The organism is Pseudomonas sp. 910_23, from assembly GCF_052850795.1.
In genome coordinates this window covers 1-113,401 of sequence record NZ_VXCZ01000008.1, presented here as the reverse complement: position 1 = coordinate 113,401, position 113,401 = coordinate 1, and the positions used below count along the sequence as shown (strand labels likewise).

General features: G+C 60.4%; 103 protein-coding genes and 1 other RNA gene (1 of these 104 cut by a window edge). 63 read left to right on the top strand and 41 right to left on the bottom strand.

Translation table 11 applies throughout. The features are described from left to right. A protein-coding gene (locus tag FW800_RS12075) for a hypothetical protein (protein ID WP_446437713.1) crosses the window boundary here: on the bottom strand, positions 1–459 show its 5' portion. The gene continues 783 nt to the left of window position 1, outside the view; only the first 459 of its 1,242 coding nucleotides appear in the window; it begins with the start codon at positions 457–459; its stop codon lies beyond the left edge, outside the window. 568 nt (positions 460–1,027) lie between these two features. Then, complete coding sequence (gene ppx, locus FW800_RS12070; RefSeq protein WP_005792416.1) at positions 1,028–2,530, bottom strand: exopolyphosphatase; 1,503 nt, start codon at positions 2,528–2,530, stop codon at positions 1,028–1,030. Positions 2,531–3,009: 479 nt separating this feature from the next. On the opposite strand from ppx, the gene FW800_RS12065 reads away from it, so the two are divergent. The 4 genes from FW800_RS12065 to FW800_RS12050 all read left to right on the top strand — a co-directional run bounded on the left by FW800_RS12065 (position 3,010) and on the right by FW800_RS12050 (position 7,518). Then, complete coding sequence (locus tag FW800_RS12065) at positions 3,010–3,657, top strand: DUF1120 domain-containing protein (RefSeq protein ID WP_078822608.1); 648 nt, start codon at positions 3,010–3,012, stop codon at positions 3,655–3,657. 178 nt (positions 3,658–3,835) lie between these two features. Then, entirely contained in the window at positions 3,836–4,465 is a 630-nt protein-coding gene (locus FW800_RS12060) for a fimbria/pilus chaperone family protein (protein ID WP_446437712.1), read from the top strand. A gap of 7 nt (positions 4,466–4,472) precedes the next feature. Further along, on the top strand, positions 4,473–6,974 hold the full coding sequence (locus tag FW800_RS12055) for a fimbria/pilus outer membrane usher protein (RefSeq protein WP_446437711.1): 2,502 nt from the start codon (positions 4,473–4,475) through the stop codon (positions 6,972–6,974). Then, on the top strand, positions 6,940–7,518 hold the full coding sequence (locus FW800_RS12050; RefSeq protein WP_446437710.1) for a hypothetical protein: 579 nt from the start codon (positions 6,940–6,942) through the stop codon (positions 7,516–7,518). The genes FW800_RS12055 and FW800_RS12050 overlap by 35 nt, the downstream gene beginning before the upstream one ends. Here the strand turns inward: FW800_RS12050 and FW800_RS12045 are convergent. From FW800_RS12045 to FW800_RS12030, 4 genes are read right to left on the bottom strand one after another with little or no spacing between them, the layout of a single operon-like run. Beyond that, a complete protein-coding gene (locus tag FW800_RS12045) occupies positions 7,490–8,227 on the bottom strand; it encodes an amino acid ABC transporter ATP-binding protein (RefSeq protein WP_032878805.1) in 738 nt (245 codons plus the stop codon). The genes FW800_RS12050 and FW800_RS12045 overlap by 29 nt on opposite strands. Next, entirely contained in the window at positions 8,214–8,864 is a 651-nt protein-coding gene (locus FW800_RS12040) for an amino acid ABC transporter permease (RefSeq protein WP_032878807.1), read from the bottom strand. Before FW800_RS12040 ends, FW800_RS12045 begins: the two co-directional genes overlap by 14 nt. Further along, the gene (locus FW800_RS12035) at positions 8,861–9,529 is read right to left on the bottom strand and encodes an amino acid ABC transporter permease (RefSeq protein WP_446437709.1); all 669 of its coding nucleotides are present in this window, start codon (positions 9,527–9,529) and stop codon (positions 8,861–8,863) included. Before FW800_RS12035 ends, FW800_RS12040 begins: the two co-directional genes overlap by 4 nt. 14 nt (positions 9,530–9,543) lie before the next feature. Beyond that, positions 9,544–10,329, bottom strand: a complete 786-nt coding sequence (locus tag FW800_RS12030; RefSeq protein ID WP_446437708.1) for a transporter substrate-binding domain-containing protein — start codon at positions 10,327–10,329, stop codon at positions 9,544–9,546. 255 nt (positions 10,330–10,584) lie between these two features. Here FW800_RS12030 and FW800_RS12025 point away from each other — a divergent pair, with 255 nt between their 5' ends. The 6 genes from FW800_RS12025 (at position 10,585) to FW800_RS12000 (ending at position 17,857) form a co-directional block, all read left to right on the top strand. After that, positions 10,585–11,280, top strand: coding sequence for a FadR/GntR family transcriptional regulator (locus tag FW800_RS12025; RefSeq protein ID WP_446437707.1), 696 nt, complete (start codon positions 10,585–10,587; stop codon positions 11,278–11,280). Positions 11,281–11,400: 120 nt separating this feature from the next. Further along, positions 11,401–11,730 carry a thioredoxin TrxA gene (gene trxA, locus FW800_RS12020; RefSeq protein ID WP_032881181.1) on the top strand — a complete coding sequence of 110 codons (330 nt, stop codon included), beginning with the start codon at positions 11,401–11,403 and terminating at the stop codon, positions 11,728–11,730. A 234-nt stretch (positions 11,731–11,964) separates the two neighbouring features. Continuing rightward, entirely contained in the window at positions 11,965–13,224 is a 1,260-nt protein-coding gene (gene rho / locus FW800_RS12015) for a transcription termination factor Rho (protein WP_003176825.1), read from the top strand. Positions 13,225–13,380: 156 nt separating this feature from the next. After that, the gene (locus FW800_RS12010; protein WP_446437706.1) at positions 13,381–15,363 is read left to right on the top strand and encodes an acyltransferase family protein; all 1,983 of its coding nucleotides are present in this window, start codon (positions 13,381–13,383) and stop codon (positions 15,361–15,363) included. A gap of 59 nt (positions 15,364–15,422) precedes the next feature. Then, a complete protein-coding gene (gene ubiD / locus FW800_RS12005) occupies positions 15,423–16,889 on the top strand; it encodes a 4-hydroxy-3-polyprenylbenzoate decarboxylase (RefSeq protein WP_446437705.1) in 1,467 nt (488 codons plus the stop codon). After that, on the top strand, positions 16,889–17,857 hold the full coding sequence (locus tag FW800_RS12000) for a CDP-6-deoxy-delta-3,4-glucoseen reductase (RefSeq protein WP_032878813.1): 969 nt from the start codon (positions 16,889–16,891) through the stop codon (positions 17,855–17,857). The genes ubiD and FW800_RS12000 overlap by 1 nt, the downstream gene beginning before the upstream one ends. A gap of 121 nt (positions 17,858–17,978) precedes the next feature. Here the strand turns inward: FW800_RS12000 and FW800_RS11995 are convergent, their stop codons facing one another. Beyond that, complete coding sequence (locus tag FW800_RS11995; RefSeq protein WP_446437704.1) at positions 17,979–18,461, bottom strand: sn-glycerol-3-phosphate transporter; 483 nt, start codon at positions 18,459–18,461, stop codon at positions 17,979–17,981. Between the two features lie 326 nt (positions 18,462–18,787). On the opposite strand from FW800_RS11995, the gene FW800_RS11990 reads away from it, so the two are divergent. Together FW800_RS11990 and FW800_RS11985 are read left to right on the top strand one after the other, a co-directional pair. Then, the gene (locus tag FW800_RS11990; RefSeq protein ID WP_446437703.1) at positions 18,788–21,175 is read left to right on the top strand and encodes a TonB-dependent receptor plug domain-containing protein; all 2,388 of its coding nucleotides are present in this window, start codon (positions 18,788–18,790) and stop codon (positions 21,173–21,175) included. Positions 21,176–21,202: 27 nt separating this feature from the next. Next, entirely contained in the window at positions 21,203–21,856 is a 654-nt protein-coding gene (locus tag FW800_RS11985) for a gamma-glutamylcyclotransferase (RefSeq protein ID WP_032878816.1), read from the top strand. Here FW800_RS11985 and glpT read toward each other — a convergent pair. Both glpT and FW800_RS11975 read right to left on the bottom strand, forming a co-directional pair. Then, complete coding sequence (glpT, locus tag FW800_RS11980) at positions 21,853–23,190, bottom strand: glycerol-3-phosphate transporter (protein ID WP_032878817.1); 1,338 nt, start codon at positions 23,188–23,190, stop codon at positions 21,853–21,855. The genes FW800_RS11985 and glpT overlap by 4 nt on opposite strands. Before the next feature lie 293 nt (positions 23,191–23,483). Then, the gene (locus tag FW800_RS11975) at positions 23,484–24,461 is read right to left on the bottom strand and encodes an NADPH:quinone oxidoreductase family protein (protein ID WP_446437702.1); all 978 of its coding nucleotides are present in this window, start codon (positions 24,459–24,461) and stop codon (positions 23,484–23,486) included. Between the two features lie 150 nt (positions 24,462–24,611). Here FW800_RS11975 and FW800_RS11970 point away from each other — a divergent pair, with 150 nt between their 5' ends. Continuing rightward, entirely contained in the window at positions 24,612–25,019 is a 408-nt protein-coding gene (locus tag FW800_RS11970) for a flagellar basal body-associated protein FliL (protein WP_005792398.1), read from the top strand. Between the two features lie 41 nt (positions 25,020–25,060). Here the strand turns inward: FW800_RS11970 and FW800_RS11965 are convergent, their stop codons facing one another. From FW800_RS11965 to FW800_RS11950, 4 genes are all read right to left on the bottom strand, one after another. Next, positions 25,061–26,179 carry an ABC transporter permease gene (locus FW800_RS11965; RefSeq protein WP_446437701.1) on the bottom strand — a complete coding sequence of 373 codons (1,119 nt, stop codon included), beginning with the start codon at positions 26,177–26,179 and terminating at the stop codon, positions 25,061–25,063. Next, complete coding sequence (gene rbbA / locus FW800_RS11960) at positions 26,179–28,896, bottom strand: ribosome-associated ATPase/putative transporter RbbA (protein WP_446437700.1); 2,718 nt, start codon at positions 28,894–28,896, stop codon at positions 26,179–26,181. Before rbbA ends, FW800_RS11965 begins: the two co-directional genes overlap by 1 nt. Next, a complete protein-coding gene (locus FW800_RS11955; RefSeq protein WP_446437699.1) occupies positions 28,893–29,858 on the bottom strand; it encodes an HlyD family secretion protein in 966 nt (321 codons plus the stop codon). Before FW800_RS11955 ends, rbbA begins: the two co-directional genes overlap by 4 nt. A 68-nt stretch (positions 29,859–29,926) precedes the next feature. Next, entirely contained in the window at positions 29,927–30,376 is a 450-nt protein-coding gene (locus tag FW800_RS11950; RefSeq protein ID WP_446437698.1) for an EVE domain-containing protein, read from the bottom strand. Between the two features lie 194 nt (positions 30,377–30,570). On the opposite strand from FW800_RS11950, the gene FW800_RS11945 reads away from it, so the two are divergent. Next, entirely contained in the window at positions 30,571–30,717 is a 147-nt protein-coding gene (locus FW800_RS11945; protein ID WP_005792392.1) for a hypothetical protein, read from the top strand. Positions 30,718–30,724: 7 nt separating this feature from the next. Here FW800_RS11945 and FW800_RS11940 read toward each other — a convergent pair whose 3' ends face one another. The 4 genes from FW800_RS11940 to FW800_RS11925 all read right to left on the bottom strand — a co-directional run bounded on the left by FW800_RS11940 (position 30,725) and on the right by FW800_RS11925 (position 32,145). Continuing rightward, on the bottom strand, positions 30,725–31,354 hold the full coding sequence (locus tag FW800_RS11940) for a 5-formyltetrahydrofolate cyclo-ligase (protein WP_446437697.1): 630 nt from the start codon (positions 31,352–31,354) through the stop codon (positions 30,725–30,727). Between the two features lie 58 nt (positions 31,355–31,412). Further along, positions 31,413–31,591, bottom strand: a non-coding RNA gene (gene ssrS / locus FW800_RS11935) — 6S RNA. A 30-nt stretch (positions 31,592–31,621) separates the two neighbouring features. Next, positions 31,622–31,939: a cell division protein ZapA gene (locus FW800_RS11930; RefSeq protein WP_005792389.1), complete on the bottom strand. Its 318-nt coding sequence runs from the start codon at positions 31,937–31,939 to the stop codon at positions 31,622–31,624. Further along, entirely contained in the window at positions 31,936–32,145 is a 210-nt protein-coding gene (locus FW800_RS11925) for a TIGR02449 family protein (protein ID WP_003177365.1), read from the bottom strand. The genes FW800_RS11930 and FW800_RS11925 overlap by 4 nt, the downstream gene beginning before the upstream one ends. Before the next feature lie 138 nt (positions 32,146–32,283). On the opposite strand from FW800_RS11925, the gene FW800_RS11920 reads away from it, so the two are divergent. The 8 genes from FW800_RS11920 (at position 32,284) to gcvH (ending at position 41,267) form a co-directional block, all read left to right on the top strand. Next, positions 32,284–32,841 (top strand): YecA/YgfB family protein, encoded by a 558-nt coding sequence (locus FW800_RS11920; RefSeq protein ID WP_216090456.1) that lies wholly within the window; start codon positions 32,284–32,286, stop codon positions 32,839–32,841. Positions 32,842–32,861: 20 nt separating this feature from the next. Next, entirely contained in the window at positions 32,862–34,184 is a 1,323-nt protein-coding gene (pepP, locus tag FW800_RS11915; protein WP_032878828.1) for a Xaa-Pro aminopeptidase, read from the top strand. Then, a complete protein-coding gene (gene ubiH / locus FW800_RS11910) occupies positions 34,181–35,368 on the top strand; it encodes a 2-octaprenyl-6-methoxyphenyl hydroxylase (protein WP_446437696.1) in 1,188 nt (395 codons plus the stop codon). Before pepP ends, ubiH begins: the two co-directional genes overlap by 4 nt. A gap of 61 nt (positions 35,369–35,429) precedes the next feature. After that, the gene (locus FW800_RS11905) at positions 35,430–36,647 is read left to right on the top strand and encodes a 2-octaprenyl-3-methyl-6-methoxy-1,4-benzoquinol hydroxylase (protein ID WP_446437753.1); all 1,218 of its coding nucleotides are present in this window, start codon (positions 35,430–35,432) and stop codon (positions 36,645–36,647) included. A 160-nt stretch (positions 36,648–36,807) separates the two neighbouring features. Further along, complete coding sequence (locus FW800_RS11900) at positions 36,808–37,812, top strand: extracellular solute-binding protein (RefSeq protein ID WP_078822595.1); 1,005 nt, start codon at positions 36,808–36,810, stop codon at positions 37,810–37,812. Positions 37,813–37,974: 162 nt separating this feature from the next. Beyond that, positions 37,975–39,591 (top strand): ABC transporter permease, encoded by a 1,617-nt coding sequence (locus tag FW800_RS11895; RefSeq protein WP_446437695.1) that lies wholly within the window; start codon positions 37,975–37,977, stop codon positions 39,589–39,591. 156 nt (positions 39,592–39,747) lie between these two features. Beyond that, complete coding sequence (gcvT, locus tag FW800_RS11890; RefSeq protein ID WP_005792381.1) at positions 39,748–40,830, top strand: glycine cleavage system aminomethyltransferase GcvT; 1,083 nt, start codon at positions 39,748–39,750, stop codon at positions 40,828–40,830. Positions 40,831–40,883: 53 nt separating this feature from the next. Then, the gene (gcvH, locus tag FW800_RS11885; protein WP_446437694.1) at positions 40,884–41,267 is read left to right on the top strand and encodes a glycine cleavage system protein GcvH; all 384 of its coding nucleotides are present in this window, start codon (positions 40,884–40,886) and stop codon (positions 41,265–41,267) included. 144 nt (positions 41,268–41,411) lie between these two features. Here gcvH and FW800_RS11880 read toward each other — a convergent pair whose 3' ends face one another. From FW800_RS11880 to FW800_RS11855, 6 genes are all read right to left on the bottom strand, one after another. Further along, positions 41,412–42,554 (bottom strand): DegT/DnrJ/EryC1/StrS family aminotransferase, encoded by a 1,143-nt coding sequence (locus FW800_RS11880; RefSeq protein WP_446437693.1) that lies wholly within the window; start codon positions 42,552–42,554, stop codon positions 41,412–41,414. A 164-nt stretch (positions 42,555–42,718) separates the two neighbouring features. Continuing rightward, positions 42,719–43,033, bottom strand: a complete 315-nt coding sequence (locus FW800_RS11875; protein ID WP_135290698.1) for a DUF2388 domain-containing protein — start codon at positions 43,031–43,033, stop codon at positions 42,719–42,721. Positions 43,034–43,101: 68 nt separating this feature from the next. Next, entirely contained in the window at positions 43,102–43,548 is a 447-nt protein-coding gene (locus FW800_RS11870) for an NfeD family protein (protein WP_446437692.1), read from the bottom strand. 10 nt (positions 43,549–43,558) lie between these two features. Beyond that, positions 43,559–44,479 (bottom strand): SPFH domain-containing protein, encoded by a 921-nt coding sequence (locus FW800_RS11865; RefSeq protein WP_003195285.1) that lies wholly within the window; start codon positions 44,477–44,479, stop codon positions 43,559–43,561. Between the two features lie 76 nt (positions 44,480–44,555). After that, positions 44,556–46,250 (bottom strand): GspE/PulE family protein, encoded by a 1,695-nt coding sequence (locus FW800_RS11860; RefSeq protein WP_446437691.1) that lies wholly within the window; start codon positions 46,248–46,250, stop codon positions 44,556–44,558. Between the two features lie 82 nt (positions 46,251–46,332). Then, positions 46,333–46,671 (bottom strand): hypothetical protein, encoded by a 339-nt coding sequence (locus FW800_RS11855; protein WP_446437690.1) that lies wholly within the window; start codon positions 46,669–46,671, stop codon positions 46,333–46,335. Positions 46,672–46,798: 127 nt separating this feature from the next. Here FW800_RS11855 and FW800_RS11850 point away from each other — a divergent pair, with 127 nt between their 5' ends. Further along, complete coding sequence (locus tag FW800_RS11850; RefSeq protein ID WP_005792372.1) at positions 46,799–47,269, top strand: Lrp/AsnC family transcriptional regulator; 471 nt, start codon at positions 46,799–46,801, stop codon at positions 47,267–47,269. A 70-nt stretch (positions 47,270–47,339) separates the two neighbouring features. Here FW800_RS11850 and FW800_RS11845 read toward each other — a convergent pair whose 3' ends face one another. Beyond that, positions 47,340–48,707 carry a CYTH domain-containing protein gene (locus tag FW800_RS11845; RefSeq protein WP_005792371.1) on the bottom strand — a complete coding sequence of 456 codons (1,368 nt, stop codon included), beginning with the start codon at positions 48,705–48,707 and terminating at the stop codon, positions 47,340–47,342. A 158-nt stretch (positions 48,708–48,865) separates the two neighbouring features. On the opposite strand from FW800_RS11845, the gene argE reads away from it, so the two are divergent. Then, positions 48,866–50,014, top strand: coding sequence for an acetylornithine deacetylase (gene argE / locus FW800_RS11840; protein WP_446437689.1), 1,149 nt, complete (start codon positions 48,866–48,868; stop codon positions 50,012–50,014). Positions 50,015–50,147: 133 nt separating this feature from the next. Beyond that, a complete protein-coding gene (argA, locus tag FW800_RS11835) occupies positions 50,148–51,446 on the top strand; it encodes an amino-acid N-acetyltransferase (RefSeq protein ID WP_005792368.1) in 1,299 nt (432 codons plus the stop codon). A 117-nt stretch (positions 51,447–51,563) separates the two neighbouring features. Here the strand turns inward: argA and tauA are convergent, their stop codons facing one another. Continuing rightward, on the bottom strand, positions 51,564–52,550 hold the full coding sequence (gene tauA / locus FW800_RS11830) for a taurine ABC transporter substrate-binding protein (protein ID WP_446437688.1): 987 nt from the start codon (positions 52,548–52,550) through the stop codon (positions 51,564–51,566). Between the two features lie 370 nt (positions 52,551–52,920). Between tauA and FW800_RS11825 the strand changes: the two genes are divergently transcribed. The 8 genes from FW800_RS11825 to FW800_RS11790 all read left to right on the top strand — a co-directional run bounded on the left by FW800_RS11825 (position 52,921) and on the right by FW800_RS11790 (position 60,151). Beyond that, complete coding sequence (locus tag FW800_RS11825; RefSeq protein ID WP_446437687.1) at positions 52,921–54,246, top strand: OprD family outer membrane porin; 1,326 nt, start codon at positions 52,921–52,923, stop codon at positions 54,244–54,246. A 282-nt stretch (positions 54,247–54,528) separates the two neighbouring features. Beyond that, positions 54,529–55,167, top strand: a complete 639-nt coding sequence (locus FW800_RS11820) for a peroxiredoxin (protein WP_003195267.1) — start codon at positions 54,529–54,531, stop codon at positions 55,165–55,167. 318 nt (positions 55,168–55,485) lie between these two features. Then, positions 55,486–56,079 carry an NADPH-dependent FMN reductase gene (ssuE, locus tag FW800_RS11815; RefSeq protein ID WP_005792364.1) on the top strand — a complete coding sequence of 198 codons (594 nt, stop codon included), beginning with the start codon at positions 55,486–55,488 and terminating at the stop codon, positions 56,077–56,079. A 96-nt stretch (positions 56,080–56,175) separates the two neighbouring features. Continuing rightward, positions 56,176–57,144, top strand: coding sequence for a sulfonate ABC transporter substrate-binding protein (locus tag FW800_RS11810; RefSeq protein WP_032878852.1), 969 nt, complete (start codon positions 56,176–56,178; stop codon positions 57,142–57,144). A gap of 25 nt (positions 57,145–57,169) precedes the next feature. Continuing rightward, positions 57,170–58,318 carry an FMNH2-dependent alkanesulfonate monooxygenase gene (gene ssuD, locus FW800_RS11805; RefSeq protein ID WP_446437686.1) on the top strand — a complete coding sequence of 383 codons (1,149 nt, stop codon included), beginning with the start codon at positions 57,170–57,172 and terminating at the stop codon, positions 58,316–58,318. A gap of 9 nt (positions 58,319–58,327) precedes the next feature. Then, positions 58,328–59,113: an aliphatic sulfonate ABC transporter permease SsuC gene (gene ssuC, locus FW800_RS11800; RefSeq protein WP_032878854.1), complete on the top strand. Its 786-nt coding sequence runs from the start codon at positions 58,328–58,330 to the stop codon at positions 59,111–59,113. After that, positions 59,110–59,916, top strand: a complete 807-nt coding sequence (gene ssuB / locus FW800_RS11795; RefSeq protein ID WP_446437685.1) for an aliphatic sulfonates ABC transporter ATP-binding protein — start codon at positions 59,110–59,112, stop codon at positions 59,914–59,916. Before ssuC ends, ssuB begins: the two co-directional genes overlap by 4 nt. Positions 59,917–59,935: 19 nt before the next feature. Further along, the gene (locus tag FW800_RS11790) at positions 59,936–60,151 is read left to right on the top strand and encodes a TOBE domain-containing protein (RefSeq protein ID WP_003176783.1); all 216 of its coding nucleotides are present in this window, start codon (positions 59,936–59,938) and stop codon (positions 60,149–60,151) included. Between the two features lie 65 nt (positions 60,152–60,216). Here FW800_RS11790 and FW800_RS11785 read toward each other — a convergent pair whose 3' ends face one another. Next, on the bottom strand, positions 60,217–60,879 hold the full coding sequence (locus FW800_RS11785; protein WP_446437684.1) for a TetR/AcrR family transcriptional regulator: 663 nt from the start codon (positions 60,877–60,879) through the stop codon (positions 60,217–60,219). A 230-nt stretch (positions 60,880–61,109) separates the two neighbouring features. Further along, positions 61,110–62,486 carry a glutamine synthetase family protein gene (locus FW800_RS11780; protein ID WP_003213894.1) on the bottom strand — a complete coding sequence of 459 codons (1,377 nt, stop codon included), beginning with the start codon at positions 62,484–62,486 and terminating at the stop codon, positions 61,110–61,112. Between the two features lie 597 nt (positions 62,487–63,083). On the opposite strand from FW800_RS11780, the gene FW800_RS11775 reads away from it, so the two are divergent. The 7 genes from FW800_RS11775 (at position 63,084) to FW800_RS11745 (ending at position 71,359) form a co-directional block, all read left to right on the top strand. Beyond that, positions 63,084–64,442 carry a glutamine synthetase family protein gene (locus FW800_RS11775; protein WP_003195249.1) on the top strand — a complete coding sequence of 453 codons (1,359 nt, stop codon included), beginning with the start codon at positions 63,084–63,086 and terminating at the stop codon, positions 64,440–64,442. 58 nt (positions 64,443–64,500) lie between these two features. Beyond that, positions 64,501–65,865 carry an aspartate aminotransferase family protein gene (locus FW800_RS11770; RefSeq protein ID WP_103734202.1) on the top strand — a complete coding sequence of 455 codons (1,365 nt, stop codon included), beginning with the start codon at positions 64,501–64,503 and terminating at the stop codon, positions 65,863–65,865. Positions 65,866–66,014: 149 nt separating this feature from the next. Then, the gene (locus FW800_RS11765) at positions 66,015–67,109 is read left to right on the top strand and encodes a polyamine ABC transporter substrate-binding protein (RefSeq protein WP_032803992.1); all 1,095 of its coding nucleotides are present in this window, start codon (positions 66,015–66,017) and stop codon (positions 67,107–67,109) included. 149 nt (positions 67,110–67,258) lie between these two features. Then, on the top strand, positions 67,259–68,353 hold the full coding sequence (locus tag FW800_RS11760) for a polyamine ABC transporter substrate-binding protein (RefSeq protein ID WP_446437683.1): 1,095 nt from the start codon (positions 67,259–67,261) through the stop codon (positions 68,351–68,353). Between the two features lie 65 nt (positions 68,354–68,418). Then, positions 68,419–69,561 (top strand): ABC transporter ATP-binding protein, encoded by a 1,143-nt coding sequence (locus tag FW800_RS11755; protein WP_003195240.1) that lies wholly within the window; start codon positions 68,419–68,421, stop codon positions 69,559–69,561. Then, entirely contained in the window at positions 69,558–70,478 is a 921-nt protein-coding gene (locus FW800_RS11750) for an ABC transporter permease subunit (RefSeq protein ID WP_005792353.1), read from the top strand. The genes FW800_RS11755 and FW800_RS11750 overlap by 4 nt, the downstream gene beginning before the upstream one ends. Beyond that, entirely contained in the window at positions 70,475–71,359 is an 885-nt protein-coding gene (locus FW800_RS11745; protein WP_003195236.1) for an ABC transporter permease subunit, read from the top strand. Before FW800_RS11750 ends, FW800_RS11745 begins: the two co-directional genes overlap by 4 nt. A 131-nt stretch (positions 71,360–71,490) precedes the next feature. Here the strand turns inward: FW800_RS11745 and FW800_RS11740 are convergent, their stop codons facing one another. Then, entirely contained in the window at positions 71,491–72,132 is a 642-nt protein-coding gene (locus FW800_RS11740; RefSeq protein ID WP_446437682.1) for an HD domain-containing protein, read from the bottom strand. A 240-nt stretch (positions 72,133–72,372) separates the two neighbouring features. Between FW800_RS11740 and FW800_RS11735 the strand changes: the two genes are divergently transcribed. Further along, a complete protein-coding gene (locus FW800_RS11735) occupies positions 72,373–73,338 on the top strand; it encodes a GlxA family transcriptional regulator (protein WP_078822583.1) in 966 nt (321 codons plus the stop codon). A 10-nt stretch (positions 73,339–73,348) separates the two neighbouring features. On the opposite strand, the gene FW800_RS11730 is transcribed toward FW800_RS11735, so the two are convergent. Together FW800_RS11730 and FW800_RS11725 are read right to left on the bottom strand one after the other, a co-directional pair. Continuing rightward, the gene (locus tag FW800_RS11730; RefSeq protein WP_446437681.1) at positions 73,349–75,703 is read right to left on the bottom strand and encodes a penicillin acylase family protein; all 2,355 of its coding nucleotides are present in this window, start codon (positions 75,701–75,703) and stop codon (positions 73,349–73,351) included. 26 nt (positions 75,704–75,729) lie between these two features. Beyond that, positions 75,730–76,305 (bottom strand): DUF6436 domain-containing protein, encoded by a 576-nt coding sequence (locus FW800_RS11725; protein ID WP_103734205.1) that lies wholly within the window; start codon positions 76,303–76,305, stop codon positions 75,730–75,732. A 99-nt stretch (positions 76,306–76,404) separates the two neighbouring features. Here FW800_RS11725 and FW800_RS11720 point away from each other — a divergent pair, with 99 nt between their 5' ends. After that, a complete protein-coding gene (locus FW800_RS11720) occupies positions 76,405–77,346 on the top strand; it encodes an alpha/beta hydrolase (RefSeq protein WP_446437752.1) in 942 nt (313 codons plus the stop codon). Positions 77,347–77,447: 101 nt separating this feature from the next. On the opposite strand, the gene FW800_RS11715 is transcribed toward FW800_RS11720, so the two are convergent. After that, positions 77,448–78,200, bottom strand: a complete 753-nt coding sequence (locus tag FW800_RS11715) for a DUF2059 domain-containing protein (protein WP_032878866.1) — start codon at positions 78,198–78,200, stop codon at positions 77,448–77,450. Between the two features lie 132 nt (positions 78,201–78,332). On the opposite strand from FW800_RS11715, the gene FW800_RS11710 reads away from it, so the two are divergent. Next, positions 78,333–78,965 carry a 2OG-Fe(II) oxygenase gene (locus FW800_RS11710; RefSeq protein WP_005792345.1) on the top strand — a complete coding sequence of 211 codons (633 nt, stop codon included), beginning with the start codon at positions 78,333–78,335 and terminating at the stop codon, positions 78,963–78,965. A 133-nt stretch (positions 78,966–79,098) separates the two neighbouring features. Here FW800_RS11710 and FW800_RS11705 read toward each other — a convergent pair whose 3' ends face one another. Then, the gene (locus FW800_RS11705; protein WP_148853830.1) at positions 79,099–79,593 is read right to left on the bottom strand and encodes a transporter substrate-binding domain-containing protein; all 495 of its coding nucleotides are present in this window, start codon (positions 79,591–79,593) and stop codon (positions 79,099–79,101) included. 134 nt (positions 79,594–79,727) lie between these two features. On the opposite strand from FW800_RS11705, the gene FW800_RS11700 reads away from it, so the two are divergent. Continuing rightward, positions 79,728–80,168 carry a DUF4399 domain-containing protein gene (locus FW800_RS11700; protein ID WP_103734207.1) on the top strand — a complete coding sequence of 147 codons (441 nt, stop codon included), beginning with the start codon at positions 79,728–79,730 and terminating at the stop codon, positions 80,166–80,168. 64 nt (positions 80,169–80,232) lie between these two features. Here the strand turns inward: FW800_RS11700 and serA are convergent, their stop codons facing one another. Then, the gene (gene serA, locus FW800_RS11695; protein ID WP_005792342.1) at positions 80,233–81,462 is read right to left on the bottom strand and encodes a phosphoglycerate dehydrogenase; all 1,230 of its coding nucleotides are present in this window, start codon (positions 81,460–81,462) and stop codon (positions 80,233–80,235) included. Between the two features lie 205 nt (positions 81,463–81,667). Here serA and FW800_RS11690 point away from each other — a divergent pair, with 205 nt between their 5' ends. The 4 genes from FW800_RS11690 to FW800_RS11675 all read left to right on the top strand — a co-directional run bounded on the left by FW800_RS11690 (position 81,668) and on the right by FW800_RS11675 (position 85,954). Further along, positions 81,668–83,062 carry an FAD-binding oxidoreductase gene (locus FW800_RS11690; protein WP_005792341.1) on the top strand — a complete coding sequence of 465 codons (1,395 nt, stop codon included), beginning with the start codon at positions 81,668–81,670 and terminating at the stop codon, positions 83,060–83,062. A 22-nt stretch (positions 83,063–83,084) separates the two neighbouring features. Beyond that, entirely contained in the window at positions 83,085–83,750 is a 666-nt protein-coding gene (locus tag FW800_RS11685; protein WP_032878871.1) for a fumarylacetoacetate hydrolase family protein, read from the top strand. Positions 83,751–84,000: 250 nt separating this feature from the next. Next, positions 84,001–84,924, top strand: a complete 924-nt coding sequence (locus FW800_RS11680; protein WP_078822579.1) for an SdiA-regulated domain-containing protein — start codon at positions 84,001–84,003, stop codon at positions 84,922–84,924. A gap of 121 nt (positions 84,925–85,045) precedes the next feature. Then, positions 85,046–85,954 carry an SdiA-regulated domain-containing protein gene (locus tag FW800_RS11675; protein ID WP_032878873.1) on the top strand — a complete coding sequence of 303 codons (909 nt, stop codon included), beginning with the start codon at positions 85,046–85,048 and terminating at the stop codon, positions 85,952–85,954. On the opposite strand, the gene FW800_RS11670 is transcribed toward FW800_RS11675, so the two are convergent. Both FW800_RS11670 and rpiA read right to left on the bottom strand, forming a co-directional pair. Further along, positions 85,955–87,901, bottom strand: coding sequence for an autotransporter domain-containing protein (locus FW800_RS11670; protein ID WP_446437680.1), 1,947 nt, complete (start codon positions 87,899–87,901; stop codon positions 85,955–85,957). 317 nt (positions 87,902–88,218) lie between these two features. Further along, positions 88,219–88,890, bottom strand: coding sequence for a ribose-5-phosphate isomerase RpiA (rpiA, locus tag FW800_RS11665; RefSeq protein ID WP_032878877.1), 672 nt, complete (start codon positions 88,888–88,890; stop codon positions 88,219–88,221). Between the two features lie 138 nt (positions 88,891–89,028). Between rpiA and ilvA the strand changes: the two genes are divergently transcribed. Further along, the gene (gene ilvA / locus FW800_RS11660) at positions 89,029–90,543 is read left to right on the top strand and encodes a threonine ammonia-lyase, biosynthetic (protein WP_032878878.1); all 1,515 of its coding nucleotides are present in this window, start codon (positions 89,029–89,031) and stop codon (positions 90,541–90,543) included. Positions 90,544–90,583: 40 nt separating this feature from the next. Next, positions 90,584–90,997 carry a DUF2269 family protein gene (locus FW800_RS11655; RefSeq protein WP_078822576.1) on the top strand — a complete coding sequence of 138 codons (414 nt, stop codon included), beginning with the start codon at positions 90,584–90,586 and terminating at the stop codon, positions 90,995–90,997. A gap of 94 nt (positions 90,998–91,091) precedes the next feature. Here the strand turns inward: FW800_RS11655 and FW800_RS11650 are convergent, their stop codons facing one another. Next, on the bottom strand, positions 91,092–91,748 hold the full coding sequence (locus FW800_RS11650) for a histidinol-phosphatase (protein ID WP_446437679.1): 657 nt from the start codon (positions 91,746–91,748) through the stop codon (positions 91,092–91,094). Between the two features lie 143 nt (positions 91,749–91,891). On the opposite strand from FW800_RS11650, the gene FW800_RS11645 reads away from it, so the two are divergent. Both FW800_RS11645 and ptsP read left to right on the top strand, forming a co-directional pair. Next, entirely contained in the window at positions 91,892–92,371 is a 480-nt protein-coding gene (locus FW800_RS11645) for an RNA pyrophosphohydrolase (protein WP_003176750.1), read from the top strand. A gap of 22 nt (positions 92,372–92,393) precedes the next feature. Then, entirely contained in the window at positions 92,394–94,673 is a 2,280-nt protein-coding gene (ptsP, locus tag FW800_RS11640; protein ID WP_005792331.1) for a phosphoenolpyruvate--protein phosphotransferase, read from the top strand. A gap of 98 nt (positions 94,674–94,771) precedes the next feature. On the opposite strand, the gene FW800_RS11635 is transcribed toward ptsP, so the two are convergent. Then, complete coding sequence (locus FW800_RS11635) at positions 94,772–95,518, bottom strand: NRDE family protein (RefSeq protein ID WP_446437678.1); 747 nt, start codon at positions 95,516–95,518, stop codon at positions 94,772–94,774. 216 nt (positions 95,519–95,734) lie between these two features. Between FW800_RS11635 and lgt the strand changes: the two genes are divergently transcribed. Further along, positions 95,735–96,547: a prolipoprotein diacylglyceryl transferase gene (gene lgt / locus FW800_RS11630; protein ID WP_005792329.1), complete on the top strand. Its 813-nt coding sequence runs from the start codon at positions 95,735–95,737 to the stop codon at positions 96,545–96,547. A 51-nt stretch (positions 96,548–96,598) separates the two neighbouring features. Beyond that, positions 96,599–97,432: a thymidylate synthase gene (locus FW800_RS11625; protein ID WP_005792328.1), complete on the top strand. Its 834-nt coding sequence runs from the start codon at positions 96,599–96,601 to the stop codon at positions 97,430–97,432. Between the two features lie 130 nt (positions 97,433–97,562). Here the strand turns inward: FW800_RS11625 and cadR are convergent, their stop codons facing one another. Next, the gene (gene cadR, locus FW800_RS11620; protein WP_103734214.1) at positions 97,563–98,003 is read right to left on the bottom strand and encodes a Cd(II)/Pb(II)-responsive transcriptional regulator; all 441 of its coding nucleotides are present in this window, start codon (positions 98,001–98,003) and stop codon (positions 97,563–97,565) included. A gap of 85 nt (positions 98,004–98,088) precedes the next feature. On the opposite strand from cadR, the gene FW800_RS11615 reads away from it, so the two are divergent. The 7 genes from FW800_RS11615 (at position 98,089) to FW800_RS11585 (ending at position 107,276) form a co-directional block, all read left to right on the top strand. Further along, positions 98,089–100,395 (top strand): heavy metal translocating P-type ATPase, encoded by a 2,307-nt coding sequence (locus FW800_RS11615; RefSeq protein WP_032878887.1) that lies wholly within the window; start codon positions 98,089–98,091, stop codon positions 100,393–100,395. A gap of 16 nt (positions 100,396–100,411) precedes the next feature. Continuing rightward, positions 100,412–101,275 (top strand): LysR family transcriptional regulator, encoded by an 864-nt coding sequence (locus FW800_RS11610; RefSeq protein WP_005792324.1) that lies wholly within the window; start codon positions 100,412–100,414, stop codon positions 101,273–101,275. 247 nt (positions 101,276–101,522) lie between these two features. Next, on the top strand, positions 101,523–102,587 hold the full coding sequence (locus FW800_RS11605) for a putative 2-aminoethylphosphonate ABC transporter ATP-binding protein (protein WP_446437677.1): 1,065 nt from the start codon (positions 101,523–101,525) through the stop codon (positions 102,585–102,587). Between the two features lies 1 nt (position 102,588). Then, entirely contained in the window at positions 102,589–104,301 is a 1,713-nt protein-coding gene (locus tag FW800_RS11600) for a putative 2-aminoethylphosphonate ABC transporter permease subunit (RefSeq protein WP_446437676.1), read from the top strand. A gap of 23 nt (positions 104,302–104,324) precedes the next feature. Next, positions 104,325–105,347 (top strand): putative 2-aminoethylphosphonate ABC transporter substrate-binding protein, encoded by a 1,023-nt coding sequence (locus FW800_RS11595; protein WP_032878890.1) that lies wholly within the window; start codon positions 104,325–104,327, stop codon positions 105,345–105,347. Between the two features lie 125 nt (positions 105,348–105,472). Beyond that, the gene (locus tag FW800_RS11590; RefSeq protein WP_446437675.1) at positions 105,473–106,606 is read left to right on the top strand and encodes a TIGR03364 family FAD-dependent oxidoreductase; all 1,134 of its coding nucleotides are present in this window, start codon (positions 105,473–105,475) and stop codon (positions 106,604–106,606) included. Positions 106,607–106,760: 154 nt separating this feature from the next. Beyond that, entirely contained in the window at positions 106,761–107,276 is a 516-nt protein-coding gene (locus FW800_RS11585; protein WP_032878892.1) for a hypothetical protein, read from the top strand. Positions 107,277–107,290: 14 nt separating this feature from the next. On the opposite strand, the gene FW800_RS11580 is transcribed toward FW800_RS11585, so the two are convergent. Next, entirely contained in the window at positions 107,291–108,658 is a 1,368-nt protein-coding gene (locus FW800_RS11580) for a DUF3482 domain-containing protein (RefSeq protein WP_032878894.1), read from the bottom strand. Next, on the bottom strand, positions 108,651–110,030 hold the full coding sequence (locus FW800_RS11575; RefSeq protein ID WP_078822569.1) for a DUF2868 domain-containing protein: 1,380 nt from the start codon (positions 110,028–110,030) through the stop codon (positions 108,651–108,653). The genes FW800_RS11580 and FW800_RS11575 overlap by 8 nt, the downstream gene beginning before the upstream one ends. A 69-nt stretch (positions 110,031–110,099) precedes the next feature. Here FW800_RS11575 and FW800_RS11570 point away from each other — a divergent pair, with 69 nt between their 5' ends. After that, positions 110,100–110,612 (top strand): dihydrofolate reductase, encoded by a 513-nt coding sequence (locus tag FW800_RS11570; RefSeq protein WP_446437674.1) that lies wholly within the window; start codon positions 110,100–110,102, stop codon positions 110,610–110,612. 77 nt (positions 110,613–110,689) lie between these two features. On the opposite strand, the gene FW800_RS11565 is transcribed toward FW800_RS11570, so the two are convergent. After that, positions 110,690–112,081 carry an L-cystine transporter gene (locus FW800_RS11565; RefSeq protein WP_446437673.1) on the bottom strand — a complete coding sequence of 464 codons (1,392 nt, stop codon included), beginning with the start codon at positions 112,079–112,081 and terminating at the stop codon, positions 110,690–110,692. Between the two features lie 242 nt (positions 112,082–112,323). Here FW800_RS11565 and FW800_RS11560 point away from each other — a divergent pair, with 242 nt between their 5' ends. Continuing rightward, positions 112,324–113,385, top strand: coding sequence for a haloacid dehalogenase-like hydrolase (locus tag FW800_RS11560; protein ID WP_446437672.1), 1,062 nt, complete (start codon positions 112,324–112,326; stop codon positions 113,383–113,385). Positions 113,386–113,401 lie beyond the last annotated feature (16 nt).

Here is a 113,401-nt window from a genome sequence, read left to right as displayed (position 1 = left end):
ACCTCGATCGTTGATCGCTACGGCATTGGTGGCGACATCTTTGGGGCGCAGCAGGGGTATTAACAGCGTTGCGGGTAGCGAATCCAGCTTTATGGGCGCGACGGCTGGGGATGTCGCAGTCCAGACCACTCCAAAATTAGAGTTGCTGGCGTCGTTACAGTTACCCATCACTTTTCCGTTATTGGACAATGCAGAAGCACTACAAGGTTGCCCGCTCGCCAATGAGGTCAGTGCGCTCTGAGCACCGTGTGCGGCACCGTCGGCTACCCATGCGACATTGTTGGCGGTAGTGCTGGCCGGTCGGCAATTACCCGCTGTAATGCCGGTATTATTGATGTCGACCGGTGCGCATTGCGCACCTGCGGTTGCGGAAAACGGCACCCATGCAGCTGCATGAGCAACGCTCAAGCCAGTAGCGTAGAGGCCAAATCCTAGAATGATCATAACGGATGATTTCATCGTGAACCCTTCCCTGGAGCGGTACGGTATGTAGGTTCTCTGCGCTACTACCTGTTACGCATGAGGTCTAAGACGCAGTGGAACTTAATCCGCAGACGTGTACAACTGTCATAATTGACAGGTATGTACCACTGATTGGCACGTAGAGGACGGCAACATGAAGTGTTGGGCCTGGGTACGCAGTTCTACCAGCCGCTTAGGAATAGTACCTAGTGTTTCAGCGGGCAGATCCGTAGCGCGTTGGTCATCGCTTGAGCCACCAGAGGACGATTAGGCCTTGCGGCGCAACCCGTATGCCGTGCCACCTGATGGACAGGGTAACGTTTGGCGTCAATCAATGAGGTCTGACAGGTGTGGGGCTTGTCGTCTATCGAATACTCGATCAGGCACGCATACCAATGGGCGGGAAGATCCGGGCGCTTCTTGAGCGTAGTCCGGGAAACGGTCAGCCGTATAAGCCAGCCACCCGCACCCAACCATACGATACGCTTGGCCGGCAGGCGCCTGCGGCGAATAGAAACGGTGCCGGTCGATACTAGCGCCTGTTGCGGTGTGCTTTAGATTCTATTCAGCGCAGGTTCAGGCTGAACCCCACCCGCGTCAGCCATTCCGCTTCCTGGGCGAAGTCCGCCTGGGTCAGCTGGTTTTCATCCAGCCAGCCCTTGGGGAAGATCACTTCCAGGCTGTCATCAGCAGCGCGCAGTTTTACCTGGGGCATTTCCTGGGTGCCACGAATGTGGTGGAACAGGATTGCAAAGCGCAACAGCGCGCACAGGCGAATCAGCTTGATGCCGTCTTTGCCGAATTCGGCAAATTTGTCCTTGGGAATATTGCGGCGATGGCCGCGCACCAGCAGCGCGAGCATCTGTTGGTCTTCGCGGGAGAACCCAGCCAGGTCCGAGTGCTCGATCAGGTAGGCGCCGTGCTTGTGGTAATGGTAGTGGGCGATGTCCAGGCCCACTTCATGCACCTTGGCGGCCCAGCCCAGCAGCTCGCGCCAGACGCCGTCTTCCAGGTCCCAATCGGCGGCCACCTGGTCGAAAGCGTGCAAGGCTTTGCGCTCCACACGGGCGGCTTGTTCCAGATCGACGTGGTAGCGCTCCATCAGCGAGCTGAGGGTGCGCTCGCGCACGTCTTCATGGTGATGACGGCCCAGCAGGTCATAGAGCACGCCTTCGCGCAGGGCGCCGTCACAGTGGTCCATGCGTTGCAGTTCGAGGGCGTCGAAGATGGCTTCGAGAATCGCCAGGCCCGCAGGGAAAATGGCGCGTCGATCAGGTTTGATGCCGTCGAAGTCGATTTTCTCCGCATCCCCCAGCTTGAACAGCTTGCGCTTGAGCCACGCCAGACCTTCGGCATTCACCTCGCCAGTGCCATGGCCGCCAGCCTTCAAGGCCAGGCCGATGGCGCGGATGGTGCCGGACGAGCCGATGGCTTCATCCCAGGTCAGGCGGTGCAGGGCATGTTCAATGCTCATGATCTCCAGCCGCGCCGCCGTGTAAGCCTGGGCATAGCGCGCCGGCGTGATCTTGCCGTCCTTGAAGTAACGTTGAGTGAAACTCACGCATCCCATCTGCAGACTTTCACGCAGCAGTGGCTCGAAACGCTGGCCGATGATGAACTCGGTACTGCCGCCACCAATGTCCGCCACCAGGCGTTTGCCGGGCGTGTCGGCCAGTGTGTGGGACACACCGAGGTAGATCAGGCGCGCCTCTTCACGGCCAGAGATAACTTCCACCGGGTGCCCGAGGATTTCCTCGGCACGATGGATAAACTCATTGCGGTTTCGGGCTTCGCGCAACGCGTTGGTGCCGACGATGCGTACGGCGCCAGGCGGCATGCCATTGATCAATTGCGCAAATCGCTTGAGGCAGTCGAGCCCGCGCTGCATGGATTCTTCATTGAGCTTGCGCTCGTCGTCGATCCCGGCGGCCAGTTGCACTTTTTCGCCGAGCCGCTCAAGGATGCGGATCTCGCCGTTCTGGGCCTTGGCCACGACCATGTGAAAGCTGTTGGAGCCCAGGTCGATGGCGGCGATCAAGGACAGATTCTTGGCTTGGGATTGCGGCATGGTTTGGGGATCTCGGTCGATAACCTTGCCATCGTGCCACGATCGACCGCTGGAGCCAACGCGTTGTGCTTCGGTAATTTTCCCGATGTGGTCTGTAGGAAAATTTTGGAAAGTTCAGGGCTGCTTCGCAAGTTTCCAGCAAACAAACTTTCCGACGATGTAAGACGTTTTAACCGGATGCAGTTGTAAGTGTTTAGATAATTTCTCCTACAGTGAGTGGGACTATATGCTGTTCTATATCTTGCTCAAGACTACAAGGTCGATAGGTTAAAGTAATTTTTATGCTGGCGGGAGCCTACAATAAATACCGTGCTGTCTGATTTTTTATCCGGGCATCTACGCGCCAGACTGTCACTCGGCAATTCTGCCGGGGTGTTATTTATTTATAGTTTTTGTATCAGGGACAATAAGCTGTTGGGCGAAGGAGTCGCCAAAACCAAAATAAAGAGCGCCTGCTAACTTCAAGCGACAGGACGAACATGAAAAAAATTATTGGATTGACTTTCGGCATCGCATGTCTGGCTGCGACCCTGCAGGTTCAGGCAAACACGAGCGCCCAGTTAGTCGTCAGGGGGACGATCACGCCTGCAGCGTGCAACCTCAGCCTGGCGGGCAGTGGCATCATCGACTACGGCACTATTCGCTCCGGCGAATTGTCTCGCACGGCATTCAACCCCCGTGAAGAGAGGACCACGTCTCTGGTTATCAACTGCGGCACTACGCCTGCCAGGTTCGGGCTCACCTTTACCGATCTGCAAGCGGGGAGCAAGGTGGCAGGCATCCTGGGGGCGGGCTTTTCCGAAGCGCAGAATTTCGGTCTGGGGATGGCAGCGTCCCGGCGCACTGGTGGCTATTCGGTCACCCTCAGGGACCTCCGCTCTACCGGAACAACGTTGTTTCCGATCATGCGCACCGGGCTCGGTGCCTGGCAGAACAGCGACGGCAGGGTTGCCCAATCGCCCAGCCAGTACTCCTGGCGTAATAGCGTGACCGTCACCCCTGCCGCTATTAGCCAGCTGACCGCCACGGTGGCGGTGAAAGCAGTGATCAACAAGGCCCAGGACTTGGACCTGAGCCGCGACATCTCCATAGATGGGCGCGCCACGCTTGTATTGAGTTACATCTAAACAACCGAAAGCAGCCGATCAAGAAAGCCAACCCTTTCTTGTTGGCTGTTTTTCTTTGGGCGTTGGATGGCCAAACGTCAACTTCATAAGTTGTGGGTAATATTGAGTGCGTGTTTTTTTAATAAGTCTTACGTGGCTATGGAGTGTGTTTTTCAGTGTGGTTGCTACGGCGGACGGGATGTTGCCGGAAACAACTGTGGTCGTGCTTTACGAAGAAGTTGGCGAAGCCTCGATCAATATCAAGAACACCGATGCAGGGCCGGCGTTGCTTCATTCTGTTATTGAAAACGTGCCTGAAGATCTGGAGCCGCTACTGATTGTCACGCCTCCCATTACCCGTGTGGAAGCGGGGGATACGCAACTGGTGCGTTTCATCAGCACGTTGAAGCAGCCGCTCAAGACCCAACGGCTCAAGCGCGTATCTTTTGAGGGCATTCCCCAGGCGCGTGCCGCGGACGGTGCGACCATCGGTATCACTCTTCGGCAGAATCTGCCGTTGATCCTGCATCCCAAAGACTTGCCACGCCACCAAGCGCCGTGGGAGCTGCTGAGGTGGGAACGGGTCGCAGAGCGACTCACCGTCCACAACGACAGCGCTTACGTCGTGCGCCTGGCGCCGGATGTGCAGCTGCTTCCACAAGGCGTTCAAGCCACACTGCCGCGCACCTATGTTTTGCCAGGTGAGGCATTGGCGTTGAAGGTTGACGGTGCTTTGAGCGATGTGGCGCAGGTTGAGATTCAACCCGCCACGGTCTATGGATTTTCGGTAGATAGCTACCGTGCACCGGTCAACACAGATGCGCGTTGATCGGTTCATGATCGTTTCTTCGGCGCGCGGTATTGCTGGCCCGTTCCGGCCCTGCAAATCCAGATTGTTCATTGGGCTCACGGCGCTATGGGGTTTGCCTGGCATGACGGCTGCGCTGGAGCTTGGTGAGGGATTTGACCTGGCTGCGCTGACGACCCACGGCATAGACCCCCAGGTCTCCGATTACTTTCGCAGTGCGGCGCGCTTTCGTGAAGGTATTCAAGTGGTGGGATTGCGCGTCAATGGCAACCCCCTTGGGCTGGTTGATGCTCGGTTCGATTCGCAGGGAGGGCTGTGTTTCACTCCCGGATTGCTGGAGAAGGCGGGGTTGGTAAAGCCTCGGGAGATCATTCGAGAAGGCGCCACACCCGACCAGGCGTGTCATGACTTCCTCGGTGCGTTCCCGGCGACCATGGTGCGCTTGCGCCCCGGTACTGACGAAGTGGCGCTGGTGGTGCCGACCCAGGCTTTGCGTGAACCCGAATGGGAGAGCGGGCGTTCTTCCCGGGGCGGCGCGGCCGCGTTGTTCAACTATGACGTACTGGGTTATGACAGCCACTCGCGTAGCGGCCCGACCCGGTTCGTGTCGGCCTATACCGAAGCGGGCTTCAACCTGGATGACTGGATTGTTCGCAGTCGCCAGTTCTATGTGTCCGACAACGGCCATACCCGTACCGAGCACTTGCATGCCTATGCCCAACGGGATATCGCCGCGTTGCAGTCGACCTTCCAGGTGGGCCAGCTCTCCAGTAATAACCCGCTGTTTGGCGGGATCCAGCTGTCCGGCTTGCAGTTCTCCCCTGATGGGCAGTCCAGGGCCCCGGCGGGCGGCAATAATGCGGTGGTCGAAGGCCTGGCCCAAAGCCAGTCGCGAGTTGAAGTGCGCCAGTCCGGGGTGTTGATCCACAGTACATTGGTGCCCGAAGGGCCGTTTCGGTTGACTGGGGTACCGCTGCTCAATGGCACCAGTGACCTTGATGTCAGTGTGATTGACGTGCGTGGCGCCAGGCGCAGTTTTGTCGTGCCGGCGGCTTCGTTCGCGGGTGCTGCCCCATCGGCGCCGGGCTATTACTTTTCGATTGGCCAGCTGCGCAAAACTGCAGGTGAAGAGGGGCCATCACCGGTGGTCGCCATGGGCAGTGGCACCTGGGGGCTGGGGCGCGATGCGTCTGCGGGTTTTGGCTTGTTGAGTACCGATGACTATTGGGCCGCAGGTGGCACTCTGAGCAGTGTATTTTTCCAGCGGATCTCTGTGAGCGCACGACATAACCTGTCCCGAGACAGCCACAACGCGGTGTCCGGGTCACGCAGCAGCGTCTCCGTGAGTAGCCCACTGGTTGCCGATCTAGATGTCAACTTAAGTGCAACCACCCAGACGCGCGGTTATCGCGAGGTCACTGAGGCAGGTCGGTCGCTCAGGGGCGATGAGCTGAACTCGCACTTCAAGAACCAATACACCGCGGGCATGAGCTGGGCCGACCCCACACTGGGCATATTTTCGCTGAACTACACTCGCAGTGCTCAATTTGGCGGGCAGACGAGCGAGCACGTATTCGCCTCCTGGAATAAGTCGTTCGGTCGCGTCGATGTCGCATTTATCGCGGACTCGCAAGTGGGCGGTACGCGGGCCCGCCGAGACGCCCCACTGGATGGCAGCCGGCGTGACAGTGCCTTGGATCACGACTTGTCCTTGCGGTTGCAGGTCAGCGTGCCGCTGGGCGGGGATCGGCGTGTGAGCAGCTTCACGAGCCGCCGTGGGGACCACTTCACTGCGGGTACCGCGCTCAGCGAAAGGGTCAACGAGTATGTGAATTACGAAGTCGGCATCGAGCGTGACATGCGGGCCCGGGAGCAGTCAGTGCGCGGGCGGGTGGACCTGTTGCCGCGCTATACCCAAGTGGGCCTGGGCGTCAGCCGCGATTCCCTGGGCACCAGCTATACCGGGCAGTTGCGGGGCGGTGCAGTGGCGCATGAAGGCGGGGTGACCTTATCGCCTTATAGCGTGCAAGACACGTTCGGCATCGTCTCGGTCGGCGATATCGGCTCCGCAAAAATCCAGACGCCGCAAGGCCCTGTCTGGACCGACTTCAACGGCCAAGCGGTGATCGCGGGCTTGCCGGCCTACACCAACAGCCGAGTCGAAGTGCAGACTCAATCCTTGCCCAAACGAGTGGACCTGAAAAACGGCACCCAAGTGCTTACGGCGGGCCGAGGTTCGTTCAATACCGTGGATTTTGACGTAGTGAAAGTACGCCGAATGCTGGTGACTGCGAGCGATCAGCACGGCCGACCGTTACCTCAGGGCGCCTCGGTATTGGGCAAGGGCAACCGCTTTCTCACCAGCGTAGTAGGTGAGGGCATGATTTTCCTCAACGACGTTACGGAGTCGCAAAGCTTGCGGGTTTCATTGCCGGACTCTTCCACTTGCCTACTGCACATTGACTCTGAGGCCAAGCCTGACAATGACAAATTTTATGAAGCCGCGTCGGCGGTATGCCGAGGTGATTAAAAAGGCCCTGAGCCCGCCCTTGGCGCTGTTTTGCACACTGCTGGCGCCGCTTGATGCGATGGCTGAAAACTGCCACCTGTCGCTGGGCCAGCCGCGTATCGACTATGGCCAGATACGCAGGGATGGCCTGGTTGAAACCACTACCGTGGTACTGGCAACCCGCTCGTTGAGTGTCAATGTACTCTGCGCCGAGCCTGCGGCCATGGCGTTGCGTTTTGTTGGCGCGGCAGCCGATGGGCAGGGATTTCGGTTCGGTCGCGAGGGGCATTTGCGGCTGAGTATCAAGCATGCCCAGGTAGATGGGCGTACCGTCGGGTGGTCGGCCGGCCACGTGCCAGGTGAGGCGGACGGAGGCCAGTTGTTGCCCGGCCAGGTTTTGGTGGCTCGAGCAGTAGGGATGCCGGTGGTAGGGCGGCGACTCACCGCCCAGGTCGATATCGATACCCAATTGCCCTTCGATGCCTTGTCGGTGCGCAGGGAGACGCACCTGGAGGCACGGGGCATTTTTGAACTGGTCAGCCCGGCTGTTCAACCGAGCCAATGAAGTTGGCGAGCTCTACGGTACCAGGGTTGGCAAACAACACCTTCGGGTCGCCGGTTTCATGCACTTTGCCTTGGTGCATGAACACCACTTTGTCGCCAACTTCCCGGGCAAAGCGCATTTCGTGGGTGACCATGATCAGCGTCATGCCGTCCTGGGCCAGTTGACGCACCACGCTGAGCACCTCATTGACCAACTCCGGGTCCAGGGCCGAGGTAATCTCATCGCACAACAGCACCTTGGGTGACATGGCCAGCGCGCGGGCAATGGCGACCCGCTGCTGCTGACCACCGGACAGCCGATCGGGGAAGGCGTCGAACTTCTCGCCCAGCCCAACGCGTTCGAGCATTTGCCTGGCCAACTGTACCGCTTTGGCCTTGGGCACTTTTTGCACCACTTGCGGTGCCAGCATCACGTTTTCGCCGACGCTCAGGTGCGGGAACAGGTTGAACTGCTGGAACACCATGCCGACTTTCTGCCTCAGGCTGCGCAGGTCGGCGCGGGCGGCATCAAGGTATTCGCCATCGACTTCGATCACACCGTCATTGATCGACTCCAGGCCATTGAGGGTACGCAGCAAGGTGGACTTGCCCGAGCCGCTGCGGCCGATGATCGCCACAACCTGGCCTTCTTCCACCGTCAGGTCGATGCCCTTGAGGACGTGATGATCGCCGTAATACTTATGCAGGGCGGAAATTCTAAGCAGAGGCATGCAGTCTCCTTTCCAGGTAGCGCGCACTGAGGGACAAGGGGTAGCAGAGCAGGAAATAACCGAGGGCCACCAAGCCGTAGACCATAAACGGCTCGAAGGTGGCGTTGGCGAGCATGCCGCCGGTCTTGGTCAGTTCGGTGAAGCCGATGATCGAGGTCACGGCGGTGCCTTTGACCACCTGCACCGAGAAACCCACCGTTGGCGCAACGGCAATGCGCAGCGCTTGGGGCAGGATCACAAAACGCAGTTGCTCAAAAGGGTTCAGGGCCAGACTGGCCGAGGCTTCCCATTGGCCATGGGCGATGGAGTCCACGCAACCGCGCCAGATTTCGGCCAGGTAAGCGCTGGTGAACAGGGTCAATGCGATTGCAGCTGCCAGCCAGGGCGATATGTCCACGCCAAGCAGGGCAACGCCGAAAAACACCAGGAACAACTGCATCAGCAAGGGCGTGCCCTGGAACAGTTCGATATAGGTGCGGGCAATATTGCGTGGGAAAGCTTTGCGGCTGATGCGCATCGTCATCACCAGCAGGCCGATCAGGCCACCGCCCACAAATGCTACCAGTGACAGCAGCAGGGTCCACTGCAGGCCAGTGAGCAGGTTGCGCACGATGTCCCAGAGGGTGAACTCACTCATCGACTGTTCCTCATCACAAACCGCCGGCCGAACCAGTTGAGCAGTTGGCGAATCATCAGCGCCATGCACAGGTACACCAGGGTGGTCAGGGCATAGGTTTCAAAGGCACGGAAATTACGCGACTGGATAAAGTTGGCGGCAAAGCTCAATTCTTCGGTGGCGATCTGCGAACACACCGCCGAACCGAGCATCACAATGATGATCTGGCTGCTCAGGGCCGGCCACACCTTGCCCAGCGCCGGTAGCAGTACCACGTGACGGAACGCTTCGAAGCGCGTCATCGCCAGCGCGGCGGCGGCTTCCAATTGCCCGCGCGGGATGGCCTGGATCCCGGCGCGGATGATCTCGGTGGAGTACGCCCCCAGGTTGATCACCATTGCCAGCACAGCGGCTTGCCACTCGGTGATTTTCAACCCCAGGGACGGTAGGCCGAAGAAAATAAAGAACAACTGCACCAGAAACGGCGTGTTGCGGATCAATTCGACATACACACCAAAAATCCATGCAAACGGCTGGATCTTCCACGCCCGCACCACGGCACCGACGGTGCCCAGTGCAACCCCAAGGATGGCGCCGATGGCCGTCAGTTCAAGGGTAAACAACGCGCCGCGCAGCAGCAGGTCGGTATTGGCCAGCACCGGCACAAAGTCGAATTGATAGGCCATCGTTCAACTCCGCTTCAGAGGTCAGCAGGCAGCGGTTCTTTGAGCCACTGCAGCGCGTTTTTTTCCAGGCTGCCGTCCGCCTTGGCCGCAACCAGGATCTGGTTGACCTTCTCCAGCAACGCCGGCTCGTTCTTGTTCACGCCTACGTACACCGGCGAATCCTTGAGCTTCACCTTCAGCGCGGGGACGCGTTTGGGGTTGCGTTCGCTGATTGCGACCATGACCACGTTGCCGCTGGCGATCAGGTCGACCTGGCCGGCCAGGTAAGCGGCGATGGTTGAGTTGTTGTCCTCAAAGCGCTTGATCGTGGCTTCCTTGGGCGCCACGGCGGTCAGTTCGATATCTTCGATGGCGCCGCGGGTTACGCTGATGGTCTTGCCCTTGAGGTCGTCGATCGTGCTGATTGCCGCCTCGGGTGGGCCGAACACCGCGAGGTAGAACGGCGCGTAAGCCTTGGAGAAATCAATGACCTTTTCGCGTTCGGGGTTTTTGCCCAGGCTGGAGATCACAAGGTCCACCTTGCCGGTGGTAAGGAACGGAATGCGGTTGGTGCTGTTGACCGGGGTCAGTTCCAGCTTGACCTTGAGCTGGTCGGCCAGCAGCTTGGCGGTGTCGATGTCCAGGCCACGTGGCTGCATGTTGGGGCCGACCGAACCAAACGGCGGGAAGTCCTGGGGCACGGCGACCTTGAGGGTGCCACGGGCGACGATATCGTCCAGACCATCAGCCTGGGCGGGTGCCTGGCTCAGCATCAGGCTGGCAAACAGGGCAGTGAGCAGGGCGCTGTAGCGCTTGGTCATGGCAACTCTCCGAAAAAGGCGAAGGAATTTTCTGAGTTTGCTCAGTGCACAGCCCATGCCAGCTCTCTCGGAATGGTCTGTAAGGCACGGATTCGTTGAAGTGCCATGGTCTTACTGGTCTGAACAGTTGCGAGATTTTTCGCACCCTTTTCGAGCGCCGTAAAAAACGCACGGGCCCCTTTGGGGCGTGGCTTGCCGACAGACTTCAATAGCTTTACAACTAGCTCTTCAGCTGACGGGAACCTTGAGTTTTTTATGAATTCCATTGCCCAAGCCGTACCGGAAGCGGCCTTGCAAGCCATCCGCAAACTGATCAAGGAGCAAGGCTTCGGGCCGGGCGACGCATTGCCTTCGCAACGCGATTTGGCGATACGGTTGGGCGTGAGCCGGGCGTCGTTGCGCGAGGCCTTATCGTCCTTGAGCGCATTGGGTGTGGTCAGTGTGCAGCCGGGCAAGGGCGTGTTCGTGCTGGCGCCGGACCCGCCATCCGAGCTCGCCTGGCCGTTTGCGGCGCAGGCCACACCGCTGGACATCTTCCAGCTGCGTTACGCGCTTGAAGGGTTCGCTGCGGGTTTGGCGGCAGTCACATTGACCACGAACGAGCTCGATAGCCTGGAAGACAATGTCGAGGCGATGCGCAAGGTCCTCAAAGCGGGTGACTTCGAAGCCGCCGCCCGGCTGGACTTTGAATTTCACCAGCGCATCCTGTTGGCCAGCGGCAACCAGGCCATGGTGAGTATTCTCAGTGCCAGCGCCGAGGTGTTTCTGGAGAGCCAGAAACTACCGTTCATCCGGCCGGAGCGAGCCATGGAGACCTGGCAGGAGCATCGCAAAATCCTGCGCGCCTTGGCCCGGCGCAGCAGTGCGGCAGCGCAGAAAACCATGCAGGAACACGTTCGCAATGCGGCGTTGCGAACAGGCATCGTGTTTGTGACTGCCGTGACGCCATGAGTTGGCTATATCCCCACTCATGCAACGCCATAGCAAGACTCAATCAGAGGCGGCTTCCTGAACGAGGGAAGGGCAGCTATGATGGGCAACGTTTTTTTTGCTTACAATCCGGAGACATCCATGAGCAACGATCTTATCAAGCACGTCACCGACGCGACCTTTGAGGCCGAAGTACTCAAGGCTGCTGGCCCGGTGCTGGTTGACTACTGGGCTGAATGGTGCGGCCCTTGCAAAATGATCGCTCCGGTTCTGGACGACATTGCAACCACCTACGAAGGCAAACTGACCATTGCCAAACTGAACATCGACGAAAACCAGGAAACCCCGGCCAAGCACGGCGTGCGTGGTATTCCGACCCTGATGCTGTTCAAGAACGGCAACGTCGAGGCCACCAAGGTTGGCGCGCTGTCCAAGTCGCAACTGGCTGCATTCCTCGACGCGAACATCTAAGCGTCGTCAAAAAAGCCCCGAAAATCTCGGGGCTTTTTCGTAAAGCAGGGCTAGACGCTCCGAAACTCAGGTGGTACATTCGGCCCCGCACTGGTTTCTCCACTGCCCCCTGCAAGCCGTCGCCGACGCATTCCTTTTCGATTAGTACGCGATCCTGTCGCCTTCTCTGCGGCGCGGCCTCATTAAGCCAAAAGCTTAATTTCCCCCCTCCATAAATGATTACGTCATTCCTATATGAATCTGACTGAACTCAAGCAAAAGCCGATTACCGACCTGCTCCAACTGGCCGAAGAAATGGGCATAGAAAATATGGCCCGTTCGCGCAAGCAGGACGTGATTTTCTCCCTGCTCAAGAAGCACGCGAAAAGCGGCGAGGAAATCTCCGGTGATGGCGTGCTGGAGATTCTCCAGGACGGCTTCGGCTTCCTCCGCTCCGCAGACGCTTCCTATCTCGCCGGCCCAGACGATATCTATGTCTCGCCGAGCCAGATCCGTCGTTTCAACTTGCGCACCGGTGACACCATCGTTGGCAAGATCCGTCCTCCGAAGGAGGGCGAGCGGTATTTCGCCCTGCTCAAGGTCGACACGATCAACTTCGATCGCCCCGAGAACGCGAAAAACAAGATTCTCTTCGAGAACCTGACCCCGCTGTTCCCGACCGTGCGCATGAAGATGGAAGCCGGTAACGGTTCCACCGAAGACTTGACCGGTCGTGTGATCGACCTGTGCGCCCCGATCGGCAAAGGCCAGCGTGGCCTGATCGTCGCGCCGCCGAAAGCCGGTAAAACGATCATGCTGCAGAACATTGCAGCGAACATCGCCCGTAACAATCCTGAAGTTCACCTGATCGTACTGTTGATCGATGAGCGCCCGGAAGAAGTGACCGAGATGCAGCGCACCGTGCGCGGCGAAGTGGTTGCCTCGACGTTCGATGAGCCGCCAACCCGCCACGTGCAGGTAGCCGAAATGGTGATCGAAAAGGCCAAGCGCCTGGTCGAACACAAGAAGGACGTGGTGATCCTGCTCGACTCCATCACCCGTCTGGCCCGTGCCTACAACACTGTGATCCCGAGCTCCGGCAAGGTATTGACCGGTGGTGTCGATGCCCACGCCCTGGAGAAACCGAAACGTTTCTTCGGCGCCGCGCGCAACATCGAAGAAGGCGGCTCGCTGACCATTATCGCCACCGCGCTGGTTGAAACCGGCTCGAAGATGGACGAAGTGATCTACGAAGAGTTCAAGGGTACCGGCAACATGGAGCTGCCCCTGGACCGTCGCATTGCTGAAAAGCGTGTGTTCCCGGCGATCAACATCAACCGCTCCGGCACTCGCCGCGAAGAGTTGCTGACCGCTGACGACGAGCTGCAGCGTATGTGGATCCTGCGCAAGCTGCTGCACCCGATGGACGAAGTGGCTGCCATCGAGTTTCTGATCGACAAGCTGAAAACCACCAAGACCAACGACGAGTTCTTCCTGTCGATGAAACGCAAGTAATACAGCGTTTCAGGTCCAAAAAAATGGCGCCCTTAATGGGGCGCCATTTTTTTTGCGTCGAGATTCTGCGATTTTTGTGGCATAAGTATCCGTTAAGTAACAAAAATTGACGCGTGACTTCGCTCATCCCTTTCGTCGCAGACTGACCACATTCTTATGACCACCCTTGCTTACCGCAGAGACATCGATGGCCTGCGTGCCATCGCTGTCCTTGCAGTCGTGTTGTTCCACTTTGGTGTCCCTGGCATTACTGGCGGTTTTGTTGGCGTTGACGTCTTCTTCGTCATCTCGGGCTTCCTGATTACGTCAATCATCTGGCGAGAGCGTCAAGCTGGACGCTTCAGTTTCATCGACTTCTGGGCTCGCCGTGCCCGACGTATCTTGCCCGCGCTGTTTGTGATGATCGCCGCGACACTGGCAGTGGGTTGGTTTCTGTTGGCGCCCAAGGACTATGAGGAGTTGGGGCGTTCGGCGCACTATCAGGTGACGTTTACCTCCAACTTGCTGTTCTCGCGTCAGCATGGCTATTTCGATGTCTCTTCAGACATCAAACCCTTGTTGCATACCTGGTCGCTGGCGGTAGAAGAGCAGTTCTACATTTTCTTCCCGCTGCTGCTGACATTACTCTCAAGCCGCTTGAAGCACTGGCGCCTGGCGCTGTTTGCGGTGTTGCTCGGGTCTTTTGGCATGAGCGTCTGGGCGGTTCAGCATGAACCGCAGAAAGCCTTCTTCCTCTTGCATCTGCGAGCCTGGGAGTTGCTGGCCGGTGCCATGCTGGCGGTGCTGCCCATGCGTGAATGGCGGGCCTCACCGGCCTTGGCGCAAGGTGTCAGCCTGGCCTCAATGGCGCTGATCCTGATTGCCGTATTGGGTTACGACGCGAAAACGCCCTTTCCGGGGGCCACCGCGCTGTTGCCCGTGCTGGGTGTGGTCGGTTTGATCTGGGCCAACGGGCAGCAACACACCTGGGTCGGGCGCCTGTTGAGCACCCGGCTAATGGTAGGGATCGGGCTGATTTCCTATTCCTGGTACCTCTGGCACTGGCCGGTGTTCGTGTATGCCAACTATGCCGCGGTGGATGGCTTGAGCCCTCTGGAACTGGCCGGGCTGATGCTGCTTTCGCTGGTGCTGGGCTATCTGTCCTGGCGTTTTGTGGAAACGCCGTTCCGGGAAAAGCGCTTGCTGGCTCCGCGCAAGGCGATCCTGGCGGCGGCAGTCGTCGGCATCTTGGGCCTGGGCTTCACTGGCCTTGCGATACGCGAAGCTGACGGCGTTCCTTCGCGCTTGTCCGAGCAGGCGTTGCGCTTTGCCCAAGCCAAGAAGTGGAGCCCGGACCTGCTGGCGTGCATGGCCGACAAAGATACGCCCGATGAGCGTCTGTTCTGCCATTTCGGCCCGAAAGGCCAATCGGTTTCAGCGCTGGTATGGGGTGATAGTCACGCTACGGCGCTGATACCCGCACTCAAAGAGGGCGCTGATCGCCACGATATCAGCCTGGTTGAGGCCAGTTTTGCCGGCTGTATACCGCTCGATGGCTTGGAGAATATTGCCCGGTGCGCACATTTCAACCATCGCGTCGAAAAGGCCATGGCCGAGCAGGCATTCAGCGATGTGGTGTTGGCCGCCCGCTGGAGCCTGTATGTGTACGGGCAAATGTCGGGTGACAAGGAGCATGCGCTAAAGGACCCCGGCACTGGCCAGTACGTGCGTGCTGTCGCCGAGCAACGCTTCGCCCAAGGCTTGCGCGAACGCATCCAGGGTTTGCGTGCTGCCGGCCATAAGGTCTGGCTGGTCAAGGAAGTGCCGCTGCAGGAAATCATCGTGCCTTACCGTCTCAGCCGATTGGCGATGATGAACCGGCCCGTGAGTGGTGAAGGGCTGGCCGTGGCCGAGCATGTGAAGCGCCAGGCGTTCATCACGCAATTGTTTGACGAACTGGCGGCTGCCGACAGTGGTGTCGCGGTGCTGGACCCTGCGCCCCTGCTGTGCGGCGCCGATGGTTTGTGCCGGGTCGAACTCAATGGTCGCGCGCTGTATACCGACGATAACCATCTGTCAGACGTGGGGGCGCGACACATTGAAGCCTTCCTTGAGCCATTGTTCAGTTCGTTGCAATCACGCGGCTTGACGGCCAATTAAGCTGCCAGCCGCCCTCAGAGCAGGTAGGATGTACGCCTATTTTACGGGTGGCATGTTTAATGAAATTCAAGGATCTTCGGGATTTCGTGCAGCAACTTGAGCAGCGCGGAGAGTTGAAACGTATCCAGATGCCGATTTCTCCGGTACTGGAAATGACTGAGATTTGCGACCGCACCCTGCGCAACAAGGGCCCGGCGCTGCTGTTCGAAAACCCGACCGGCTTTGATATCCCGGTGCTGGGCAACCTGTTCGGTACGCCCGAGCGCGTAGCCTTCGGCATGGGTGCCGAGTCGGTCAGCGAGCTGCGCGAGATCGGCAAGTTGCTGGCGTTTCTCAAGGAGCCCGAGCCGCCCAAGGGCTTGAAGGACGCCTGGTCGAAGCTGCCGATCTTCCGCAAGATCATTGCCATGGCCCCCAAGGTGGTCAAGGACGCGGTGTGCCAGGAAGTGGTCATCGAAGGCGATGATGTCGACCTGGCCATGCTGCCGGTGCAGACCTGCTGGCCCGGCGACGTCGGCCCGCTGATCACGTGGGGCCTGACTGTCACCAAAGGCCCGAACAAGGATCGTCAGAACCTCGGCATCTACCGTCAGCAAGTCATTGGCCGCAACAAGGTGATCATGCGCTGGCTGAGCCACCGTGGCGGCGCACTCGATTTTAGAGAGTGGTGTGAAAAACACCCAGGCACGCCGTTCCCGGTGTCCGTGGCCCTGGGGGCCGACCCGGCGACCATTCTCGGCGCCGTGACACCTGTGCCCGATAGCTTGTCCGAATACGCCTTCGCCGGCCTGCTGCGCGGCAATCGCACCGAGTTGGTCAAGTGCCGCGGTAACGACTTGCAGGTGCCGGCTACCGCCGAAATTATCCTTGAGGGCGTGATTCACCCGGGTGAGATGGCCGATGAAGGCCCTTACGGCGACCACACCGGCTATTACAACGAAGTCGACAGCTTCCCGGTGTTCACCGTCGAGCGCATTACCCATCGGGTCAAACCGATCTACCACAGTACCTACACGGGTCGTCCACCCGATGAGCCGGCCATTCTCGGTGTGGCGCTCAACGAAGTGTTCGTACCGATCCTGCAGAAGCAATTTCCGGAAATCACCGACTTCTACCTGCCGCCCGAGGGCTGTTCGTACCGCATGGCCATCGTGACCATGAAGAAGTCGTATCCGGGCCATGCCAAGCGCGTCATGTTGGGTGTGTGGTCGTTTTTGCGACAGTTCATGTACACCAAGTTCGTTATCGTGACCGACGACGACATCAATGCGCGGGACTGGAACGACGTGATCTGGGCCATCACCACGCGCATGGACCCCAAGCGCGATACCGTGATGATCGATAACACGCCGATCGACTACCTCGACTTTGCCTCGCCGGTATCGGGCCTGGGTTCGAAAATGGGCCTGGATGCCACCCACAAGTGGCCGGGTGAGACCACCCGCGAGTGGGGCCGGGTGATCGTCAAGGATGAAGCCGTCACCGCGCGTGTCGATGCGATCTGGAAAGAATTGGGAATAGATTGATGCGTGTAACCCTGCAACCTTCCGGCGCTGTACTGGAGCTGGTCCCTGGCGAACGAATCCTCGAAGGTGCACGCCGCCTGGGGTACGAATGCCCCCAGGCCTGCCGCAATGGCGTGTGCCATGTGTGTGCGGCGTTGCTGGTGGAGGGCCGGGTAAGCCAAGCCGGTGAAGTGCGCGACCATGGCGAGTTCTATACCTGCATCGCCGAGCCGCTGGAAGACTGCATTGTGTTGTGGGATGGCGTACTCGCGCCAGGAGAGTTGCCGTTGCGCAAATTGTCATGCCAATTGATCGAGTGCGTGGAAGTCGGCGGCGATGTCTGGCGTGTGCGCCTGCGCGCCCCGGCCGGTAAGGCGGTGCGTTATCACGCCGGGCAATACTTGATGCTCGAACGGGAGAACGGCGAGAAATCGGCGTTTTCCCTGGCTTCTGCACCCCATGCCGGGCGTGAGTTGGAGCTGCATGTGCTGGTGCGCGAGGACAGTGCGCGCAACCTTATCGAACAATTGCAGCGCAACCAGATGGCCCGTGTGGAACTGCCGTTCGGTGACACCCACCTGGCCGAGTTGCCGGACGGACCACTGGTGCTGATGGCCGCCGGTACCGGTATGGCGCAGATGCACAGTCTGATCGAGCACTGTCGCGCTTCGGGCTTCAAGCACCCGGTGCACCTGTACTGGGGCGTAAGGCGCCCGGAAGATTTCTACCAGATCGAGCACTGGGATCAGTGGCTGCAACTGCCCAATCTGTTCCTGCACAAAGTGGTCAGCGACCTCTGTGGCTGGGAAGGGCGCTGCGGTTTGCTGCACGAGGTGGTGTGCGAAGACATTGCCGACCTCAATAGCGTGCATGTCTACGCCAGTGGTTCGCCAGCAATGATCTACGGCACCCTGGATGCATTGGTCGACGCCGGTATGGATGCGCACCGTATGCGCGCTGACGTGTTTGCCTACGCCCCACGGCCCTGAAGTGTTGCGCTGAATAATGTGGGAGCTGGCTTGCCTGCGATAGCGGTGGGTCAGTGTCTCATTTGCCGACTGGCGCACCGCTATCGCAGGCAAGCCAGCTCCCACAGGGGACAGTGTCGTGTCAGAAGCGTAAGCCAGTCGTCACCATTGCTGCATTGAACCCCAGCAATACCAGCTCTGCCGCGACCGGCCCGTAATGGGTACCCACGGACGGAATGATCACTGGCGCTACGCCAAAACGATTCAACGGGATCTTGTCGCGATACTCGCCGCGATAGCCCTGGATCAACCCACCGGTCAACTTCGCATACACCGGGTAGTCGGCCATGTCATAGCGCTTGCCCGCATAGGCGTAGTACGAGCGTTGGCGGAACGAGTTGCGAAAGGTCACCCCGCCATACACCAGGCCCGACGCCTCATTGCGCTCCAGGCCGATCAGGTCCTGTTTGTTGTTGTGTTGCGGGTCGGGTGCAAAGTGCCGGGTGTAGACGCTTGTCTGGGCGTACCAGAAGCCTCTGTCGTCAGTCGCCGTTGGCGTTTCGCTAGCCAGTGCAGTGGTGGCCTGGGCAAGCAATAACAGGCCAGGCAATCGGAATTTTTTCATGGCGACCTCGGTAGTCGATTTGATGAACGGCTAAGTGGGTCGTTACAGGCGCGCCAGTTTGACGGCTTGGCACGCGCCCAGGCTGAACCGGGGCTGAAATTACCGGGATTAGCCGCGTGGATCCTGACGAATGGGCGAGCGTGCTTATGCTTTTGCTTATTCTTTTAAGGTATTTATTCTGGCTGATGAATATCTTTAAGCTATATCGCAACGGACTACCGACTTCACCGACCATAACCAGATACTGACCGCCACCGCCCGCCAGCCGGATCGATCGTACGAACTTCGCGCACTGCAGTTCTATTTTTGATTCAAAGGGGAGCGGTATGGGGAGCTACAGGAAACACGCGCTATACACGGCGATTTTGTCGGCCAATTTGCTGACCGTTGTGGGATTCAATCCAGTTCTGGCAGACGAAACTTCTGCGGTTGATGCACCTAAACTCGACACTGTGATCGTCACCGGCACCCGCGCCCAAGAGCGCACCGCCAGTGCATCGCTGTCGCCAATCGACGTAATCTCCGGTGAAAACCTGCGCAGTACCGGCTCCGATGAGCTGGGTGCCGTATTGGCGCGGCTGATACCGTCGATCAACTTCCCCCGGCCAAGCCTGGTGGACGGGGCCGAACTGGTGCGTCCGGCGCAGTTGCGCGGCTTGTCGCCGGATCAGGTGCTGGTGCTGGTCAACGGCAAGCGCCGCCATACCAGTGCCTTCGTCAACCTGGGCGGTGCGGTTGGGCGCGGTTCGGCCCCGGCAGACTTGAATGCCATTCCGCTGTCGGCGGTGGACCATATCGAGGTGCTGCGCGACGGCGCTTCTGCCCGTTACGGCTCCGACGCGATCGCCGGGGTGATCAACGTGATCCTCAAAAACGCCGACCATGGCGGCTCGGTGTCCAGCAAGTTTGGCGAGTACAAAAAGGGTGATGGCATCCAGCGTAATGTCAGTGGTAATACGGGCCTGGCATTGGGCGACAATGGCTTTATCAACCTGTCTGCCGAAGGCGCCGACAACGACTACACCAACCGCGCCGGCGACGATTACCGCCCAGGCAGTATTGGCTCCACCACCTACGGCCAGCGTGTGTTCCGCCAGGGTGAGCCGGCCACCAATGAAGGCAAGTTCCAGTTCAATTCAGAATATTCCTTCAGCGATGCAGCCGAGTTCTACACCTTCGGTGGCTACAGCAAGCGCCGCGGTGAAACAGCGGCGTTCTACCGGGCCAGCAACGCCTCCAATAACATTGCCGCACTCAACCCCAACGGCTACCTGCCGCTGATCAAGGGCAACCTGGAAGACACTTCTCTGGTGGTGGGCTTGCGCGGCCTGCTGGCCTACGACTGGCATTACGACCTGTCGGCCAACTACGGCAAGAACCAGTACGAACTGGGGACTGAAACCATCAACACCTCACTGGGCCTGGCAACGCCGCGTAAATTCAACAACGGCACCCTGAGCAACGATCAGAAGCAAGTCAGCCTGGACCTGTCCCGTGAGTTCGATGTGGGCTTTCTGCCGTATCCGGTCTCTGTGGCGTTCGGCGGTGAATACCTGCATCAGGGCTATGAAATCGAGGCGGGCGAGCCAGCGTCCTATTACCAGACCGGCAGCTCCGGCCTGGGCGGTTTCCGCGATGCCGATGCCGGCACCAGCACGCGGCATAACTGGGCACAGTACCTGGACCTGGAAACCAACTTCACCGAAAAACTCAGCGCCTCGGCCGCCGTGCGCCATGAGGATTACAGTGACTTTGGCTCCAACGTCAGCGGCTCGCTGTCGGCCCGCTACGACTTCACCCCCCAGGTGGCCTTACGCGGCAGCATCTCCAACGGTTTCCGTGCGCCGTCCCTGGCCCAGCAGAATTTTGCCTACACCTCATCGCAGTTGATCGGCAGCACCGTCCAGGAAGCCGGCACCTTCCCGGCCAACAGCCAGGTGGCACGCCTGCTCGGTGCCGAGGACCTCAAGGCCGAGAAGTCGCGCAACTACAGCCTCGGCCTGGTGCTGGAGCCGGCCGATGACCTGACCGTCACGCTCGATGTGTACCGCATCGACATCCGCGACCGCATCAGCCTGTCGTCTAACCTCAATCTCAACCCGGCCACGGTGGCTTACCTGCAAGCCAATGGCGTCGGCAATATCAACTACACCACGGCCCGGTACTTCACCAACGCCACGGACACCAGCACCGATGGGGTCGACCTGGTGGCCAATTATCGCTACCAGTTCGATAACGGCATTCGCTGGAACAGTACCGTGGGCTACAACTACAACCACACCAAAGTCACCGACGTGAAAGCCAACCCCGCGATTCTCGATAGCCTGGGGGCCAACCTGGTGCGAGTGGACCGCCGCGAACGTATCGGTTTGCTGGGCGATACCACGCCCCAGCACAAACTGAGCCTGGGCAACGACTTCACCTTCGGTAATTGGGCGCTGCACACTAACCTGGTGCGCTATGGTGAGTTCACCAGTTATCAGGCGGACAAGGTCAACGACCAGACCTTCAAAGCCGCCTGGGTGCTGGACCTGTCGGCGGATTACAAGCTCAAGAACTGGACCTTTACCCTGGGCGGCGACAACGTCACCGATAAGTACCCGGAAAAGGTTAACGCCTTCGCCAGCAGCGGCGGCAATCTCGCCTACAGCACTTTTTCGCCGTACGGTTACAGCGGCGCGTTCTATTACGGTAAAGTCGCTTACAACTGGTAACACACAGGAGGCGCACCGCTTTTCGCCATGACCGCCATTGAAACCGATCTTTTGCAGTTGGCTTACCCTCCGCGGCTCGATCTTGGGCCGCAACTCACTCACGAACAATTAATGAGCTCGATGCAGGCCACTATGGCCCGGCACAAGGGTGGGCCAGTGTGGCTGTTTGCCTATGGTTCGCTGATCTGGCGCCCTGAATGTTCGTCGACCGAACGGGTGCGCGCACGGGTTCATGGTTATCACCGCGGCTTGTACCTGTGGTCCCACGAGCATCGGGGCACGCCGGAGTTGCCGGGGTTGGTGTTCGGGCTGGATCGCGGCGGGTCCTGCAGCGGGTTTGCCTACCGCTTGCCGGAGGACCAGTTGGAGGCCTCGCTTTACGCCCTATGGCAGCGTGAGATGCCTTACCCCTCGTACCGGCCGCACTGGCTCAGTTGCCGATTGGAAGATGGCAGCACCGTGCAGGCGTTGGGGTTTGTTCTGGAGCGGCACTTGCCCAGCTATGCCGGCAACTTGCCCGATATTGTGCTTAATCATGTGCTGCAAAGCGCTTGCGGGCGTTACGGCACGACTCGCGATTATGTCGAGCAGACCGTGAACGCCCTGCGTAGCCACGCCATGCCAGATAAAAACCTGGAGGCGCGGCTCAAGCGTTGTGCCAAAGATTGCTCTGCCGATTAACGCGCCGAGCTGACGCTGTTGGTGTGCCACAGCGTGGGGATCAGAAACGCGATCGCCAGTACACAGGCACCAATCAGCAGCACGAAACCACCGTCCCAGCCGAAATGGTCAACCGTGTAGCCCATGGCCGCACTGGCTGCTACCGAACCGCCCAGGTAACCGAACAAGCCGGTGAAACCCGCAGCAGTGCCGGCGGCTTTCTTCGGTGCCAGCTCCAGCGCCTGCAGGCCGATCAGCATGACCGGGCCGTAGATCAGGAAGCCGATTGAGAACAGCGCAATCATGTCGATCATCGGGTTGCCCGGCGGGTTGAGCCAGTAAACCAGGGTCGCCACGGTGACCAGCGCCATGAACACGATGCCGGTCAGGCCGCGATTGCCACGGAAGATTTTGTCCGACATCCAGCCGCACAGCAGCGTGCCCGGGATGCCTGCCCACTCGTAGAAGAAATACGCCCAGGACGACTTGTCGACCGTGAAGTGTTTGGCTTCTTTCAAATAGGTCGGCGCCCAGTCCAGGACGCCGTAGCGCAACAGGTAGACGAACACGTTGGCGAAGGCGATGTACCACAGCATTTTGTTGCGCAGCACGTACTTGACGAAGATTTCCTTGGCGCTGAATTCGTCTTCGTGGCTGGCGTCGTAGCCTTCCGGGTAATCGTTCTTGTACTTCTCGATAGGCGGCAAACCCACCGATTGCGGGGTGTCACGCATGGTGATGAAGGCAAACGCCGCGACCGCCAGGGCCACGGTGGCCGGCACATAGAACGCGGCGTGCCAGTCGTTGAACCAGGCCATGCCCAGCAGGAACAGCGGGCCGATCAGACCGCCGCCGACGTTGTGCGCCACGTTCCACACGGACACCACGCCGCCGCGCTCTTTCTGCGACCACCAGTGCACCATTGTCCGCCCACTCGGCGGCCACCCCATGCCCTGGGCCCAGCCGTTGATGAACAGCAAAATGAACATCATGGTCACGCTGGACGTTGCCCAAGGTGCGAAACCGAAAATGAACATCACCCCCGCTGAAACCAGCAGGCCGAACGGCAGGAAGTAACGTGGGTTGGAGCGGTCGGACACCAGCCCCATGAGGAACTTGGACAAACCGTAGGCAATCGCAATCGCCGACATCGCCAGGCCCAGTTCACCACGGGTGTAACCCTCGTCGATCAAGTAGGGCATGGCCAGGGAGAAGTTTTTGCGCAGCAGGTAGTAGCCGGCGTAACCGAAGAAAATACCAGCGAAGATCTGCCAGCGCAGCCGTCGGTAGGTACTGTCTATTTTTTCTTCAGGCAGAGGCGCCTGGTGTGCGGCAGGTCGAAAGAAAGCAAACATTCAAGAGCTCCAAATTTCTTGTTTTGACTGCGGATGCGAATGTTACAGTTTCGTTACCGAAAATAGCATCGCCTCTTATCTGCAAATACAGGAAACGAGAGCAATTGCATGTTCTTTTACGAACATGTCGTAAATAGATAAGTTGTGGTCGTAATCCGTTCTCTTGAACACCGAGGATCAAAATATGGGAGGGGGCTTGCTCCCGATAGCGGTGTGTCAGTCACCGGAGATATTGACTGACACACCGCTATCGGGAGCAAGCCCCCTCCCACAAGGATCGCATTTCAGATCAATCAGCGTGTCTGGACGACGACCTTACCCACTGCCTTGCGTTGCCCCAGATCATTGATCGCCTGGGCCGCCTGCTCCAGCGGATACACCTGCGACACCAACGGCTTCAGCTTGCCCTCGCCATACCATGTGAACAACTGCTGAAAATTCGCCGCGTTATCCTGGGGCTGACGCTGGGCAAACGAGCCCCAGAACACGCCGACCACCGCGGCGCCTTTGAGCAACGCCAGGTTCACCGGCAGTTCAGGAATGCGCCCGCTGGCAAACCCCACCACCAGCAGGCGGCCGTTCCAAGCGATGGCGCGGATGGCTTGGTCAAACAGATCGCCGCCCACCGGGTCGTAGATCACATCGGCGCCATTGCCGTCGGTCAGGCGTTTGACCTCGTCCTTGAGGCTGGCTTCGCTGTAGTTGATCAGCTCATCGGCGCCGGCCGCCTTGGCCACCGCGAGTTTGTCGGCGCTGCTGGCGGCGGCGATCACCCGGGCGCCCATGGCCTTGCCGATTTCCACGGCGGCCAGGCCCACGCCGCCAGACGCGCCGAGTACCAGCAGGGTTTCGCCCGATTGCAGGTTGGCCCGTTGTTTGAGCGCGTGCATTGAGGTGCCGTAGGTCATGCTGAAAGCGGCGGCGGTATTGAAGTCCATGCTCGGCGGAATCGGCAGCACGTTATAGCCAGGCACCGCGACCTGCTCGGCAAAGCTGCCCCAACCGGTCAACGCCATTACGCGGTCACCGACCTTCAAGTGGCTGACTTTCTCACCCACCTCGCTGACCACGCCCGCCGCTTCGCCACCGGGTGAGAATGGAAAGGGCGGCTTGAACTGGTACTTGCCCTCGATGATCAGGGTATCCGGGAAGTTCACCCCGGCTGCGTGCACGTCCAGCAGGATCTCGTTCTTCTTGATCGCAGGGCTGGCGATCTCTTCCAGCACCAGGGTTTCGGCGGGGCCGAAGGCTTTGCACAGCACAGCTTTCATCGGACTATTCCTTTTGGCATCGTGGCCGATAAGTGTAGGAGGGTACGCCCGCGGGTCAACGAGCATGCCCGGGCCTGATAAGCCGCCATAAGCTTGTGCTCAGCCTTGCTAGCGTTATGCTACTGGGCAACCGAATTCGAGGAATGAACTGTGAAAGCGTGGATCCTGTTGATGCTGGCCCTGACGTTGCCGATGGCTGTCCAGGCCGAAGAGGCCAAGGAAGGCGAGGCGCCGAAGGTCAGCTATATCAGCCTGACGCCGCCATTCGTAGGCAACTATGGCCTGGATGGCACGGCGAAGCTCAAGGTGTACAAAGCCGACATCGCCCTGCGCGTGACCGGCACCGAAGCAGCCGCGGCGGTCAAAGCCAACGATCCGTTGATTCGTAACCAACTGGTGGCGCTGTTTACCCAGCAGACCAGCGAGGCCATGAGTACGGTCGAAGGCAAGGAAAAGCTGCGTCAGGAAGCCCTGAAACAAACCCAGCAAGTGATGAATGACGAGACCGGCAAGCCGATGGTGGAAGATTTGCTCTTCAACAATCTGATCATCCAGTAAAGCCGGCGCTTAGCGCCATTCGCGAGGTCCTGCCAGGCGTCTCAGGAAGCCAGGCTCTTGCGAAACCGCGCCAACGCCACCGCAAAAAACACCAAGCCAATCGCCGTCAGGGCCAGCAAGTCTGGCCACACCACGCTCAACCCCGCATCCCTGAATAGAATCGCTGCACTCAAGCTCACAAAATGCGTCGATGGCGAGCCCTGCATCACCCACTGCAACCATTCGGGCATGCTATCCAGCGGCGTGCTGCCGCCAGAGAGCAACAGCATGGGAATGATCACCGGGATCGCCAGCAGGCCGAACTGCGGTGTCGAGCGGGCGAGGGTGGCGAGGAAGATCCCCAGTGCGGTACTCGCAAACAGGTACAACGCCGTCACCAGCAGGAACAGGCTCAACGACCCGGCCAATGGCACGCCGAGCAAGCCTTTGACCACCAGTTCCAGGGACAGCCACGTACACAACACCACCACCAGCATGTTGCTCCAGATTTTTGCCAGCATGATCTCCAGCGCGGTCAGGGGCAGCACCAGCAGGTGGTCGAGGGTGCCGTGCTCGCGTTCGCGCAGCAGGGCGGTGCCGGTCAGCACGATGGCGAGGATGGTGATGTTGTTGACGATCTGGATCACCGCCAGGAACCAGCCACCTTCCAGGTTGGTATTGAACAACGCCCGAGTGGTCAGCAGGGCCGGGGCTTTGCCGGCAGCGTCGGCCTGGCCGCTGTAGGTCAGCAGTTCGCGTTGGAAAATCCGCCCGATGTAACCGGCGCCCATGAAGGCCTGGCTCATTGCCGTGGCATCGACGTTCACCTGCACGCCCGGCTGGCGCCCCGCCAGCAGGTCGGCCTGGAAATTCGCCGGTACATTGACGACGAAGGTGTACTGGCCGCTGTCCATGACCTTGTCCAGCTGGTCGTAGGCCAGTGGCGCCGGCGCTTGGAATTCTGGTGGCTGCAGGGCCTCGGCCATTTGTCGCGAGAGCGCACTGTGATCTTCATCGACAAAGGCCACGCTGGCGTTGTGCACGCCAATCACCGAGCCGGCAGCGGGCATGTAGATCGCCACGGTGAAGGCGTAGAACAGAAATAGCAGCAACACGCTGTCGTGGCGCAGGCTGGTGAGTTCCTTGAGCCCCAGGCGCAGGATATGGGCGAGCTTGTGCATCAGGCCTCCTGCTTCTTGAGCATCACCAGGCTCAGCCCGGTGAAACCGACGAAAAACCCGAACAACGCCAGGCACTGCGGCCACAACTGGCGCAGGTCCAGAGCCTTGGTGAAGGTGCCCACCGCAATATCCAGGAAGTGCCCGGCGGGGAACAGCATGCCCATCAGTGCCGCCGCGCCTTCCAGGGAGGAGCGCGGCACGATCAGCCCGGAAAACTGGATAGTCGGCAGGCTGGTGATGATCATGGTGCCGAGGATCGCTGCGATCTGGGTGCGGGTGAATGCCGAGATCAACAGGCCCATGCTCGTGGTCGCCAGCACGTACAACAGGCCACCGAAAGCCAGGGTCAAGCCGCTGCCTTTGAACGGTACACCGAACAACCAGCGGTTCATCGCCACCAGCAGCGCCAGGTTGACCAGGCTGACGACCAGATAGGGCGCCTGTTTACCCAACAGGAACTCCAGGCGCGTCAGTGGTGTGGCATAGAAGTTGGTGATCGACCCCAGCTCCTTCTCGCGCACAATGCCGAGGGCGGTGAGCATGGCCGGAATGAACGCCAGGATCAGCGCCATCACGCCAGGGCCAATGGCATTCACGCTGACCACGTCCTGGTTGTAGCGAAAGCGTGTTTCAAGCTTGACGGCGGCCCGGTTGTTCAAGGGTAAGCTACTGAGTTCAGCCAGTTGCGCAAGGTTGCCCTGGTGCACGGCCTCCACGTAGTTGCGGCTGGTTTCAGCGCGAAACGGCATGCCGCCGTCGAGCCAGGCCGCGACGGTGGGCTGGCGGCCGGCGTAGAGGTCACGGCCAAAGCCGGGTGGGATCTCCAGGGCCAGCTTGATTTCCGAACGTTGCAGGCGCCGGTGCAATTCGTTGGCGTCGCGAATGGGTGCTTGCTCGGCGAAATAGCGCGAACTGCGAAATGCCTCTAGATAGGCGCGGCTTTGCGGGGTCTGGTCCTGGTCGTAGACGGCGAAGGCGAGGTTTTCCACGTCCAGGGAAATCCCGTAGCCGAAGATCACCATCATGAACATCGCCCCGAGCAGGGCGAAGGCCATGCGTACCTTGTCGCGCAGCAGCTCCTTGCCTTCGCGGCTGGCCACGGCTAACCACCGCGCCAGGCTGAAGCCGTGTTTGCTCGCGGGCGGCGCGTGGGCATCGTTGACCGTTGCACGGGGCGCGCTGGATTCGGGTTCGCCCTGGGCCTGCTCCAGGCAGGTGACGAAAGCCGCCTCCAGGGTATCGCCTTGGAACTGCTGTTGCAGCGCCTCGGGCGTGTCGCAGGCCAACACCTTGCCGGCGTGCATCAAGGAGATGCGGTCGCAGCGCTGGGCTTCGTTCATAAAGTGGGTGGACAGGAAGATGGTCACGCCTTGTTGGCGCGACAACTCGATCAGCAACCGCCAGAAATCATCCCGTGCCGCCGGGTCGACACCCGAGGTGGGCTCATCGAGGATCAGCACTTCCGGGCGATGCAGCACCGCAACCGCCAAGGACAAACGCTGGCGCAGGCCAAGGGGTAACTCGCCGGAGGGCTGTTCGGCCACTTCACCCAGGTCGAAACGTTGGATCAGTTCATCAATGCGCGGACCGCTGTCGGCCTTGGGCAAGTCGAACAGTTGCGCATGCAGCACCAGGTTCTGGCGCACGCTCAGTTCGCCATACAGCGAGAAGCTCTGCGACATGAAACCTACGCGCTTGCGGGTCGCCAGGTCCTTGGCGTCCACCGGCTTGCCCAGCAGGATTGCACTGCCCTCGGTGGCCGGCATCAGCCCGGTCAGCACTTTCATGGTGGTGGTCTTGCCGCAACCGTTGGAACCGAGGAAGCCGAAGATCTCGCCGCGGCCAATGGCAAAGCTGACCTTGTTCACCGCGGTGAAATCGCCAAAGCGCAGGGTCAGGTCGTGGGCTTGAATGGCGATATCGGCGTTGCCGCCTGTGCGCGGTGGAATTACCAGCGGCTGGCTGTCGTGAGCACTGTCGCCCTGGAAGTGCGTGAAGGCCTCATCCAGCTTGCCGCTGGGCGTTATCGCCGCCAGTTCGCGGCTCAGTCCATCGGCGATCAACCTGCCACGGTCGAGCATCAGGCAATGCTCGAATTGCTCGGCCTCTTCCATGTAGGCGGTGGCCACCAGCAGTGTCAGTTGCGGGCGCTCACTGCGTACGCTATCTACCAGCTCCCAGAAACGCCGGCGGGACAGCGGGTCGACGCCGGTGGTGGGTTCGTCGAGGATCAACAGGTCCGGATCATGGATCAGCGCGCAGCACAGGCCGAGCTTCTGCTTCATACCGCCGGAGAGCTTGCCTGCCGGGCGCTCGGCAAAACGTGCGAGGTCGGTGGCGAGCAGCAGGTTGTGCATGCGCTGGTCGCAATCGGCTTTCGACAGGCCGAACAAGGTGGCGAAGAAACGGATGTTCTCGCTGATGGACAGCTCGGGGTACAGATTGCCGCCCAGACCCTGGGGCATAAAGGCGATGCGCGGGTACAGGCTGTTGCGATGGCGACGGTCTTGGATAGAACCGCCGAGCACCTGCAACTGGCCCACCTGCAGCTTCTTAACCCCGGCGATCAACCCCAGCAGGCTCGACTTGCCGGCGCCGTCCGGGCCGATCAACCCGCAGCGGGTGCCAGCCGGCAGGCTGAAGGCAATGTCGAGCAGTGCCTGTTGCTTGCCGTAGCGGTGGTTGATCCCCGTGGCGTGCAGCGCCAGGCCGCTCATTGCAGGTTGGCCGGCCAGTCGATATCGGCTGTGCGCACATAGCCTGCGCCGGGCATGCCCGGCTTGGCTTGTGGCACGGCGCTGGGCTGAGTCAGGCGCAATTTGACGCGGAACACCAGTTTCTGTCGCTCATCGCGGGTTTCGACTTCCTTGGGAGTGAACTGGGATTTGGCCGCGACAAAACTGATTTTGGCCGGCAGCGCTTGCTGGGGCAGGGCGTCGAGCAGGATGCGCGCTTCACTGCCGACGGTCAGGCGGCCGGTGACGGATGCGGGCAGGTAGAGATTCATGTACTGGTCATTGGGGTCAATCAGCAGCAACACGCGACCACCCGCGCCGAGCACTTCGCCCGGCTCGGCCAGGCGCAATTGGATGATGCCGTCGATGGGCGCACGCAGGCTGCTGTCGTCGATTTCGCTGGTGAGTTGGGCCACCTGGGCCTGGGCTGCGCCGATGGCGGCCTTCACCGCGTTGACCTGGGCTTGGGCGGCGATCACTGCCGCGTTACCGGTGTTCTGGCGCGCCTGCTGCTGGTCGATCAATTGGCTGCTGGCGAAGCCGCGCCGGTACAGCTCTTGGGTGCGCTTGAGTTCCTGGCTGGCCAGCAGTTGCTCGCTTTGGCGCAACTGCACGTTGGCTTCAGCAGAGGCGAAGTTTTCCCTGGCGCGTAACACCTCTGCTTCGGCCTGGGCGCGCTGGGCTTGCAGGGTGCGGGTGTCCATGCGTGCCAGCAACTGGCCCTTGAGCACTTTGTCGCCTTCATCCACGTGCACTTCGGCCAGGCGCCCGGGGATCTTGGCGGCGATTTGCACTTCGGTGGACTCCAGGCGCCCATTGCCCATGCTCAAGCCCTCGGGCAGGCGGTCCTGGGTCGAACGCCAGTAGCCAAAGGCCCCCGCCCCCAGCAAGAGGACGATCAGGGCGATGGCGAACAGACGGGACGTATGGTGGTTCGTAGACATGGCTGCATCCTGCGGCGTTAGCGTCCAGTGTGATGGGTTTGGCCCGTGAGGGTCTTGATATCGGTCAGTTAAAGCAGCTGAAGGATGGCCGCCCATTGTTCAGGCGTGACCGCCATGACCGAAAGCCGGCTGCCTTTCTGCACCAGCGGCATTTCGGCAAGAGCGGTTTGCTGCTTTAGATAGCCCAGGCCCAGCACCTTGGGGAGGGTGTTGACGTGGCCCACGGTGATGGCACTCCACGGATTTTTCTCCGCACTGGCCTTGGCGTCGAAGTAGTGGCTGTCCGGTTCCAGCGCTGTAGGATCCGGGTAGGCGGCCTCGACGATTTTGCCGATGCCGGCAATCCCTGGCTCCGGACAGCTGGAGTGATAGAAGAAAAACTCATCGCCCACCGCCATGGCGCGCAGAAAGTTGCGCGCCTGATAGTTGCGCACCCCATCCCAGCGGGCTTCGCCGAGCTTTTCCAGGTCCTTGATGGACAATTCGTCAGGCTCGGATTTCATCAGCCAGTAGGCCATTTTTGGGCTCCTGAAAAAGGCATTGGGCAAGTTGTCGGGCAATTGCATGACAAACCGACAGTCGGTTGGCGTCAAGGTTTGCGTGTTGGTTCACGTTACCGCAGAATGCGCGCTTTTAGGCTTGGCGCAGCTGCAACGGACTACTTTGGAACGTTGTTGTCATCGTGTACGAGGTGCCTGAAGGGGGGCAATCGATGCAACGTAAACCGGATTTACTATGGATTTTGGTTATTTTGTTTGGTCTGGGCGTTGTGACCACCGGGTATGCCCAGAGCTTGTGGTCGAACAAGGCCGACGCACCGGTTGAACTCTCGCCAGTGCAGCAACAATTCAAGCGTTAATAAGGCTTCAAGGCGTCGCTGGTTCCAGCGACGTTTGTGCAACATACCAGTGCTTATCGGTGACAGTGCCCGCCAGCGGCACGTCCCAACTTGCCTGCGCCAAGCGGTCTACCTGCTGACATTCATGGGCCAACCCCAGCAAGGTCGGCTTGCGCCAGCTTTTGCGCCTGGCCAGGTAGGCCAGGCTGCGGTCGTAGAATCCGCCACCCATGCCCAGGCGTCCGCCTTCGCTATCGAACCCCACTAACGGCAACAGCACCAGGTCGAGCGCCCAGACTTTGCGCTGCTGGTGGACATTGACCCGCGGCTCAAGAATGCCAAAGCGGTTGGGCGACAACGTATCCCCAGGCCGCACGCGCTGGAACACCATCTTGGTGCGCGGCCAGGCACTCAGTACCGGCAGATAGGTGGCCTTGCCACGGCGCTGCGCCGCGCGCAGCAGCAGGCGCGGATCGATTTCGCCGTCCGTCGGCAGGTATAAGGAAATATGTTTGGCCCGGCGAAACAGCGGGTGCTGCGCCAGTTGCCGGTACAGGCCAAGGGCGGCCTGGCGCTGCTCGCTCGGCGTGAGGGCACGGCGGGCCTTGCGCAACATGCGTCGAAGTTGCGGACGGGACAGCGGCGCAGGTTCGGTCATGGCTTATCGGCTCATAAAACAATGCCAGTCCTGGGACTGGCATTGAGTTTGGGAATTCAGGCTCCCCGACAGAGCCGCTGTCGACTTAGCCCTTGAACCCGAAAGTTCAAGGTGGAAGAAGCAGTAGGCTTTAAGGCTTTCCGTCTAGCGGACATGCACACCAGCCCAACGTGCAACTTCCAGGGTAGTGCGAATCGGCTCAGGGACATCGCCGACTGGCAAACACGCCAGGGAGTGGGGCGAGTATACCTTAAACAGACTCGGCAATCAGCCCTTGGGTGCGTCGGAATCGGTGGAAAGCACCAGATCCACGCGCTCGAGCAGGTCACGCACTTGCTCGCGGGTCGAGCCGCTGGCCTGCACGTCAGGGCGTTCCTGCTTGTGCAGCAGATCGTGGGTGATATTCAGCGCGGCCATCACGGCGATGCGGTCGGCGCCGATCACTTTGCCGCTGCTGCGGATTTCACGCATCTTGCCGTCCAGGTAACGCGCAGCGCTCACCAGATTGCTGCGTTCTTCCTGGGGGCAGATGATCGAATATTCTTTGTCGAGGATCTGCACGGTAACGCTATTGCTTGAACTCATGAGTCTTGCTCCAGGGCCTTCAGGCGCGAAATCATCGATTCGACCTTACGCCGGGCGATTTCGTTTTTTTCAATGAGGTGAGCGCGTTCCTCGCGCCAGGTCTTTTCCTGAGCTAATAGGAGTCCGTTTTGACTCTTTAGTTGCTCGACCCGATCAATTAGCAGTTCGAGTCTGGCCATCAGCGCTTGCAGGTCGGTGTCTTCCATTGGGTTCCACTGGATTTGTCTGATGAATGGCAACTGCAGGATAAACGATCTGACGCCCTCGATAGTCTTGGTGCGTCTGCCGGTGCTAGGATACAGCGCTCCATTCTAGACATTGCGCCGTCTGGCGCCTAGCTCACCATGCCCATTCAGAATTCCCCGTACGACGCTTTTTCCAAACTGCTGAGCACCAGCGGTCACCCATGCTCGCCTGCCGAACTGCACGGCGTGCTGTTGGGCCGCAGCTGCACCGGCGTGGGCTTTGATGCCGACAACTGGTTGGCCGACGTGGCCGAGCTGCTCGAAACCGAACCCAACGAAAACGTGCGCAACGCGTTGATTGGCCTGCAAGAGATGGTCAAGGGCGAGCTGACCGGTGACGACGTCACCGTGGTTCTGCTGCTGCCGACCGACGACGCCCCACTCACCGAGCGTGCTGCTGCCCTGGGCCAGTGGTGCCAGGGTTTCCTCCACGGTTTCGGCGTGAACGCCGGTGGCCTGGAGCTGAGCACCGACGCCAAGGAAGTGCTGCAGGACCTGGCAGCCATCTCCCAGGTGCAAGATGCCCTGGAAGAGTCCGAAGACGGCGAAGGCGACTACATGGAAGTGATGGAATACCTGCGCGTCGCGCCGTTGCTGCTGTTCACCGAGACCAAAAAGTCTGCTGAACCTGCTGCACCCAAGCCTTCGCTGCATTAAGAAAGGAACCCCATCTGCCCATGATTCATATCCCCAAAGCGGAATACACCCGTCGCCGCAAGGCGCTCATGGCGCAGATGGAACCCAACAGCATCGCGATCCTGCCGGCAGCCGCCGTGGCCATCCGCAACCGCGATGTCGAGCACGTGTACCGCCAGGACAGCGACTTCCAGTACCTGAGCGGTTTCCCCGAGCCCGAAGCGGTGATCGTGCTGATGCCCGGTCGCCAGCATGGCGAATACGTGTTGTTCTGCCGTGAGCGCAACGCTGAGCGCGAGCTGTGGGACGGCCTGCGCGCCGGCACTGAAGGCGCGATCCGCGACTTTGGCGCCGACGACGCATTCCCTATCACCGATATCGACGACATCCTGCCCGGCCTGATCGAAGGCCGCGACCGGGTATATTCGGCCATGGGCAGCAATGCCGAATTCGACCGGCATGTGATGGAGTGGATCAACGTGATCCGTTCCAAAGCGCACCTGGGCGCCCAGCCACCGAACGAATTCGTTGCCCTGGATCATCTGCTGCACGACATGCGCCTGTATAAATCGGCGGCAGAGGTAAGGGTGATGCGCGAAGCAGCGCGCATTTCCTGCGCGGCCCATGTGCGGGCGATGCAGGCCAGCCGTGCGGGTTTGCATGAGTTCAGCCTGGAGGCCGAGCTGGATTACGAGTTCCGTAAGGGCGGTGCGAAAATGCCAGCCTACGGTTCCATCGTCGCCGCCGGACGCAACAGCTGCATCCTGCATTACCAGCAGAATGACGCGCTGCTCAAGGATGGCGACCTGGTGCTGATCGACGCCGGTTGTGAGATCGACTGCTACGCCAGCGACATCACCCGCACCTGGCCGGTCAACGGCAAGTTTTCGCCTGAGCAAAAGGCGATCTACGAGATTGTGCTGGCCTCCCAGGAAGCCGCCTTCAAGCAGATCGCACCGAACAAGCATTGGAACCAGGCCCATGAGGCTACCGTGCAGGTCATCACCGCCGGCTTGGTGAAGTTGGGGTTGCTGCAAGGTGACGTTGACGAACTGATCGCCAGCGAAGCCTACCGCGCTTTCTACATGCACCGCGCCGGCCACTGGCTGGGCATGGATGTGCATGATGTGGGCGAGTACAAGGTCGGCGGTGAATGGCGAGTGCTGGAAGTCGGCATGGCCTTGACCGTGGAACCGGGCATCTATATTTCCCCGGACAACCAGAACGTGGCAAAGAAATGGCGTGGCATTGGCGTACGCATCGAGGATGACGTGATAGTGACCAAGCAAGGCTGTGAAATCCTGACCGGCGCGGTGCCCAAGACCGTTGCCGAGATCGAAGCACTGATGGCGGCTGCCCGATGAGCCGGGTCAACCTGGCGATTATTGGTGGTGGCCTGGTGGGTGCCAGCCTGGCCCTGGCGTTGCAGGCTGGGGCCAAGGCACGTGGCTGGAAGATCGTGCTGATCGAACCCTTTGCCCCGGGCGACAGCTACCAGCCCAGTTATGATGCGCGTTCTTCGGCGCTGTCCTTTGGTGCCCGCCAGATTTATCAGCGTCTGGGCCTGTGGCAGGACATTGCCCGCCGCGCCGAACCGATCAAGCAGATCCACGTATCGGACCGCGGGCGTTTCTCCACCGCGCGCTTGTCCGCCATGGAAGAGGGCGTACCGGCCCTGGGCTATGTGGTGGAAAACGCCTGGCTGGGCCAATGCCTGTGGCAAGGCCTGGATAAAGACGTCGTCAGCTGGCGCTGCCCCGCGGAAGTCACGCGCATGGAGCCGCTGCCTGATGGCTATCGCCTGACCCTCAACGATGAAACCGTGCTGGAATGCGACCTCGCGGTGTTGGCCGACGGCGGCCGCTCCGGCCTGCGCGAGCAACTGGGCATTGGCGTGAAGACCCGGCCCTACAACCAGAGCGCACTGATCGCCAATATCACCCCGAGCGAAGCCCACAATGGCGAAGCGTTCGAGCGCTTTACCGATGAGGGGCCGATGGCCTTGCTGCCGCTGCCGGACAACCGCTGTGCGCTGGTCTGGACCCGCATCGGCATGGACGCCCAGCGCCTGGCCGACCTTGACGAGCGCAGCTTCCTGAGCGAGTTGCAGGGCGTATTCGGTTATCGCCTGGGCACCCTCAAGCAAGTGGGCGCCCGTCATCTGTACCCGCTGACCCTGGTGGAAGCTGAAGAGCAAGTGCGCTCGCATCTTGCGGTCCTCGGCAATGCCGCCCACAGCCTGCACCCGATTGCCGGGCAGGGGTTCAACCTGTCCCTGCGCGATGCCAATGCCTTGGCCGAAGCCTTGTTGGCCGGCCCGGCAGTGCCAGGTGACCTGGCGACGTTGCAATGCTATCGGGATCGCCAGCGCCTGGACCAACAACTGACCGTAGGCTTTTCCGATCAGGTCACACGCTTGTTTGGCAGCGGCCAGCCGCTAATGGCGCTGGGCCGTAACCTGGGCTTGCTCGGCCTGGATCTGTTGCCGCCGGCCAAGCGCTGGTTCGCCCGCCAGGCCATGGGGCTGGGGGTGCGCTCCGATGTTTGAGCCGGCCCATCACTTTATTGGCGGCCTGTGCCGCACACGAGACAAGGCTTAAAGCATGGACATGCGCGCAGATGTGCTGATTGTCGGGGCCGGAATGGTCGGAAGCGCCCTGGCGCTGGCATTGCAGGGCAGCGGCTTGCAGGTGCTGCTGCTCGACGGCAGCCCGCTAAGCGTCAAACCGTTCGAGCCGGATGCGGCATTTGAACCGCGGGTGAGCGCGTTGTCCGCTGCCAGCCAGCGCATCCTTGAACGTCTGGGCGTATGGGACGGTATCGTCGCGCGTCGCGCCAGCCCTTACGGCGAGATGCAGGTGTGGGACGGCAGCGGTACCGGGCAGATTCACTTTTCGGCAGCCAGCGTGCATGCCGAGGTGCTCGGGCATATCGTCGAAAACCGCGTAGTGCAGGATGCCTTGCTGGAGCGCTTGCACGACTGCGACCTCGGCCTGCTGGCCAATGCGCGCCTTGAGCAGATGCGCCGCTCCGGCGATGACTGGCTGTTGACCCTGGCTGACGGGCGCAAATTGCGTGCGCCGCTGGTGGTGGCCGCCGATGGCGCCAACTCCGCAGTACGCCGCCTGACCGGCACCCCGACCCGCGAGTGGGATTACCTGCATAACGCGATCGTCACCAGCGTGCGCAGCAGCCAGCCGCACCAGCGCACGGCCTGGCAACGCTTTACCGATACCGGCCCGCTGGCGTTCCTGCCGCTGGTACGGGATGGGCAGGAAGATTGGTGTTCGATTGTCTGGTCGACCACGCCGGCTGAATCCGAGCGCCTGATGGCCCTGGATGATGAACGCTTCTGCCGGGAGCTGGAGCGCGCCTTCGAAGGGCGCCTGGGCACTGTGGTCAGTGCCGACCCGCGAGTTTGCGTGCCGTTACGCCAGCGCCATGCCAAACGCTACGTGGCCGAAGGCCTGGCACTGATCGGTGATGCTGCCCACGTTATTCACCCGTTGGCGGGGCAGGGCGTGAACCTGGGCTTTCTTGATGCGGCGGTATTGGCCGAGGTGTTGTTGGCGGCCACCGAGCGCGGCGAGCGCCTGGCAGATGTTAAGGTCCTGAGTCGTTACGAGCGGCGGCGCATGCCTCACAACCTGGCGTTGATGGCGGCAATGGAAGGCTTTGAGCGCTTGTTCCAGGCGGATCAACTGCCGCTGCGCTGGCTGCGTAATGCCGGCCTGAAAATCGTCGACCAGATGCCCGAAGCCAAGGCAGTGTTTGTGCGCCAAGCGCTAGGTTTGACTGGCGATCTACCAGAACTCGCTAAACCCTGAATTGAAACACAGTCCCCTGTGGGAGGGGGCTTGCCCCCGATGAGGCCCTCAACCCTCGCGCATATTCGGGCTGTGCAACATCTGGTAACGCCTCCGCCGAGCGTTACTAAATGTGAGTCCTTATCATTTGCTCTCAATTTGCAAATGAGAGACCGCACCCATGTTGGCACCCAAGCGCCTCCTGACTGCCCTGGCACTCACCCTGATCGGCAGCACCACCGTGCAGGCAGCCGACGAAGTCGTGGTCTACTCCTCGCGCATCGATGAGCTGATCAAGCCGGTATTCGATGCCTACACCAAGAAGACCGGGGTGCAGGTCAAGTTCATCACCGACAAGGAAGCGCCGCTGATGCAGCGCATCAAGGCCGAGGGCGAGAACGCCACCGCCGATCTGCTGCTCACCGTCGACGCCGGCAACCTCTGGCAGGCCGAGCAAATGGGCATCCTGCAACCGTTCACTTCCGCTGTGATCGACAAGAATATCCCGTTGCAATATCGCTCATCGGCCCACGCCTGGACCGGCTTGAGCCTGCGTGCGCGCACTATCGCCTATTCCACCGAGCGGGTGAAACCGGGCGAACTGACCACCTACGAAGCCCTGGCAGACAAGCAATGGGAAGGCCGCCTGTGCCTGCGTACCGCGAAAAAAGTCTACAACCAGTCACTGACCGCCACGTTGATCGAAACCCATGGCGCGGCCAAGACCGAAGAGATCGTCAAGGGCTGGGTCAACAACCTGTCCACCGACGTGTTCTCCGATGACATCGCCGTGCTGGAAGCCATCAATGCCGGACAGTGCGACGTGGGTATCGTCAACACCTACTACTACGGCCGCCTGCACAAGCAGAAGCCGGATCTGGCGGTGAAACTGTTCTGGCCGAACCAGGGCGACCGTGGCGTGCATGTGAACCTGTCGGGCATCGGCCTGACCAAGCACGCGCCGCACCCGCAAGCAGCCAAGGCGCTGGTGGAGTGGATGACCACGCCTGAGGCGCAGAAAATCTTTGCCGACGTGAACCAGGAGTTCCCGGCCAACCCGGCGGTACCGCCATCGGCGGAAGTGGCGAGCTGGGGCAAGTTCGTGGCCGATACCTTACCGGTAGAAGTGGCGGGCAAGCGCCAGGCTGAAGCCATTCGCCTGATGGATCGCGCTGGCTGGAACTGAATGTGTAAATTGCCACAGATCTAAATGTGGGAGGGGGCTTGCCCCCGATAGCGGGGTATCAGTCTAATCATCATTGACTGGCACTCCGCTATCGGGAGCAAGCCCCCTCCCACATTGTTTTGTGTTTGTCTTCGAATAGTCTGTTCTATAGAGAGCTTTTCCTTGGCCCACCCCGCCCAACGCCGCTGGTACCTGCCGGTCTTCACCGTCGCCGCCCTGGTGCTGCTGCCGCTGAGCGTGCTGCTGCTGTCCTGGCAAAGCATCGACCACCAGATCTGGTCCCACCTCTGGGACACCCAGATGCCGCGCTTGCTGGGCAACACCCTGACCCTGGTACTCGGCGTCGGTATTGGTGTGACGCTGCTGGGCGTGAGCCTGGCCTGGCTGACCAGCCTCTGCGAATTCCCCGGGCGACGTTGGCTCGATTGGGCGCTGATGCTGCCCTTTGCGATCCCGGCTTATGTGCTGGCCTTCGTGTTCGTCGGTCTGCTGGATTTTGCAGGGCCCGTGCAAACCCTGCTGCGCGAATGGTTCGGCAATGGGCTGCGTTTGCCGCGAGTGCGCTCCACCAGCGGCGTGATCATCGTGTTGGTGCTGGTGTTCTATCCCTACGTTTACCTGCTTGCACGTTCTGCGTTCCTGGCCCAGGGCAAAGGCTTGATGGAAGCGGCGCGGGTATTGGGGCAATCGCCATGGCAAGCATTCTGGCGCGTGGCGTTGCCGATGGCGCGACCAGCGATTGGTGCCGGTGTGGCCCTGGCGTTGATGGAGACCCTGGCAGATTTTGGCGCCGTCTCGGTGTTCAATTTCGACACCTTCACCACGGCTATCTACAAAACCTGGTATGGCTTTTTCAGCCTTTCCAGCGCCGCGCAACTGGCCAGCCTGTTGCTGCTGGTTGTGATGTTGGTGCTGTATGGCGAGCGGCGCGCGCGCGGGGCCAGCCGGCCGAGCAATGAGCGGCCACGCGGCAAGGCGTTGTACCAGCTGCACGGGCTCAAGGCCGTGGCGGCGAGCGCCTGGTGCGGCCTGGTATTTGCCTGTGCGTTTGTGATCCCGATGCTGCAACTGGTGGCCTGGTTCTGGCAGCGCGGGCGCTTCGACCTGGATGAGCGCTATACGGGCCTGATCGTCCACACCCTCTACCTGGGCGGTATTGCCGCGCTGATTACGGTCAGCGTGGCGATGATCCTGGCCTTTGCCAACCGCCTGGCGCCGACCCGGGCGATTCGCTCCGGTATCAGCCTGGCCAATGTCGGTTATGCCTTGCCGGGCTCGGTGCTGGCGGTGTCGATCATGTTGGCGTTCAGCTACCTGGACCGCGAGCTGGTGGTGCCACTGTCCGGCTGGCTGGGCGGCGCGGGCAGGCCCTTGCTGTTGGGCAGCCTGTCGGCATTGGTGCTGGCTTACCTGGTACGGTTCCTGGCAGTGGCCTACGGGCCTTTGGAAAACAGCCTGGCGCGCATTCGTCCGTCATTGCCCGAAGCTGCACGCAGCCTTGGGGTGAGCGGTCCACGACTGTTTTGCAAAGTGTATCTGCCGTTGTTGTTGCCCGGCACCTTGAGCGCGGCGCTGCTGGTGTTCGTGGATGTACTCAAGGAAATGCCCGCGACATTGCTGATGCGCCCGTTTGGCTGGGACACGCTGGCGGTACGGATCTTCGAGATGACCAGTGAAGGTGAATGGGCGCGGGCTTCTTTGCCGGCGTTGACCCTGGTGCTGGTCGGGTTGTTGCCGGTCATCGGGCTGATCCGTCGCTCTGCTCGGCAAATCGGTTAGGTGCCAGTCCTACGGCATGAGGCTACAATGCGCGGCATTCGGTGCGCTCCGTCTTTCGGATCGACCTGCTGTATGTGGCTGCGGGCCTTGTAAATCAAGGTGTTCGGCGCAAGTGGCAGCTCTGCGCACCTTCGCCAAGCCCGGAAGGAGAAACCCATGGGACAGCGTACGCCTTTGTATGACCTGCATCTCGCCCTCGGCGCGAAAATGGTCGATTTTGGCGGTTGGGATATGCCTTTGCATTACGGCTCGCAGGTTGAAGAACACCATCAGGTGCGGCGCGACTGTGGGGTGTTCGATGTATCTCATATGACCGTAATCGATGTCACCGGCCCTCAGGCCAAGGAATGGCTTCAGCACTTGCTGGCCAATGACGTCGATCGATTGCACGGCTGCGGCCGTGCGCTGTACAGCGCCATGCTCAACGAGCAAGGCGGAGTGGTGGACGATATGATCGTCTACCGCACGGAAACCGGTTACCGGCTGGTGGTCAATGCCGCCACCCGCGATCAGGATATGGCCTGGATGCAGGCGCAACTGGGCGATTACCAGGTGCAGCTGCATGAGCGGTCCGAATTGGCCATGCTTGCCATCCAAGGGCCCCACGCCCGGCATAAGATCGCCGAACTGGTGACTCAGTCCCGTGGCATCCTGATCCACCAGCTCAAGCCGTTCGAAGGCCATGCCGACGGCGACTGGTTTATCGCCCGTACCGGCTACACCGGCGAAGACGGCCTGGAAATTGTCCTGCCCGCCGACCAGGCACCGGGTTTTTTCAACGATCTGGTGGGGGCGGGCATTTCACCTATCGGCCTCGGCGCTCGCGATACCTTGCGCCTGGAGGCCGGCATGAACCTGTACGGCCAGGATATCCATCAGCAGGTATCGCCCCTCGCGGCCAATATGGCCTGGAGCATTGCCTGGGAACCTGCCGGACGCAATTTTATCGGTCGTGCCGCGCTGGAAGCGGAAAAGGCGGCCGGTGTGCAGTTCAAATTGGTCGGGCTGGTGCTGGAAGAGCGTGGAGTTTTACGCGCTCACCAGGTGGTTCGTATCGCCAATGTTGGCGAAGGAGAGATCACCAGTGGTAGTTTCTCGCCTACGCTAAGCAAATCCATTGCCCTGGCGCGCGTACCGGCGGCGACTGCCGACCGGGCCGAAGTGGAAATCCGCGGCAAGTGGTACCCGGTTCGAGTGGTCAAGCCGACCTTCGTACGCCATGGTAAAACCTTGATCTAACTATTTTCCGGCAGGCCAATGGCCGCTGACATTTCTTCTTGAGGACACAGACTATGAGCAATATCCCTGCCGACCTGCGTTTTGCCGAAAGTCACGAATGGGCCCGTCTGGAAGCTGATGGCACCGTGACTGTCGGCATCTCCGACCATGCACAGGAAGCTTTGGGTGATGTGGTGTTTGTTGAGTTGGCAGAGGTGGGTGCCAATTTTGCAGCGCAAGGCCAGGCGGGTGTGGTTGAGTCGGTGAAAGCCGCTTCGGATATCTACTCGCCGGTTGCTGGCGAAGTGATTGCTGTCAACGAAGAGCTGAGTGGCAGCCCTGAGCTGCTGAACTCTGACCCTTACGGCGCCTGGATCTTCAAGCTCAAGCCAAGCGACAAGGCTGAACTGGACAAACTGCTGGATGCCGCCGGCTACAAAGCCGCCATCGGCGAGTAAACGCAATAGCTGCAACAGCACACATCAATGTGGGAGCTGGCTTGCCTGCGATTGGATCACCCGTGTATCACCGATACACCGAGGTGCCCGCATCGCAGGCAAGCCAGCTCCCACAGTTGATTGGGGTGTGCCTGCTGGTTGTGTTCAGTCTTTTTTCAGTACCGCTTTAACCGCCGCTACAGCCCGCTCCACATCCGCCTCTGTCATCGCCGTAAACATCGGCAACGACACGATCAAACGCCCAACACGCTCCGCCACCGGGAACATGCCTTCCTTGAAACCCTGTGCCCGATACAGGCTCAGCAAGTGGATCGGCGGGTAGTGATAGCCAATGCCAACGCCGTGGGCCTGCATCTGCTCCATGAACGTTGCGCGAGCAGGCAAGCCGTCCTGGCGCTCCGGCAACACCAGTTGGAACAGGTGCCAGTTGCTGTTCTCGAAATCCGCCGGCGGCAGTTGCGCGCCATATTTCTCTTCGAAGTCACTGCCAAAGCACTGGAAGTAGTGGCGTGCCAGGTTCTGGCGGTGGGCCGTGATCTTCTCGATATGCGCAAACTGCCCCAGGCCAATGGCGGCGGCGATGTCGGTCATATTGAACTTGCCGCCCAGGACATCCACATCCAGGCCATCGAAACCGGTGCGGGTCACGCCCTGCAGGCGATACTTCTCTGCCAGGCGAGCCTCCTCGGCGTTGTTCAACACCAGGCAGCCACCCTCGGATGAGGTGATGTTCTTGTTCGCCTGAAAGCTGAACGACACGAAGTCACCGGTTGCACCGATGCGTTCCCCGTCCCAGCTGGAGCCCAAGGCTTGCGCGGCGTCTTCCACGATACGCAGGTTGTACTTGTTGGCCAGCGCGTAAAGCATCGGCATGTCCAGGGGCAAGCCCGCCAGGTAGACCGGGATGATCGCTTTGGTACGTGGGGTGATTGCCGCCTCAACCTGGGCCAGGTCAATGTTGCGGGTAATCGGGTCGATATCGGCGAACACTGGAGTAGCGCCGACTTCGAGGATGACGTTGGCGGTGGCCACCCAGGAAATCGGTGTCGTGATGACTTCATCCCCAGGCCCGATACCGGCGATGCGCAAGGCGATCTCCATGGTGCAGGTGCCCGAGTTGAAGGTGCGCACCGGCCGCCCGCCAAAGTATTCCGACAACTGCGCCTCGAACGCCTGCACTTTTGGCCCGCTGGTGATCCAGCCGGAACGCAGGACATCGCCGACTGCCGAAATGGTGGCTTCATCAATGGTTGGTTTGGAAAACGGCAGGAAAGGCTGTTGGCTCATGACGAAGAAGGCATCCGTTCAAGATAGGCGATGAATGTTAAACGTGTCAGTAACGCATGGTTGCACGGCAAGACTGAATATAGCCTGTCGCTTATGAACGATTCGTCATAGGGCAGGCAAAAAAATGCCGCTTGAAAAAGCGGCATTTTTTATCGGTGCGGCTGTTACTCGGTTACAGCATTCTTCGCCAGGATGGCGTTAGCCAGTTCCATGTCCGTGGCCTGAAGGCCAGGGTTTTCGGCGCGGACCTTCTGCATGGCCGCTTCCAGGTACGGGCCTCGGATGCCGCCGTCGCTGGCGACGAAGCTGCCCGCGTCGTCCTGGGCGGCGACTACCAGCTTGTGGTCCTTGAATGTCAGGTAAGTCGAGCCAGTGGTGGCGCCCGACGAGATGACATTACGCCAAAAGCTATCGGCCATGGCTGAGCCGACAGGTAGGGAAAGCACAGCGAGGGTTGCGACAGCATATTTAAGACGCATGATGGGTGACTCCGGTGGGTTATCTGTACGTTTTGATTGTAGTTAAGTCGATCCAGTTCCATCACTGACTAAACAGTTTCAACCTCTAAAATCACCCCATCCTGACCAACCACGCGTACTTGAGCGCCTGCTGGGGCATCGGCACCGGTGACCATCCACACGCCATCGCCGACTTTAATCTTGCCCCGGCCATCCACAATCGCCTGATGCACCATGAAGGTGCGCCCGATCAATTCGGAGCCGCGCTCGTTCAACCCCGGTTGATCGCTGACCTTGGCGCTGCTGCGTTGGCGCTTCCACCAATACACGGCCGTCAGGATCGACAGCAAGGCGAACAGCAGCAGTTGCCACTCCAGCCCGAGTGGCGGGACCAGGAACGTGATCACCCCCACTGCGGCCGCGGCGATACCCATCCACAGCAGGTACCCACCGGCGCCGAACACCTCAAGAATCAACAGCACAGTGCCCAGCGCCAACCAGTCCCAGAACGACAAATGCAGCAAAAAGTCCCACATGGTGTTGGCCTCAGCCTTTCTGGTTGCCGAAAGTCGCCTTGACGATTTCGCCGATGCCGCCCACGGCGCCAATCACCTGGCTGGCTTCCAGCGGCATCAGGATGACCTTGCTGTTGTTGGCCGACGCCAGCTTGCCCAAGGCATCGATGTATTTTTGCGCGACGAAGTAGTTGACCGCCTGCACATTGCCCGACGCGATGGCTTCGGACACCACTTGTGTCGCCCGAGCTTCGGCTTCGGCCTGACGCTCACGTGCTTCGGACTCCAGGAACGCGGCCTGGCGGCTACCTTCGGCTTCAAGAATCTGCGCCTGCTTCTTGCCTTCGGCCGTCAGGATCGCCGACGCACGCAGGCCCTCGGCTTCGAGGATCTGTGCACGCTTGATTCGCTCGGCTTTCATCTGGCCGGACATGGCGGCCATCAGGTCGGCGGGTGGGCTGATGTCTTTGATCTCGATACGGGTGATCTTGATGCCCCACGGCGCAGTGGCTTCGTCCACGGTGCGCAGCAGCTTCTCGTTGATGCCATCACGCTGGCTGAGCATGGCATCAAGTTCCATGGAGCCCAGGACGGTACGGATATTGGTTTGCAGCAGGTTGCGGATTGCGTGTTCGAGGTTGTTGACCTCGTAGGCCGCCTGGGCGGTGTTGACCACCTGGAAGAAGCACACGGCATCGATCTGCACGGTGGCGTTGTCGGCAGTGATGACTTCCTGGGGCGGAATATCCAGCACGCTTTCCATCACGTTGATCTTGCGACCGATGCGGTCCATGACCGGGATGATGATGTTCAGGCCGGGCTTGAGGGTGTTGGTATAGCGGCCGAAACGTTCGACCGTCCATTGGTAGCCCTGGGGCACCACTTTGAAACCCATGAACAGGATGGCGATGGCCAAGCCCACAAAAAGAAGCAGTACGGTTCCGATCTGCATAGCGATTCCTTATCTGAAGATGTCAGTGAACGACGTTGGGCCGATTGTAGCGGTCTGGTCACCGATAAGGACGGTTTCACGGCCCAACAAATAAAGGATTTGTTTCTGAATCCCCAGGCGTGACCCGTAATATTTCCGTCATCGTGGTCACGCCGGCGTTCACTTTATCGATGCCGGCCATGCGCAAGCTGTTCATGCCCTGCGCGAGTGCCTCACGGCGTAGCGCCTGTATGTCCGTACCGGGAGTCACCAGCGCCTTGAGCGCTGGGTCCAACGGCATGATTTCATACAGCCCGGCTCGGCCTCGATAACCGCTGTCACGGCATTCCATACAACCGACGGCCTCGTAGCAGCCTATGTTCTCCACACCCGTCACACGCTTGCAGTGGGTGCACAAAACCCTCACCAGACGCTGCGCCATGACGCCTATGAGTGTGGCCTTGATCAAATAATGAGCAATGCCAAGCTCCTGCAGTCGGCTGATGGCGCTGGGCGCATCGTTGGTATGCAGGGTCGAGAATACCAGGTGCCCGGTCAGTGCGGCCTGTATGGCCATCTCGGCGGTTTCCCGGTCACGGATTTCACCGATCATGATGATGTCCGGGTCCTGGCGCAGCAGGGCGCGGACGCCGCTGGCAAAGGTGAGGTCGATATTGTGTTGGACCTGCATTTGATTGAACGCCGGCTCGACCATTTCAATCGGGTCTTCTACCGTGCACAGGTTGACCTCTCGGGTCGCCAGTTGCTTGAGGGTGGTGTAGAGGGTGCTGGTCTTGCCCGAGCCGGTCGGGCCTGTGACCAGGATGATGCCATTGGCTTGCCGAGTCATGGCGTGCCAGCGCTGCTGATCGGCGCTCGACAAGCCCAGCTGGTCGAAGTCCTTGAGCAGCACCTGAGGGTCAAAAATCCGCATCACCAGCTTTTCGCCAAACGCGGTTGGCAGGGTCGAAAGGCGCAATTCCACTTCCGCGCCTGCCGGGTTCCTGGTCTTGACGCGACCATCCTGGGGTTTGCGTTTCTCGGCCACATTCATTCGCCCAAGACTTTTCAAGCGGCTGACCACTGCGGTGGTGACCTGAGGCGGAAATTGATAGACGTCATGCAACAGCCCGTCGATGCGAAAACGCACCCGGCCCTGATCGCGACAGGGTTCGATATGAATATCGCTGGCCCGTTGGGCAAAGGCGTATTGCAACAGCCAGTCGACGATATTGACGATATGCGCGTCATTGGCATCGGGCTCCTTGTCGCTGGCGCCGAGGCTGAGCAGTTCGACGTTGCCGGGTATCGCCATTTTCTGATCGGCGCCGCTGACTGACTTGGCCAAGCGGTAGAACTCGTGGAGGCAACGCTGGATATCGCGGGGGTTGGCCACCACGCGCTTGATGGTGCGTTTGAGCACTTGAGCGAGCCCGGCTTCCCAGCCGCTGATGTACGGTTGGGCGCTGGCGATCGTGACGCTTTGGGCATCCACGGCGACCGCAAGAATGCCGTGGCGCTGGGCGAAGGCATGGGACATCAACGGCACCACGCTCGCCACGTCGATCTTCAACGGGTCGATGCGCAGGTAAGGCTGACCTGCATGTTGTGCCAGCCATTGGGTCAGGGTCTCAAGACAAGGGCCTTGGGCTGCGATGCATTCCAGGGGATGTTGAGTGCAAGATGCTGCCTGAATGCTATGTGCCGCCTGTGCGGTAATCAGCCTTTGCTCGATCAACGCCGGCAATAATTGGTGCAGTTCCAAGGGGTGGTCGAGGGAGGCAGCGGTCATGCAGGTTTCCTGGGCGGTTTGGGGTGTAATCCCAGACTAGTCAGCCGCTGGAAATCCTCGTTCCCAGGTGTATTGCAGGTTTTTACCGCGCCGTCGCCGCCAGTGCCTGAGGCCGCTCGGCATCAGCCGGCCAGAACTCCAGGTCGCAGACACTGATCAGGTTTCGAATCTTTTCACCGATGACTTGGGCACGGTGCCAGCTAAGGCCGTCGATCACGATATCGATATTCAGCAGGTCGGCGTCCCGGCTCATATTGACGTGGGCTGGCGTCAGGAACTGCAGCGCAAAGTAGTTCAGCACCCGGCACAGCACGTCGGGCTCAGCCTCGGCGACGATCCGATAGTGCGCCTGACAGTGGGCGCTGTTGACGGCCCACGCATCGACGCGGGTGACAGGGTGGGCGGTTTCGACGGCGTGCATACTGACTCTCCAAAATCGACTGGAGGAATTTTCACATTCGCCTAGGGAGATTTCTTATCTAAGATGAGCCTTATTGGCGCATTATCGAATCAATCAATTCAAAAAATACACCTCTACAGGTATTTCTATGCACAGCGAGTTGGACGTCTACGATCGCCGCATTCTGGCCCTGCTGCAAGAGGACGCCTCGCTCTCCAGCGCACAGATCGCCGAGCAGGTCGGCCTGTCGCAGTCTCCGTGCTGGCGACGCATTCAGCGGCTCAAGGAAGAGGGCGTGATCCGGGGCCAGGTCACCCTCTTGGACCGCAAGAAAATCGGGCTCAACACGCAGATTTTCGCCGAGATCAAACTCAACGCTCACGGCCGCTCCAACTTCACTGAGTTCACCGAAGCGATTCGCGGATTTGCGGAGGTGCTGGAGTGTTATGTGCTGATGGGGTCGGTGGATTTTCTGCTGCGCATCGTCACTTCGGACATCGAGGCGTATGAGCGGTTTTTCTTCGAGAAGTTATCGATGGTGCCGGGGATCCAGGAGGTCAACTCCATCGTGGCGTTGTCGGAGATCAAGTCCACTACCAGCCTGCCAGTATTGCGCTGACAGGGCGGGCCTCATCGGGAGCAAGCCCCCTCCCACACAATGTGGGAGGGGGCTTGCTCCCGATGCGATTTTACAGGCGCAGGAGGGTCTTCCAGGCCCGGTTCTGATACACCGCAATCGCCTGGTGCATACGCGCATCCAGCGATTCATCGGTGATCGGCTGGTTAGCCAACTGCGCCAGCTTGTTCAGCTCGCCGTACAAACGGTCCAGTTCCGCAATGTCTACCACATGGCGCGCATGGTGCAGCCAGGCCTGGATGCGTTCGATGCGCGGCAGTTGCTCGGCGAGGTCTTCGGGCTGTTGCTGGTAGCGCGGCAGTTGCAGGGCCACGGCGTCGTCGGCCAGCAAGCGTGGCAGCCAGTTGGTGATTTGCGCAGCACCCTGGCGGTTGCCGCGCACGTTGCGCTCGGCGGTCCAGGTACGGGCCAGCAGCCAGCGCGAGGTATTCAGTGAGAACAGGCCCCAGCGTACATCTTGCAATTCTTCGATGAACTGCTCCGGTGCGGCTTTGCGAATGTCTTCATCGTCGTCACCGGCCTGGACCAGCGGGCGCCAGTCTTCCAGCAGTGCATCCAGGGCGCTGCGCAGTTCGCTGGTGGATTGGCGCGGCGCGGCCTGGCCGAGGCTGCCGATCAGCGCGCGCAACTCACCCAGGTTCTCGACCCAGTCCTGCAGCAAGCGCCAGTGGCCGTTGAAACGGTATTGCTCGGCCAGGCGCTGGCTGCTGCCCAACAGGTGCCACATGATTGCGGCGAAAGCATCATCCAAAGGCATTTCGGCGTGGATCTGCGGTGCCGGCAGGCTCAATGAGTAGCTGCTCGCGTCATACAGGCGGTAGCCGCGCTCGGCTTTGCTGATGTCACAGGGCATCAGCGCCAGGGTCGCAGCCAGTTCGGCGGCCAGCTCCAGCAGGGCGGCGGGTTCGCCTTCGCGCAATTCCAGTTCCAGCTCGCAGATTTCTTCCTTCTGCTTGCCGACCACCACATGGCCCAGGTCCAGGGCGGCTTCGATCACCACCTTGGCCTTGCCACGGCCCCAGGCGATTTCGGCGCGTTCACGCACGAAGTCGGTGGTGAAGATCGGCTTGAGGGTCTTTTTGTCCAACTCGGCCAGTTGCTCGGGCCAGCACTCGCCGTCGAGTTTCTTCACATCGAGCTTGGCTTTGGGCAGGTCCCAGTTGTACTCGTTGCGTTCCGACAAGCCGGCGACGCTTTGGCCACGGGTTTTGAGGGTCTGAATGATGTCGTCACCGTCCTTGCGCAGGCGCAGGGCGACCTTGGCCTGCGCCAGGTCGCGCTCGGGGGTGTCGAAGTACTGATTCATCAACTCACGGCGTTCCCAGCCACTTTTGTTGCGTTTTTTCAGTAGCGGGTGCTCACGTAGCGCGGCGAGTGTTTCGCGGCTGACGCGGAGCTTGATTTCGGTTTCTTTCTGCATGGCCGGAAAATCCAGGATCGGGAGCGCAGCCGGGGAAAAGTGTGGCTGCCAAGGTCGTGCAGTGTACAGGACTGAGCCCGGCAACGTGCCGCAACGGTTTATTGTGTTGGGCAGATGCCTCTATAGTGAGGTTCATCCGGGAAGTTGGGAGACCGCGCATGCCGTTACCGTCCATGAAAGAGCAGTTCGCCGCCTTGATCGCCGCGCCGTCGGTGAGTTGCACCCAAGCGTCTCTCGACCAGACCAACCGCCCGGTGATCGATCTGCTCGCCGCGTGGCTGGGCGACTTGGGTTTCGCTATCGACATCCAGCAAGTCGGCCCTGGCAAGTTCAACCTGCTCGCCAGTTTCGGCAGCGGCCCCGGTGGCTTGGTGTTGGCGGGCCATAGCGATACGGTTCCTTATGATGAGGCGCTGTGGAAGACCGATCCGCTCAAGCTGACGGAAGTCGATGGCCGTTGGGTGGGGCTGGGCAGTTGCGACATGAAGGGATTTTTTGCCCTGGCCATTGAAGCGGTGTTGCCGTTGCTGGACCAGCCGTTCAAGCAGCCGCTGCTGATCCTCGCCACCTGTGACGAGGAAAGCTCCATGTCCGGCGCGCGTGCGCTGGCCGAGGCGGGAAGGCCGCTGGGACGGGCGGCGGTGATTGGCGAGCCAACTGGGCTCAAGCCGATCCGCCTGCACAAAGGCGTGATGATGGAGCGCATCGACATCCTCGGCCGCAGCGGCCACTCGTCGGACCCAAGCCTGGGCCACAGCGCCCTCGAAGCCATGCACGATGCCATCGGCGAACTGCGCGGCCTGCGCCTGGCCTGGCAGCGCGAATACCGCAACGCGCAATTCAGCGTGCCGCAGCCGACCATGAATTTCGGCTGTATCCACGGCGGCGACAACCCTAATCGCATCTGCGGCCAGTGCTCCCTGGAGTTCGATCTGCGACCCTTGCCGGGCATGGACCCTGAAGTGCTGCGTGCGGCGATCCGGCAGAAGCTCGAACCCTTGGCCGAGCGTCATAAGGTCAAGATCGACTACGCGCCGCTATTCCCCGAAGTGCCGCCTTTCGAGCAGCCCGAAGACACCGAGTTGGTGCGGGTGGCGGAACGGTTGACCGGTCATCGTGCTGAAGCAGTAGCGTTCGGCACCGAAGCGCCTTATCTTCAGCGCCTTGGTTGTGAAACCCTGGTGCTTGGCCCCGGCGACATCGCCTGCGCCCACCAGCCGGGCGAGTACCTCGAAATGTCACGCTTGACGCCTACAGTGCGTCTATTGCGGGAATTGATCGAACATTACTGCCTGAAACCTGCATAAATTAACCTTTGCCCATTCGTACATAAGGAGAGCGAGCGTGTCGCCAAGCCTGTTCCGACGATAACCATCAGCCCGCTGTGCGTTTTTGCGACTCATCCTTTTTCGGCTGCTTTTTATTACAGGCCCAGGTGTTATGCCCGAATACGTTAATTGGCTTCGTCACGCTTCGCCCTATATCAATGCCCACCGCGACTGCACCTTTGTGGTCATGCTGCCTGGCGACGGTGTGGAACATCCCAACTTCGGCAATATCGTCCACGACCTGGTGCTGCTCCACAGCCTGGGCGTGCGGCTGGTGCTGGTGCACGGTTCGCGTCCGCAGATTGAAACCCGCCTTGAAGCACGCGGCCTGACCCCGGCTTACCACGAAGGCTTGCGCATCACCGATGCGGCGACGCTGGAGTGCGTGATCGACGCTGTCGGCCATCTGCGTATCGCCATCGAAGCGCGCCTGTCCATGGACATGGCCTCGTCGCCCATGCAGGGCTCGCGCCTGCGCGTGGCCAGCGGCAACCTGGTGACGGCGCGCCCGATTGGCGTGCTTGAGGGCGTTGACTATCACCACACCGGCGAAGTACGCCGGGTCGACCGCAAAGGCATCAACCGCCTGCTGGACGAGCGCTCTATCGTGCTGTTGTCGCCGTTGGGCTACTCGCCTACCGGTGAAATCTTCAACCTGGCCTGCGAAGATGTCGCCACCCGCGCCGCCATCGACCTGGGTGCCGACAAATTGCTGCTGTTCGGCGCCGATCCCGGCCTGATCGATGAGAACGGCCGTCTGGTACGTGAATTGCGCCCGCAGCAAGTGCCTGCGCACCTGCAACGCCTGGGAAGCAACTATCAAGCCGAGCTGCTCGACGCCGCTGCCGAAGCCTGTCGGGGTGGAGTAGGGCGCAGCCATATCGTCAGCTACGCCGAAGACGGTGCCTTGCTCACCGAGCTGTTCACCCGCGACGGCGGCGGTACGCTGGTGGCCCAGGAGCAATTCGAACTGGTGCGCGAAGCGGCGATTGAAGACGTCGGCGGTTTGCTGGACCTGATCAGTCCGCTGGAAGAGCAGGGCATTCTGGTGCGTCGTTCGCGGGAAGTGCTGGAGCGGGAAATCGAACAGTTCAGCGTGGTCGAGCGCGAAGGCATGATCATCGCGTGCGCAGCGCTGTATCAGATCGCGGATTCGGATGCGGGCGAGCTGGCGTGCCTGGCGGTGAACCCGGAGTACCGCCACGGCGCGCGCGGCGATGTGTTGCTCGAACGCATCCAGACCCGTGCACGTGCGCAGGGGTTGAAGACCTTGTTCGTGCTCACCACGCGCACGGCCCACTGGTTCCGTGAGCGCGGTTTTGTGCCGAGCAGCGTGGACCGCCTGCCGTCGGCGCGTGCGTCGCTGTACAACTATCAGCGCAACTCCAAGATCTTCGAGAAAGCGTTGTAAATGTCGGAGGGGCGGTGCGACGATTCGACTTGCTCCCGATAGCGGTGGGTCAGTTAACAGATAAGTCACTGACAGACCGCTATCGGGAGCAAGCCCCCCTCCCACATTGGACCGCGTTTATTCTGTGATGAATTTGTCGGTCACATAGGCCGAATAGTCCGGCAACACCGTCTCCACCTTGCCTTGCTCCTTCAAGAACTTCGCCGTCTCCCCAATCGCCTTCGCCGTGCCGCCCTTGAGCAGCGCGTCGGTCTGTTGTGCCTGCGCATCGGGAAACGTCGTGCCCGCCAGCAACTCTGGAATATCGTCGGCATTGGAGCCTGTCAATTTGGCGATCTTCTGCACCGGTTCCGAATCCACCGTCCAACTGTCTTTATGCGCGGCATAGTCGGCGAATGAATCGAGGGTGACCTTGGCAAACCTGGCCACTACCTCAGGATGTTTTTCGGCGAAATCCTTGCGTGCTACCCACACCTCAAACGTCGGTGCGCCCCATTGGCCCACCTGCGCCGCATCGGTCAGGGTTTTGCCGGTCTTGCGGATTTCTCCCAGGGCCGGTGACCACACGAATGCGCCGTCGATATCGCCGCGCTTCCAGGCGGCGGCGATTTCGGCCGGTTGCAGGTTCACCACTTTGACTTGCTTAGTGTCCAGCCCCCAATGCTTCAGGGCGCCGAGCAGGCTGTAATGGGAGGTTGAGACGAAGGGTGTGGCGATGGTTTTGCCGATCAGGTCTTCGGGTTTGTCGATGCCACTGCCATTACGCACTACCAGGGCTTCAGAAGCGTTGATCTGTGCCGATACGATAAACGCGACGATGGGTAGATTGCGCGAAGCGGCTGCGGCGAGGGGGCTGGAGCCGAGGTTGCCGATTTGTACATCACCCGAGGCAATGGCCGTGACCACCTCCGGGCCACTGTTGAACCGGCGCCAGGCGATTTTCTCACCAATGGTTTTTTCGTAGAGGCCGTCGGCTTGGGGGACTTTGCTGGGATCGATGCCGGTCTGGTAGCCGACCGTCAAATCGGCCGCGCTGACACCAAAAGAAAGTAATACCGATACAAAAACTGTAACAAATTGACGGGAGGATGTGCGTTTGGCCATGATGGCGTCGCCTTTTTGATCGTGAGTGACGTATGCAACCGTACGGCCACACTAATCGATCTAAAAAAGCACTGGTAAATACCCTTTAGGAATTAGCTTATGGAGCGGTTCGTGTCACTCGACCCACCCGCTTCACGCATCCGCTTATTCCCGAATCGTATGAAAAAGAATGAAACAATTCTTTTTGGGTGTATGAAAAACTCATTACCCTGCAGGGACCAAATCAACTGCGATTAGACGAAGGTAGTAAACGCACAAGGTTACGATTGACTTGCTAGTCACTATCTGGCGCTAATCGCGCATCTGTGGATCCAGGGCGTCAGACCCGGGGCCAAAGAAATACAAAAATTAGAAATGAGAGGAGCGTTACATGAAGAAGTCCACCTTGGCGTTGGCTGTGACCCTGGGCGCAATCGCTCAGCACGCAGGCGCTGCCGGTTTCATCGAAGACAGCAAGGCAAGCGTCAGTTCCCGAACGTTGTATTTTGATAACGACCAGCGTGATGGCGGCGCAGATCAGCGCGAAACAGCCACAGGCTTGAAGTTCAACTACCTGTCTGGTTTTACTCAAGGCGTCGTTGGCTTTGGTATTGACGCTCAGGCACTGGTCGGTTTTCACCTGGATGGTGGTCGTGGCCATCACCCAAACAGCAACTCCTTCGTTCCAAGTGATACCGATGGCTCTGCCGTCAGCAGTTGGAGCAGCGCGAGTGCCAACGTCAAGGCCCGCTTCTCCAAGACAGAGGCTCACTTGGGTGGTGCTCTGATGCCGAACTTGCCGGTCGTCATTGCGAGCGACGGTCGTCTGCTGCCACAAACCTTTGAAGGCGGCACTATCACCTCCAAAGAAATCGACAATGTGACCTTTAATGCCGGTCAACTTGAACATGCTACTGGCCGTGCCTCAAGCAACAGCACTGGCTTGGCTGTCAATGGTGGTACGAGAGACAGTAACCAGTTCCGTTTTGGTGGCGCTGACTGGAAGGTCACCAAAGACCTGACCCTGCAGTACTACTACGCGAATCTGGAAGATTACTACAAGCAACAATTCCTCGGTCTGGTGCACGTTTACCCGATCACCGAGGGGCAGTCGTTCAAGACTGACTTGCGCTACTTCGACAGCAGTTCTGATGGCAAGAACGGCAAGACTGGGTATGCGTTCAACAACAACGGTGGCTATGCGAAGAACAATGGCGAGGTTGATAACAAGACCTGGAGTGCCATGTTCACCTACACCTTGGGTGGCAATGCCTTCCTGCTCGGCCATCAACGCGTCAGCGATGACGGTGGTTTTGTCTGGCTGAACCAAGGTAGCGTTGTAGACGGTAATGGACGTAACGAAGGTGCCGGCGGCTCGAGCTTCTATCTGTTCACCGACAGCATGATCAACTCCTTTGTCCGCGCCGGTGAAAATACCACCTTCGGCCAATACTCGTATGATTTTGCTGCGCTAGGTGTTCCGGGTCTGAGAACCTCGATCGCCTACCTGCATGGTGACAACATCAAAGCCAAAAACGGCGGCAGTGATCAGTCCGAGTGGGAACGCGATATGCGTATCGACTACACCATTCAGCAAGGTGCGCTGAAGGGCTTCGGCACCACACTGCGTCACGGTGCTTATCGCGGCAGCGGCACTGGTATCCAGGACCAGGATCAGACCCGTCTGATCTTCAACTACACCTATAGCTTCCTGTAACACTAAGGTAATTTGTTGAAAAACCTCGCGCTTGCGCGAGGTTTTTTTTGCACTTTCTCAAGTCGGGCTCAACCCCCGCAAGCCCTTCCTGATTTCCTCTTTGTACAGCGTCTCAAGGCCTTCTCGAACCTTGGAGTGGATGTTGATCCTCGCCAGTAGAGAAGTCCAATGAACAGGTTTTTAATATTCGTTTATCGTCTAAATAAATCGATATTTATTCTTTTTAAATAATCTCAAACCCATGCACAGTGGGCTCCATAAGCACTCATCAGGAGCCACACCATGAGCCTAAGACTGGGCGACATCGCCCCCGACTTCGAACAGGATTCCAGCGCCGGCAAGATTCGCTTCCACGAATGGCTGGGCGACAGCTGGGGTGTGTTGTTTTCCCACCCGGCAGACTTCACTCCGGTGTGCACCACCGAGCTGGGCTTCACCGCCAAGCTCAAGGACGAATTCGCAAAACGTGGCGTCAAGGCCATCGCCCTATCGGTAGACCCGGTGGACTCGCATCACAAGTGGATCGAAGACATCAATGAGACCCAGAACACCGTGGTCAACTTCCCGATCCTGGCCGACGCCGACCGCAAGGTCTCGGACCTCTACGACCTGATCCACCCCAACGCCAGTGACACCCTCACCGTGCGCTCTTTGTTCGTGATCGACCCGAACAAGAAGATCCGTCTGACCATCACCTACCCAGCCAGCACCGGGCGCAACTTCCATGAAATCCTGCGGGTGATCGACTCGCTGCAACTGACCGACAACCACAAGGTCGCCACGCCCGCCAACTGGCAGGATGGGGATGAGGTGGTGATCGTGCCGTCGCTCAAGGACGAGGAAGAGATCAAGAAGCGCTTTCCAAAGGGCTACCGCGCCGTGAAGCCCTATCTGCGCCTCACCCCACAACCCAATCGTTAAGGCGGATATCGCCATCGCGGGCAAGCCCGGCTCCCACAGTTGACCGCATTCCCCTGTGGGAGCCGGGCTTGCCCGCGATGGCGGCCTCATGAGCAGCAAAGGCATCAAGTTGCAAACCGTCTCACACAGCAGGGGTTTTCAGGCCGTTTCGACGGCCTTTTTTTTCGCCTGGCGATTGGTTAAGCGCTTATGTATTTATGGAATAAACAAATGAATAAATAAGATTTATAGATATATAAATCTGCTGATAAGGTCTATCCCATCTTGGCGCCATCGCCGCACAGCGAACCGCCGACACTTGCTCAAGGAATTTCCTACATGCTGGTCGTAACACTTGGAGGCAGTCCCAGCCAGCGTTCGCGCTCCGGGGTGTTGCTGGATAAAACCCGTCAATGGCTGCAACAGCAGGGCGTAGAGGTGGTGAGTTACCAGATACGCGACTTCCCGGCTGAAGACTTGCTGCACGCACGGTTCGACAGCCCCAAGGTCATCGACCTGTTGCAACAGGTGGCCAATGCCGACGGCCTGGTGATCGCCACGCCGGTGTACAAGGCATCGTTCTCCGGTGCGCTGAAAACCGTGCTGGACCTGCTGCCCGAACGTGCCTTGGCCCATAAGGTGGTATTGCCGATGGCTACCGGCGGCAGCATCGCCCACATGCTGGCGGTGGACTACGCCCTGAAGCCGGTGCTGTCGGCTCTCAAAGCCCAGGAATTGCTCCACGGCATTTTCGCCGAAGACAGTCAGATCGCTTACGGCGAAGGCAGTGTTCAGGCGCAGTTGGTGCCAGTGCTTGAGAAACGTTTGCACGAAGCCCTGGAGCAGCTCTATAGCGCCATGGCGCGTCGCCCGAAACCGCTGGATCCGGACGTGTTGAATGAACGTTTGTTGAGTGCTCGCTGGAGCATCTGAGCCTTACCCCCGAATCGAGAAACACTCACCTTACTCAGCCGCCAACGGCCAAGCAGGTGCAGCCAAAACCCTAATCGCAACTGTGGAGAGAGCGCCATGCGCACTGTCATCTTGCGTCGTGGTCTGGTCGCACTGTTTGCTGCGGCTGTGTCCTTCGGCGCCATTGTTCAAGCCCAAGCCGCCGAGACCCTGCGGATCGGTTATCAGAAGTACGGCACCCTGGTGCTGCTCAAGGCCAAGGGCACGCTGGAAAAACGCCTGGCCGCCCAAGGCGTGCAGGTGCAGTGGACCGAGTTTCCCGGCGGCCCGCAGTTGCTTGAGGGCCTGAATGTCGGCTCCATCGACTTTGGCGTCACCGGTGAAACGCCACCGGTGTTTGCTCAGGCGGCCGGCGCCGACTTGCTTTACGTCGCCTACGAACCGCCTGCGCCTACCAGTGAAGCGATCCTGGTGCCCAAAGACTCACCGATCAAATCGGTCGCCGAGCTCAAAGGCAAAAAGGTTGTGCTCAACAAAGGCTCCAACGTGCATTACCTGCTGGTGCGAGCCCTGGAAGATGCCGGCCTCAACTACACCGACGTGAAAACCGTATTCCTGCCACCTGCCGATGCCCGTGCCGCCTTCGAGCGCGGCAGTGTGGATGCCTGGGTGATCTGGGACCCGTACCAGGCCGCCGCCGAGAAACAACTGCAAGCCCGTACCCTGCGTGACGGCACCGGCATTGCCGACAACCATCAGTTCTACCTGGCCACCAAACCCTACGCCGAGCAACACCCTGAAGTGATCAGGGCGCTGGTGGAAGAAGTGCGCGCGGTGGGCGAGTGGTCCAAGGCCAACCCGCAGGAAGTCACCGAACAAGTCGCACCGCTGCTGGGCCTGCCCGCCGACATCACCCTGACCTCGGTGAAACGCCAGGGCTACGGTGCGCTGTTCCTGACCCCGGAAGTGGTCGCGGCCCAGCAGAAAATCGCCGACAGCTTCTACCAGCTCAAACTGATCCCCAAGCCCTTGAGCATCAAGGACGTGATCTGGACGCCACCCGCCGCGGTTGCCAAAGCGCCGTAATCCGATTCCTTCAGGAGACAACTCCATGAGCCTCAATATTTTCTGGTTCTTGCCTACCCACGGCGACGGCCATTACCTTGGCACCGCCGAAGGCGCCCGCGCCGTCGATCACGGTTATTTGCAACAAGTGGCCCAGGCCGCTGACCGCCTGGGTTTCGGCGGGGTGTTGATCCCTACCGGTCGCTCCTGCGAAGACTCGTGGCTGGTGGCTGCCTCGCTGATTCCAGTGACCCAGCGTTTGAAATTCCTGGTTGCTCTGCGCCCCGGGATCATTTCCCCGACGGTGGCCGCACGCCAGGCCGCCACCCTGGACCGGTTGTCCGGTGGTCGTGCGTTATTCAACCTGGTAACTGGCGGTGACCCGGAAGAGTTGGCTGGCGATGGCTTGTTCCTCAGCCACGAAGAACGCTATCAGGCATCGGTGGAGTTCACGCGCATCTGGCGCCGCGTGCTCGAAGGCGAAACCGTGGACTACGACGGCGAGCACATCAGCGTCAAAGGCGCCAAGCTGCTCTACCCACCAGTCCAGCAACCGCGCCCGCCGCTGTACTTCGGCGGTTCCTCCGAAGCGGCCCAGGACCTGGCGGCCGAGCAGGTGGAAATGGTCCTGACCTGGGGCGAGCCGCCGGCTGCTGTCGCGGAAAAAATCGCCCAGGTTCGCGCCAAGGCCGAGAAACTCGGGCGTACCCTGCGCTTCGGCATTCGCCTGCATGTGATTGTGCGCGAGACCAACGAAGAGGCCTGGAAAGCCGCCGACAAACTCATCTCCCATCTGGACGACGACACCATTGCCCGCGCCCAGGCGTCGCTGGCGCGTTTCGATTCGGTCGGTCAGCAACGCATGGCCGCTTTGCATGGCGGCAGCCGTGACAACCTGGAGGTCAGCCCCAACCTGTGGGCCGGCGTCGGCCTGGTGCGTGGCGGGGCAGGCACGGCGCTGGTCGGCGATGGCCCAGCGGTTGCGGCGCGGGTCAAGGAATACGCGGACCTGGGTATCGACACCTTTATCTTCTCCGGTTATCCACACCTGGAAGAGTCGTATCGGGTCGCCGAACTGTTGTTTCCGCATCTGGATATCGAACGTCCCGAGTTGCCGAAAAGCGCCGGTTACGTCAGCCCGTTTGGCGAGATGGTCGCCAACGACATCCTTCCCAAAGCTGCGTCACAGAGTTGAGGCGCCGTTATGGACTTTGAAAAATTCAGCCATCGCGTGGCGCCCTGGGTGCTGCCGATCTTGTTGCTGGCGGTGTGGCAGTTGTCGGTGTCGGCGGGGTGGTTGTCGACGCGCATCCTGCCAGCGCCGAGTGCGGTGATCGAAGCCGGAGTCAACCTGGTGGTCAGCGGCGAAATCTGGACACACCTGGCCATCAGTGGCTGGCGTGCCGGCCTGGGCTTTGTGATCGGCGGCAGCATTGGTTTGGCCCTGGGCTTTATCACCGGGTTGTCGAAGTGGGGCGAGCGCTTGCTGGACAGCTCTGTGCAGATGATTCGTAACGTGCCGCACCTGGCGCTGATTCCACTGGTGATCCTGTGGTTCGGCATTGACGAGACCGCGAAGATTTTCCTGGTGGCCCTGGGCACGTTGTTCCCGATCTACCTGAACACCTATCACGGTATCCGCAACGTCGACCCGGCGCTGGTGGAAATGTCGCGCAGCTATGGCCTGTCGGGGTTCAGCCTGTTCTGGCAAGTCATCCTGCCTGGCGCGCTGCCGTCGATCCTGGTGGGCGTGCGCTTTGCCCTGGGCTTTATGTGGCTGACGCTGATCGTGGCGGAAACCATCTCGGCCAGTTCCGGCATCGGTTACCTGGCGATGAATGCCCGTGAGTTCCTGCAAACCGATGTGGTGGTGCTGGCCATCGTGATGTACGCGATCCTCGGCAAACTCGCCGACCTGGCGGCGCGTGGCCTGGAACGGGTATGGCTGCGCTGGCACCCGGCGTATCAAGTCAAAGGAGGTGCGGCATGACAGCTCAACAACCCCCGCGCCTGCTCAAGGGCATTCCCCTGGCGGTGCGCAAGTTGCGCAAATCCTTCGGCACTCGCGAAGTGCTCAAGGACATCGACCTGCATATTCCGGCCGGTCAATTCGTGGCCGTGGTAGGTCGCAGCGGCTGCGGCAAGAGTACCTTGTTGCGCCTGCTGGCGGGGCTGGACAAGGCCAGTGGCGGCGAGCTGCTGGCCGGCTCCGCGCCGCTGCACGAGGCGATTGAAGACACACGATTGATGTTCCAGGAAGCGCGTTTGCTGCCGTGGAAAAAGATCATCGACAACGTCGGCCTCGGCCTTTCGGGCAACTGGCGCCCCAGGGCGCTGGAGGCCCTGGAAGCGGTGGGCCTGGCCGAGCGCGCCAATGAATGGCCGGCGGCCTTGTCCGGTGGCCAGAAGCAGCGTGTGGCGTTGGCCCGTGCGCTGATTCACCAGCCGCGGCTGTTGCTGCTCGACGAGCCGCTGGGGGCGCTGGATGCCCTGACTCGCATCGAGATGCAGCAACTGATCGAGAACCTCTGGCGCAAGCACGGTTTCACTGTGTTGCTGGTGACCCACGATGTCAGCGAAGCCGTGGCGATTGCCGACCGGGTGATTCTGATCGAAGACGGCGAAATCGGTCTCGACCTCGCCGTCGACCTGCCACGCCCACGGGCCCGTGGTTCACACCGCCTGGCCGCGTTGGAGGCCGAGGTGCTCAACCGCGTGCTGTCGCTGCCCGGTTCACCGCCGGAACCCGAACCTGTTTCACCGCTGCCGACGCAATTGCGTTGGGCTCAATAACCCACACAGGAAAAACATCATGACTATTAAAGCCATCAACGTGCGTAACCAGTTCAAAGGCACCATCAAGGAAATCGTGGTCGGTGACGTACTGTCGGAAATCGATGTACAGACTGCCTCGGGCATCGTCACTTCGGTGATTACCACTCGCTCGGTGAAAGAGCTGGAGCTGGTGATTGGCAGTGAAGTGATTGCCTTTGTGAAATCGACTGAGGTGTCGATTGCAAAATTGTGATTCGCGTCGCTCTTGAGCTCGCTATCGCAGGCAAGCCAGCTCCCACATTTGAATGTATTCACAGATCAAAAATGTGGGAGCTGGCTTGCCTGCGATGAGGCCCGTTTGGACAAATATGCGGGTAAGTAGAGCCCCACATAGGCATCAAACACCCGCATTCCTTCCTCAGCCATACGCGGCGTAATCAGCCCATGCTGATGCACTGAGCGCGCATACACGCGGTCGCTCAGCTCCAGCGCCAGGGCAAATACATCTACGTCCTTGGGCAAGCTCGGCACTTCGAAGTGGCGGTTGAACACCTCCAGCATCAAGTCCCCCAACTCCAGGTCATGCTGACGATCGGCCTGGGTGACTTCGGTCAGCCCGTGTTGGGCCAGGATCAACTGGCGTGCAGCGGCGTCCTGGTCATAAACGGTGAGCATGCGTTGTTCAACGATGCAGGACAGGTCGCGCCAATGCCTGAGTGACTCATGCTCGATAGGCGCCTGGATGGCGGCGCGGAAAGCGGCGTGTACGTCAGAAGTCAACGCCTCCAGCAACGCCGGCACACTGGCGAAGAAGTGATACACCGACGACGGTGGAATCTGCGCCCGGTCGGCCACGCTGTAGATCGACAAACTCGCCACGCCTTCGGTGGCCAGCAAGGTGCGGGCGGCGTCGAGGATCGCGTCGATCCGCGCCTGGCTGCGGGCGCGGGGTTTGCGAGGCGTGGCGGGGCGGGTGGGCATGGAAGTCTCCTACAAGGCAGCGGGCATTGTATGAGCAGGGAGGTGTGTTGTCTTCCAGACCGCCATCGGGAGCAAGCCCCCTCCCACAGTTGACCCCATTCCAAGTGTGGAACTCGGTCAGTGTGGGAGGGGGCTTGCCCCCGATGAGGTCGACTCGGTCTCCCAGGATAAACCCATAAAAAAACGCCACAGCCCAAAGGCCTGTAGCGTTTTTTCACAGCTGCAACCACTTACACGGTATGCAGGTACCAGTTGTACTCAAGGTCGGAGATGGAGTGTTCAAACTCTTCCAGCTCACTTTCCTTACAGGCAACAAAGATATCGATGTATTTAGGATCGATGTACTTGGCCATCACCTCGCTGTCGTCCAACTCGCGCAGGGCATCGCGCAGGTTGTTCGGCAGGCTTTGCTCGTTCTGCTCGTAGCTGTTGCCTTCCACCGGAGCGCCCGGTTCGATCTTGTTGGTCAGACCGTGGTGTACACCCGCCAGGACCGAAGCCATCAGCAGATAAGGGTTGGCATCGGCACCGGCCACGCGGTGTTCGATACGCACGGCATCGGAAGAGCCGGTGGGTACGCGAATCGCTACGGTGCGGTTGTCCAGGCCCCAGCACGGCGAGTTCGGCACATAGAACTGTGCGCCGAAACGACGGTAGGAGTTGACGTTGGGGCACAGGAACGCCATTTGGGCGGGCAGGGTCTCCAGCACACCGCCGATCGCGTGACGCAATGCGGCGTTCTGCTCGGGATCCTCGCTGGCAAAGATGTTCTTGCCGTCCTTGTCCAGAATGGAGATGTGTACGTGCAACCCGTTGCCTGCCTGGCCTGGGTAAGGCTTGGCCATGAAGGTGGTGTCCATCTCATGGTCGTAGGCGATGTTCTTGATCAGGCGCTTGAGCAGTACTGCGTAGTCGCAGGCCTTGATCGGGTCGGCCACGTGGTGCAGGTTCACTTCGAACTGCGCCGGGGCACTTTCCTTGACGATGGCATCGGCCGGAATGCCTTGCTCCTTGGCACCTTCCAGAATGTCCTGGAGGCAGTCGACGTATTCGTCGAGGTCGTCGATCAGGTACACCTGTGTCGAGTGCGGGCGTTTGCCGGAGATCGGCGAGCGGGGCGGTTGTGGGCGGCCGTTCACGTTCTCCTGGTCGATCAGGTAGAACTCAAGCTCGAAGGCGGCGCAGATGGTCAGACCGAGGTCGTCAAACTTGCTTACAACTTGGCGGAGCACTTCGCGCGGGTCGGCGAAGAAAGGTTCACCTTCAAGTTCGTGCATGGTCATCAGCAATTGCGCGGTAGGGCGCTTTTGCCAGGGTTCATTGCACAGGGTGTCGGGGATTGGATAACAGATTCGGTCAGCATCACCGATGTCCAGGCCCAGGCCGGTGCTTTCCACCGTCGAGCCATTGATATCCAGGGCAAATAAAGAGGCAGGCAGGTTAATGCCCTTCTCGTAAACCTTGTGGAGGCTGGTGCGTTCGATGCGCTTGCCGCGCACCACACCATTCATATCCGCAATTAGAAGGTCTACGTACAGAACCTCAGGATGATCCTTAAGGAACGCGTTCGCTTCGTTAAGCTGAACGGCACGCGGGGGTACCGACATGATGCAACACCTTTGTTGTTAAAAATATCAATCATTGATCTTTTCTGGTTTCAGTCAACCCGAACGGCTTGCCGAAGTCAAGCGAGGCATTTTTTGCCCTAAAAAAGCGCCATGAAGCCTTTTTTGGGGCTTTTTGGGGCGGTTTTTTGGGTTTAAAGGTCTTTGGACCTGCAGGCTTGAGCGGGCCGTGTTGTATTTTTTACGGGGGTGTTGTGTAAAAAAATGAACAAGGCTAAGCTCGATTCAAACCCATAACAGCAATAATACCGGGGTGCTTCATGTTTCACCTGCCGCCATTCGGCGTCTCTGCGTGCTTGCGCCACACATTGTGCGCAGTCCGTTCGTCCCGCGTGAATGCTCACGCACCGGCCAATATTCTTGACGGCCCGTCCGACCTCCTCTTTGCCAACGCCTGCGCCACCCACCCGCCCATATTCGCCGTGCCGATCATGATTCTGCACAACTTTGGCGTGAGGAATGCAACCCTTGGGCAAATGGCAGGTAAGCTCCTACCCTGAATGAACAAACGACGCGGATGCTGCGTCAACCAACGCCTGGCTTTTAACGGATGCCAGGAAACCCAGCCCAGAGGCATTTATGAGTAACAACCTCGACCAGCTCACCGATTGGTTGAAAGACCACAAGATCACAGAAGTCGAATGCATGATTGGCGACCTCACCGGTATTACCCGGGGCAAGATCTCGCCGACCAACAAGTTCATCGCCGAAAAAGGCATGCGCCTGCCCGAAAGCGTTCTGTTGCAGACCGTGACCGGCGACTATGTCGAAGACGACATCTATTACGAATTGCTCGACCCGGCCGACATCGACATGATCTGCCGCCCCGACCAGAACGCGGTATTCCTGGTGCCCTGGGCCATCGAGCCCACTGCCCAGGTGATCCACGACACCTACGACAAGCAAGGCAACCCGATCGAGCTGTCGCCGCGCAACGTGCTCAAGAAAGTCCTCAAACTCTACTCCGACCGCGGCTGGCAGCCCATCGTGGCGCCGGAGATGGAGTTCTACCTGACCAAGCGTTGCGAAGACCCGGACTTTCCGCTGCAACCGCCGATTGGCCGTTCCGGGCGCCCGGAGACTGGCCGCCAGTCTTTCTCTATAGAAGCAGCCAACGAATTCGACCCGCTGTTCGAAGACGTCTACGACTGGTGCGAGCTGCAGGAGCTGGACCTCGACACTCTGATCCACGAAGACGGCACCGCGCAGATGGAAATCAACTTCCGTCACGGCGATGCCCTGTCCCTGGCCGACCAGATCCTGGTGTTCAAGCGCACCATGCGTGAAGCCGCGCTCAAGCACGACGTGGCTGCCACCTTTATGGCCAAGCCGATGACCGGCGAGCCCGGCAGCGCGATGCACCTGCACCAGAGCATCATCGACATCGCCACCGGCAAGAACGTCTTCTCCAATGAAGACGGGACCATGAGCCAGCTGTTTCTCAACCACATTGGTGGCCTGCAGAAGTTCATCCCTGAGTTGCTGCCGCTGTTCGCCCCGAACGTGAACTCGTTCCGCCGCTTCCTGCCCGACACCTCGGCGCCGGTGAACGTGGAGTGGGGCGAAGAGAACCGCACCGTCGGCCTGCGCGTTCCAGATGCCGGCCCACAGAACCGCCGCGTGGAGAACCGCCTGCCGGGCGCCGATGCCAACCCCTACCTGGCGATTGCCGCCAGCCTGCTGTGCGGCTACATCGGCATGGTCGAAGGCCACAACCCGAGCGCGCCAGTAGTCGGCCGTGGTTACGAGCGCCGCAATCTGCGTCTGCCGTTGACCATCGAAGATGCCCTTGAGCGTATGGAAAACAGCAAGACCATCGAGAAATACCTGGGGCAAAAGTTCATCACAGGCTACGTCGCGGTCAAGCGGGCCGAGCATGAAAACTTCAAGCGCGTGATCAGTTCGTGGGAGCGGGAATTCCTGCTCTTCGCCGTCTGATGCGCCGGGCGCGTCGTAGGAAAGACGCGCCTTCACCTGAAAAGTCTAGGAGATTGGTATGTCCAGCAACAACCCGCAAACCCGTGAATGGCAAGCCTTGAGCAATGATCACCACCTGGCGCCGTTCAGCGATTTCAAGCAATTGAAAGAGAAAGGCCCAAGGATCATCACCAAAGCCCACGGTGTTTACCTGTGGGACAGCGAAGGCAACAAGATCCTCGACGGCATGGCCGGCCTGTGGTGCGTGGCGATTGGCTATGGTCGCGACGAACTGGCTGACGCCGCCGCCAAACAGATGAAAGAGCTGCCGTACTACAACCTGTTCTTCCAGACCGCACACCCGCCGGTGCTTGAACTGGCCAAAGTCATTTCCGAAGTCGCGCCCGCCGGCATGAACCATGTGTTCTTCACCGGCTCCGGCTCCGAAGGCAACGACACCATGTTGCGCATGGTCCGCCACTACTGGGCGATCAAGGGCCAGCCGAACAAGAAAACCATCATTGCCCGCAAGAACGGCTACCACGGTTCCACCGTGGCCGGCGCCAGCCTGGGTGGCATGACTTATATGCATGAGCAGGGCGACCTGCCTATCCCGGGCATCACCCACATCGCTCAACCCTACTGGTTTGGCGAAGGCGGCGACATGAGCCCTGAAGAATTCGGGATCTGGGCCGCCAACCAGCTGGAAGAGAAGATTCTGGAGTTGGGCGTGGACAACGTCGGCGCCTTTATCGCCGAGCCGATCCAGGGAGCCGGTGGCGTGATCGTGCCACCCGCCACCTACTGGCCGCGCATCAAGGAAATTCTCGCCAAGTACGACATCCTGTTTGTCGCCGACGAAGTGATCTGCGGTTTCGGCCGTACCGGTGAGTGGTTCGGTAGCGATTTCTACGACCTCAAGCCACACATGATGACCATCGCCAAGGGCCTGACCTCAGGCTACGTGCCCATGGGCGGCCTGATCGTGCGCGACGAAGTGGTGGCGGTGCTCAACGAAGGGGGCGATTTCAACCACGGTTTTACCTACTCCGGCCACCCGGTCGCAGCGGCCGTGGCCCTGGAAAACATCCGTATCCTGCGCGATGAAAAAATCGTCAGCCGTGTACACGACGAAACGGCACCGTATTTGCAGAAACGTCTGAGGGAGCTGGCTGACCACCCGCTGGTGGGCGAAGTGCGCGGCGTGGGTATGCTCGGTGCGATCGAGCTGGTGCAGGACAAGGCCACGCGCAAGCGTCATGAAGGCAAGGGCGCCGGCATGATCTGCCGAACCTTCTGCTTCGAGAATGGCCTGATCATGCGCGCCGTGGGCGACACCATGATCATTTCACCGCCGCTGGTGATCAGCCAGGCAGAAATCGACGAGCTGGTGACCAAGGCCCGTCATTGCCTGGACCTGACGTTGGCGGCATTGCAGGGCTGAGTAGATAAATGCGGGGGCCGGTTGAAAGCGGGCCCCTGAACTTGCCAGACTGTCGTCCTGTTTTGTTGCCCTTTGGCTGGGCCCGAAACATAAACAATGTGCGGCCCAAAAAAGAAAAATCGGAGCATCACCCAATGAAGGCATTAGGTTTGAAAAACGCTGGCAAGACCCTCCTCGCCTTGTCCCTGATGGGCGCAATGGCGGGCGCGGCCCAGGCAGACAATAAAGTGCTGCACGTGTACAACTGGTCTGACTACATTGCACCGGACACCATCGCCAACTTTGAAAAAGAGTCGGGCATCAAGGTGGTGTACGACGTGTTCGACAGCAACGAGACCCTGGAAGCCAAGTTGCTGGCAGGCAAGTCCGGCTACGACATCGTTGTGCCGTCGAACAACTTCCTGGCCAAGCAGATCAAGGCCGGCGTGTACCAGGAGTTGGACACGTCCAAGCTGCCTAACTACAGCAACCTGAACAAATCCCTGCTCAAGGCCGTGTCGGTCAGCGACCCGGACAACAAGCACGCGTTCCCGTACATGTGGGGTTCGATCGGCATCGGTTACAACCCGGAGAAGGTCAAGGCCGCGCTGGGCGTGGACAAGATCGATTCGTGGGATGTGCTGATGAAGCCGGAAAACATCGCCAAGCTGAAAAGCTGCGGCGTGAGCTTCCTCGACTCGCCAACCGAAATGCTGCCAATCGCGCTGCATTACCTGGGCCTGCCGACCGACAGCCAGAAGAAAGCCGATCTCAAGCAGGCTGAAGACCTGTTCTTGAAGATCCGTCCTTCGATCGGTTACTTCCACTCGTCCAAGTACATTTCCGACCTCGCCAACGGCAACATCTGCGTGGCCGTGGGTTACTCGGGTGACATCCAGCAAGCCAAGTCCCGGGCGGCTGAAGCCGGTGGCAAAGTCAAAGTGGCCTACGACATTCCGAAAGAAGGCGCCGGCAGCTTCTTCGACATGGTCGCTATCCCCAAGGATGCCGAAAACGTCGAGGCCGCCTACACCTTCATGAATTACCTGCTCAAGCCGGAAGTGATGGCGAGCATCACCAACAGCGTGCGTTTCCCGAACGGTAACGAGAAGGCCACTGCACTGGTAGACAAAGACATCACCAGCGACCCGGGCATCTACCCGTCGGCGGACGTGCAGGCCAAGCTCTACGCGATTGCCGACTTGCCGGCCGCGACCCAGCGTGAAATGACCCGTAGCTGGACCAAGATCAAGTCGGGCAAGTAAGCCCTGGCAGCTGTGGGAGGGGAGTAAGCCCCTCTCCCACAAATTAGATCAAAGAAAGTTTTGCCGGATCGGTTTATCGAGGGTAAGTTGCGCGCCGGTTTTGTTGCCGGGCAACAACTTTGGGCCCAACTATTTAAGAGGACCTCCACTTGCCAATTTCTTTATTTCGCAAAGCCTTGCTGGTGGGTGCAGGTATCACGCTGGCTGTCAGCGTGCAGGCCGCATCGACGGTGCATGTTTATAACTGGTCGGACTACATCGGCCCCGACACCCTGGCCAACTTTGAAAAGGCCACCGGCATCAAGCCCGTGTATGACGTGTTTGATTCCAACGAAACCCTGGAAGGCAAGTTGCTCGCCGGGCGTACCGGCTATGACGTGGTCGTGCCGTCCAACCATTTCCTCGGCAAGCAGATCAAGGCCGGGGCGTTCCAGAAGCTCGACAAGTCACTGCTGACAAACTACGCCAACCTCGACCCGGCCCTGCTCAAGCGCTTGGAAAAGAACGACCCGGGCAACCAGTACGCGGTGCCGTACCTGTGGGGCACCAATGGCATTGGCTACAACGTCGATAAGGTCAAGGAAGTGCTGGGCGTCGACCATATCGATTCCTGGGCGGTGTTGTTCGAACCGGAAAACATGAAGAAGCTCGCCACCTGCGGTGTGTCGTTCATGGATTCGGCCGATGAAATGCTGCCGGCAGTGCTCAACTACATGGGCCTGGACCCTAACAGCACCAACCCGGCCGACTACAAGAAGGCCGAAGAGAAGCTGCTCAAAGTGCGGCCCTACGTGACTTACTTCCACTCCTCCAAATACATCTCGGACCTGGCCAACGGCAATATCTGCGTGGCTGCCGGTTTCTCCGGTGATGTGTTCCAGGCCAAGGCCCGCGCGGCCGAGGCGGGCAAGGGCGTGAACATCGCTTACGCAATTCCCAAGGAAGGCGGCAACCTCTGGTTTGACGTACTGGCGATCCCCAAGGATGCGAGCAACGTTAAAGAGGCTCATGCCTTCATCAACTATTTGCTGCAACCTGAGGTGATCGCCCAGGTCAGTGATTACGTCGGTTACGCCAACCCTAACCCCGGGGCGGACAAGCTGATGGAACAATCGATACGCACCGACGCAGCGGTTTACCCACCGCAGGCGGTTCTCGAGCGGACATTCGTCAACTTCGAGCTACCCCCGAAAGTGCAGCGTTTAATGACCCGTAGCTGGACCAGGGTCAAGACGGGCAAGTAAGGCTCAAACTATCCAAGGCTGGCCCGTATTGGGCGAGCTGCACTCTTTTTTTGGGAGTTTCGTAAATGGCAGTTGCCTCCGGCGCCTATAAGAAAGCCCTCGAGGGCGACCAGACACCGAAAAAGGTGCTGGTCAAAATCGACCGGGTCACGAAGAAGTTCGACGAGACGATTGCGGTGGACGATGTGTCCCTGGAAATCAAGAAAGGCGAGATCTTCGCCTTGCTCGGCGGTTCGGGTTCAGGCAAGTCCACCTTGCTGCGTATGCTCGCAGGTTTCGAGCGCCCAACCGAAGGCCGCATCTACCTGGACGGCGTGGACATTACCGACATGCCGCCCTACGAGCGGCCGATCAACATGATGTTCCAGTCCTATGCGCTGTTCCCGCACATGACCGTGGCGCAGAACATCGCGTTCGGCCTGCAGCAGGACAAGATCCCCAAGGCCGAAGTCGACGCCCGCGTGGCCGAGATGCTCAAGCTGGTGCAGATGAGCCAATACGCCAAGCGCAAGCCGCACCAGCTGTCCGGCGGCCAGCGCCAGCGTGTAGCCCTGGCCCGTTCCCTGGCCAAGCGCCCCAAACTCTTGCTGCTCGATGAGCCAATGGGCGCCCTGGACAAGAAGCTGCGCTCGCAGATGCAGCTGGAGCTTGTAGAGATCATCGAGCGCGTCGGGGTGACGTGCGTGATGGTGACTCACGACCAGGAAGAGGCCATGACCATGGCCGAGCGTATTGCGATCATGCACCTGGGCTGGATCGCCCAGATCGGCAGCCCGATCGACATCTACGAAACCCCAACCAGCCGCCTGGTGTGCGAGTTCATCGGCAACGTGAACATCTTCGACACCCAGGTGGTGGACGACGCCGAAGGCCATGCGGTGCTCAAGTGCCCGGACCTGGATCGCGACATTTACGTGGGCTACGGCATCGCTACTTCGGTGGAAGACAAGTCGGTGACCTACGCGATTCGCCCGGAAAAACTGCTGGTCACCACCGAAATGCCAACCTGCGAGCACAACTGGTCCAGCGGCAAGGTGCACGATATCGCCTACCTGGGCGGCCACTCGGTGTTCTACGTGGAGTTGCCGAGTGGCAAGCTGGTGCAGTCCTTCGTCGCCAACGCCGAACGCCGTGGCCAGCGCCCAACCTGGGGTGATCAGGTTTACGTGTGGTGGGAAGACGACAGCGGCGTGGTACTTCGCTCATGAACATGAAGAAATTCAAGCGGCGCTTGGATCGCATAATCCCCAATGGCAAGCAGGTGGTCATCGGGATTCCATTCCTCTGGCTGTTTCTGTTTTTCGCACTGCCGTTTTTCATCGTATTGAAAATCAGCTTTGCCGAAGCCGACGTGGCGATCCCGCCCTATACCGAGATCTACACCTACGTTGAGCAAAAGCTGCAAGTGGTGCTGAACCTGGCCAACTACAGCCTGTTGGCGGGCGACGAGTTGTACATCGCCGCCTACCTGGGCTCGTTGAAGATGGCGTTCTTCAGCACGCTGCTGTGCCTGCTGATCGGCTACCCGATGGCCTACGCCATCGCCACCGCGCGCAAAGAGATGCAGACCGTGCTGGTGCTGCTGATCATGATGCCGACCTGGACCGCGATCCTGATCCGCGTGTATGCGTGGATGGGCATCCTCAGCAACAACGGTTTGCTCAACGGCTTCCTGATGTCCATGGGGCTGATCAGTGAACCGTTGCAGATCCTCAACACCAACATCGCGGTGTATATCGGCGTGGTCTACTCGTACCTGCCGTTCATGATCCTGCCGCTGTACGCAAATCTGGTCAAACACGACCAGAGCCTGCTCGAAGCCGCCTCCGACCTCGGTTCGAGCACCTTCAACAGCTTCTGGAAAATCACCGTGCCGCTGTCCAAGAACGGCATCATCGCCGGCTGCATGTTGGTGTTTATCCCTGTGGTGGGCGAGTTCGTGATCCCTGAACTGCTCGGCGGCCCGGAAACCCTGATGATCGGTAAAGTGTTGTGGCAGGAATTCTTCAACAACCGTGACTGGCCGGTGGCTTCTGCCTTGGCCGTGGTGATGCTGGCGATCCTGATCGTGCCGATCATTCTGTTCAACCGCAGCCAGGCCAAAGAGCTGGAGGGCAAGATATGAAGCGCTTTCGTTTCTCCAGCTTCATGCTGGTCGCAGGCTTGTTGTTTATCTACCTGCCGATGTTGATCCTGGTGATCTACTCGTTCAACGAATCCAAGCTGGTGACGGTGTGGGGCGGTTGGTCGATCAAGTGGTACGTGGGCCTGCTGGACAACACCCAGTTGATGGGCTCGGTGGCCCGTTCCCTGGAAATCGCCTGCTACACGGCGGTGGCCGCGGTGGCGCTGGGCACCTTGGCGGCCTTTGTGCTGACGCGGATCAGCCAGTTCAAGGGCCGTACGCTGTTCGGCGGCCTGGTGACGGCACCGCTGGTGATGCCTGAAGTGATCACCGGCCTGTCGCTGTTGCTGCTGTTCGTGGCCATGGCGCAGATGATCGGCTGGCCCCAGGAACGTGGCATCGTCACCATCTGGATCGCGCACACGACGTTCTGTGCGGCGTATGTGGCGGTAGTGGTGTCGGCGCGCTTGCGTGAGCTGGATTTGTCGATCGAAGAAGCCGCAATGGATTTGGGCGCGCGGCCGTGGAAGGTGTTTTTCCTGATCACCATCCCGATGATCGCGCCGTCCCTGGCGGCGGGCGGCATGATGTCCTTCGCGCTGTCCCTGGATGACCTGGTACTGGCCAGCTTTGTATCGGGCCCGGGTTCCACCACCTTGCCGATGGAAGTGTTCTCGGCGGTGCGCCTTGGGGTTAAACCCGAGATCAACGCGGTGGCGAGCCTGATCCTGTTGGCGGTGTCGTTGGTGACCTTCCTGGTGTGGTTCTTCAGCCGTCGGGCCGAAGAGCATCGCAAGAAGGCCATCCAGCAAGCCATCGAAGAAGCCGCGGCTGACGGCTGGCAACAGCCGGACAAGCGCCGGGCGCCAGCCCCGGTCTAACTGCCGGAACTGGGCCAAAAATGTGGGAGGGGGCTTGCCCCCGATAGCGGTGTATCAGTATCAGATTTGCTGACTGACACACCGCTATCGGGGGCAAGCCCCCTCCCACATTTGATCGCATTTCAACTCAGCTACGCCAACCACGGCGACGTGCGAATCACCTCGACAAAATTCATCGGCCTGAACCCCGGCTCCTGGTCCACCAGCACATCGGTCTTCACGTTGCCAAACGTGGTCTGCGGGCGATGGCGCAAGCCGTCGGCAAACGCGCAGATGATGCACTCCTTGAACCCTTCACCGCGTGGATGCGCATGCACCACCGCTTCGCGCTGCACCGTGGAAAATGCGGTGTAGTCCATGCCCAGCACGTCCATCTCCACCCCGGCGGTCACCAGCGCTACGGTGGGGCGCAGGTGTTGCGGCACACCCGGTGTGGTGTGCAGGGCGATGGACAACCACACTTGTTCGATATCGTCATCGCTCAGCCCGTAAGGCTTGAGGAACGCGGCGGCGGCATTGGCACCGTCCACTTCGAAACGCTGGTCGTCATTGCGATGACCTTCCACCAGGCCCAGGTCGTGGAACATTGCGCCGACATACAGCAGCTCCGGGTTGTAGGCCAGTTGCTTGCGCTCTCCGCTCAAGGCGCCGAACAGAAATACCCGGCGCGAGTGGTGGTACAGCAGGTCGGATTCGATGTCGCGGATGTATTCAGTGGTGGCTTTGGCCAAGGCGCTGTCGGGGATTTTGATGCCGGCGATGGTGGTGTTCATGGTGGTGCTCCTCTGGAAAGCATCCAGTCTGTTCGCGCTTGGGCGACGCAGCTATCGAGACGAGGGCGCGTTTTCGGCCAATGTGCTGCCACATCGCGCCAAGGCTGCGCGCGATCTAATGTGGGAGCTGGCTTGCCTGCGATAGCATCACCTCGGTATACCTGATGAGCCCAGGTGTCTGCATCGCAGGCAAGCCAGCTCCCACAGGGTTTTGCGTCAGCCCAGAGATAAAGGTCTCCCATGCACAAAACCGTCGCGATCCTGATCTTCCCCGGCGTCCAGTCACTGGACGTGACCGGGCCCATGGATGTGTTCTGCGAGGCCAACCGCTTCCTGGCGCCCGACGATCACTACCGCCTGGAGGTGATCGGTTTCGGCCACGGCACTCTGGCTGCCTCCAATGGCCTGTCATTGCAGGCGCACAAGCACTACAGCGAAGCCCGGCAGCCCTACGACCTGTTGCTGGTAGCGGGCGGCCCGCAACTGCCTTTCGAAGATTTCGGCCCTCAGTTTGATGAGTGGCTGCGCGGTGCCGCTGCCAGGGCACAGCGCTTCGGCTCGATCTGCAACGGCGCCTTCATGCTGGCCCGCGCCGGTCTGCTGGACGGTAAAACCGTCACTACCCACTGGAATGACGCCGCCAGCCTGGCGCGCCTGTGCCCTTCTGCCCAGGTCGAGGCCGACCGTCTCTATGTGCAGGACGGCAACCTCTACACCTCGGCCGGGGTCACGGCGGGTATCGATCTTTCGCTGTACCTGCTGGCCCAGGATCACGGCCCGGAAGTGGCGCTGAGCGTGGCCAAGCGCCTGGTGGTGTTCACCCAACGCTCGGGCGGGCAATCGCAGTTCAGCCCGTTTCTCACACCCCATGCCGAGGCCACTTCGGCGGTGGCGCTGGTGCAGTTGTACGTGCTGGCCAACCTGACCGGGGATTTGACCATTGCCGATTTGGCCAGGGCGGCCAATATGAGTGCGCGCAATTTCTCCCGGGTGTTCGCCCGTGAAGCGCGGATCACGCCGGCGGAATTTGTCGAGAGAGCGCGGGTGGATGCGGCGCGGGTGATGCTCGAAAGCAGCCAAGCGCCGCTCAAGACGGTGGCCTATCAATGCGGATTTCGCGACGCCCAGCACATGCGCAGCGTGTTCAATCGCCGTCTGGGCGTCACGCCGCAACAGTTCAGGCTTAACTTTGCGGCGCCGGTGTAGCGATAAACAGCTATCTGGCAGGCAACAGTTTCAAGGTGCCTCGGGTATTGGCCGTCACTTCCTCATCACTGAAATGCGCCTGCTCATACCCGCCTTCGATATAGCTTTGCGCCTGATCACCATAGTGAGCATCAAACGGTACGCCGCTTTGCCCCACTGGGTTGATGGTCAGTGCGTGGGCAGGGTCGGCGAAGTCGATCAGGCGCCGTGTCGAAGGCCCATAGGTCACCGGCCATGGCGCAGGGCCGATCGCGGCGGTCTGGTTGTTCGGCACTTCGTGGCTGCCCGGTGCGGCGAACGGGCCGACGTTGAAGAGCTTATCCAGCGGTTTCTGCATGCCCAGCGGATGACCATGGGTCAAGGTGTGCGCCTTGCCCCACTGCCACTGCGCCGGGTCGTCGCCGAGGGTCGTCTTGAGGTGGGCCAGGCTGTTGTCCCAGGCGAGCTTGACGATATCCGCGCGCTTGCCCTCCCACCAGGGTGAGTCCGCCGAGGCTGCCAGGCGTGGCAACGCCGCGTCGATCACACGGGTGGTGATCAGGGTCTTGAACAGTGCATCGCCCAGCTTCGGGTGGAAGGTCGCGTCGGCAAGGTTGAACAGGAACTGGTTGAACAGCGTGGCGCTGGTGGAGTCCAGCGGGTAGTCGCCTTTCCAGCTTGCGAGCTGTTCCACCAGCTTGAGCTGAGCCGGGTCCTTGATCCCTTCGCGCAGCACCGGCAGCAGCGGTGCGAGCAGGCGTGGGCCGTAGGCGGTGGTGGTGCCCAGTTGCAAAGCCTGGCTGTTGCTTACATCCCACTTCACGCTGTTGTCGCTCAACTGCGCGTTCAACTGCTGGCCACGGTCCGCGAGGTTGTAGTAGCCCGGGATCTCCATGCCGGTGGGCGATACCGGTTGGGCGTTGGCGGAGACCACATAGCCACGTGCCGGGTTCTCTTCCTGGGGGTTGGCGCTGAACGGGTAGAAGCCCAACTTGTCGGCCTGGGCGGTGCTGCCATCGAGGATGAACGCCGGGTTGACGCCGGCCGGGCGGATCGGCAACTGCGCTGCCGCCCACCAGCCGATATCGCCCTTGGCATTGGCCCATATGATGTTCAGGCCCGGTGCCGACACCTTGGCGGCCGCGGCACGTGCCTTGGCCAGGGTATCGGCGCGGTTGAGTTGGTAGAAGCCGTCGAGGATCGGGTTTTCGGTGTCCAGGAACGCCCACCACATGGCAATTGGCGTGCTGCCCGCGTTCTCGCCGAGCACGTCATTGATGATCGGGCCGTGGGGCGAACGGCGCAGCGTGAGGGTCACCGGCGCCTGTCCCTTGACCTGGATCTGTTGCTCGCTGCTGGTCATGTCGACCCATTGGCCGTGATACCAGACCTGGTTGGGGTTGTCCGGGTTGACCTTCTCGGCGACCAGATCAAGGTCGTCGTTCTGGAACATGGTCAGGCTCCAGCCGAAGTCCAGGTTGTGCCCCAGGAACGCCACCGGCACCAGCGCGTTGTGATAGCCGTACAGCTCAAAGCCTGGCGCCGACAGCTGCGCCTCGTACCACACAGATGGCACCGAGAAGCGGATATGCGGGTCACCCGCCAGCAACGGCTTGCCGCTTTTGGTATGGCTGCCGCTGACGGCCCAGGCGTTGCTGCCCTCGAACTGCGGCAGGCCGTTGTCGGCCAGGGCCTGCTCACTCAGGGCGGCGATGGCGCCGAGGGTTTGCCAGTCACTGGCCGCCAGGTTGAGCGCACCCTTGGGTTGCCAGTCGAGATCGAACACTTTCAGGTAGTCGCTGCCCAGATGGTCACGTACGTAAGTCAGCACCGGCTCGGTACGAAAGGCGGCGGCAAAGCTGTAAGCCATGTACCCGGCGACGCTGATGCTGTCCTCGACGGTAAAGCGGCGCTTGGGGATGCCCAGCACGTCGAACTCCATGGGGCTGGCGTGGCTGTCCTGATATTGGTTGATCCCGTCCAGATAGGCTTGCAGGGCTTTGGACGACGCTGAGTCGGGGTCCATGTGCTCTGCGTAGCTCAAGGCGCGCTCACGAATGCGCAGGCTGCGAAACAGCTTGTCGGTTTCAAGCAGTTTGGGCCCCAGCACTTCGGCCAGTTCGCCACGGGCCAGGCGCCGCATGACCTCCATCTGGAACAGCCGGTCCTGGGCATGCACATAGCCCAGGGCGCGGTACAGGTCAGCCTCGTTCTCGGCACGGATATGCGGTACGCCACGGTCGTCGTAGCGCACCGTGACCGAGCTTTGCAGGTGGGCCAGGGTCGCTGTGCCCTGGCGCGTGGGCTGCTTGCTGTAGACATACCAACCGGCGCCGAGGGCGACCAGCGCAATCAGCACCGCGAAAATCTGCAAGACGCGCTTCATGAACATTCCTTACCAGAGTGGACGGGCTACTGATCCTTAGGCCACGAACAATAGCAGCCTACCGCGAGGGTGTGAGTGGCATTCACTTCGCGTCCGGTTCCAAGGGCCTTGAGAATGGGTTCGATAAAACTGTTGCTGGCATTGCACGTCAGCCCTTCGCTGTAGGGGCCGAAATAGGCCAGTTTGCCTGTGCGGTCCCAGATGCCTACGGCCGGGCTGGCGGGTATGCGATCGGCGCCGGGCAGGGCGTCGAGGATTTTCATGTGGCGCAGGTTGTCGGGCAGGGTGCCGTGGCTACCGGCTTTTTGCAGGGCGTAAAACTCGACCCCTTGGGGCTCGTACTGCTCGATCAGCTCACCCAGGTGTTGCTGGTTGCCGACATTGCACGGGCAGGCCGGGTCCCAGAAGTGCACCAGGCGAATCGGGCCAGGGCCGCTGAGGGCGGCGGGCAGTTGCAGCGCATCGCCGGAGAATACCGCCGTGTGCTCGCTGAAGGCGCGCAGGTAGCGGCCCTGGAACCAGTCATACGCGGCCCACAGCACGCCGGCGCAGATAACCAGGATCAGGCTGGCGAACAGGGCGTTGCGGTAAGGCGGTCGCATTCAAAGGTATCCTCGCAGGTCGCGTAGCTTGCCATGCTTGTCCTGACAGATGAATATCGCAGCTCGATATTCATCTTCACCGCCAGTCTGGAAGCCTTTATGCCCGTCACCTTTGACCCTGATCATCTGCGCGAAAGCTTGCGGCCCCTGGTGGACGCGCAACCGCTTAGCGCCGAGGCAAGGGTCTATCAACGTTTCTATGGGCTTGACCTGGCCGCTCGCAAGGTGCCGGCGGTGAGCCGGTTGGGGCGCCTGGAGGTGGGCGGGTTTGAAGTGGTGGCCCAGGTATGGTGGCCGCCTGCGCCGGTGGCAACGATGTTCATGTTCCACGGTTTCTACGACCACATGGGGTTGTACCGCCATGTGGTGGATTGGGCGCTGGACCAGGGCTTTGTGGTGATCGCCTGCGACTTGCCGGGCCACGGCTTGTCCAGCGGCCCGCGCGCCAGCATCGATGAGTTTGCGGTGTACCAGAGCGTGGCGCAGGCGTTGTTCGCTGAGGCCAAGGCGCTGCAATTGCCGCAACCCTGGCACCTGTTCGGGCAAAGCACCGGCGGCGCCATTGTGGTGGATCACTTGCTCAACCACGGCGCCGACAGCCCGGCCCAGGGCAAGACCTTCCTGCTCTCACCGCTGGTGCGGCCGCGTGCCTGGGGATGGTCGCAGGTCAGCTATTACCTGCTGCGCCCGTTCGTCAAAGGCATCGCCCGACGCTTCAGCGATAACTCCAACGACCCTGCATTCAAACCGTTCCTTGAAGCCGACCCACTGCAGCCGCGCCAATTGCCCACCGCTTGGGTAGGGGCGCTGGCGCGCTGGATCAAACGCATCGAAGCCGCACCCCGCAGCCCACGGCGGCCGGTGATCGTGCAGGGTGAGGAAGATATGACGGTGGATTGGCAACACAATTTGCAGGTGCTACGCGGTAAGTTCGACCGGCCCGAGGTGTTGATGCTGCCGCGGGGCAGGCATCACCTGGCCAATGAGATTCCAGAGATTCGTAATGAGTACTTCAAGTACCTCACCGATCACCTGAACTAACGCATTTTAAATGTGGGAGGGGGCTTGCCCCCGATTGCGGTGTGTCAGTCATATATCTGGTGACTGACACTCTGCTATCGGGAGCAAGCCCCCTCCCACAATTACTGCGTCAGGCTTGAGGTGCTTTGGCCGACAGCCAGCCCTGCGCGAATGGCTGCCAGGGCCGCCTGGTAATACGCCTTACCTTCCGGTGATTCGGCAAACGTAGCGAACTCTTCCAGCTCCGGGTCGGACAAATCCCGGTAGACGTACAACAGCGTGTTGTTCAGGTCCTTGTCGATTTGTTGCATCAACCGTTCGCGCTGCCCATTCAACATACCCTGGGCCTGACCGCCGCCAAGCAAACCGGGGATCATCTGGCTCAAGCTGTCGGCCGCTACACCGGCAATCGCCAGGCTGACTTCTGCACCGGCCTCGCGCGCGGGCAGGGCTTGGGCCAGATGGCCGATGATCAGGCTGCGGGTGGCGTCGGCCTGGATTTTCGGCAAGCCCTGGGCGTTTTTCGCCAACTGGTCGCGGCGCGTGGCCAGCAATTCTGCGGCGACGATCTTGCGGCCCAGGGGCGATTGGAAGAACGCCAGGGCCGGTTTCGGGTTGGCCAGGTGCTTGCGCAGTTGCGCCTCGGCACGCTGATCCATGGCTTGGGCGCCAAAGCGCTTATTGCTGTTGTCCACCAGCGCCTGGTACACCACCGGCGGCAGGCTATTGCGGTAGCGTTGCTGGGCGGCACTGAGGGCGTCATTGAAATGCGCACGTTGTTCGGCCCAGCCGGCAACCTTGTACAACTGGTCATGGCCGTCTGCCCAGGCGGGCAAAACGCAGAACATCAACACGGTAAAAAACAAACGACGCATATGGACTCCTGTCAGTCGGCCACTATTGTCCGTGTCGGGCGTAGGATTTGTCGAGAAGTCCTATCAGACAGCTGATTTAAAGTGCATTCGGGCGCTCGACGGCGCTGTCGGATTCTCAGGCGTATGGATACTATGCGCGCCATGCAAATATCCCTCGATGACCCGCTGCTGCAACGTATCGTTGACGACTTGGCCGAAAAAGGCTGGTCGCAGCAGAATGGCTTCCTGCCCCAGGCTCTGACCCTGGAACTGGCGGCTGAGTGCCATAAACGTGCGGCCGAAGGTGAGCTGGCACCGGCGGCAGTCGGGCGCGGGCCGGCCCAGGAGATTCGCGAGGGTATTCGCGGTGATCATATTCAGTGGCTGGAAGAGGGCGACGCGGCGGTTTGCGACACCTATATGGCCGTCATGGACAGCCTGCGCCTGGCAATGAACCGCAGCCTGTTCCTTGGGCTGGAAGATTTCGAAAGCCACTTCGCGATGTACCCACCCGGTGCGTTTTACCTCAAGCATGTGGACCGCTTTCGTGACGACGACCGGCGCATGGTCTCGGCGGTGATCTACTTGAACGACGCCTGGCTGCCCGAGCATGGCGGCCAGTTGCGCATGTACCTCAAGGGCGGCGTCGAATATGACGTGGTGCCCACCGGCGGCTGCCTGGTGGTGTTTTTGTCGGGCGAGGTGCCCCACGAGGTACTGCCGGCCACGCGCGAACGCCTGTCCCTGACCGGCTGGTTTCGCCGGCGGGGCAACGAGCCGTTTTAGGCAGGCAAAGGATTCTAAAGTCTTGCCTTGGACAAAATGTGGGAGGGGGCTTGCTCCCGATAGCGGTGGCTCAGTCAACAGATGCCGTGACTGGCACTCAGTAATCGGGAGCAAGCCCCCTCCCACATTTGACCTACTGTGTCTTGACTATCGGTGTTTGGCTTTCAAACCACTTCTGCTCCAGCGCTTTCAAGCGGCCATCCGCTTTCACCCGCTCCAGCGCCTTGTCCAGGCTGCTCTTGAACGCGGGGTTGCCCTTCTGAAACGGGATCACCAGTTCAGGTTTGTCGTTATAAGCGGCGCTGAAATCGAAACGATCCTTCAGCTCGGCAGTCATAGCGATATGGTTGATTGCCACATCGTACTTGCCGGTCGCCACGCCGTTCATCAGGTCGGCATCATCGGTGGTGATAAACGAGGAGCGTACGTCCATTTCTTTCGCCAGTTGCTCACCCAGTTCCACTTCAAAGCCGGTGAGCTTGTCGCCTTCCTTGAAATTGAACGGCGGGGTGTTGGCTTCCAGGGCTATACGCAGTTCGCCGCGATCATTGACGTCATCGATCAGCTCGGCATGGGCCAATGGGCTCAGAAGGGCAAGCAACAGTAACAGGCCAGGCGAAAAGCGCATGGTCACTCCTAGAGAATTCGAATGGACGAGGCGCTGTTCAGCATCGTTTTGCTATGGTGTCGGGTGCCTTGGACCGCAATTTATCGCGAAGTTGTCATAACCCTACAGATTTCACTGAAAAACTGGAGAAGCGAATGAAAGCCCTTTTGTCCCGTGCAACCCTGGCGTCCCTGCTGCTGGGTGCTTCGATGTTGGCCAGCGCTGCCGACCAGCCGCGCACACCGGCTCCTGCTGGTGCTGAAGTGTTCATTGTCTCGCCCAAAGACGGCGCTACTGTCGACAAAACCTTCACCGTCAAATTTGGCATCAAGGGCCTGGACCTGGAGCCGATCGACAAACAGGTACCGGGCGCCGGCCATCATCACCTGCTGGTAGATCAGGAAGTGGGGGCGCTCAACGCAAACGAAGCGATCCCGGCCACGCCTACCTCGATTCACTTCGGCAAGGCGCAAACCGAGACCGAGCTGACCCTCACGCCAGGCAAGCACACCTTGCAACTGGTGGCTGGCGACAACGTGCATCGCCAGTTCGAGCCTACGGTAGCCTCGAAAGTCATCACGGTTAACGTCAAGTAAGATTTGTTCAGATGCAAAAAAGGGAGCCCTGAGGGGCTCCCTTTTTCGTGGTGCGGTTGAAACCTTAGAACAACACGCGGCTACGGATAGTGCCGTTGATGTGCTGCAGCTTCTCTTGCGCCAGGTCCGAGTACTCGGCGTCGACGTCGATGACCACGTAGCCAACCTTCTCGTTGGTCTGCAGGAACTGACCGGAGATGTTGATGCCGTTTTCCGCAAAGACCTTGTTGATCTCCATCATCACGCCCGGAATGTTCTGGTGGATGTGCAGCAGGCGGTGCTTGCCCGGGTGAGCCGGCAGAGCCACTTCCGGGAAGTTGACCGACGATACCGAGGTACCGTTGTCGCTGTACTTGACCAGTTTTTCCGAGACTTCCAGGCCGATGTTGGCTTGGGCTTCAGCGGTGGAACCACCGATGTGCGGAGTCAGGATGACGTTGTCCAGCCCACGCAGCGGGCTTTCGAAGATGTCGTCGTTGGAGCGCGGCTCCACCGGGAACACGTCGATGGCGGCGCCGATCAGGTGCTTGTCCTTGATCGCGTCGGCCAGGGCATCGAGCTTGACCACAGTGCCGCGAGCGGCGTTGATCAGGATCCCGCCTTTCTTGATCGCGCGGATTTCCTTCTCGCCGATCATCCACTGAGTCTCGGCGGTTTCCGGAACGTGCAGCGTGACGATATCGGACATGCCCAGCAGCTCGGTCAGGCTGGCGACTTGAGTCGCGTTGCCCAATGGCAGCTTGGTCAGGGTGTCATAGAAGAACACCTGCATACCCAGGCCTTCGGCCAGCACCGACAGTTGAGTGCCGATCGAGCCGTAACCGACGATACCCAGCTTCTTGCCGCGGATTTCGAAGGAGTTGGCCGCGCTCTTGATCCAGCCGCCACGGTGGCAGGAGGCGTTCTTCTCTGGGATACCGCGCAGCAGCAGGATGGCCTCGGCCAATACCAGCTCCGCTACGGAACGGGTGTTGGAGTACGGGGCGTTGAACACCGCGATACCGCGTTCGCGCGCTGCGTTGAGGTCAACCTGGTTGGTGCCGATGCAGAAACAACCGACCGCCACGAGTTTCTTGGCGTGGTCGAAGATCTCTTCGGTCAGCTGAGTGCGGGAGCGAATGCCGATAAAGTGCGCGTCGGCGATCTTTTCCTTGAGCTGGGCTTCCGGCAGAGAACTGGTGATGTACTCAATGCTGGTGTACCCGGCGGCTTTCAGAACGTCGACAGCCGATGGGTGGACGCCTTCCAGAAGAAGGAACTTGATCTTGCTCTTATCGAGAGAAGTCTTGCTCATCTGCGTAAACCTGTATCCCGGAGAAAATTGGCAGGGAGTCGAGCAGCGCAAGCTGACCCGGACGGCAGGAAAGCCGTCACCGCAGAAACGCCCTTTGGGTCTGTCCTGCGGGGGCGGTATGCTAGCATACGCACCCCGCTAAACACCTATTCCTGCGACGTGAAGCGTTCTCAGGATGACCATGAATTGTTCGAGAGTTCTGTCGATGACCCATCCTGCCCTGATTGATGAGCTAAAGACCCTGGTTGAGCCCGGCAAAGTGCTGACCGATGCCGACTCCCTGGAGGCTTACGGCAAGGATTGGACCAAGCACTTCGCCCCCGCGCCCAGCGCTATCGTGTTTCCCAAGACCACCGAGCAGGTGCAGGCCATCGTCCGTTGGGCCAACGAGCACAAGGTAGCACTGGTGCCGTCCGGTGGGCGCACCGGCCTGTCGGCAGCGGCAGTCGCGGCCAATGGCGAAGTGGTGGTGTCGTTCGACTATATGAACCAGATCCTCGACGTGAACCTCACCGATCGCACCGCCGTGTGCCAGCCGGGCGTGGTCACCAAGCAATTGCAGAACGTCGCTGAAGAAAACGGCCTGTACTATCCGGTGGATTTTGCCTCGTCCGGTTCCAGCCAGATTGGCGGCAATATCGGCACCAATGCCGGCGGGATCAAAGTGATTCGCTACGGCATGACCCGCAATTGGGTGGCCGGCATGAAAGTCGTTACCGGCAAGGGCGATGTGCTGGAACTGAACCGCGACCTGATCAAAAACGCCACCGGCTACGACATGCGTCAGCTGTTTATCGGCGCTGAGGGCACCCTGGGGTTTGTGGTCGAAGCCACCATGCGCCTGGACCGTGCCCCGAAAAACCTCACCGCCATGGTACTCGGCACCACCGACTTCGACTCGATCATGCCGGTGCTGCACGCGTTCCAGAGCAAGCTGGACCTGACCGCCTTCGAATTTTTCTCCGACAAGGCCCTGGCCAAAGTCCTCGGCCGTGGCGATGTGCCGGCGCCATTCGAAACCGAGTGCCCGTTCTACGCGCTGCTGGAATTCGAAGCCACCACTGAAGAAGTCGCCAACCATGCGCTGGAAACGTTCGAGCATTGCGTCGAGCAGGGCTGGGTACTGGACGGCGTGATGAGCCAGAGTGAAACCCAGTTGCACAACCTGTGGAAGCTGCGCGAGTACATCTCCGAGACCATCTCCCACTGGACACCGTACAAGAACGATATTTCGGTCACCGTCTCCAAAGTGCCGGCATTCTTGAGCGAAATTGATGCGATCGTCGGCGAACACTACCCGGATTTCGAAATCGTCTGGTTCGGTCATATCGGTGACGGTAACCTGCACTTGAACATCCTCAAGCCCGAAAACCTGAGCAAGGACGAGTTCTTCGCCAAGTGTGCCACCGTGAACAAGTGGGTGTTCGAAACCGTCGCCAAGTACAACGGCTCGATTTCCGCCGAACACGGCGTGGGCATGACCAAGCGTGATTACCTGACCTACAGCCGCTCGCCGGTTGAAATCGAGTACATGAAGGCTGTGAAGGCCGTGTTCGACCCGAACGGGATCATGAACCCTGGCAAAATCTTCGCGGTTTAACCGCACCTGAAGGAGTCGTTCCATGAGCTACCAGCACAAGTATGTCGACGGCACCAACATCCACTTCCCTGTGGGCAAACTGGTGTGCATCGGGCGTAACTACGTCGAACACGCCAAGGAGCTGGATAACCCGGTGCCCACCGAGCCTTTGCTGTTCATCAAGCCCGGTAGCTGCGTGGTGCCGTTGGAAGGTGGTTTTGCGATTCCCACCGAACGCGGTTCGGTGCATTACGAGGTGGAAATCGCGGTGTTGATCGGCAAGCCGTTGTCGAACAAGCCAAACCGCGAAGAAGTCCTCGACGCCATCTCCGGCTTCGCCCCGGCGCTGGACCTGACCCTGCGCGACAAACAGGCCGAGCTGAAATCCAAGGGCCTGCCGTGGGAAATCGCCAAGTGCTTCGACGGCGCGGCGGTGCTTGCCCCCTTCGTCGTCAGCAGTACCTTTGCGGACGTGACCGACATCGGCATACGCCTGACCATCAACGGCGAAGTGCGCCAGGATGGCAACAGCGCGCAGATGCTCAACCCGATCGTACCGATGATCCAGCACATGGCGGGCTGCTTCTCCCTGCAGGCGGGTGATGTGATTCTCACCGGCACTCCGGCAGGCGTAGGCCCGTTGAATGTGGGGGATGAGCTGGTGTTGGAGCTGGCGGGTGTGAACCGTTTCGAAAGCGTCGTGCGCTAAGTAACGGCCAAACTGTGGGAGGGGGCTTGCTCCCGATAGCGGTGGGTCAGCTACAAATAAGCTGGCAGACAGACCGCAATCGGGAGCAAGTCGAATCGTCGCACCGCCCCTCCCACATTGGTTTTGTGTGTATCCCAAGTATGGGCTTTTGCATTTTTTTCACACGCCATCCGGATAATCCCAGCCTCTTGCGCGCAGGCCGTTGAATCCTGTGCTATCCCATACAGCTGACTTTCCGGAAAAGCGCTCAATGGCCGTGCCTCTACCCACTTCGAAAACCTCGCTTCGCTCGCGCTTGTCCATGCGCTGGTATTCCTGGGTATTCTTGGCCGGTGCCATTCTGTATGGCGTGGCCTGGGCCATGCACTGGGATGATCGCGGTGTGCTGTGGGTGCTGGAGCGCTTCGAGAGCCCGGTTGAACGCCAGGAGAGTGTTTGGCTCCCGGACTATCAGGCGGTCATCGACGCCAAGCTGCTGCCCGGTATGGAGAAGGATGAGGCTTCCGACCTGTCCTACAACCCCCAGACCAAAACTCTGTTTTCCGTCATGGGCAAAAACCCGTTTCTCGTGGAGCTGAGCCTGCAAGGCGACGTATTGCGCAAGATGCCGCTCAATGGCTGGAACAATCCTGAGGGCGTGACGGTGATGGAAAACGGCTCGATGGCCGTGGTAGATGAACGCGATCACACCGTGACCGTGGTAAAGGTGGACGCCGGCACCACGGCGCTGAACAAAGCTGATTTCCCAAGCCATGACCTGGGCCCCTCCAAAGACCAGAACAAAGCCTTTGAAGCGATCGCGTGGGACAAGCGTAATCAGCAGCTTGTACTGGGCGAAGAGCGGCCGCCGGCCTTGTTCACGTGGAAGAGCGATGGCAACACGCTGACCGGCGACAAGCAAAAGCTGGTCAGCACCGAACTGGATGTGCGCAACCTTTCGGCCTTGTCCATTGACCCGCGCACTGGGCACTTGCTGGTGCTGTCGGCCGATTCCCACCTGTTGCTGGAACTGGACGAAACAGGCGAGCAAGTCAGCTTCATGACCTTGCTCGGTGGCTTCAACGGCCTGAAAGACACCATCCCGCGCGCCGAAGGGGTGACCCTGGATGAGAGCGGCAACCTGTACATGGTCAGTGAACCCAACTTGTTCTATCGTTTTGAAAAGCAGAAATAACTGACGAATTACGTCAGACTTTTCTTTATAAACGGCATTCGCCAGACAGTTCGGCGCGTTTAAGTTTAAATTCAGGCGACCTTGATATCTATTCGCCAGTTTTTTCACTGAGCCCGCCCCGATGCGTCGACTTGCCCGCCCCAAACCTGCTGTTTTCATCTTGCTGTTGCTTGCCCTGGTTGCCGCCGGGGTCGTTGCGCAGCAGTTTCGTCTGTTCGAGCGTGCCTGGTTCAACTGGCAGGTGTGGCGCCAGCCTGCCGATGAGCGCGCCATTGGCCTGGCAGATTACCGCGTGACCCTGGAAGGCCAGGTGATCGAAGGGCTCGACGATGATGTCTCGGCCCTCACTTACGATCCGGTGCGCAAAAGCCTGTTTACCGTCACCAATAAAAACGCCGAGCTGGTGGAGCTGTCCCTGGAGGGCAAGATCCTGCGACGCATTCCACTGGTGGGGTTTGGCGATGCAGAGGCTGTGGAGTTTATCAGTGACAACATTTACGTCATCAGCGATGAGCGCCAGCAGCGGCTGATCAAGGTGCATGTGGACGACGACACAACCTTCCTCGACGCCGCCGACGCGGAGCAGATGACCCTCGGCGTACATATCGGCAGCAACAAGGGGTTCGAGGGCCTGGCCTATGATTCGGTGGGCAAGCGTCTGTTCGTCGCCAAGGAGCGCGACCCGATGCTGATCTATGAAGTGCATGGCTTCCCGCATTTCAAGGCGGAAAAAACCTACTCGGTGCACGTGATCAACAACCCCAAGCGCGATGCCGGACTGTTTGTGCGCGACCTGTCGAGCCTGCAATACGACGAGCGCAGCGGCCATCTGCTGGCGCTGTCGGATGAATCGTTCCTGGTTTTGGAGCTGGACATCGACGGTCGCCCCTTAAGCAGTTTGTCGTTGCTTAAAGGGCGCCATGGCCTGAGCAAGCGCGTGCCTCAGGCCGAAGGGATTGCCATGGATGACGAGGGCACGCTGTATATGGTCAGCGAGCCGAACCTGTTTTACGTGTTCAAAAAAACCTGATCAGAACATCCATTGCACGCCCAGCGTATAGCCGGTCTGGCTGCCTTCGGCATGACCCAGGCGGCCATTGACCTCGGCATACACCCCCAACTGCGGGGTGATCGCCAATTGGCTGCCGATTTGTGCGCGACCAAAGCTCTTGTCTGCTGAGCCGAGCCGAGCGGTGCGCGCCTGGCCATCGGCGCGGGCTGTCAGTTGCAGGTCATCCAAGCGGCCATCGGCCATTTCCTTGACCCAGGCGATGTCTGCATACGGCATCAGGCTCAGGCTGTAGGGCAGGGCGACAGCGCCACGCACGCGCCAGCCGAGGCTGGCTTGCAGGGAGTCGAAAGACTGCTCTTCATACTGCAGGGCGGTGCGCAGGTTCTGTTTTTCGTGGAACGTGTCGATGCGGTAGTGGCTGTAGTCCAGGCCGGCGAAAGGCCCGCTCTTGAGCGCACCGAAGTCAAAGTCGTAGCCGCCCAGCACCCGCGCGCCCAACGCCAGGGCATCAGTCTCGCCCGTCAGTTGCTGATTGAGCAGGATCGGCCCGCCATTGGCCTGGATGATCAGGTTGCGTTTGGAATCGAAACGCGTGTGGCCGATGCTCAGGTCACCGGCCAGCCAGCTTGGCCCGCCATCATTGAGCAGCGCATAGACGGCTGCCTGCCAGGTGTCGCTGTCCAGTTTGCCGCGATGCTCCAGTTTGTCGCGCCCGTTGAGGTAGCTCAGGCTGGCACCGATATTCAGGCTTGGGCTCAGCTGATAATCGCCAAGGGCGTGCAGGCCCAGGCGTCGGGCTTCGGGGTTGGGGGCCGTGTCGAAACCGCTGTCCGGGCTGTATTCGCCGTCCACGCCGATCTCGCCATCAAAGCTGCCCACCTCGCGGCTGGCGGCCTGCAGGGTCAGCCAGCGGCGATCGTGCAGGCGCACCATGGCTTGATGCTGACGTTGCAGGTTGTCCTGCATGTTGCGTGCGACGGCACCGCCGGACGCCGTCGAGGCCATCAGGTCGGCGTTGGTCAGTTCCAGCACCAGGCGGCTGAGCAAGCGTGAATAGTCACGCAGGCGCTGGTCGATGCGCGCCTGGCCGAAGGCGTCGGTGAGTACGCCTTTGTTGTCTTCGCTCGGGTCGTGCCAGGTCGAGCCGCCTGGGATTTTCGGGTTGTCGGTCTGGGTATAACCGTCCAGATCGCCCAGTTCCCAGTTGGTGGCTTCTACATAAAGGATCGGGATATTCAGCGGCTCGAAAGGTTCACCATCACTGCAGCAGCCTGTGCCTTTGGGGTATTGCGGGTCCAGGCCGGGGTTGGTGAATAGCGGGATATTCAACTCCTTGGCGATCTGAAACGTGTGCTCGCGCAATGACGCCAGGGCCGGGTTGTCGGTGCTGTTCTGGCCGGCGTGGGCATACATCATGTCGCCGGTGATCAGGCTGTCGAGATTGATCATCGCAAGCATATTGGCGCGCTGGCTGGCGCTCAGCGAGTCAACAAAGGCCCGGGAGCCGCGCAAACCTTCTTCTTCCGCGCCGAATCCGACGATTTGCAGGCCATTTTCCAATGACAGGCCGCCGAGGTTCTTCGCCACCTCGGTCAGCACGCTGGCACCGGAGCCATTGTCATCCAGGCCTTGCAGGGTCGGGCGGCCGAAGTAGGTGTCGAAATGCGCGCCAATCACCACGTACTGCGGCTTGGTGCCGGCGGCGTAGGCCACCACGTTTTGCGCAGCACGGCTGCCGCTGCTCCAGGTGAAGTCCTGGCGGCTGATGGAATAGGCCGCGCCCATCTGGCTCTGCATCCAATCAGTAGCGCCGGCAAAATTGGCCGTGCCGCGATAACGACCGGGGTAGTCATTGATCAGTTTTTCCAGGGTGGTGTTGGCGTGCTGGCCGTACTCGTAAGCTTGGGCTTGCGCGGACAGCAGGGCACCGGCAACGCTGATGGCGAGGGCTAGGGGCTTTATCACAAGGTCTTCCTTGAGGTGATGGGAATGTTCAAAGCCCAGACCCTTTGCACAATGCGCGCCTCATTCCGTGGGCGGCTGCAAATTGACGCATTGTTAAACGCGTGGGTCGCGTGGCTGTAATTTGTATCCGATTGGATACCAGGCGGGACTTGGCGTGCCGTGACAGAGCGCACGGTTTTGGATAGGAGTGCTGCAAATGTGGGAGGGGGCTTGCTCCCGATTGGGTGTATCAGTACCAGATATTCTGACTGACACACTGCTATCGGGAGCAAGTCGAATCGTCGCACCGCCCCTCCCACATTGGAGTTGTGGTGTTGTTAAGCCTTGAGGGTTTTCACGCCTTCCGGGGTGCCCAGCAGCAACACATCGGCCGGGCGCGCTGCGAACAGGCCGTTGGTGACCACACCGACGATGGCATTGATCTGCGTCTCCAGCTCCACCGGATTGGTGATCTGCATATTGAACACATCAATGATGATGTTGCCGTTGTCGGTCAATACACCTTCGCGGTACACCGGGTCGCCGCCCAGTTTCACCAGTTCGCGGGCTACGTGGCTGCGGGCCATGGGGATAACTTCCACCGGCAGCGGGAACGCACCGAGCACAGGCACCAGCTTGCTCGCGTCGGCGATGCAGATAAAAGTCTTGGCCACGGCCGCGACGATTTTCTCGCGGGTCAGGGCTGCGCCGCCGCCCTTGATCAGGTTCAGGTGTTCGTCGCTTTCATCGGCGCCGTCAACGTAGAACTCCAGGTCGCTCACGGTGTTGAGCTCGTACACTGGAATGCCATGGCCTTTAAGGCGGGCGGCGGTGGCTTCGGAACTCGCCACGGCGCCGTCGAACGCGCCCTTGTGTTGGGCCAGCGCGTCGATAAAGCAGTTGGCAGTGGAGCCGGTGCCGACACCGACGATGCTCTTGTCGTCGAGTTTGGGAAGGATTAAATCGACGGCGGCCTGGGCCACTGCCTGTTTGAGTTGATCCTGGGTCATGCGGGCTCCGGAACGGGCGGGGAGTTATCGAGGGGCGCGAGTATAACCCAACAAAACCTCCGGATTCGTGTGGTCGCCCGCCCAAACGCTGGGTTAGACTCCTTGGCCCTGCCCAACTCGTGAAGTAGATGCCTGCCGATGCTTGAAGACTACGTCAAAAAGATCCTCACCTCGCGCGTGTATGACATCGCCGTGGAAACTCCCTTGCAGACTGCCCGCCAGCTCTCCGAGCGGTTGGGCAACAAGGTCTGGCTCAAGCGCGAAGACTTGCAGCCGGTGTTCTCGTTCAAGATTCGCGGCGCCTACAACAAGCTGACCCAGTTGAGCAGCGAGGAGCGCGCCCGTGGCGTGGTCACGGCATCGGCGGGCAACCATGCCCAGGGCCTGGCCCTGGCGGCCAAGGTGCTGGGGGTCAAGGCCACCATCGTGATGCCCAAGACCACCCCGGAGATCAAGGTCGAAGGCGTGCGCTCGCGGGGCGGCAAAGTGGTGCTGCACGGTGATTCCTTCCCGGAAGCCCTGGCCTATTCGCTCAAGCTGGTCGACGAAAAAGGCTACGTCTACATTCACCCCTACGATGATCCACACACCATTGCCGGGCAGGGCACCGTGGCGATGGAAATCCTGCGCCAGCACCCGGGGCCGCTGGACGCGATTTTCGTACCGGTGGGCGGCGGCGGGTTGATCGCCGGTATTGCGGCGTATGTGAAATACCTGCGTCCGGAAATCAAGATCATCGGCGTCGAGCCGGACGACTCCAACTGCCTGCAAGCCGCCATGGCGGCAGGCGAGCGCGTGGTGCTGCCGACCGTAGGAATCTTTGCCGATGGCGTGGCGGTGGCGCAGATCGGTCAGCACACCTTCGACATCTGCAAGGATCATGTGGATGAAGTGATCACCGTCAGCACCGATGAAATCTGCGCGGCGATCAAGGATATCTACGACGACACGCGCTCCATCACCGAGCCGGCAGGCGCGTTGGGCGTGGCCGGGATCAAGAAGTACGTCGAGACTCGCGGCGTCAGCGGCCAGACCTTTGTCGCCATCGACTCTGGCGCCAACGTCAACTTCGATCGCCTGCGCCATGTGGCCGAGCGTGCCGAGCTGGGTGAAGGCCGCGAAGCCATCATCGCGGTAACCATCCCCGAGCAGCCGGGCAGTTTCAAGGCGTTCTGCGAGGCCGTGGGCAAGCGCCAGATCACCGAATTCAATTACCGCTACCACTCTGGCAGCGAAGCGCACATCTTCGTCGGCGTGCAGACCCACCCGGAAAACGATCCGCGCAGCGCACTGATCGCCAGCCTGACCAGCCAGGGTTTCCCCGTGCTGGACCTGACCGAAAACGAACTGGCCAAGTTGCACATTCGCCATATGGTGGGCGGCCATGCGGCCAAAGTCAGCGATGAGGTGGTGTTTCGCTTCGAATTTCCGGAGCGTCCGGGCGCCTTGTTCAACTTCTTGCACAAGCTGGGCGGGCGCTGGAACATTTCGATGTTCCACTATCGCAACCACGGTGCAGCGGACGGGCGTGTGGTCGCCGGGCTGCAAGTGCCGGCGGACGAGCGCCACCTGGTGCCGGCAGCCCTGGCTGAAATCGGCTACCCGTACTGGGATGAAAGCGAAAACCCGGCCTACCAGTTGTTCCTCGGTTGAGCGACTACGCTGACTGAGCGGCCTTTAAGGAATCGAGACCATGGAAACACTGACCACCCTCAAGGTTATCCACATCACCGCCACCGTGTTGCTGCTGCTCAGCGGCCTCGGCCTGGCCGTACTGGCCTGGCGTAAACGCAGTGCCGGCCCGGCGGTCATCGTGCAACGCCCATGGGCGTTCGTGTGGCTGCTGATGGGCATTTGCCTGGTCAGTATGCCGTTCACCGGTTGGTGGCTGGTGCACCTGATCGGCTGGCCGCTGGGGCAAACCTGGATTTTAGGCTCCAGCATCCTCTACACCGTGGCGGCGCTGGCGTGGTTCTGGCTGGTGGCGCGCCTTAATCGCCTGCGCAAAGGTGAGGGCGGCAGCCTGAATTTTACCCTGGTGCTGGCGGTGGTCAGCCTGGTGGGGTTTGTGGCGATTGCAGGGCTGATGGGCGCCAAGCCGGTTTAAAGCGTTAGATCGCGTCGCCTTCATCGCAGGCAAGCCAGCTCCCACAGGGGAATGCATTCCAAATGTGGGAGCTGGCTTGCCTGCGATAGCGTCATCAGCTGCGCAGAGTGATCACCGGCCAGCCCCGCTTCTGCGCTTCAGCGCGCAAATTCGGATCCGGATCCACCGCCACCGGATGCGTCACCTGCTCCAGCAACGGCAAATCATTCATCGAGTCGCTATAGAAGTAGCTGTCTTCCAGGCTGTACCCAGTCTCTTCCAGCCAGCGATTCAAGCGCGTCACTTTGCCTTCTCGAAAGCACGGTATATCGGTGCTGCGCCCGGTATAGCGGCCGTCGAGCATTTCGCATTCGGTGGCGATCAGGGTCTCGACGCCCAGCAACTCGGCAATCGGCGCGGTGACGAAGCGGTTGGTCGCAGTGATGATCACCAGCTTGTCGCCGGCGGCGCGGTGTTTGGCCAGCAATTGCGCCGCCAGGGGCAGCATCAGTGGGTCGATGCAGTCGCGCATGAAGTCGCGGTGCCACTCGTCCAACTGGGCCATCTCGGTACGGCCGAGGATTTCCAGGCTGAAGTTCAGGTAGGCAGCATTGTCGAGCTTGCCGGCCAGGTAGTCCTGGTAGAACTCGTCGTTGCGGGCCTTGTAGGCCACCGGGTCGAGAATCCCACGCTCACACAGGTAATCGCCCCAAGCGTGATCGCTGTCACCGCCGAGAAGGGTGTTGTCCAAGTCGAATAAAGCCAGGCGCATTGCAGTTACTCGCTGAAAAGTCTGTAAAAAGGCGTCCAGAATACGGTCTTTTCACAAGAGTGCACATAAGGTAAGAAGCCTCGTTGCCGCTGGAACAATCTTTGTGGAACAATGCGGCGACATGCGTTTGCGAGGTTGTTGCCGTGATCGACCCCGATGGTTTCCGTCCTAATGTCGGGATTATTCTTACGAATGATGCCGGACAGGTGCTATGGGCTCGCCGAATCAACCAAGATGCCTGGCAGTTTCCTCAAGGTGGGATAAACCCCGACGAAACCCCTGAAGACGCCTTGTACCGTGAGTTGAACGAAGAAGTCGGCCTTGAGCGTGAAGATGTGCAGATTCTGGCCTGTACCCGTGGCTGGTTGCGCTATCGTTTGCCGCAACGCCTGGTGCGTACCCACAGCCAACCGCTGTGCATCGGCCAGAAGCAGAAATGGTTTCTTTTGCGCCTGATCTCCAACGAGCAGCGGGTGCGGATGGATTTGACCGGTAAACCGGAGTTCGATGGCTGGCGCTGGGTCAGCTATTGGTACCCGTTGGGCCAGGTGGTGACATTCAAGCGCGAGGTTTACCGCCGCGCTCTCAAAGAGCTTGCCCCGCGCCTTTTAGCGCGCGACTGACGACGGAGTTCGACCCCGAGCCATGCTCAATACGCTGCGCAAGATCGTCCAGGAAGTTAACTCCGCCAAGGATCTCAAGGCGGCGTTGGGGATTATTGTGTTGCGCGTCAAGGAAGCCATGGGCAGCCAGGTCTGCTCGGTTTACCTGCTGGACCCCGAGACCAATCGTTTTGTGCTGATGGCCACGGAGGGCTTGAACAAGCGCTCCATCGGCAAGGTCAGCATGGCGCCCAATGAAGGTCTGGTGGGCCTGGTGGGGACGCGTGAAGAACCCCTGAATCTCGAACATGCGGCCGACCACCCGCGTTATCGCTACTTCGCCGAAACCGGTGAAGAGCGCTACGCCTCGTTCCTGGGGGCGCCGATCATCCACCACCGCCGCGTTGTCGGCGTGTTGGTCATCCAGCAAAAAGAACGCCGCCAGTTCGATGAAGGTGAAGAAGCCTTCCTCGTGACCATGAGTGCGCAGCTGGCCGGGGTTATCGCCCACGCCGAAGCCACCGGCTCGATCCGTGGCCTGGGGCGCCAGGGCAAGGGCATCCAGGAAGCCAAGTTCGTCGGCGTGCCCGGTTCGCCGGGTGCTGCGGTGGGTACGGCGGTGGTCATGCTGCCGCCAGCCGACCTCGATGTGGTGCCGGACAAGACCGTCCACGACATCGAAGCCGAAATCAAACTGTTCAAGACCGCCCTGGAAGGCGTGCGCGCCGACATGCGCAACCTGTCGAACAAGCTGGCCACCCAGCTGCGCCCCGAAGAGCGTGCGCTGTTCGACGTGTACCAGATGATGCTCGACGACGCGTCCCTGGGTAACGAAGTCAAAACCGTGATCAAGACCGGCCAGTGGGCCCAGGGCGCGTTGCGCCAGGTGGTCACCGATCACGTCAACCGTTTCGAAATGATGGACGACGCCTACCTGCGCGAGCGGGCTTCGGATGTGCGCGACCTGGGTCGCCGCCTGCTGGCGTACCTGCAGGAAGACCGCAGCACCAACATGGTCTTCCCCGATAACACCATCCTGGTCAGCGAAGAGCTGACGGCCACTCAGCTCGGCGAAGTGCCTGAGGGCAAGCTGGTGGGCCTGGTCTCGGTATTGGGCTCGGGTAACTCCCACGTCGCGATCCTGGCCCGGGCCATGGGCATCCCGACGGTGATGGGCCTGGTGGACCTGCCGTACTCCAAGGTCGACGGCATCGACATGATCGTCGATGGTCATCGCGGCGAGGTATTTACCAACCCCAGCGACGTGCTGCGCAAGCAATACGCCGAAGTGGTGGAAGAAGAGAAGCAACTGGCCCAGGGCCTCGACTCGTTGCGCGAGCTGCCCTGCGTCACCCTCGACGGTCACCGCGTACCGCTGCTGGTCAACACCGGCCTGCTGGCCGATGTAGCGCGTGCGCAGCAACGAGGCGCTGAGGGGGTGGGGCTGTACCGCACCGAAGTGCCGTTCATGATCAACCAGCGTTTTCCGAGCGAGAAGGAGCAGCTGGCGATTTATCGCGAGCAACTGCAGGCCTTCCACCCGCTACCGGTGACGATGCGCAGCCTGGACATTGGCGGCGACAAGTCACTGTCGTATTTCCCCATCAAGGAAGACAACCCCTTCCTTGGCTGGCGTGGCATTCGCGTTACCCTCGACCATCCTGAAATCTTCCTCGTCCAGACCCGCGCCATGCTCAAGGCCAGCGAGGGGTTGAACAACCTGCGTATCCTGCTGCCGATGATCTCCGGCACCCATGAGCTGGAAGAAGCCCTGCACCTGATCCACCGCGCCTGGGGCGAAGTACGCGACGAAGGCGCCGACGTACCGATGCCGCCGATTGGCGTGATGATCGAAATTCCCGCAGCGGTATACCAGGCCAAGGAGTTGGCGCGGCAGGTGGACTTCCTCTCGGTGGGCTCCAACGACCTGACCCAGTACCTGCTGGCGGTGGACCGTAACAACCCACGGGTGGCCGACCTCTACGACTACCTGCACCCGGCGGTGTTGCAAGCCTTGCAACACGTGGTGCGCGACGCCCATGCCGAAGGCAAGCCGGTGAGTATCTGCGGTGAGATGGCTGGCGACCCGGCCGCTGCGGTGTTGCTGATGGCGATGGGCTTTGACAGCCTGTCGATGAACGCCACCAACTTGCCGAAGGTGAAGTGGATGTTGCGCCAGGTTGACCTGGGCATGGCCAAGGATTTGCTCGCGCAGTTGATGACCATCGACAACCCGCAAGTTATCCACAGCTCGTTGCAGTTGGCGCTGAAGAACCTCGGGCTGACCCGGATGATCAACCCGGCCTCGGCGAAAACCCTCTAGACCGAGGCGCCTTCATCGCAGGCAAGCCAGCTCCCACAGGGAACTGCATTCCAAATGTGGGAGCTGGCTTGCCTGCGATGACGTCAGTCCAAGCGCCGTCAGATTTCCAGTTCGACCTCGCCCAGCCGCCCGCCGTGCGGGCCAAAGCTACGCTCCAGCATCCTGCGCGTCCCATCGGCATTCACAATCAGCGCCGTGCTCGCCCGTGTCCCATAACTGGGGCTGGCGATAAACACGCTCGATAGCAGGTTTTCGGTCGCCAGGCCTACGCCGGTGTCCGGCAGTTCAGCAAACGGGGCGGTCTGCGGGTCGCTGAGAATTCCCAGCAGTGCCTTAGGCTCGGGGTTCTCCAGTACTGCGCTGAACGCCGCCTTGGCCTTCACCAACTTAGGCCAGGGCGTATCCAGCCCGGCATTGGATAACCCGTAAACCCCAGCCTTCAGCAACGTAGGCTCGGTATCATTGGCGTTGTAATGCCACAGCTCATCCCGCGTACCCACCAGCAGGTTAAACCCGGCATATTCAATCGAACGTCCGTTAACGTCGGCTAAATAATCATCAATGGGCAGCGATCCACTGAGAAAGCGCGCCACCAGCTCGCCCCGCGACTTGCGTGCCGGTGGCTGGTGCGGGTCGCGGATATTGGTCAGCGCAGCAAAACGCCCATCCGCGTTTACACCCAACCAAGTGCCCCCGGCCTCCTGATCGCGGCCAGCATAGACCTGCGGCGCATCCGGCCACTGGGCCAGCGGCAGGCTGGGGCGGGCATAGAACTCATCGCGGTTGGCCGCGACGATCAGCGGTTGGGCATGGCCTGGTCGCCAGGCGAAAACAATCAGGCACATCGGGTGACCCCTTTTGTGTTTTTGCCACTCTACCCACAGATGTGCAGGCGTTCCATCGTAACGAAGTTGGGCCGTTCACCTTCCATCCGTTAACATGCCGGGCTATTTGGCGTGTATGTGAACTTCTTAATTTGATCTCGCCGCTGTAACGCAGGCTTAATCGCACATCGGCATGGTCCGGTGCGTCATGACTAAATGTTTTAACGAGGAGTCGCAATGCTGCCTTACCCGCAGATCGACCCGGTGGCCCTGGCCATTGGTCCGCTGAAAATCCATTGGTACGGGTTGATGTACCTGATCGGCATCGGCGGTGCCTGGCTGTTGGCTTCCCGGCGCCTGAACCGTTTCGACCCGACCTGGACCAAGGAGAAGCTCTCCGACATGGTGTTCTGGATGTCGATGGGGGTGATCGTCGGCGGGCGCCTGGGGTATGTGCTGTTCTACGACCTGTCTGCGTATATCGCCAACCCGACGCTGATTTTCGAAGTGTGGAAGGGCGGCATGGCATTCCACGGCGGGTTTGTCGGCGTGATGATCGCTGCCTGGTGGTTCGGGCGCCGCAACGGCAAGTCGTTCTTCCAGTTGATGGATTTTGTGGCGCCGTTCGTGCCGATCGGCCTGGGTGCCGGGCGCATTGGCAACTTTATCAACGCCGAGTTGTGGGGCAAGCCGACCGACGTGCCGTGGGCCATGGTGTTCCCGCCGTTCAGCGACCCGGCGCAACTGCCGCGCCACCCGTCGCAGCTGTATCAGTTCGCGTTGGAAGGTGTGGCGCTGTTCCTTATTCTTTACCTCTTCTCGCGCAAGCCACGCCCTACCATGGCCGTGTCGGGCATGTTCGCGCTGTTCTACGGGATTTTCCGCTTTATCGTCGAGTTCGTTCGGGTGCCGGATGCGCAGTTGGGCTACCTGGCGTGGGGCTGGCTGACCATGGGTCAGGTGCTCAGCCTGCCGATGATCCTGGCGGGCCTGGGCATGTTGTGGTGGGCTTACAACCGCCCGCAGCCGCTGAAGAACGCCGCGCTTTAAATTCGAACGCCGAGGTTTGCCCGCCTCGGCTTCAACGATACAGGTACTCACATGAAGCAATATCTCGAACTGCTGCACGACGTCGTGACCAATGGCCTGACCAAGGGCGACCGCACCGGCACCGGCACCAAGGCCGTGTTCGCCCGTCAGTATCGGCATAACCTGGCCGACGGCTTCCCGCTGCTGACCACCAAGAAACTGCACTTCAAAAGCATCGCCAACGAGCTGATCTGGATGTTGAGCGGCAACACCAACATCAAATGGCTCAACGAAAATGGCGTGAAGATCTGGGATGAATGGGCCACCGAAGACGGTGACCTGGGCCCGGTGTACGGCGAGCAGTGGACCGCCTGGCCGACCAAAGATGGCGGCACGATCAACCAGATCGACTACATGGTGCACACGCTCAAGACCAACCCCAACAGCCGCCGCATCCTGTTCCACGGCTGGAACGTCGAGTACCTGCCGGACGAAACCCAGAGCCCGCAGGAAAACGCGCGCAACGGCAAGCAAGCCCTGCCGCCGTGCCACTTGCTGTATCAGGCGTTCGTGCATGACGGCCATCTGTCGATGCAGCTGTATATCCGCAGCTCCGACGTGTTCCTGGGGCTGCCGTATAACACCGCCGCGCTGGCGTTGCTGACCCATATGCTGGCCCAGCAATGCGACCTGATCCCTCACGAGATCATTGTCACCACTGGCGACACCCACGCTTACAGCAACCACATGGAACAGATCCAGACCCAGTTGGCGCGCACGCCGAAAAAGCTGCCGGAGCTGGTGATCAAGCGCAAGCCTGCTTCGATCTACGACTACAAGTTCGAAGACTTCGAGATCGTGGGCTACGACGCGGACCCGAGCATCAAGGCAGACGTGGCTATCTAAAGCCTGCCTCGGTCAGAACTGTGGGAGGGGGCTTGCTCCCGATGGCGGTGTATCAGTTACAGAGGTTATGACTGATCCACTGCTATCGGGAGCAAGCCCCCTCCCACATTTTAATCGTGTTCACTTAGGTTCAATGGCCGTGGCTTCTGCCCACATGTGAAGGCTCGGCCTCACTGGCCGCAATCCCGCCGCTGACCTCCAACTGCTGCAAAATCCCGCACTGATCCCCACCGCCGCAACGTTGGCGCAGGTCCAGCAGTTGTTCCTGCAAGGCCAGCAATCCGTCGATCCGCGCTTTCACGTGGTGGATATGTTCGTCGATCAACGCATTCACGCTTTCGCACTGGTCCTGGGGGCTGTCGCGTAGCCCTAACAGGCTGCGGATTTCTTCGAGGGTCATGTCCAGGCTGCGGCAGTTGCGAATAAAGATCAGCCGCTCGGTGTGCGCCTGGGTATAGACCCGGTAGTTGCCCTCAGTGCGCGCAGGCGGTGGCAGCAGGCTTTCCTTCTCGTAATAACGGATGGTTTCCACCGGGCAGTCGGTGAGTTTGGCCAGTTCGCCGATCTTCATCGCAGCAATCTCCAAATGGGTGCTTGACCCTATAGTGGCTACAGGGTCTTTACTTGGCAACAGGCACCTTTACGGACGCGACCTGATGAGCCACTCCATTCACACCCCGCACAAGCACGACCACAAGCACGATCATGACCATGCTCATGATCACCCGCACGATCATGGTCACGATCACCCACATGATCACGCCCCGGCAAAACTCACGCCGGTGGATAGCCACGGCCACTCAGGCTCCTGCTGTTCCGGCGCTGCCGGGCCTGCCGTGGTGACCCTGAGCGAAGCGCCCACCGCCGGCTCGCGCCTGAGCACTTTCCGCATCGAAGCCATGGACTGCCCCACCGAGCAGACGCTGATCCAGAACAAACTGGGCAAGCTCGCCGGCGTGCAGCAACTGGAATTCAACCTGATCAACCGCATCCTCGGTGTCACCCATGACCTGCCGAGCACGGCGCCGATCATTGCGGCGATCAAGTCCATTGGTATGCAGGCCGACCCTATCGAGGAAGGCAGCCCCACCGCCGCGCCGCCGGCCAAGAAGCATTGGTGGCCATTGGCAGTGTCGGGCGTGGGCGCCCTGGGTGCCGAAGTGCTGCACTTCACCGGTGTGGCACCGACTTGGGTGATCGCACTGGTGGCGCTGGTGTCGATCCTCAGCGGCGGCTTGACCACCTACAAAAAGGGCTGGATTGCCCTGAAAAACCTCAACCTGAACATCAACGCGCTGATGAGCATCGCGGTGACCGGCGCCATCCTTATTGGTCAGTGGCCGGAAGCGGCGATGGTGATGTTCCTGTTTACGGTGGCCGAGTTGATTGAGGCCAAGTCCCTGGACCGGGCGCGCAATGCCATCAGCGGCTTGATGCAGATGACCCCGGAGCAGGCCACCGTGCGCCAGGCTGACGGTTCATGGATGGAACAAGAGGTCAAAAGCATAGAGCTTGGTGCGATCGTTCGAGTAAAACCCGGCGAGCGTATCGGCCTGGACGGTGAAGTCACTGCCGGTCAATCCACCATCGATCAGGCACCGATCACCGGGGAAAGCCTGCCGATTGAAAAGACCATCGGCGATAAAGTCTTCGCCGGCACCATCAACCAGGCCGGTTCCCTGGAGTACAAAGTCACTGCGGCGGCCAACAACTCGACCCTGGCGCGAATCATCCACGCCGTGGAACAAGCCCAAGGCGCACGGGCGCCGACCCAGCGTTTTGTCGACAGTTTTTCCAAGGTCTACACCCCGGCGGTGTTCCTGTTTGCCCTGGGCGTGGCGGTGATTCCGCCGCTGTTCATGGCGGGCGTGTGGTTCGACTGGATCTATCGCGCCCTCGTGCTGCTGGTGGTGGCATGCCCGTGTGCCTTGGTGATCTCCACACCGGTGACCATCGTCAGCGGCCTGGCCGCCGCAGCGCGCAAAGGCATCCTGATCAAGGGCGGCGTGTACCTGGAGGGCGGTTACAAGCTCGACTACCTGGCGCTCGACAAGACCGGCACCATCACCCACGGCAAACCGGTGCAAACCGATTACCTGCCGCTGTTCCCGAATCTTGAAGACAGCGCCCCGGCCCTGGCCGCCAGTTTGGCCGGGCGTTCCGACCACCCGGTGTCCCTGGCGATCGCCAACGCAGCTGTGGATAAAAACCTGGCGCTTCACGTTGTGGATAACTTCGAGGCTCTGGCCGGGCGCGGTGTGCGCGGCGACATCAACGGCCAGACCTATCACTTGGGCAACCACCGCCTGGTGGAAGACCTCGGCCTGTGCTCAGAGGCGTTGGAAGAAAAACTCTTCGCCCTGGAAAAACAAGGCAAGTCCGTCGTGCTACTGCTGGACAAGTCCGGCCCCCTGGCGCTGTTTGCCGTGGCCGACACGGTCAAGGACAGTAGCCGCGAAGCCATCCAGCAACTTCACGACCTGGGCATCAAAACCCTGATGCTTACCGGCGACAACACCCACACCGCCCAGGCGATTGCGACCCAAGTCGGCATCGACCAGGCCCAGGGTGACCTGTTGCCCACCGACAAGCTGCAAGCTATCGAAACCCTATACGGCCAAGGCCATCGGGTGGGCATGGTCGGTGATGGCATCAATGACGCCCCGGCTCTGGCCCGTGCCGAGATCGGCTTCGCCATGGCTGCAGCAGGCACCGACACCGCCATCGAGACCGCCGACGTGGCGCTGATGGATGATGATCTGCGCAAGATTCCGGCTTTCATTCGGCTGTCGCGGCAAACGTCGAGTATCCTCAAGCAGAACATCGCCCTGGCGCTTGTGATCAAGGCGATTTTCCTGGCCGTGACCTTCATGGGCATGGCGACCATGTGGATGGCGGTCTTCGCCGACATGGGCGTGAGTTTGCTGGTGGTGTTCAATGGCCTGCGCCTGTTGCGCAAATAGAGGATGAGAGGGTGGTGTGCTGAGTGCTGAGTTAAAGGCGTTTTTCATGGTCGCCCGCCTGGGCAGTATCACCCAGGCGGCGAAAAAACTCGGCCTGAGCCAGCCCACGGTGACCACCCAGATTCGCAACCTGGAAAGCCAATACGGCGTTGAGCTGTTCTATCGCGGCGGCCGTCGCCTGACGGTCAGCGACGAAGGTGCGCGGCTGTTGCCGATGGTCAAGACGCTGTTGCAGCAGGAAGCGGATATCGAGTTTTTCCTGCGCAACAATGGTCAGGTCCAGGGCGCGCTGCGGATTGCCGCGACGGCGCCGTATTACATTCTCGACCTGGTCAAAGCCTTTCGTGAACGCCTGCCGCACGTGGAAGTGTCGGTGGAAATCGGCAACTCCCAGCAGGTGCTCGAAGCGCTGGATGATTACCGCGTCGACGTTGCGGCCTCTTCGCAATTGCTGGACGACCCGCGCCTGATCCGCCGCGTGCTGGGCACCGACCCGCTGGTGCTGGCGGTACATCGCAATCACCCGTTGGCCAAGCTTGAACATGTGTCGTTGAGCGCGCTGGCCGGGCACACGTTGTTGATGCGTGAAGCCGGCTCCACCACCCGCAGGCTGACCGAAGAACTGTTGAAAAGCGGCGGCGTGGGGTATGGGCCGTTGCTGGAGATTGGCAGCCGTGAGTCGATTCGCGAGGCGGTGCTGCGCAATATCGGCATCAGCATCATCGCTCGCCAGGAAGTGCCCCATGATCCGCAATTGCGTGTGCTGACCATCGAGAATGCACCGCAGATTCCGGAGTATCTGTATTGCCTCAAGGAGCGTAAAGGTGCGCGGCTGCCGGCAGCGTTCCTTGGCCTGGCTCAGGAAATGTCGCCAATTTAAGTTCTGCGGCTGGCTTGAGGGCCAATCGGGAGCAAGCCCCCTCCCACATTTTGACCGCATTCTCATGTTGGAACCCGGTCAACTGTGGGAGGGGGCTTGCTCCCGATTGCGGTAGGCCAGGCAACTCATCTCCATGAGTCCTACACAAATCCACCAATACCACTATCACCCCGTTTTGCCTTTCTGCCACACCAACTACGCATTGCCTCCCTAGCATGGCTTTCATCCGTTCGATGAGGTGCCTTGCATGAACACAGCCCTGACCCAACCCGGCGCGCCCATGAAGGTGCGCGGGATCCAGAAACGCTTTGGCGCTTTCACCGCGCTGGACAACGTGTCCCTGGACGTCGCCGCCGGCGAGCTTGTGTGCCTGCTGGGCCCGTCCGGCTGCGGCAAGACCACGTTGCTGCGCTGCATCGCCGGCCTGGAGCGTCAGGATAGCGGTGAGCTTTACCTGGGCGAGCGGGACGTTTCCCTGCTGCCGCCCCAGGCGCGAGACTACGGCATCCTGTTTCAGTCCTACGCGCTGTTCCCCAATCTCACGGTTGAAGCAAACATCGGCTACGGCCTCACAGGCAGCGGCCGCGATGAAGTGCGCAAGCGCGTCGGGCAGATGCTTGAACTGGTCGGTTTGGTCGGCAGCGAAAAGAAATACCCCGGCCAACTCTCCGGCGGCCAGCAGCAGCGCGTCGCTCTGGCCCGTGCATTGGCGCCGGCCCCTTCGTTATTACTGCTGGATGAACCGATGTCGGCCCTCGACGCCCGTGTGCGCGAGCATTTGTGCACCGAGCTGCGCCAATTGCAGCGGCGCCTGGGTATTACCACCTTGATGGTGACCCACAACCAGGACGAAGCCATGTTGATGGCCGACCGCATTGCCGTGATGAACAACGGTAAGGTCGAGCAGTACGCCACGCCCCAGGAGATCTACGACCGCCCGGCCACACCCTTCGTCGCCGAGTTTGTTGGCCAGGGCAACTGGTTGCCGTTCAACCGTAGCAGCGCCAGCCATGCCCAGGTCGGCGGAATGAATATGCGCCTGGCCGACGATGCGGGTGTGGCCCGGTCCGGCCGCCTGTTCTGTCGCCCGGAAGCGATCAGCGTCAACCCGACGGTGCATGAAGAGAACCTGTTCCCGGCCAAGGTTCGCGAAATTACTTTCCTCGGCAACCGCTGCCGCATGAGCTTTGAGCTGGAACAGTTGCCGGGTCATCCGTTGCTGGCCGAACTGGCACCCGAAGCCATGCCGCGCCTGGGTGCCCAGGACATCTGGGTGGCCTTGCCGCCGCGCAGCCTGCAGGTGTTTGCCTGAGATGGCCGCCGTCATGACATTGCCGGTACCGCGTCAAGTGTCCCGCGCCGAGTGGGGCGACCGTCTCTTTGTGGTCGGCGGCAAATGGCTCTGGCTCGGCCTGTTGGTGTTAGCGGTCCTGCTGCCGTTGCTGGCGATCTTCTGGCGCGGCTTCAGCAGCGAAGCCGGGCAGGGCGGTGGGCTGGTAGCCGCGCGCGAACTGCTGACCAGCGCCAACTTCCACTGGTTGCTGGGCAATAGCCTGAAAGTTTCCCTCAGCGTGGCGGCCATCGTCGTACCGCTGGCTTACCTGTTTGCCTATGCCCTGCAACGTACGCTGATTCCCGGCAAGACCGTCTGGCGCGGTTTGTCATTGCTGCCCTTGATGGCGCCGTCGATGCTGCCGGGCATTGCCCTGGTCTATCTGTTCGGCAACCAGGGCATGTTGCGCGGCTTGCTCTCGGAGAATATCTACGGCTTCTGGGGCATTGTGCTCGGTGAAGTGATCTACACCTTTCCCCATGCGTTGATGATCCTGCTGTCGGCCTTGTCCCTGGCGGATGCGCGCTTGTTCGATGCGGCGTCGAGCATGGGCGCCAGCCCGGCCCGGGCGTTTCGCAGCATCACCTGGCCGGCCACGCGCCAGGCGGTGTTCGCCGCGTTCTGCCTGGTGTTTACCCTGACCATCACCGACTTCGGTGTGCCGGTGGTGGTGGGCGGTGATTACCAGGTGTTGGCGCTGGAAGCCTACAAGGCGGTGGTCGGTCAGCAACAGTTCGGGCGCGGCGCGTTGATCGGCATGGTGTTGCTGCTACCGGCACTGTTCAGCTTTGGCGTAGATGCCTGGTTGCGCCGTCGGCATGGCGACTCGATGAGCGGTCGCGCCCAGGTGTTTCTGCCCGCGCCATCGCGGCTGCGCGACGGTTGCTACCTGGCCATCGTGTTGCTGATTTGCGCGGTGTTGTTGCTGGTGTTCGGCATGGCGGTGTATTCGTCGCTGGTGAAGTTCTGGCCGTACAACCTGTCGCTATCGCTCAACCACTACCAGTTCGAAGACACCGCCGGCGGCGGCTGGCTGGCCTACCGCAACAGCCTGACCATGGCGCTGTGCACGGCGTTGATCGGCAGTGTGTTGATCTTCACCGGTGCCTACCTGATGGAGAAGACCAAGGGCCAGAAGGGCCTGAACCTGGCGCTGCGCATGCTCAGCTTCGTACCGATGGCGGTGCCGGGGCTGGTGCTCGGCTTGGGCTACGTGTTCTTTTTCAACCTCAACGGCAACCCGCTGCACGTGTTCTACGGGAGCATGGCGTTGCTGGTGGTGTGCACCATTGCGCACTACCTGACCACCGCGCAGATGACCGCGACCACCGCCCTGCGCCAGCTGGACGCCGAGTTCGAAGCGGCGGCGTTGTCGCTCAAGGCGCCGTTGTACCGCCACTATTGGCGCGTCACGGTGCCGATCTGCCTGCCGGCGCTGCTGGATATCCTGCGCTACCTGTTTGTGTCGGCGATGACCACCGTGTCCGCCGCGATCTTTCTCTACAGCCCCGATACCATCCTCGCCGCCGTCGCCGTGCTGAACATGGACGACGCCGGCAACGTGGGCGGCGCGGCGGCCATGTCGACCCTGATCCTGTTCACCTCAGTCGGCGTCTCGCTGTTGCTGGCGTGGGCCTCACGTGGCGCGCTGCGTCGCTCCCAAGCCTGGCGCCAGACCGCGCCCGGCCAATAAAACATCCCTGAAGGAGGTGCTCCATGTTCAAGCCCCTGGCGCTGGTCGCTGCGGTACTCACGGCATTCAGCCTGAATGCCTTCGCCAAGACCGAGTTGACCGTGTACACGGCCCTCGAAGCCGAGCAATTGAAGACCTACAAAAAAGCCTTCGAACAGGCCAACCCTGACATCGAGATCAAGTGGGTACGCGATTCCACCGGCATTATCACCGCCAAGCTGCTGGCTGAAAAAGACCGCCCGCAGGCTGACGTGGTGTGGGGCCTGGCCGCCTCCAGCCTGGCGATCCTCGACCAGCAGGGGATGCTGGACAACTACGCGCCCAAGGACCTGGACAAGATCGGCCAGCACTACCGCGACGCCGCCAACCCGCCCGCCTGGGTCGGCATGGACGTGTGGGCCGCGACCATCTGCTTCAACACCATCGAAGCCGAAAAGCTGGGCCTGACCAAACCGGTGAGCTGGCAGGACCTGACCAAGCCTGAGTACAAGGGCAAGATCGTGATGCCTAACCCGGCGTCCTCCGGCACCGGCTTCCTGGATGTCAGCGCCTGGTTGCAGACCTTCGGCGAGAAGCAAGGCTGGCAGTACATGGACGACCTGCACCAGAACATCGGCCAGTACGTTCACTCCGGCTCCAAGCCGTGCAAGCTGGCGGCGTCCGGTGAGTTCCCGATCGGGATTTCCTTTGAATACCCGGCGATTCAACTCAAACGCCAGGGTGCGCCGCTGGACATCATCCTGCCGAAAGAGGGCCTGGGCTGGGAGATCGAAGCCACCGCCGTAGTCAAGGGCAGCGCACACGCCGATGCGGCAAAAAAACTCGCTGACTTTTCCGCCAGCCCAGCGGCGATGGAGCTGTACAAGGCTAACTTCGCCATCCTCGCCCAGCCGGGTATCGCCAAGCCGCAGACCGAATTGCCGGCCGACTACGAGCAGCGCCTGATCAAGAACGACTTTGCCTGGGCCTCGAAAAACCGCGACAGCATCCTGACTGAATGGCGCAAGCGCTATGACGGTAAGTCGGAGAAGGTGGCGGGTCAGTAAGGTTTTCGTTAGGGCTTATGGCCCCTTCGCAGGCAAGCCAGCTCCCACATTTGAAGGTATTCACACATCAAAATTTGGGAGCTGGCTTGCCTGCGATAGTGGCTTCGAATTCAGGACATCACTCCATGACACACCACAGCGACCTGCTGATCATCGGCGCCGGCATCCTCGGCCTGTCCCACGCTTATGCCGCCGCCAAGCGCGGCCTCAAGGTCAAGGTGTTCGAGCGCAGCGCCACGCCATTGGGCGCTTCTGTGCGTAACTTCGGCCAAGCCCTGGTCACTGGCCAGCCGCCGGGGCCGATGCTGGACCTGGCCCGCCAGAGCCGCGAGATCTGGGGCCAATGGGCGCAAACGGCGGGCCTTGCGCTCAAGCGCAATGGTTCTTACCTGTTTGCCCGCACGGAAGCTGAAGAACATCTGCTCGAAGCCTTCTGCGCCGGGCGTGCCCGCGAACACGGCTACAGCGTCGAGCTGCTGCAAGGCGCTGCGATGAAGGACCTGTATGCCGGCCAGTTCCGCCACCACCGCGCGGCGCTGCACGGCAAGGACGATCAGCAACTGTATTCCCGCGAGGCGATCCCGGCGCTGATCCATTACCTGAGCCAGCACCTGAACGTGGAGTTTCATTTCTCCACGCTGGTACGCGACGTCGAACCGGGCCAATTGCACAGCACGGCCGGCAGCTTTCGCGGCGAGCAGATCATCGTCTGCTCCGGCCACGACTATCAGACCCTGTTGGCCGAATCCATCGCCCCGCTCAACCCGCAAACCTGCCGCCTGCAAATGCTGCGCGCCCGGCCGGCGGTCAACCTGAACCTGCAACACGCCCTGCTCACCGGCCTGAGCTGCGTGCACTACGGCGCCTTCGCCGACCTGCCGGAGGCTGCCGCAGTGCAGGCGCAGATCCTGCGCGAAACGCCGCATCTGCAGGAGCACGGCATTCACCTGTTGATCAGCCCTACACCCCATGGCGAACTGATCATTGGCGACTCCCACCATTACGACAGCGACCCGTCGCCCTTCAATGCCGAGCAGGTAGATGACTGGATGATCGAGCTGGCCGAACAGACCCTGGGCTGCAAAATCCAGGTGGTCGAACGCTGGCAAGGCGTCTACGGCGCCCGCGGGCCCGGGCCGTTCTCGTTTGTGCAGGCAGCATCCGGTGTCAGCGCTGCGTTGATGCACACCGGCGTGGGCATGAGCGTGGGGCCGGCGATGGCCGAGCGAAATATCAGTACCTTGTGGGGAGAGACGTGATGAGCCCGGTGCTCGACCTTGATGTACTCAAGGCCAAGGCGGCGAGGCTACTGGCAGCGAAGATGGGCCTTACACAATAAGCCGATACGCCGCCTGGAGCCCTTGTTGTTACCTCACTAAGGTGCTTGCTTCACCCATTAAGAGAGCAACACTGATGCACTATTTGAAAGCCATCGCCCAAGACCTGCAAGGCAACGGTCATGCCGATACGGTCATTTTGCATTTCTATCAGCAACGGCCGGGTCGTCCCGATGAGCTGATCCACGATATCGTCGGACAGGAAATGACCTCGAATGCAAAATGGGGAGGGCATAGTAAACCCGGTTCGCTGGACCTGGATAAGCGCCGGATCGCGACTTTCGCCGACAGCTTCGTGAAACTCAATTGGTTTAACCCGGCAAGCCATTGGCAGTGTGCGCTCGTCATCTATGTGGATGATTTCAGCGACGCGGGACGGCCGGATTCGGTGAGGCTGGAGTTCCGTGAGAGCAAGGTGTCCGAGGGGAAAACATTACTGGTCTCCAGAACCATGGACTATGACGTCGACAGCGACAGCGTGTTGGAAACCGCTACCACCAATAGTGATATCGACCGCAACGGGGTAGCTGAAAACGCTGATAAAGAACTGGTTCGCTCGCTATGCAAGGCGTTCCTGGGGTTGAATTGGTGAGCGCTTTAAGCGCGTCACGCTTCGTTGAGCTGTTCAGCCAATGTTTCGACCTGTTCCTGACGCTCGGCCTGGCTCAGCTTGGCGTGGGGGTTGAGGGATGACCATTGCGGATAGGCGCGGGCCTTGTGCAGCGCGTCGGGCAGCTTGCCCTCGCGCCAGGTTTTGTCCTGGGGCGTGTCGACCTTGATGCTATGCATCGCCGCATGCCCGCGCAGACTAAGGGCCTTGAGCAACTGACGTTGGCGCAAGGCGAGCAGGCGCAGCACGCTGTCGTCGACGGTCAGCTCGCGCTGGCCCTTGATCTTGCCGAGCAGGCGGCTGCCGTAACTGCGTGCGGTTTGCAGGGCGCCACCGGCGATAGCGCCGGCCAGTGCCGCAGCGCCAAGGGTCAGGCCGCCGACCAGCAGGTCCACGCCCGCACCGGCAGCGGCACCGGCGGCGATTCCGCCACCGACCCGCACGCCAAGTTGCTTGAGGGTTTCGGGGTTGAACAAGTCATCGCCCCAGCGACCGTCAAGCAACGGTAGATCACTGGCGGCGGCATCCTGTGGGCGAAAACCGAACAGTTTGAGCAGGGCTTCAACACACTTTTGTTCCCGTTGGCGCACCGCTTTGCGCAGATCGCCGATGGCTTGCTGCTCATCTTCGGTGACCACACTGCGACGGCAGGCCGCGCAGTCGATCAGCAGTTCGGCGATCAAGCGTGCGGCGCTTTGCTGGCGGGCCTGGCGTTGGGCCTCTTGATCGAGGATCAGGCGTTCCAACTGCGGTCTGGAGTTTTCCAGCAGCAGGGCCAGGCTTTCATACAGGCGACGTTCACCGTCTTCCGGCGGCGCCACGCTGTCGAAACGCACCAGCGCGTGCAGGCCGAGGCGGGCCAGGGCTTCGCGCCAGTCCGGCTCGCGCTGGTCGCTGCTGGTGACGAAGTTGAGCACCGGCAACAAGGGTTTGCCGCAACTGGCCAGCACTTGCAGCTCATCGCGGTACTTGGCCAGCACCGGCTCGCGGGCGTCGATCACATACAGGCCGGCGTCCGAGGCCAGCAATTGGCGTAACACCTTGGCTTCCTGTTCGAAACGCTGGCGCGCTTCGCTGCCCTCCAGAAAACGCGCCAGGCGAGCGGGACCGTCCAGGCGTTCACCGGGGCGATCCAGGCGCTCCAGATAGTCGAGCAGGGCGATGGCGTCTTCCAGGCCGGGCGTGTCGTACAGCTCCAGCAAGGCTTCGCCATCCACCGACAAGCGCGCGCCTTCGACATGCCGCGTGGTGCTGGGGCGATGGGAGACTTCGCCGAAGCCCACGTCACGGGTGAGGGTGCGCAGCAGTGAGGTCTTGCCGACATTGGTGTGGCCGACCACGGCGAGTTTCAGCGGTTTAGTCATGCCCGGTCTCCAGCCAGTTCAGCGGTGCGCAATCGGCAAACGGCAGCTCAAGTTGTTGCAGTGCGGTGTGCCAGTCACCCAGGCGTTCGGCGTCCAGCGCCTGGCCGGGCGGCGCTTGCAGCAGCCATACACGGGTGGCGGTGGCGCTGCGCGCCAGTTCGGCGATCAACGCCAGGCTGCCACGGTCCGGCGAGCGGCGCGGGTCGCAGACGATGACCAGACGTGCGGGCGGGAAACGGCTGAGTTGTTCCAGCAGCTTGTTCCGCGATTCACGGCTGTCGAGGATGCCGGCGTTTTTAACGTTGCTGGGCAGTTTGGGTGGCCACGGGTGGTGATCGTCGAGTTCGATGGCCACCAGCAAGGCCCCGTCGCTGTCCATCTCGCTGACGCCGCCGCTGACGTGGTGCAGCTGTTCGGGCGCGGCATCGTTGACCCCAAGCCGTTCGCTGCTAGGCATCAGGCGTTCGCGCAGTTGGGCGTAGCCTTGCAGGTTGAGGTCCAGGCGCAACGCCGCACGCCCGATTTTCCAGCGCCACAGGCAGAACAGGGCGAGGATCAATCGGGGCAGCAGGCCGTAGACCAGCAACACGCCCACCAGCCAGGCGGCCCAGGCTTGGCGGGCGTTTTCGATATTCAGGGCTGAATCACCGCTGGCGCGGATCATGTCGACGGTTGGCACATTGAAACCCAGCAAAGCGGGCAGGCTGCCGAGGGCCTGGGTCACGGCGACAAACGTGTCGGCGCCGAGAATGGTGGTTTCCCACACAAAGCCGTAGCGACGGGTGGCGAGCAGGGTCAGCAGGATCACCATGGCGCTGAGCAACGCCAGCAGCCACAGGCTGTTGACCAACACACCCACCGCCCAGCGATTGAGTTTTTGCCGTTGCAACAACAGCAGCAACGCTGGCGCCAATTGTGCGGCTTTGGCGTCACGCGCCAGTTTCTCGCTGAGCCATAACCACAGGCGCCCAAGGCTGGCGCTGTGTTCGCCAGCAAACAGCAGCCCCAGGGCCCAACTGACCAGCAGGATCAGGTTCAACCCGAGCAGGCTGCCCAGGGCCCAGAACACGTTCACCGGCGTCAGGCCATTGCCCAGCGCAGCGAATGCCAGGCCGGCGCCACTGATCACGGCCACGACCGCCAGTAAGATCAGCGCCAGGCGCGCGCCTTGCAGCCAGCGTGTGAGGGCACCGGTCAGGCCATCGCGCTCGGCCAGGTGCAAGGCGCGCTGGGTAATACGCGTCGACAGGTCGCCCCCGGCCGTGCGGGCCAGGCGGTTGGCTTCCAGGTCTTCCAGGGGGCCGGCGTGTTCTTCACGCAGGCGCACGGCTTCTGTCAGCCAGAGTGTGTGCAGAGGAGTCAGTGCAGTCACGCGCCATCCTGTTGTTTCAGTGAAGGTGGAGCATAACCGCTGACTCGCGGCTCTGGTATTCTCGTCGCCATGAAAAAAACTCTCCCTTTAAGCCTGATCGCAGCCCTCGGTGAAAACCGTGTGATCGGCGTCGACAACAGCATGCCCTGGCATTTGCCGGGGGATTTCAAGTATTTCAAGGCCACCACGCTCGGCAAGCCGATCATCATGGGGCGCAAGACCTGGGATTCCTTGGGTCGACCGCTGCCAGGGCGCTTGAACATAGTGGTCAGCCGTCAGACCGATCTGACGCTTGAAGGTGCGCAAGTTTTTCCGTCATTGGAAGCAGCGGTGGAGCGTGCCGAGGAGTGGGCCAAGGCCCAAGGCGTGGACGAGCTGATGTTGATCGGCGGTGCGCAGTTGTATGCGCAGGGATTGCAGCAGGCCGATCGCCTGTACCTGACGCGGGTGGCGCTGAGCCCGGAAGGGGATGCGTGGTTTCCAGAGTTTGATATGAACCAGTGGAAGCTGGTGTCGAATCTGGAGAATCCAGCTGAAGGCGATAAGCCGGCTTACAACTTCGAAGTTTGGGAAAAAGCCTAAAAGCATCGGGGGCAAGCCCCCTCCCACATTTGAAATGCGTCCAATGTGGGAGGGGGCTTGCCCCCGATAGCGGTCTATCAGGCCTGCGCTAACTCGGCATGCTCATCGGCATTTAACAGCGCTTTATCCGTCTGCCCCATGATCTGGCTGGTAATCGCCCCCGCCGTCATCGAACCATTGACGTTCAACGCCGTACGGCCCATGTCGATCAGTGGTTCCACCGAAATCAGCAACGCCACCAGCGATACTGGCAAGCCCATGGCCGGCAGTACGATCAGCGCGGCGAAGGTCGCACCGCCGCCCACGCCGGCAACGCCCGCCGAACTCAAGGTCACAATCGCCACCAGCGTCGCGATCCACAGCGGATCCAACGGGTTGATGCCTACGGTCGGTGCGACCATCACCGCCAACATCGCCGGGTAAAGACCGGCGCAACCGTTCTGGCCGATGGTCGCGCCAAACGAAGCGGCGAAACCGGCGATCGACTGGGGGATACCCAGGCGGCGGGTCTGCGCTTCAATACTCAAGGGGATCGAGGCGGCGCTGGAGCGGCTGGTGAAGGCAAAGGTCAGTACCGGCCACACCTTGCGGAAAAAGCGCAGCGGGTTGATCCCGGCCAACGACAGCAGCAGGCCGTGCACCACAAACATCAGGCCCAGGGCCAGGTACGACACCACCACGAAACTGCCCAGCTTGATGATGTCTTGCAGGTTGGAACCGGCGACCACCTTGGTCATCAGCGCCAACACGCCGTACGGGGTCAGCTTCATCACCAGGCGCACCAGGCGCATCACCCAGGCTTGCAGGGTGTCGATGGCGTTGATGACCTTCTGGCCCTTTTCCACATCATCCTTGAGCAGTTGCAGCGCGGCTACCCCGAGGAACGCGGCAAAAATCACCACGCTGATGATCGACGTCGGCTTGGCCCGGGCCAGGTCGGCGAACGGGTTGGCCGGCACGAACGACAGCAGCAACTGCGGGATATTCAGGTCGGCGACCTTGCCTGCGTAATCACTCTGGATCACTTGCAGGCGCGCCATTTCCTGGGTGCCGGCCACCAGGCCCTCGGCGGTGAGGCCGAACAGGTTGGTCAGGCCGATGCCGATCAGGGCCGCGATGGCCGTGGTAAACAACAGCGTGCCGATGGTCAGGAAGCTGATCTTGCCCAGGGACGAGGCGTTATGCAGGCGCGCCACGGCACTGAGGATCGAAGCGAACACCAGCGGGATCACGATCATTTGCAGCAACTGCACATAGCCATTGCCGACCAGATCAAACCAGCCGATGGAGGCTTTGAGCACTGGATTGCCGTCGCCATAGATGGTGTGCAAGGCCGCACCGAACAGCACGCCCAGAACCAAAGCGAACAGGACCTTCTTGGCCAGGCTCCAGTTAGTCCGACGGGTTTGTGCCAGGCCCAGCAAGAGGGCCACGAACACCAATAAATTGAGAATCAGGGGCAGATTCATTGAAGCTCCGTTGAGAAGGCAGCCAATCGCGTCAGCCTGCGATTGCGAACCGGCAAGCCTAACAGCTTGAAATATATTGATTTAATACCAATATGGAATGGTGACTGTCGTTTTTGGAATAAGCGTCTGACGCTGCTGCGCATGGCCGTGGCGGAATCAGAACCAAAGCCGTCGCGCTCGGGTGATAAGTGTCACAGGGATTTGTTAGCGTCGATGTCTTTCACTTGAGGGAGACAACGCCTATGAAGCTCGCGCCGAAACTACTCTTATCCGCAGCCTTTTGCCTCGGCCTCGCCAGCCAGGCGTTTGCCGCCACCGAGTTGAAACATTGGCCGGCACCGGCCGCCAAGCAACTCAACGAAATGATCGCCGCCAACGCCAACAAGGGTAACTATGCGGTGTTCGACATGGACAACACCAGCTACCGCTACGACCTTGAAGAGTCGCTGCTGCCGTACATGGAAAACAAGGGCCTGATCACCCGCGAAACCATGGACCCATCGCTCAAGCTTATCCCCTTCAAAGACACCGCCGACCATAAGGAAAGTCTGTTCAGCTACTACTACCGCCTGTGCGAAGTCGACGACATGGTCTGCTACCCCTGGGTTGCGCAGATTTTTTCCGGCTTCACCCTCAAGGAACTCAAGGTGCAGGTCGACGAGCTGATGGCCTCCGGCAAGCCCGTACCCGTCAGCTATTTTGAAGGCGACGTGGTGAAAAAAACCGAGATACAGCCACCGAAAGTCTTCACTGGCCAGGCCGAGCTCTACAACAAACTGATGGAAAACGGCATCGAGGTGTATGTGATGACCGCCGCGTCCGAGGAACTGGTGCGCATGGTCGCGGCCGATCCGAAGTACGGCTACAACGTAAAGCCCGAGAACGTCATCGGCGTGACCACGATGCTCAAGGACCGCAAGACCGGCGAGTTGACCACCGCACGCAAGCAGATCACCGCGGGCAAATATGACGAGAAGGCCAACCTCGGCCTGGAGCTGACGCCCTACCTGTGGACCCCGGCGACCTGGATGGCCGGCAAGCACGCGGCGATTCTCACCTACATCGACGAGTGGAAAAAGCCGGTGATCGTCGGCGGTGATACCCCGACCAGCGATGGTTACATGCTGTTCCACGATGTGGATGTGGCCAAGGGTGGCATCCATTTGTGGATCAACCGTAAAGACAAGTACATGACCCAGCTCAACGGCATGATCGCCAAGCACACGGCGGCTCAAGCCAAGGAAGGGTTGCCGGTGACGGCGGACAAGAACTGGGTGATCGTCAAGCCGGAGGAGATTCAGTAGGACCGCGTCGCCTGCC

Excerpts from the sequence above, each read along its gene's own strand:
- ilvA (WP_032878878.1), top strand. The coding sequence starts at position 89,029 with ATGCTTGAAGACTACGTCAAAAAGATCCTCACCTCGCGCGTGTATGAC.
- FW800_RS11865 (WP_003195285.1), bottom strand. The coding sequence starts at position 44,479 with ATGCAGATCGGAACCGTACTGCTTCTTTTTGTGGGCTTGGCCATCGCC.
- FW800_RS11785 (WP_446437684.1), bottom strand. The coding sequence starts at position 60,879 with ATGCCCACCCGCCCCGCCACGCCTCGCAAACCCCGCGCCCGCAGCCAG.
- FW800_RS11680 (WP_078822579.1), top strand. The coding sequence starts at position 84,001 with ATGGCCGTGCCTCTACCCACTTCGAAAACCTCGCTTCGCTCGCGCTTG.
- FW800_RS11675 (WP_032878873.1), top strand. The coding sequence starts at position 85,046 with ATGCGTCGACTTGCCCGCCCCAAACCTGCTGTTTTCATCTTGCTGTTG.
- FW800_RS11900 (WP_078822595.1), top strand. The coding sequence starts at position 36,808 with ATGTTGGCACCCAAGCGCCTCCTGACTGCCCTGGCACTCACCCTGATC.
- FW800_RS11725 (WP_103734205.1), bottom strand. The coding sequence starts at position 76,305 with ATGCGACCGCCTTACCGCAACGCCCTGTTCGCCAGCCTGATCCTGGTT.
- FW800_RS11920 (WP_216090456.1), top strand. The coding sequence starts at position 32,284 with ATGCCCATTCAGAATTCCCCGTACGACGCTTTTTCCAAACTGCTGAGC.
- FW800_RS11985 (WP_032878816.1), top strand. The coding sequence starts at position 21,203 with ATGACCGCCATTGAAACCGATCTTTTGCAGTTGGCTTACCCTCCGCGG.
- gcvH (WP_446437694.1), top strand. The coding sequence starts at position 40,884 with ATGAGCAATATCCCTGCCGACCTGCGTTTTGCCGAAAGTCACGAATGG.
- FW800_RS11770 (WP_103734202.1), top strand. The coding sequence starts at position 64,501 with ATGTCCAGCAACAACCCGCAAACCCGTGAATGGCAAGCCTTGAGCAAT.
- FW800_RS11750 (WP_005792353.1), top strand. The coding sequence starts at position 69,558 with ATGAACATGAAGAAATTCAAGCGGCGCTTGGATCGCATAATCCCCAAT.
- FW800_RS11880 (WP_446437693.1), bottom strand. The coding sequence starts at position 42,554 with ATGAGCCAACAGCCTTTCCTGCCGTTTTCCAAACCAACCATTGATGAA.
- FW800_RS11655 (WP_078822576.1), top strand. The coding sequence starts at position 90,584 with ATGGAAACACTGACCACCCTCAAGGTTATCCACATCACCGCCACCGTG.
- FW800_RS11990 (WP_446437703.1), top strand. The coding sequence starts at position 18,788 with ATGGGGAGCTACAGGAAACACGCGCTATACACGGCGATTTTGTCGGCC.
- argA (WP_005792368.1), top strand. The coding sequence starts at position 50,148 with ATGCCCGAATACGTTAATTGGCTTCGTCACGCTTCGCCCTATATCAAT.
- FW800_RS12040 (WP_032878807.1), bottom strand. The coding sequence starts at position 8,864 with ATGAGTGAGTTCACCCTCTGGGACATCGTGCGCAACCTGCTCACTGGC.
- ubiH (WP_446437696.1), top strand. The coding sequence starts at position 34,181 with ATGAGCCGGGTCAACCTGGCGATTATTGGTGGTGGCCTGGTGGGTGCC.
- FW800_RS11615 (WP_032878887.1), top strand. The coding sequence starts at position 98,089 with ATGAGCCACTCCATTCACACCCCGCACAAGCACGACCACAAGCACGAT.
- FW800_RS11945 (WP_005792392.1), top strand. The coding sequence starts at position 30,571 with ATGCAACGTAAACCGGATTTACTATGGATTTTGGTTATTTTGTTTGGT.
- FW800_RS11625 (WP_005792328.1), top strand. The coding sequence starts at position 96,599 with ATGAAGCAATATCTCGAACTGCTGCACGACGTCGTGACCAATGGCCTG.
- FW800_RS11925 (WP_003177365.1), bottom strand. The coding sequence starts at position 32,145 with ATGGAAGACACCGACCTGCAAGCGCTGATGGCCAGACTCGAACTGCTA.
- FW800_RS11775 (WP_003195249.1), top strand. The coding sequence starts at position 63,084 with ATGAGTAACAACCTCGACCAGCTCACCGATTGGTTGAAAGACCACAAG.
- FW800_RS12035 (WP_446437709.1), bottom strand. The coding sequence starts at position 9,529 with ATGGCCTATCAATTCGACTTTGTGCCGGTGCTGGCCAATACCGACCTG.
- FW800_RS11650 (WP_446437679.1), bottom strand. The coding sequence starts at position 91,748 with ATGCGCCTGGCTTTATTCGACTTGGACAACACCCTTCTCGGCGGTGAC.
- rho (WP_003176825.1), top strand. The coding sequence starts at position 11,965 with ATGAATCTGACTGAACTCAAGCAAAAGCCGATTACCGACCTGCTCCAA.
- FW800_RS11995 (WP_446437704.1), bottom strand. The coding sequence starts at position 18,461 with ATGAAAAAATTCCGATTGCCTGGCCTGTTATTGCTTGCCCAGGCCACC.
- FW800_RS12025 (WP_446437707.1), top strand. The coding sequence starts at position 10,585 with ATGAATTCCATTGCCCAAGCCGTACCGGAAGCGGCCTTGCAAGCCATC.
- rpiA (WP_032878877.1), bottom strand. The coding sequence starts at position 88,890 with ATGACCCAGGATCAACTCAAACAGGCAGTGGCCCAGGCCGCCGTCGAT.
- serA (WP_005792342.1), bottom strand. The coding sequence starts at position 81,462 with ATGAGCAAGACTTCTCTCGATAAGAGCAAGATCAAGTTCCTTCTTCTG.
- FW800_RS11810 (WP_032878852.1), top strand. The coding sequence starts at position 56,176 with ATGCGCACTGTCATCTTGCGTCGTGGTCTGGTCGCACTGTTTGCTGCG.
- FW800_RS11715 (WP_032878866.1), bottom strand. The coding sequence starts at position 78,200 with ATGCGTCGTTTGTTTTTTACCGTGTTGATGTTCTGCGTTTTGCCCGCC.
- FW800_RS11690 (WP_005792341.1), top strand. The coding sequence starts at position 81,668 with ATGACCCATCCTGCCCTGATTGATGAGCTAAAGACCCTGGTTGAGCCC.
- FW800_RS11965 (WP_446437701.1), bottom strand. The coding sequence starts at position 26,179 with ATGCACAAGCTCGCCCATATCCTGCGCCTGGGGCTCAAGGAACTCACC.
- FW800_RS11685 (WP_032878871.1), top strand. The coding sequence starts at position 83,085 with ATGAGCTACCAGCACAAGTATGTCGACGGCACCAACATCCACTTCCCT.
- cadR (WP_103734214.1), bottom strand. The coding sequence starts at position 98,003 with ATGAAGATCGGCGAACTGGCCAAACTCACCGACTGCCCGGTGGAAACC.
- FW800_RS11560 (WP_446437672.1), top strand. The coding sequence starts at position 112,324 with ATGAAGCTCGCGCCGAAACTACTCTTATCCGCAGCCTTTTGCCTCGGC.
- FW800_RS11755 (WP_003195240.1), top strand. The coding sequence starts at position 68,419 with ATGGCAGTTGCCTCCGGCGCCTATAAGAAAGCCCTCGAGGGCGACCAG.
- glpT (WP_032878817.1), bottom strand. The coding sequence starts at position 23,190 with ATGTTTGCTTTCTTTCGACCTGCCGCACACCAGGCGCCTCTGCCTGAA.
- FW800_RS11605 (WP_446437677.1), top strand. The coding sequence starts at position 101,523 with ATGAACACAGCCCTGACCCAACCCGGCGCGCCCATGAAGGTGCGCGGG.
- FW800_RS11875 (WP_135290698.1), bottom strand. The coding sequence starts at position 43,033 with ATGCGTCTTAAATATGCTGTCGCAACCCTCGCTGTGCTTTCCCTACCT.
- ssuB (WP_446437685.1), top strand. The coding sequence starts at position 59,110 with ATGACAGCTCAACAACCCCCGCGCCTGCTCAAGGGCATTCCCCTGGCG.
- FW800_RS11565 (WP_446437673.1), bottom strand. The coding sequence starts at position 112,081 with ATGAATCTGCCCCTGATTCTCAATTTATTGGTGTTCGTGGCCCTCTTG.
- ubiD (WP_446437705.1), top strand. The coding sequence starts at position 15,423 with ATGAAATTCAAGGATCTTCGGGATTTCGTGCAGCAACTTGAGCAGCGC.
- FW800_RS11790 (WP_003176783.1), top strand. The coding sequence starts at position 59,936 with ATGACTATTAAAGCCATCAACGTGCGTAACCAGTTCAAAGGCACCATC.
- FW800_RS11600 (WP_446437676.1), top strand. The coding sequence starts at position 102,589 with ATGGCCGCCGTCATGACATTGCCGGTACCGCGTCAAGTGTCCCGCGCC.
- FW800_RS11855 (WP_446437690.1), bottom strand. The coding sequence starts at position 46,671 with ATGCACGCCGTCGAAACCGCCCACCCTGTCACCCGCGTCGATGCGTGG.
- gcvT (WP_005792381.1), top strand. The coding sequence starts at position 39,748 with ATGGGACAGCGTACGCCTTTGTATGACCTGCATCTCGCCCTCGGCGCG.
- FW800_RS11735 (WP_078822583.1), top strand. The coding sequence starts at position 72,373 with ATGCACAAAACCGTCGCGATCCTGATCTTCCCCGGCGTCCAGTCACTG.
- FW800_RS12055 (WP_446437711.1), top strand. The coding sequence starts at position 4,473 with ATGATCGTTTCTTCGGCGCGCGGTATTGCTGGCCCGTTCCGGCCCTGC.
- FW800_RS11850 (WP_005792372.1), top strand. The coding sequence starts at position 46,799 with ATGCACAGCGAGTTGGACGTCTACGATCGCCGCATTCTGGCCCTGCTG.
- tauA (WP_446437688.1), bottom strand. The coding sequence starts at position 52,550 with ATGGCCAAACGCACATCCTCCCGTCAATTTGTTACAGTTTTTGTATCG.
- FW800_RS11585 (WP_032878892.1), top strand. The coding sequence starts at position 106,761 with ATGCACTATTTGAAAGCCATCGCCCAAGACCTGCAAGGCAACGGTCAT.
- FW800_RS11590 (WP_446437675.1), top strand. The coding sequence starts at position 105,473 with ATGACACACCACAGCGACCTGCTGATCATCGGCGCCGGCATCCTCGGC.
- FW800_RS12030 (WP_446437708.1), bottom strand. The coding sequence starts at position 10,329 with ATGACCAAGCGCTACAGCGCCCTGCTCACTGCCCTGTTTGCCAGCCTG.
- FW800_RS11820 (WP_003195267.1), top strand. The coding sequence starts at position 54,529 with ATGAGCCTAAGACTGGGCGACATCGCCCCCGACTTCGAACAGGATTCC.
- FW800_RS11700 (WP_103734207.1), top strand. The coding sequence starts at position 79,728 with ATGAAAGCCCTTTTGTCCCGTGCAACCCTGGCGTCCCTGCTGCTGGGT.
- FW800_RS11845 (WP_005792371.1), bottom strand. The coding sequence starts at position 48,707 with ATGCAGAAAGAAACCGAAATCAAGCTCCGCGTCAGCCGCGAAACACTC.
- FW800_RS11595 (WP_032878890.1), top strand. The coding sequence starts at position 104,325 with ATGTTCAAGCCCCTGGCGCTGGTCGCTGCGGTACTCACGGCATTCAGC.
- FW800_RS11720 (WP_446437752.1), top strand. The coding sequence starts at position 76,405 with ATGCCCGTCACCTTTGACCCTGATCATCTGCGCGAAAGCTTGCGGCCC.
- FW800_RS12045 (WP_032878805.1), bottom strand. The coding sequence starts at position 8,227 with ATGCCTCTGCTTAGAATTTCCGCCCTGCATAAGTATTACGGCGATCAT.
- FW800_RS11635 (WP_446437678.1), bottom strand. The coding sequence starts at position 95,518 with ATGTGCCTGATTGTTTTCGCCTGGCGACCAGGCCATGCCCAACCGCTG.
- argE (WP_446437689.1), top strand. The coding sequence starts at position 48,866 with ATGCCGTTACCGTCCATGAAAGAGCAGTTCGCCGCCTTGATCGCCGCG.
- FW800_RS11905 (WP_446437753.1), top strand. The coding sequence starts at position 35,430 with ATGCGCGCAGATGTGCTGATTGTCGGGGCCGGAATGGTCGGAAGCGCC.
- FW800_RS11860 (WP_446437691.1), bottom strand. The coding sequence starts at position 46,250 with ATGACCGCTGCCTCCCTCGACCACCCCTTGGAACTGCACCAATTATTG.
- ppx (WP_005792416.1), bottom strand. The coding sequence starts at position 2,530 with ATGCCGCAATCCCAAGCCAAGAATCTGTCCTTGATCGCCGCCATCGAC.
- FW800_RS11710 (WP_005792345.1), top strand. The coding sequence starts at position 78,333 with ATGCGCGCCATGCAAATATCCCTCGATGACCCGCTGCTGCAACGTATC.
- FW800_RS12050 (WP_446437710.1), top strand. The coding sequence starts at position 6,940 with ATGAAGCCGCGTCGGCGGTATGCCGAGGTGATTAAAAAGGCCCTGAGC.
- FW800_RS11580 (WP_032878894.1), bottom strand. The coding sequence starts at position 108,658 with ATGACTAAACCGCTGAAACTCGCCGTGGTCGGCCACACCAATGTCGGC.
- FW800_RS12000 (WP_032878813.1), top strand. The coding sequence starts at position 16,889 with ATGCGTGTAACCCTGCAACCTTCCGGCGCTGTACTGGAGCTGGTCCCT.
- FW800_RS11705 (WP_148853830.1), bottom strand. The coding sequence starts at position 79,593 with ATGCGCTTTTCGCCTGGCCTGTTACTGTTGCTTGCCCTTCTGAGCCCA.
- trxA (WP_032881181.1), top strand. The coding sequence starts at position 11,401 with ATGAGCAACGATCTTATCAAGCACGTCACCGACGCGACCTTTGAGGCC.
- FW800_RS12060 (WP_446437712.1), top strand. The coding sequence starts at position 3,836 with ATGTTGCCGGAAACAACTGTGGTCGTGCTTTACGAAGAAGTTGGCGAA.
- FW800_RS11955 (WP_446437699.1), bottom strand. The coding sequence starts at position 29,858 with ATGTCTACGAACCACCATACGTCCCGTCTGTTCGCCATCGCCCTGATC.
- rbbA (WP_446437700.1), bottom strand. The coding sequence starts at position 28,896 with ATGAGCGGCCTGGCGCTGCACGCCACGGGGATCAACCACCGCTACGGC.
- FW800_RS11745 (WP_003195236.1), top strand. The coding sequence starts at position 70,475 with ATGAAGCGCTTTCGTTTCTCCAGCTTCATGCTGGTCGCAGGCTTGTTG.
- FW800_RS11825 (WP_446437687.1), top strand. The coding sequence starts at position 52,921 with ATGAAGAAGTCCACCTTGGCGTTGGCTGTGACCCTGGGCGCAATCGCT.
- ssuD (WP_446437686.1), top strand. The coding sequence starts at position 57,170 with ATGAGCCTCAATATTTTCTGGTTCTTGCCTACCCACGGCGACGGCCAT.
- FW800_RS11975 (WP_446437702.1), bottom strand. The coding sequence starts at position 24,461 with ATGAAAGCTGTGCTGTGCAAAGCCTTCGGCCCCGCCGAAACCCTGGTG.
- FW800_RS11950 (WP_446437698.1), bottom strand. The coding sequence starts at position 30,376 with ATGGCCTACTGGCTGATGAAATCCGAGCCTGACGAATTGTCCATCAAG.
- FW800_RS11870 (WP_446437692.1), bottom strand. The coding sequence starts at position 43,548 with ATGTGGGACTTTTTGCTGCATTTGTCGTTCTGGGACTGGTTGGCGCTG.
- FW800_RS11940 (WP_446437697.1), bottom strand. The coding sequence starts at position 31,354 with ATGACCGAACCTGCGCCGCTGTCCCGTCCGCAACTTCGACGCATGTTG.
- FW800_RS11570 (WP_446437674.1), top strand. The coding sequence starts at position 110,100 with ATGAAAAAAACTCTCCCTTTAAGCCTGATCGCAGCCCTCGGTGAAAAC.
- FW800_RS11780 (WP_003213894.1), bottom strand. The coding sequence starts at position 62,486 with ATGTCGGTACCCCCGCGTGCCGTTCAGCTTAACGAAGCGAACGCGTTC.
- FW800_RS11930 (WP_005792389.1), bottom strand. The coding sequence starts at position 31,939 with ATGAGTTCAAGCAATAGCGTTACCGTGCAGATCCTCGACAAAGAATAT.
- ptsP (WP_005792331.1), top strand. The coding sequence starts at position 92,394 with ATGCTCAATACGCTGCGCAAGATCGTCCAGGAAGTTAACTCCGCCAAG.
- FW800_RS11730 (WP_446437681.1), bottom strand. The coding sequence starts at position 75,703 with ATGAAGCGCGTCTTGCAGATTTTCGCGGTGCTGATTGCGCTGGTCGCC.
- pepP (WP_032878828.1), top strand. The coding sequence starts at position 32,862 with ATGATTCATATCCCCAAAGCGGAATACACCCGTCGCCGCAAGGCGCTC.
- ssuC (WP_032878854.1), top strand. The coding sequence starts at position 58,328 with ATGGACTTTGAAAAATTCAGCCATCGCGTGGCGCCCTGGGTGCTGCCG.
- ssuE (WP_005792364.1), top strand. The coding sequence starts at position 55,486 with ATGCTGGTCGTAACACTTGGAGGCAGTCCCAGCCAGCGTTCGCGCTCC.
- FW800_RS12065 (WP_078822608.1), top strand. The coding sequence starts at position 3,010 with ATGAAAAAAATTATTGGATTGACTTTCGGCATCGCATGTCTGGCTGCG.
- FW800_RS12010 (WP_446437706.1), top strand. The coding sequence starts at position 13,381 with ATGACCACCCTTGCTTACCGCAGAGACATCGATGGCCTGCGTGCCATC.
- lgt (WP_005792329.1), top strand. The coding sequence starts at position 95,735 with ATGCTGCCTTACCCGCAGATCGACCCGGTGGCCCTGGCCATTGGTCCG.
- FW800_RS11740 (WP_446437682.1), bottom strand. The coding sequence starts at position 72,132 with ATGAACACCACCATCGCCGGCATCAAAATCCCCGACAGCGCCTTGGCC.